Below are 113,007 nucleotides of genomic sequence, written 5' to 3' on the forward strand. Positions count from 1 at the left end.
GCGCAATCGGATACTCAACCCCATGCGAAGCCGAGGAGGCCTTCTTTCGAAACCTAAGCGCCCTTGATAAGGTTGCCTAATCTTTGAAACAAAATCTCTCCGGTAAACCCGGGGCAGTTCAGTATTTCTTTCAACACGACACTTTTCCCGAAGCCGTGTCCATTTGCGCCGTTCCACTGGAAACAAAAGAAAACACGTGACGGCAAGAAGACGCCCTTGTCGCTTTGGTAGTCCGATGAAACATTTTACCGAAGAAACTGTAGTTGATCGAAGTTCTGCCGGCAAACTAGCTGATATCATAACGGTGGCAGCCGAAAGCCTTTCTAAACTGGGAGATGAACCCTCACTTGCTTATGGCGACCTTACCGAATCCCCAGGCGACGGCACTGACGAATATTATGCGAAGGTGCAAGTCGGTGGGAAAAAGGGGGAGCGGACAGCCTATTCCCTATGGGCTGCGGTGTGCTGCTTCGAAGCAAAGGGCGAACAGACAAGTCTTGTGAAACTCAAATCCTGGGATTTCGCCGGCCTATCTGAATCAAGTTCAGTGCTTCACGATTTCCCGGACAAGCAGTTGTTTGAAGACGGAGCAGTCGCCGAACCTCCTATTCTCGCCCAAATGCAAGAAATCATCAGAGAGCTCGAAAAAAGCAACTGGCGAGACCTGTCTGAAAAGGCTTTCTCTTCCAAGAAACTGCCCGGCCTTGGCGTCTATCTGTTTCACGGCGGCATCTGGCTGGTTCGAAGAAGCAACACACCAATGGCCGCGACGACATCGAAACCGAAACGCGCAGGCTTCGGTGCTGAGCTGTGGCATCTGACCAGTGAAGGATCACTTGTTCACTGTGCTCAAGCAGAACTGTCTAGAGATCCCCGAACAAAAGGACTGGGGACCAACGCCGCGACCCCACCCATCGACCTGACGGACATCAACACGGCTGCTGTCGATAGAGTGACCGGCGCGGCAGGAAACTGGCTTTTACCGAGCGAAACGGCGTCATCGACTGCGGAAAGTGAAGCATCGCGAAAAGAGATTGCGCAATTGCTTGAAGAGCTCGCCAACGAGATCAGGCGGTGCACACCAAACCCTGTGACTTACCTCCTGGGAAAGAGCCGTGATGAGCATGCCAGCGCATGCAGTGAGATCCATATGGTTGGCAACAGGTTCAAATCCTCCTTTGGAAGGCGATACAACTGGGATTCCAAAATTAAAGTCAGCGAACATGGAGGCCTCGAGTCCGCACCAGATGTTATTAACGAAATGGGCATACTATTTGATGAGGTATTCAAGCAAAACCGCAAAAATAAGCCAAAGGTGGAATTCAAGGATCTGTTTGCTGCCGCGTTTTCCGCGCCCCTTGAGGATTATGATCAACTGTACCTGAAGGTTACCCCTAAAGAGCTTTTTTTCACGCGCGGGTTCACCCTGTTCAGATTGTTTGAGGGGCACCTCCTGCCGGACCGCGTTCTGAGCGCCGCAGAAATCGAGACCCAGTATTTCTCGCCTGAGCGCGCGGATTAGGCGGACTGACCCGTTTCAGAAATTCGGCGATCTTTGCTCTTCTCCGGGCTCTGCTCTGACTGCCTGAACGACCTCCCTGAGGTCGGGAATACGCCCATACATGGCAAAAATCACTGCTTCGGTAATCCAGCCATAGTCTACGACGCAGGATTCCCCGCTGTTGCGGTCCCTAACCTCCACTGGCGGCCCAAAGACCTGCCGCACAAGATAGAGCCCCATCGAATTCATCAGGATCGAAAGCGTTTTCTCAATGGGTGCGGCGGCGAACCTCGAGGGTAAAAAAAGAAATTCCACAACCTCACTAACCGCAGAGTGCATTGGCTGCGGCAGCGGCTGCGAAATCATCTGCGTGACGCCTTCAATTCCCACCAGCAAGCGGCGCGGCAATGCGGTCGGCAAGTCGTCCAGGTCTATGTGCTCGAACCAGTCATCGACCGTATAGGAAGCGCCCATGTCTTCCTCAAGATGTCTTGCGACGATTCCGGGAATGTCTCCGGATCGTTCGGGAAAAGCCCTTTGAGTTATCGCGGTACCGAGATCGATGTGGTGAAGGACAACACGGTGCCGCCGATCTGCGCACCCCATTTTGGTCGCATCCAGAAACTCATGGATGTGCAGATCGTTTTGCCAGTCACCGTGCTTCCCGGCAGATGATTTTGCATGTCGCCAAGGTCTCATGATTTTCCGTTTTCAACATCAGCCAGAACCTGAACCAGGAACCTTCTTAACCTTCGCCACAAGACAAACAATGTCCATCCAGGCCCACCATAGTCCAGAGCTTTCCTTTTGAGGCAGCGAATGCAACGAGTTTCACGCGGTCAGCCTATCCTGTCCGCGCAACACGTGTCGTGCACCGCCCTACCCCACCCCCATCTCCGCGCTCAGATACGCCTCCGGCCCATCAACCTCCTCAAGCTTCCCGTTCCGGATCCACCAGAACCGGTTGCCGACGTTGCGCAGGAAACTGCGGTCGTGGCTGACAAGGAGGCAGGAGATGTCCTGGTTGATCAGTTCCGACTCCAGCGCCTCCTGGCCTTCAATGTCCAGATGGTTGGTCGGCTCGTCCAGCAGATAGAAATTCGGCTGTTTCAGCCGCAGGACCAGCATGGCCAGCCGGGCCTTCTGCCCGCCCGACAGGGCACCGATCCGGGTTTCCTGCATCTGGATGTTGATACCCGCGCCCGCCAGAACACTCCGCGCCCTTTGGTCGCCTATGTTGAACTGCGAGATGATCATGCCATGCGGCGTGTCGCTGTCATCCAGCTGGCTCAGATGCTGGTCCGAATAGGCGGAGACAATCGAGGGCGCGCATTTCACTTGGCTCTCCTTTCCTGACAACGCCTGCTGGATCGTCCGGATCAGTTGCGTCTTGCCCGTGCCGTTGGTGCCCAGCAATACGATGCGGTCGCCCCGGACAATGAATTTCTTGCCCGTGCGATAAAGAAGCCGTCCGTCGGGCGTTTCCACGGCAATGTCGTCCAGCGTGATCAGCGCCCTGGCGTGGGTGCCGCTGTTTGCCAGCCGGATATCGCCGGCCGAACGCTCGCGATGGACAGGCCTCGCCTCCGCCTCAAGCCTGTCGGCCCGCTCCTTCAGCTGCCTGGTCTTGGTCAGCAAGAGGTCGGAGCCGGAATTGATGCCGACATTCTTGAGCTTCGCGGCCTGCCGCCGGAGCTGCTTCGCCTTGTTCAGGTCGTTGGCCTGCTGCCGTTCGGCCGCCACGTCCTCGTCTTCCAGGACCGCGCGGGCCTTTGTGAACGGCAAGGGAAAGACGCGTGACTGCTCGGGCCGCAGAAACAGGGTCCGGTTCGTTGTCGCGTCCAGAAACGCCCGGTCATGAGAGGTGATGACAATTGGAACATCGCCAGGAAGGGCTGAGAGCCAGTCTTCCAGCAACGCGATGCGATTGAGGTCCAGATGGTTGGTCGGCTCATCCAGAAGCAGCACGTCCGGCTCGGTGATCCAGACCGAGGCCAGCATTGCCGTGCGCTGCCAGCCGCCACTCAGGTCTCGAAGCGGCCGGTGCTGAAGCTCATAGGGCACCTGCAGCTCTCCCAGCACCACGTCGACGCGCCAGGCCTCGAAGTCGGCCTGGTCGGCCGGCAGCGCGCGCAGTACCCAGTCATGGATGGAAAGGTCGAGAGCCTCCGGCGGCACAACCTGTTTGACGAAACCGACGCGCAAGCCCCGCGCCCGGGTGATCTCTCCAAAGGTCGGGTCGAGGTCGCCGGCAAGGCAGGCCAGCAGGGTCGACTTGCCGCGGCCATTGGCGGCCACCAGGCCGATCCGGTCGCCTTTGGAGAGGGTCAGGGACAGGTCGCGAAACAGCGGATCGCCAAGGGTCACGCCCAAGGCATTGATATTGATGACGGTCATGGAAATCTCAGGTCAGGAAAACGGGGCCGCGGAGCGGCTTCAAGGGCAGACCGTCGATGAGAAGTGTCTCAGGTCAGCCCTGCGAACGCATTCACAGGGCGTAGCGGGGACCATGCTGAAGGAGGCGGATGATACGCATGTTCAGCTGATGCCCTCCCGTTGTTTGAATTGACCGTTTCGGCAACCTAGAAAACCGTGCCGCGCCTGGCAAGTCTCAAATGCGTTCGGGGTCCTTCCCCCTTTGGGGGCGTGCGGTCGCAGCACGCGCCGGGACCCACTCGCAGCACCGCGTACCAACGCGTTTGGTGCGTCTTGATGGAGTGCCTTCACTCATACTCTCTGCAAACGAGCAGGCCCCGGACGGCAACCGGCCGCCTCACACCATGACGAGGGCTTTCCTGCTCAAAGAAGCTGCAGAATCGATTTACGGGCCTCGAGCAGCAGATCGACCAGTTTGTCTTTCAGTGCGTCAAACCGGTGCGAGGGCACCGGAACGGAGACGGCATAGATCAGGCCCATCGGGTCCCGAAAGGCGAAGCCAGCCGCGGAGATGCCGTCCGTGTGCTCGTCGAGATCCCATCCGATGCCGGTTTTCCGGACATCCTCGATTTCCTTCAGGAATTCTGACAGCGGCTTGGCGGTCCCGGCATCGGATTTGAACTCCGGCGCGGCGATCGCCACCAGCACATCATCTTCCATCAGGGCCAGCGCCGCCTTGCCATTGGCCGTATCGGTCATCGGAAAGACTTCCCCCACCGCGGACACCGTGCGCAGCCGGTGCGAGCCGACGACCTGATCGACAAAGACCATGTGGTCATCGCGAAACACCGCCAGATCGACGGTTTCCTTCGTCTCTTTGGAAAGCTCGGTCAGGATGGGCCGGACCAGCTCGGCCATGTTGATCCGTCCGGCGGCGGCGAGTGACTGGATCTCCGAGCCCAGCCGCAATCCGCCCTCCGCGGCACTGGCCATCACCAGACGTTCCGCGATCAGCGCATTGACGATCCGCTGTACCGTAGAGCGGGGCAGATGTACGCGGTCCGCGATCTGCCCGAGACTCAGCCCGGAATTGTCCTTCTTGAGAATGCGCAGGATCTCGGCTGCACGGGAGATGACCTGAATGCCCTGGTTCGATTGCGTTTTTCGCTCGATCGTCATGATATCCGCCGCCATCTTCACCCATTTCCCCGGTCGCGCCGCTCAAGCCAATTCGGTTCTGATCAGGCCATATAGGCAAATCCGAACGGTTTGTCGAGAAAGCGCTTGACCGCATTATGATACAATCGTACCGTAAAGCAATACAGCAATGCACTGACCTTGGGAGGAACACACATGTCGGTGACCATTCGCGGGATCGAGTTTCAGGGCAACCTGGACAACGACATGGGCGTGGAGTTCTACAATCTCTCACACCGCTACGGCTTTCAGTGCCCCAACTGGCCTTACTTCCAGGACGTCCAGATCGACCGGAAGCATTACATGGCGAAATCCGGGGTCCTGTCGCAGACGATCACCACCACCATGCATGTCACGACCCATATCGATGCGCCGGCGCATGTGGTTCAGGGCACGCCCTTTATCGACGAGGTGCCGCTGCCGCATTTCTTCGGATCCGGCCTGGTTGTGTCGATCCCGAAGAAGAAATGGGAGCAGATAACCGGCGACGATCTTGAAAAGGCCTGCGGCCATGCCATTCGCAAGAACGATGTCCTGATCATCAACACGGGCTGGCACAAGCAATATGAAGACGGCGACTATTTCGCCTATTGCCCGGGCCTGGTCCCGTCGGCTGCTGACTGGATGGTCGAAAAGGGCATCAAGGTCGTCGGCCATGACACCCAGGCCAACGACCACCCGCTGGCAACCGCCATCGGCCCGCAGCGCAACGGCCCGATCCTGCCGCATCTGGAGGCCGAATATAAGGAATGGTCCGGCGGCCGCGGCTGGGAAGAGGATTTCCCCGAGTGGGAGCCGGTGCACCAGAAGCTTTTCAGCAACGGCATTCTCGGCATTGAAAATGTCGGTGGCGATCTCGACGCCGTCACCGGCAAGCGCTGCACCTTCGCCTTCTTCCCCTGGAACTGGGACCGCGGCGACGGCTGCATCATCCGTCTCGTGGCGATGATCGACAAGGGACAGAAATACCGCATCGAAGCTGGCGAAGGCTTCTGACCTGACCGGCGCCGGCCGCCTCGGCGGCTGGCCCCATGCAAGGAACTGGGAGGAAGCCGATGCATGTCAAACGTTTCGAAGATGCCGAACCCTATGAGGCGCCGAACCACCGGGCGGTGGTCGGATTGCGTCTCCAGGGATTTGAACCGGGCGGCCCGGAAAACCAGTGGGTGGGCCTCAGCCAGTTTCTGCCCGGCGGCGGCGCCGGACCGGATTCGACCCCGTTCGAAAAGGTCTATGTCGTTCTCGAAGGCGAAATGACCGTTGAGACGGGCGGCTCTGAAACCGTCTTGAAGAAATACGACAGCTGCACGATCGCGCCGGGAGAGGTGAGAACCATCGAAAACCGCTCGAACCACACCTGTACCATGCTGGTCGTCATTCCCTACCCGCCGGAGGCAGTCCGATGAAAGACAGTTGGAGCAACCCGCTCGGCCTCTTCGATGTTTCCGGCAAGGTGGCCCTGATCACCGGCGCTTCCGGGGCCTTCGGCGCCGTGGCCGCGAAGGCGCTGGCCGGCGCGGGCTGCAAGCTGGTGCTTGCGGCCGGCAATGCCGACGCCCTGGCGGAGGTGCAAACGGCCTGCGTAGGGCTGGGCGCCGAGGTCGCCGCTCTTGCAATCCGTCCGAGCGACGAAAGCGCCTGCGACCGGCTGGTCGCGCTCGCTGCAGAGCGGTTCGGCGCTCTGGATATCCTGGTCGTCGCGTCCGGAATGAACAAGGTTGCCAAGATCGACGCGCTCACGCCGGCCGATTTCGAAACCGTCATGGATGCCAACGTCACCCAGTCCTGGCTGTTGGCGCGGGCGGCGACAAAGCAGATGAAGACCCAGGAAAACGGTGGCAAGATTGTCCTTGTCTCATCCGCGCGAGGACTTTTAGGGCATCCGGCAGGCTACACCGCCTATTGCGCCTCCAAGTCCGCGGTCGACGGCATTACCAAGGCGCTCGGCTGCGAGCTCGGCGAAGACAGGATCACGGTCAATGCCATAGCGCCGACCGTCTTCCGCTCTCCCCTCACCGCCTGGATGTTCGAGGAGGACGACAAGGCGCGCGGTTTCCGGGACGGTTTCCTCGCCCGTGTCCCGAAAGGACGCCTTGGCGAACCGGAAGACCTGATCGGACCGCTGCTGTTTCTGAGTTCCAGAGCGTCGGATTTCTATACCGGGCATATTCTGTATGCCGATGGCGGCTATACGGCGGGGTGAGGCATGACCGGGAAACTCAACATAACGGTTCTGGGCGCCGGGCTGATGGGACACGGCATTGCCCTGACCTTTGCGCGCGCGGGCCACGGCGTCACGGTTTATGACGCTTTCCCTGCCGGTCTGGAAGTCCTGAAGGACCGCGTTGCCGCCAGCCTTACCGCGATGGGTATTGACGATCGGGAAAGCGCCGAGACCCTGACACGGATCACGCCTGAGGCGGATCTTGCGGTCGCGGTAAAAAATGCTGCGGTCGTCTTTGAAGCCGCGCCCGAGAAACCGGACCTGAAGCGGGCCCTTTTCAAGGAAGTGGAAGCCTCCGCGCCCGAGACCTGCATTCTGGCATCCAACACGTCCGTCATTCCGATCACCACCATCATGTCGGACCTACGGAACAAAGGCCGGGCGCTCGGAACCCACTGGTGGAACCCGCCCCACATGATCCCGCTGGTCGAAGTCATCCGCACGCAATGGACGGATGAGGCGGACCTCGACACGATGGTGAATTTGCTCGCTTCGGTGGGCAAAACGCCTGTTCGGGTGGAAAAGGACGTTGCCGGCTTCATCGGCAACCGGCTGCAGCACGCCATGTGGCGCGAGGCGATCTATCTTGTCGAAAGCGGCGTCTGCACCGCTGAGGCGGTCGATCAGGTGGTCAATGCCAGTTTTGGCCGCAGGCTGTCCGTACTGGGACCGCTTGCCAATGCCGATCTCGTCGGCACCGACCTCACGCTCGACATTCTTGAAAACGTTCTGGCCGATCTGGACAACCGGCCAGCCCCCTCACCCTATCTGCGCAGGCTTGTGGAGGAAGGCAAGCTCGGCATGAAAAGCGGGGAAGGGTTCAGGAGCTGGACGCCGGAGGACATGGAGGATGTCCGCCAGCGCGTGGCGACGCATCTGCGGAGGCTTGAGACGATCCTGAAGTAACAGGCTACGCACCTGACAAGCGCATTGGGAGGAAAAACGATGACGCATCTACGGAAGACAAACGGGATTTCCCGCCGCATGTTTCTGGCCGGCGCATCGGCCGGCCTGGCCGCGCCCGCCATTTTGACCCGCACACGCGCCTATGCGGCCGACCCGGCCATCAGGATCGGTCATGTCAGCCCGCGCACCGGACCTCTGGCCGGCTTCGCGGAAGCCGATGACTATGTCCTGGCGGGCATCCGGGAAGCGCTTGCCAGCGGCATTGAAAACAACGGCAGGACCTATCAGGTCGAGATCATTTCCAAGGACAGCCAGTCCAACCCGAACCGGGCCGCGGAAGTCGCCTCCGAGCTGTTGCTCGGCGACGAGGTTGATATCATTGTCGCCGCCTCCACCCCGGACACCACCAACCCGGTATCGGACCAGGCGGAACTGAACGAGGTTCCCTGCATCACCACCGACTGCCCCTGGCAGCCCTATTTCTTCGGCCGCAATGGCGATCCGGCGACCGGCTTCGACTACACCTACCACTTCTTCTGGGGCCTGGAAGACGTCATCAACGCCTTCCTGGATCTCTGGCAACGAAGCGGCGTGGACAAAAAGGTCGGCGGCCTGTTCCCGAACGACGCCGACGGCAATGCCTGGGGTGACGACATCCACGGCTTTCCGCCCGCACTTGCCGGTCAGGGTTTTGAACTGACCGATCCCGGCCGCTACCAACCCCTGACCGACGATTTCTCATCCCAGATTTCCGCGTTCAAGGAAGCCGGCTGCGACATCGTCACGGGCAACATGATCCCGCCGGATTTCGCGACCTTCTGGGCACAGTCCGCGCAGCAGGGATTTGCGCCCAAGGTGGTCACCATCGGCAAGGCATTGTTGTTCCCGTCCGTCATTGAGTCCCTCGGCGACCGAGGCGACGGCCTGACCTCCGAAATCTGGTGGTCGCCCAACCATCCGTTCTCCTCGTCTCTGACCGGTGTCTCGGCGAAACAGCTGGCGGACGGTTATGTGGCCGCATCGAGTCGCCCCTGGACTCAGCCGATCGGCTTCAAACACGCGCTCTTCGAGGTGACAACGGACGTGATCCGCCGCAGCGCGGATCTCGACGATCCGAACGCGATCCTCGAAGCTATCAAGGGGACGAAACTGTCCACGATTGTCGGTCCGGTGGACTGGAGCAACGGCCCCGTCCGGAACGTGACCAAGACCCCCCTGGTTGCCGGTCAGTGGCAAAAAGGGCCCAATGGGTTCGATCTCGTGATCACTGCAAACCGCAGTGCTCCGTTCATCGCCACCACCGGCGAATTGAAACTCCTGTCCTGACCCGTGGCCGGCGCTCGGCCGATGGGCCGTGCGCCACCACAAGACACGAAGGTCTTCATGACTGCAGTTCTCGAACTCAAGGGCGTTTGCAAAGCCTATGGCGCGGTCACCGTTGCCGAGGACCTGAGCTACCGGCTCGGTACGGGCGAAGCGCTCGGCGTGATCGGGCCGAACGGGGCCGGAAAAACCTCGATGTTCAACCTGATCACCGGCACGATCCGTGCCGACAGCGGCCAGATCCTGCTGAAGGGCGAGGACATCACCCGCCAGTCCGCAGCCCGCCGTTGCCGAAGCGGCATCGCCCGGTCCTTCCAGGTCCCGCAACCCTTTACCGGCATGAGCGTTTTTGAAAACACGCTGGTGGCGGCGATACATGGCACGGCTGGTTCGCTGACCGAGGCCAATGCCCATTGCCTTGAGATCCTTGAGTTGACGGGTTTGATCGACAAGGCCAACGAGCCCGCAGGCAAACTGACGCTGCTCGGCCGCAAACGCCTGGAACTGGCGCGCGCGCTTTGCGCGCGGCCCCGCATCCTGCTTCTGGACGAGATCGCCGGCGGCCTGACCGAAAAGGAATGCCACGCGCTCGTGGCCACCATCAACACCATTCGCAAGACCGGCCTGTCGATCATCTGGATCGAGCATATCGTTCATGCGCTTCTGTCGGTTGTCGACCGGCTGATCGTCATCGATTTCGGCCGCAAGATCGCCGACGGCGCTCCGAAGGAAACCATGGCCAGCCAGGCGGTTCAGGAGATTTACATGGGAGTGGACGCCGATGCCTGACGCGCTGCTCTCAACCAGGGCTCTTGTGGCCCATTACGGCGATTTCCAGGCCCTCTTCGGGGTCTCCATAGATGTTCAGCCAGAGGAAGTCGTTGCGATCATCGGCGCCAACGGTGCCGGCAAGACCACGTTTATGCGCTCGATCACGGGACTGATCCGGAACAGGCCGGAGATGGTTGTCTGGAAGGGCCAGGCCATCGGCGGGCTCAGGGCCGACCAGGTAGCGCATCTCGGCATTGCCATGGTGCCGGAGGGACGGCAACTGTTTCAGTCCCTGTCGGTGGAGGAAAACCTCATCATCGGCGGTCAGATGGGCAGGAAGGGGCCGTGGTCCCTCAAGACCGTCCAGGACCTGTTCCCGATCCTGAAGGAACGCCGCCATGTGCCCGCGACGGCCCTTTCCGGCGGTCAGCAACAGATGGTCGCCATTGGCCGCGCGCTGATGGCGAATCCGGAGATTCTTCTCTTTGATGAAATCAGCCTCGGCCTCGCCCCGATTGTCATCAAGTCGATCTACGAGGCGCTTCCAGCCATCATCGGCGAAGGCATGAGCGCGATCATCGTGGAGCAGGACATTGCCAAGGCGGTGAGCGTTTCGGACCGGGTCTATTGCCTTCAGGAAGGCCGGATCTCGCTGCAAGGCCGGCCGGACGAGCTGACTCGCGAAGCCATCAGCGCCGCCTATTTCGGAGTATAAGATGGACTGGATCAACGCCATCCTACAGGGAATTCTGCTGGGCGGGCTTTATGCGCTTTTCGCCGCCGGCCTGTCGCTGATCTTCGGGGTCATGCGGCTCGTGAACATCGCCCATGGCGACTTCATCGTGCTGGCTGCCTTTCTCGGCCTGACCATCACCACGACACTGGGCCTGTCGCCACTGCTCGCCCTCTGCCTGGTCGTTCCTGTCATGGCCGCAATCGGCTATGGGCTTCAGCGCCTTGTCCTGAACCAGACCCTCGGCGAAGACATTCTTCCCCCACTTCTGGTCACGTTCGGCCTCTCCGTCATCATCCAGAACAGCCTTCTGGAGATCTACAGCGCCGACCCGCAGAAGATGAGCGCCGGCGCTCTGGAAACCGCCAGCCTTGCCCTGCCGGGAGACCTCAATGTCGGTGTCCTGCCGCTGCTGATGTTTGGCGTGGCGGTCGCCGTGATCGCCGGACTGCAATGGGTCTTCTACCGTTCCGCGCTCGGACGCGCCTTCCGCGCGGTCTCCGACAAGCAGGACATCGCCCAGCTCATGGGCCTCAACAAGGCCCATATCTTCGGGCTCGCCATGGCGTTGTCTCTGGCAGTTGTCGGTCTTGCCGGTGTCTTTCTCGGCATCCGCACCAGCTTCGATCCCTCGATCGGCCCCGGCCGGCTGATCTTCGGCTTCGAGGCGGTGATCATCGGTGGTCTCGGCAATCTCTGGGGCACGCTGATCGGGGGCATCATCCTCGGGGTGAGCCAGAACATCGGCGCCCAGATCAATCCGGGCTGGCAATTGCTGGCCGGTCACATCGCCTTCCTCATCGTTCTTGCCGTCCGCCCGCGCGGCCTGTTCCCGAGGATTGACTGATGACGACGTTGCCGAACACCTATGCCATTTCCCGCTCCTCAAGGGCGAGCCGGATCGCAGCCGTTGCGGGCACGCTGGTGCTCGCCCTTTTGATCGCGGCCCCCTGGTGGGCGGGACGCGCCGATATGCGGCTTCTCAGCGAGATGTTCCTCTACCTGTCGCTCGCCTGCCTCTGGAACCTTCTGGCCGGCTATGCGGGGCTGGTCTCCGTCGGCCAGCAGGCCTTTGTCGGTTTCGGCGGGTACATGCTGTTTGCGCTGGCAATCTTTGCCGGTCTGTCTCCGCTCGCCGCGATCCCGCTCGCGGGGCTTTTGGGTGCCATTGTCGCCGTGCCGGTCGCCCTTTTGATCTTCCGCCTGCGCGGTGCCTATTTCGCCATCGGTACCTGGGTGATTGCCGAGGTCTTCCGCCTGTCCTTCGCGCAGGTTTCGGCGCTCGGCGGCGGCTCCGGCACCAGCCTGCCCGTCGCAATCGTCCGGGCGATGGCCTCCAGCCGCTCCATGCGCGAGGCAACCACCTACTGGCTTGCGCTTGCCATGGCCGTGATCGTGCTGGCGGTGATCTATCTGCTGCTGCGATCCCGGAACGGCCTCGCCCTGACCGCGATCCGGGACAGCGAGCTGGCCGCGCAAAGCTTCGGCATCGACATCTGGCGCAACAAGTTCGTTGTTTACGTCCTCACCGCCGGCCTCACCGCGATGACGGGTGCCCTGATCTTTCTGCAAAAGCTGCGGATCTCTCCGGATGCCGCCTTCAGCGTCAACGACTGGACGGCCTTTGTGATCTTCATCGTGGTGATCGGCGGCATCGGCACCCTGGAAGGCCCGATCATCGGCGTGATCGTGTTTTTCCTGCTGCGCGAAACCCTCTCGGATCTCGGCACGACCTATCTGCTGATCCTCGGCGTGGTGGCGATCGCCGTGATGCTGAAGGCCCCCAAAGGGCTCTGGGGAACGCTCAAGGAGCGGACCGGGCTGGAACTGTTCCCGCTGGCACGGCGGGTGGTGAAAAAGAAAAACTGACATCGGGAGGCGGCCATGGCCCGCACACGCAACAAGACCATCATCACCTGCGCGGTCACGGGGGCCATTCATACGCCCACCATGTCGGACGCCTTGCCCTATACCTATGACGACATCGCGCGCCAGGCGGTCGAAGCCGCCGAGGCCGGTGCCTCGATCCTGCATCTGCATGCCCGCAACAACGAGACCGGAGCGCCGTCGGTGGACCCAAACGACTTCGCTCCGTTTCTGCCGCGCATCAAGCAGGCAAGCGACGCGGTTATCAACATTTCCACCGGCGGCTCGCTGACCCTGTCGATCCAGGACCGGATCCGGCCGGCGGCCACCTTCAGCGCCGAAATGTGCTCCATGAACATGGGCAGCATGAACTTTTCCTTCCATCCGCTGGCCAAGCGCTACGACAGCTGGAAATTCGACTGGGAAAAGGACTATGTCGCCAAGTCCGACGGCAACATCTTCCGAAACACCTTCCGGGACATTCGCGAGGCGGCCGAGATCCTGGCGCCGCATGACATCAAGTTCGAACACGAATGCTACGATGTCGGCCACCTCTACAATCTGAAATTCTGCATGGACTCGGGATTGTTCAAGGCCCCGGTTTTCATCCAGTTCGTCATGGGCATCCTGGGCGGGATCGGGGCGGACATCGACAATCTGGTATTCATGAAAAAGACCGCCGACAAACTCTTCGGCAACACCTACCGCTGGTCGGTCCTGGCGGCCGGCAATGCCCAGATCCCTCTGGCGACAACCGCCAGCCAGATGGGCGGCAATGTCAGGGTCGGCCTCGAGGACAGCCTGTTCATCAGGCGGGGGCAACTGGCGGAGTCCAACGCCCAGCAGGTCGCCAAGATCCGCCGGATCGTCGAAGAGCTCGGCAGCGAGGTCGCAACGCCCGACGAGGCCCGGGAGATCCTCGATCTGAAGGGCGCCGACCGCGTCGCGTTTTAGACGGTGGTGCCGACACAAAAGGCCGGGGCGTTGCCCCGGCCTCATCGTTACATTTTCTCAGCGGTTTTCCTCAGAACGTATAGCGCAGCGACGCCGAGATGATGTCGACATGGCTGTCGGCGCTGCCGGTGAAGGTGCCGATATTCGAGTTGTAGTCGTGGTGGTTGCCGGAAATATTGATGTCCGCATCTTCGGAAATGATGTGCGTGTAACCGAGATCCAGCGACAGGTGCTCGTTGACGTTCACGCTGCCGCCGGCGGACAGCCACCAACGATTGGTGTCCGGAATTCGGGTCGACCGGTTGGCGTCGTCGACCGGAGAGATTTCATAGGCAAGTCCTGCGCGCAGGGTGACCATGTCGTTCCAGTCATATTCGCCACCAAGGGCGAAGAACCAGCCGTCATTATACTGGAACTTGAGCGTCGGCGTACCGGTCGGGTTGGTAGTGGCGCCGCTTGTGGTCGTGGTCGCGACCGTGTCGAGGCGGCTCCAGTTGGTCCATTCGACCGTACCGGCCAGCTTGAACTTCTTGCCGATCTTCTGTGAGGCACTCAGCGTGACGGATTCCGGGGTCACGAAGGTGGCGTCGATGCCGGTGCGGCTGCCGCCGGCGCCACCGGCAACGGCGACAATGCTCGGGTTGATATAGTGGCCTTCCAGACCGACCGCCGTGGCGGAGCGGAAGCCCAGGCCGATTTCCGTGCCTTCCATCGGCTTCACGGTGATACCGGCCGTTGCGCCGTAGCCGAAGCCGCCACCCTTGAGTTCCGTGGTCGCACCCGTCGCATTCAGTGCGTAAGCAGACTTCAGGCTCACCTTCATGTACTGGATCTGCGCGCCGAGGCCGATCGAGATCATGTCATTGACCTGATAGGCAACGGTCGGATTGACATTGACCGAAAAGACCTCTGAACTGCGCGAATAATACTGCCCCGCCCAGTTGTTTTCGGGCTTCGTGCTCAGGCCGAACGGCGTGTTGACGGCCAGACCGAAGACCAGGTCCTCGTTGAAGCGATAGGCTGTGTAGGTCGAGGGTATCCAGGCGTCCGATCCGATATCGCCGCTGCTGCCGCTTGCCGCGGTGATGCCCGGTCCGCCAAAGGCGGCCGGAACGGCCGCGACACCTTGCGGCGTGTAGTCGCCGGTGATGTTCGAATTCGGAATGATGAACGAGGAGTGGCTTTCGAATGTGATCCCGTTCTTGGCACCCGTAAGGGTGGCCGGGTTCCAGAACATCGACGAAATGCTGTCCCCTGTCGTGCCGTTGCCCGCAAAGGACATGCCTTGGTAGTAAGCGCTCTGCTCGCGAAGCGCGAAGCCACCCGCATGCGCCGCCCCTGCAACCATGGAGAGTGCGATCGCGGTCGATGCGAATAGAACCGACTTGTTATTTGCCCACGTCATAGTGTTTCCTCCCGTCCCCTCCCGCAGGGACCTTCATGACAACTGGTGACAGGTTTTTCGGAGAAGGAGGCCGGTTTCAACACAATAATGGCCCGACATTTGCGGCAGAAACATCATGCTGCAGCGCAAAATATGATGTGTTCCTCCCTAAGGTTTCTGCGCTTAAGCTCTCAAATGTCAGATTTCGTAACATTTATGGACTGTTCGTCACAGCTTCGACACACGCTCACACGATTGCACAAAAAATAGGCATCAGAATTCGAGGTTTCCGATAACGTCAATTAGCTGCTCGACGTTGCGGCTTTGCCACACGTGTCCCAAGGGAATGGGTTGAATTTGTTGGACAAATTTGAGCTACCTGATCAGTAAAACTGACATTGACTCGATATAGACACATGCCGCGATCAGGAAGCTGAAGGTGCGCCCGGCCGGCATGTCCCCGCGCAAATCAGGGACATTTCGGACGGGTGTTCCCGGAGAGAGGAGTTTTCGATTGCTTTGCCCCGCGCCGGCCCGAAGGCCTGCACATGTCAGCCGTCACGCGCCGCCATGAACCGGCGCATGGCAACATCGCTCCAGGGCGCCAGCCGCGCGCGTGCCGCCTGATGGCTATCATAGATGCGTTTGGCCAGCGGATCCTTTTCCGCTGTTTCGGCCAGCACCTCGGCCGACGTCTGCCGCAGCGCTGCCAGGACTTCGTCGGGATAAGGCAACACAGTGACACCGTCCGCCTCCTGCAGCAGCTGGAGGGATCCGGCATTCTCCCAGTCACTTTCGGCAAGTGCCCGGCCGTTCTCCGCCTTGCAGGCCTCCAGCACAATCGCGCGCAGATCTTCAGGCAGGCTGTCGAGAGCCGCCTTGTTGAACAGTGCCTCGCCCGTGCCGTTGGGCTCATGAAAACCCGGTGAATAATAGGTCTTGGCAACCTTGTGAAAGCCCATGGCCCGATCCGACCAGGGGCCAAGGAACTCCGTCGCGTCCAGTACCCCACTCTGCAAGGCCTGGAAAAGTTCGCCCGGCGGCAGGCTGACCGGGGTCGCCCCCAGACGCCGCATGACCTCGCCGCCAAGCCCCGGCATGCGGATCTTGAGACCGGTCAGGTCGTCAAGACCGGTGATCTCGCGCTTGTACCAGCCGCCCATCTGGACACCGGTGTTGCCCGCCATCACCGGTTTCAGGCCGAAGGGCGCATAAAGCTCGTCCCACAGCGCCTGCCCGCCGCCCTGCTCGATCCAGGTGATGTGCTCATGCGGCAAGAGACCAAAGGGAATGGCGGTGAAATAGACCGACGCCGGGATCTTGCCTTGCCAGAAGAACGAGGCCGTATGTGCCATTTGAGCCGTCCCGGCAGAGACCGCGTCAAAGACACCGAGCGCGGGCACCAGTTCTCCGGCGGCGAACAGGCGGATGGTCAAGCGGCCTCCGGACATCACCTGGATCCGGTCGGCAATCCGCTGCGCAGTCACGCCGGGTCCCGGCAGGTTTTTCGGCCAGGAGGTGACCAGTTTCCACTCGAGCGTCCCCTGCCCCTGAGCGATCGCGGGCGCAGCCAGAGCGCTGGAGCCCATTGCAATGGAAGCTCCCAGAACAGCGCGGCGGTTGACGTTCTGCAGTCGGCCGGTCTTGTCGGTGCTCATCTCATTCACTCCAAAACGCGTGGAAATGGTGGACAGGCCCGTGTCCCTGCCCGATTTCGAGCCGGTCGGCTGCGCTAATGGCCGCCTGGATGTAGGTCTTGGCCGCCTGGACCGCCTGCTGCAGCGTCTGCCCCTTTGCCAGGCTTGCCGCGATGGTGGAGGACAGGGTGCAGCCGGTGCCATGGGTGTTGTTCGTGGCGATCCGCGTGTCCCGGAGCCAGAGGGCATTGCCGTCGGCATCAAGGTAGAGGTCGGTGCTTTCCGCACTGTCGCCATGACCGCCCTTGAGCAGAACGGCCTTTGCCCCGAGTCCGAGCAGCCGCTCTGCCTGCGCATGCATCTCCGCCTCGCCGGCCGCGACGGAACACTGCAGCATGCGTGCGGCCTCATGCAGGTTGGGCGTAATGATATCCGCGAGCGGCAGCAGTGCCGACATCAGCGTGTCGACGGCGCTGTCGGCCAGGAGCGGATCTCCGGAAGCAGCAACCATAACCGGGTCCAGCACGATGGGACCGGTGTCATGCGCCTTCAGGCCCGCGGCGACCGCCTCGATGGTGTCGACACGCGACAGCATGCCGATCTTGGTCGCGGTGACGGCAAGATCCGAATAGACCGCATCCATCTGCGCGCGCACGAAGTCCGGCGGCACGTCGTGAATGGCCGTGACGCCAAGCGTGTTCTGCGCCGTCAGCGCCGTCAGCACGCTGGCACCATAGACGCCGTTTGCGGAAAAGGCTTTCAGATCGGCCTGAATGCCGGCGCCGCCGCCGGAATCCGACCCTGCAATGGTCACCGCGATTGCGGTCATGGGCTTCTCCTGAATTGGTTGAGAAGGTGGGGTCAGGCCGTTTTCAGCCGGATCTCGATGTCCCGCAGGCTGAGACCGTAAAGCGCGTCGAGCAGCTCCGGCACAAAGGTGCCCGGGCCGCCCGCGCGCTCGGCCGCGATCTCGCCGGCAATGTTGAAGACGGAAAGACCGGTGGCGGCCGCCAGGGCCCTGTCGCTCTCGACGGCGGCAAAGGCTGCCAGCACCGCGCCACCTGCGCAACCGGTCGCTGTCACCCGGCTCATCAGCGCATGCCCGTTGAGCAGCCGGAAATCCTCGCCAAGGCTTTCAACCTTGTCTTCCTGGCCCGTGACGGCCAGCACCGTGCCGCCGGCGATCAGCGCATCGGCTTCCGCCCGGCCCTGGAAGAGCGCATCCAGCTCGGCACCGTTCAGTCGGACCACGTCCGGCATGATACCGAGCAGCTCGCGCGCAAAGAGACGTCGCGGCTTGGAGCGGTCAATGAACACCGGATCGAGGCAGACGGGACGGCCCGCCTCTTGCGCGGCTGCAACGGCCAGCGGAATTGCCTGGCGCCGGGTCTCGTCCAGAGTGCCCAGATTGACCAGCAGCGCATCCGCGCTCGCGGCGAAACCGGCAACTTCCTCCGGCGCCAGCGTCATTGACGGCACGGCGCCGAGCGCCAGCAGAACATTGGCGGTAAAGGTCTGGGCAACGGCATTCGTGATGGCGTGAACGCGCGGTGATTTCCGCCGGACCCGCTCCAGCAGCGCAAAAACCGTTTCGGGCGGCAGGCCCTGTGTGGCGGCAGCAATGGAAAGTGTCATGATCTCAAATCCCTCCGCCGGTATCATCCGGATCAGGTTCAAGGAGTTGGCGGGCCGCCTCTCAGCCCGGACCGGAATGGCCGGGCACCCCCATGAGATGCCTGCACGGTTAACAAGCCGGACAGATGAATGCAAGTCCCGGCCCGGAGGCCGGTCTCGGCGATTGACTGATGCGGCCAGATGGGCGATGTCCTTGGGCACATATTGAAACGCGCACGCGCCGGAGTACCGCATGACCCCGTTTTTCGTGATGATCAAATGCCAGCTGGGCAAGACGTATCAGGTCGCAAATGCGATCGCAGACGCGGAGATTGCCTCCGAGGTCTACTCCACAAGCGGCGACTATGATCTTCTGGTCAAGTTCTACATTGAGGACGGCGCCGATATCGGCCATTTCGTCAATCAGAAGGTCCATCCGATCGACGGCATCCAGGACACCAAGACGATTATCACCTTCAAGGCTTTTTGAGTTTCCCGTGTTTCCCGAAAGGACCTGTCATGCAGTTTCTGAAAACAACAGCCGTATGCCTCGGCCTTGCCGTCACCCCGCTGGCGATCAGCGCACCGGCTTCCGCCCAGGGCATGCCGCCGGAACAGATCAAGCAGATCCTGGATCTCACCAAGGCCAACTGGGTCGCCTTCCGTGACTGGCAGGGCCAGGAGCTGATCTATTTCACCCACCTGGAATCCTGGAAATGCGGCATTGACTACGTTTTCTACGGTCTCAACGACGGTCCGATCGACCAGGAATGGCAGCTGGATGCCTGCGATCCGGACAACCCCAACGTGGTCCTGAAGGACAAGCCCTATATCGAGCTTCCTCTCGGGTCGGCCCAGTCCATCAGCGTCCAGCTGATCTTCCCGGACGGCACCAAGAGCCAGGTGGAGCGGTTCGAATACAAGCCGCAGTGAGGCGGCGGATACCCCCTTTTGCTCTCCGTCGTCATCCCGGCCAAGCGAAGCGCGAGCCGGGACCGGGGAGCTCCTGTTGTTTTGCTTGCAACCTAAAGACCGCACGGGCTCCCCGATCCCGGCTCTTCGCGTTGCTTCGGCCGGGATGACGACGGTAAGGGCTTTTGGCTTCTAAGACCGCGACGGCGACGAGGCCCGGCGGGATTTGGTGCGGTCGAGGCCAAGCTTGTGTTCGCGGTAGATGACGAAGATCCCCGCCGCAATCACGATCAGGGCGCCGATCACCACCGCCGGCACCGGAACCTCGGAAAACACGACAAAGCCGACAATGATCGCCCAGAGCATGTTGACATAGTCGAACGGCGCGATGGTCGAGGCGTCCGCGAAACGATAGCTCTGGGTCAGGAGGATCTGGCCGACACCGCCGGCAAGGCCGATCAGCACCAGCAAGCCGCTCGTCGCAAGATCCGGCCAGATCCAGGCCTGTCCCGGCAGAAAGAACCCGAGTGGCAGGGTCAGCAGCGACAACAGGGTCGCGGAGCCGGCGAACCAGGTGACAATGGTCGAGGTCCGTTCCGTCTCGCAGAGCTTGCGCACCGTGATCATGGCAAGCGCGGCAAAGCTGGCCCCGGTCAGACCGATCAGCGCGCCGAAAGTCGACGGCCCGTCGAAATGCGCGTCGCCCAGATGCGGCGACAGCACCACGAGAATGCCGACGAAGCCGACACCGACGGCGCTCCAGCGATAGATCCGCACCGTTTCCCCGAGAAGGAAGAACGCCAGAACGACGACGAAGAGCGGCGTGGCAAAGCCGATCGCGGTGGCATCGGGCAGCGGCAGCAGGGAGAACGCGGTGAAGCTGCAGACCATGGCGGTGAGGCCGACGGTGGCGCGGGTCAGGTGCCCTCTCGGATTGTGCGTCTTGAAGGCAAGGCCCAACTCGCCGCGCAGACCCACCATAAGCAGCACGGGAAACAGGCCGAAGAAATTGCGGGCGAACACCAGCTCTCCGATCGGCACGGTTTCCGCCGCGATCTTCAGCGCGGCCGCCATGACGAAGAACACCAGCGTCGAGGCCACCTTCAGCGAAATGCCCAGGAGCGGTGCTTGCCGGGTCATGCCCGCCGGTGCCGGCGGACCGGAAAGACGGGATTTCGAGGTGGAAACGGTCATCGCAGGGCTTTCACGTGCCGGATGGCATGGCAGGAGGGCACAGGTAGCATTGAGGGTACAGGATCACGCCAACAGCTGACATTCCAGCCAACATGCAGGATGTCAGCCCTGAACAGCCGAAAAAGAGGCGGGATACTGATCGGTCGGGACCGGCAGTATCTCGCGATGGGCCCGGCATTGCAATCGCGTTCACCATCCAACCGGTGCCTTCAGGCGCACGGCAGCCAAGCGGCAACCAGCGGTGCCTAAGCCGTCCCTGAACGCCCTCGCCAACGGCCAGCCCCGCCTTTTATCAGAGCTTCGCTTCCTGGGCTTCCAGCATGGCCGCAAGTTCCTCGGGCGACATGTTTTCCCGCTCGGCGATGGAAACCTCGAACCCCTTCAGACGTTTGTAGATCGACAACAGCTCGATAATGGTCGACCAGGAATTCACCAGATACTGGAACGAGTTCGAGACCTGACCGAAAGCCGTCAGGATCTGCTGCACGATGCCGTAGGTGATGGTGCCGGCCACGATGGTCGGAACGAGGATGAAATAAGTGAACAGGTTGTCCGCCTGAATGTAGAACCCCCGGGCGAGGTTGAAATAGAGATAGTGGAAATAGAGCCGGAAATAGTTCCGGCGCACATTGCCGAAGAGCTCGGTCAGAGTGAGCGGCTGCGCTCTGTGCTCATGATCCTCGCCATAGACCAGTTCCTTGCGGTAAGCCGCCTCAACGCGCTGGTTATGGAACTCCAGACCGGGAAGCTTGATGCCGACAACCGCCAGCAGCACGGTTCCGAACAGGGACCAGAGGATTGCCGCGGTGAACAGCGGCGCCGGAATTGCCCCAACGATCGGCAGTGTCTCGACATAGCTTGAGAGGGCAAACAGCACCGGCAGGAAGGCAATCAGGGTCATGACCGCGTCGATCATGGAAACGCCCAGCCCTTCCATGATGGACGCAAAGCGCATGGTGTCTTCCTGGATACGCTGGGAGGCGCCCTCGATGTGTCGGACGTTTTTCCACTTCTCGACATAGTAATCGTTCATCGCGGTGCGCCAGCGAAAAATATAGTGGCTGACGAAAAACCGGTTCAGCACGAACATCCCCATGGACAGGGTGGCGATCTGGGCGAACATCAGCATCAGGACATAGAAGTCGTTGGCAACAACGCCTTTGTCGCCCTCAAGCGCGTTCTGCAGCGTGTCGCCGAATGGCCGGCGCCAATTGTTGATCGCCACCGAAACCTGGACCGAAAAATAGGTCATGAAGATGATCAGCGAGGATCCCCAGACCGACCAGAGATGCCAGCGGTGATCCCGTGAAAAGACCCACCAGAAGCCCCCGAAACAAATCGTGAAAAAGGCGTAGTAGGTATAGAACCACAGGAAGCTCGGCGTGATGAAATAACGCAGATCAATCGGCGGCGGCCCTTCCGGATCGGTTCCAAAGCCGAGAGTCGCACCAAGCTCGTTGGCAAAGCCGTACCAGATCAAGACGGCTGCCAGTGCCCAGGCGGCGGCGGACAGGAAGAACAGCTTGGGTTTCGGGAAGAAGGATTGAAACACAGGTTTATTCCTGATTCTGCGATTGATGGAAAAACGCGCTTAAAAGGTAATAACGCAAGCGCGGTTCAAGACCAGCCGAAACAGCTCGAAACCGGTACAAAACGGTGCACAGGAGGCCCACAGGCCGCCAAATCCGGCAAAAGCTTTGCGTATTGGCGGGTCTCCAGACAGCACATGGGTCAAAGGCAACAAAAAGAGGCGTTCCATTGAACGCCTCTCCTTTTACCCCGCTATGCCTGTTTCGCCTTCTGGATCGCTTCCCAGACCCGGATCGGCGTGGCCGGCATGTCGATCAGTTCGCTCACTCCGGCGCCGTCCTTCAGTGCCATCTGAACCGCGTTCATCACCGCCGCACAGCCACCGATCGTGCCGGCCTCGCCCGCGCCCTTGATGCCCATGGCATTGGTGGTGGAGGGAATGTTGCGGGTCTCGAAATGAATGTCGGGCATGTCGGCGGCCCGAAGCAGGCGGTAGTCGAGCAGCGAGGCAGTCAGCAGCTGGCCGTCCTCGTCATAGACCGTCTGCTCGCACAGCGCCTGGCTGATCGCCGAAGCCGCGCCGCCATGAACCTGGCCGGCCAGGAGCAGCGGGTTCACGGTAACGCCAAAATCGTCGACGATCACGTAATTGGTGAGATCGACATCGCCGGTCTCCGGATCGACTTCGACCTCGCAGACGTGGGTGCCGTTCGGATAGGTGTTTTCGGTCTGCTTGACCTCTTCGCTAGCCGACAGGGTCTCGCCCGCACCGGCAACGATTTCCGCCAGCGTGACCTGCTGATCGGTGCCGACGACGCGCACCAGGCCGCTGTCCAGTTCCAGATCCTCAATCCCCGCCTCGAGCCGGTCGGCGGCCAGTTCCTTGACCTTCTTGACCAGCGTCCTTCCGGCCTCGCGCACGGACGGCAGGCCGATCGGGATCGAGCGGGAACCGCCCGTGCCGCCGCCCTTCCTGACCCGGTCTGTGTCGCCCTGGATGACCTCGACCTCCTCGATGGTCACACCGAATGCTTCGGCCACCACCTGGCTGTAGGCCGTCGCATGGCCCTGGCCGTTGGTCTGGGTGCCGATCAGCAGGGTCAGGCTGCCCTTGCCGTCGAGTTCAAGCGTTGCCTCTTCGCTGCCGGCAAAGGCGCAGGCCTCGATATAGGAACAGATACCGATGCCGCGGTATTTGCCTTCCGCCGCGCTTTGATCCTGGCGCGCCTTGAAGCCGGCCCAATCGGCCACGTCCAACGCCTTGTCGAGATGTCCGGAGAACTCGCCGGTGTCATACATGCGGCCGGTCTGGGTTGTGTAGGGCAGTTGCTCCGGCGCGATGAAATTGCGCTTGCGGATCTCGACCGGTCCAAGCCCGGTTTCCTCCCCCGCCTTGTCGATCAGCCGCTCGATCAGATAGGCGGCTTCCGGCCGGCCGGCGCCGCGGAAGGCATCCAGCGGCACGGTGTGCATGTAAACGCCCTCGACCTTGGCGAAGACCGCCGGAATGTCATAGAGGCCGGAGGACATCGAAGTGCCGACAAAGGGAATGAACGGACCGAACTGATGCAGATAGGCGCCCATGGCGGCTTTGACATGGACCTTCAGGCCGAGAATGCGGTTGTCAGCGTCGAGCGCCAGTTCCGCATGGCTGAGATTGTCGCGGCCATGCGCGTCGGTGACAAAATGCTCCATGCGTTCGCCCGCCCAGCGCACCGGCCGGCCCAGCTCCTTGGCCGCGATCATCGCCAGAGGATATTCCCGGTAGCAGAACATCTTGGTGCCGAAGCCCCCGCCGACCTCCGGCGTGATCACCTGGAGCTTGTCCTGCTCCAGGCCCAGAATGCTGCAGATGACGCCACGCAGACCATGGCCGCCCTGCGTGCCGAGCGTCAGCTTGAAACGCTCGTTTCCGGCGTTGAACTCGGCGACACAGCCGCGCAGCTCCATGTAATTGGCGACGATCCGGTTGTTGACGACATCGATGGAAACGGTTCTGGCGGCCTTGGCGAAGGCCTCGTCGGTCTTGGCCTGGTCGCCCTGGCCATAGGTGAAGGCGACATTGGTGCCGAAGTCAGGCCAGACCTTCACCGCATCATCGGCGAGCGCGTTCTCAATGCCGATCACCGTGTCGAGCGGTTCGTAATCCACCTCGAGCATTTCCGCCGCGTTCCGGGCCGCATGAAGATCGTCGGCGACAATGAAGGCAATCGCGTCGCCGACATAACGGACTTCGTCCGAACACAGCACCGGCTGATCGGGCACCTTCATGGGCGCACCGTCGATCTGCGGTGGACGGGCCTGGCACGGCATGGTCTTGCCGGCCAGCTCCGCGCCGGTCAACACCAGTTGCACACCGTCCATCTCGCGAATGTCGTCGACATTTTCCAGGCTGATTTTTGCATGTGCCATGGCCGATCGGACCACAACCCCGTGCAGACACCCCTCCGGCATGTAATCCGCCGTGTAGATGCCCTTGCCCGTGATGAGCGCTTGATCTTCCTTGCGGCGCAAAGGTGCGCCGACACCGAATTTCGGAGTGACCATCTGGTTCATGAAACTGGACCTGCTTGTTTGGGAAGAAAATCCCGAGACTCTCTCACGTGCCGCAAACGAACCTGAGTTGAGCGGCGCCTGACTGGAACATAGTGCGCTGCCGCAAACAGCGCCAGTGGGCGCCGCCAGCGCTGTCTTCTTCAGGTAGGATCTTAGATGATCTCGTCCTCGTCGAACAGGGGATCGGCTTCGAGCTGTGAGGCCAGGCTGTCGAGGGTCAGCTCGGCATCGTATTTCTCGCTGACATCGGCAATGTGAAACAGGCCATCACCCTCATTGACCACCGGCAGGTTGGTGCGCCCGACCACCAGGCCGCCATATTCGGCAATCACATTCTTCTCGTTCTCGCCGAAAGGATCGGACACGATACCGAGCAGCATCTGCGGCTCCACGACGTCGCCGATGGATTTGAATGGCCTGAGCAGCCCGCCGGCAGGCGACCGCACCCAGTAGCTGGACTTGGTCAGGATCGATCGAGCCTTGGGTCTGGTAATGCCTTTCGAACCGACCATTTTCAGCGCCCGCATCACCCGCAAGATCCCGGAAACGCCGGCCCGGATGGCCATTTCATCGAACCTGAGCCCTTCGCCCGCCTCGAAGACCAGCACATCGGTGCCCTTCGACTGGGCCGCCTCGCGCAAGGAGCCCTCGCGCACCTTCGACGTCAGCACCACCGGGGCCCCGAAAGCCTTGGCCAGCGTGAGCGTATCCGGGCGCGATGGCGATACCCGGATCTGCGGCAGGTTGGTCCGGTGGATCGCGGCGGAATGAAGATCGATGCCGTAATCCGCCCGGTTGACGATCTCCGTCATGAACAGATGGGCCAGACGCCCGGCGAGCGAGCCTCGCTGGCTGCCGGGAAAGACCCGGTTGAGATCGCGCCGGTCAGGCAGGTAACGCGAATGATTGAGGAACCCGAAGGCATTGACGATCGGAATGACCAGAACAGTGCCTTTCAGCTTTTCCAGCTCCGGCGCCTCCAGCTGCGGCGCGTTCAACAGGCGCCGGGCGATCTCGACACCGATCACCTCGTCGCCGTGAATGGCCGCGCTGACAAACAGCACCGGTCCGGGGCGGCGCCCATGCAGCACATGCACGGACATGGTCACCGGCGTGTGGTCGGACAGTACACTGACCGGCAGATCGATAGTCCGCCTCGTGCCCGGCGCAATCGAATGCGCGCCGATGACAAAGGGTTTGACGGGCGTGCTCAACCGCGGCCCTTTGTCTTGGTTTTGCCGACCTGGGCGTTCTTGGCAATGAAGTCGATGATCTTGCCGGCGACATCGATCCCGGTCGCCTTCTCAACGCCTTCGAGGCCCGGCGAGGAGTTCACTTCCATGACCACCGGTCCGTGATTGGAACGCAGCATGTCGACGCCGCAGACATTGAGGCCCATGGATTTGGCCGCTCTGATCGCCGTCGAGCGCTCCTCCGGCGATATCTTGATGGAGGCCGCGCTGCCGCCGCGATGCAGGTTGGAGCGGAATTCCCCTTCCGCGCCGGTCCGCTTCATCGCGGCAATGACCTTGCCGCCAACGACCAGGGCGCGGATGTCGGTGCCACCAGATTCCTTGATGAATTCCTGGACCAGGATGTTGACATTGGCGCCGCGGAAGGCCTCGATCACCGACTTGGCCGAACGTTCCGTATCCGCCAGAACCACACCGATGCCCTGAGTGCCTTCCAGGAGCTTGATCACCACAGGCGCACCGCCAGCGGTGGACAACACTTCCTCGGTCATTTTGGGATCATGGGCAAAAGTCGTCACGGGCAAGCCGATGCCGTCGCGGGCAAGCAGCTGCATGGAGCGCAGCTTGTCGCGCGAGCGGCCGATGGCGACCGACTCGTTCAACGGATAGACCCCCATCATCTCGAACTGGCGCAAAACGGCGAGACCATAGAATGTGACCGAGGCGCCGATCCTCGGGATGACCGCATCATAGCCGGTCAGCTTGGTGCCGTTATAATAGATTTCCGGCCGCCTTGAGGCGATGTTCATATAACAGCGCAGCGTGTTGATGATGTCGAGTTCGTGGCCCTTTTCCTCCGCGGCCTCCTTGAGGCGGCGGTGCGAATAGAGCTCCGGGTTCCGCGCCATCATTGCAATCTTCATTGGTCCTTGTCCCCTTGTCTAGGCCTCGCAAAGGCCGGGTTTGACACCGATGGTTCAGTGATCTTTTGCCGGTTGCCCGGTCGTTAGTGTTTTGTCGCCGGCGCGGGTTTGCCGGCCAGAAAGGACCGGCCCGCATGCACCAGAACGTTGTGGCGCCGGATCGCTGTACGCCCCAGGATCATGTCGAATCCCATGTTCGACCGGTCGGCCAGCGAGACGTCCACATGCCAGTGATGGCTGCCCAGATGCAGCAGGGTCCGGATCACGATCCTCGTTTCCGGCACGCCGCTGGTATTCTTGATGTCGCGCTGGTCCAGAACCGGCACTTCCACCCTGAAGTCCGCGTGATGCCGGGAGGCCGGCACCCGGAACCGGACCCAGCTGCGCCCGTCCTTCTCGAACACTTCCTGGTCTTCGGCATGGAGCGCGGAAGTCCGAGCCCCGGTATCGATTTTGGCGCGCATGTCAAACACGCCGAGTTCCGGGAGACTTACGATCTCGCGCCAGCCGATAATGTCGGCGGCGATTCCCGGACGCCCCTTTTTAGCCCTTGTCATTCACTGAAATCCTGGCCTTTTCCATTGCGGAACACGCGGCCTGTCCAACCCATATGGAAAACATTGCATGCCGCGCTGTTGAGCGCAATACGGGTTGCGCCACCCGGATCTTTGCGCCGCTTTCCGAGTGGCACAGCCCTCACCATTAACGCTCAAAGGGGTTCTTTGGTTCCCGATCTTCTGACAGGCTGCCGCGTGTTTGCCGGGTCAATTGCTCGATCGCGTCGGCCAGATGCACCTCCTGGATGTTGTAGTCGCCACGGGCGACGCGAATCTTGTGGGCGGCCAGCATGACCTCGCCCATCGGCACGCCCTCTGGCGGCTTGAAGCGGTAGCTCGCCAGCTCGATCAGCAGGCCCAGTGGGTCGCGGAAATAAATTGAATCCATGAAGCCCCGATCCTTCGGGCCACTGTGCTCGATGCCACGCGCCTCCAGCCGCTCCGCGATCTGGCGGAAGGTTGCCTGGCTGACATCCAGCGCCAGGTGATGCACGCAACCGATGGTCTGCGGCGCCGGTTCGGCGTCTGGCTTGCGGTCCTCATTGGTGAAGATCGTGATCAGCCGGCCGTCGCCCGGATCGAAATAGAGATGGCTCTGGTTGGCATCGTCCAGGTTGGGCTGTTCGAACACGAACGGCATGCCGAGCACGCCTTCCCAAAAATCGATTGAGGTCTGCCGGTCGGCGCCGACCAGCGTGATGTGATGAATGCCCTGGGTCTGGATTTTTTCCATGCGTCACTTCCCCGTTCCGTCCACCTAGTATGGCGCGGCGGCGCGGTAAGGCAAACACCTGGTCGGGACAAGAGCCCTTCCCTTCTCATGGAAAAGCGCTAGACTTGTTGCAACCGCAACAAACAGCCCAAACCGACACGTGCTCCCGCTCCGGCCCGTTGGCGCCGCGGTCCGCGCATGCCGCTCGGCCAGGAAGCCCTATGGACATGCCCACCAAGGACCCGATGCCTCCCGAGGCAACGGGCAACCGACTTCAGCGCAAACTGGCCAGCCTGACGGAAAACCTGCCGTCCAACACCATCGGCGCGCTCTGGATCCTGCTGGCCGCCTTCGGCTTCTCGATCATGGTCACCTTGATCAAGTTCCTCGGCCAGGACCTGTCGGTGTTCCAGATCCTGGTGGTGCGACAGGCGGTCATGCTGGCCATTGTCGCCCCGAAGATCCTGAGCGGCCTGCCGCATTCCCTCGAAACCAAGCGGCCGGGGCTGCAGCTGACCCGCATCGCCTTTGCCACCACCGCCATGCTGTGCGGCTTCACCGCCGTCATCGAGATGCCGCTGGCGGATGCCACCGCGATCAGCTTCTCGAAAACCTTCTTCATCACCATCTTCGCGATCTGGCTCCTGGGCGAGACCGTCGGTGTGCACCGCTGGGGCGCGACCATTGTCGGCTTTCTCGGCGTGCTTCTGATGCTGCGGCCCGACGGCGACGGCCTGATCGATCCCTATGCCCTGCTCGCCATCGCGGGTGCCGCCTGCGCCGGCATGGTGATGATCGTGGTGCGCATGCTGACCCGCACCGATCCGCCGGTTACGATTCTCACCTACCAGGCGCTCGGTGTCGGTCTGATCATGGCCGCCCCGGCGATCTACACCTGGCAGGCGCCGAGCCTCGGCCAATGGGGGCTGCTAGTGGTGATCGGCATCATCTCCTGGGCGGCCCAGATGGCCAATATCCGCGCCTTCAAGGCGGGTGAAGCCACCGCCATCGCTTCGCTCGACTATACCCGCCTGCTCTATGCCACTATCTTCGGCGCTCTGGTCTTCAGCCAGTGGCCACGGGTGGAAACGTTGATCGGCGCCGCCATCATCATCGCTGCCTCGATCTATACCGTCCGCCGCGAAGCCAAGCGCGGGCGGGAACTGGCAAGAGCTTCCGACGGACGCGGATATAACAGCTAGAACCGCTCCACCCGGCATGACAACAACAGGCTGACCGAAAAGACGAAACGCGCTCAAATGAGCGCGTTTCCTGTAAAGCCAGACCGCTAAGCCTCAGGCGCTCTTGGCTTCCGCCATCGCGCGCTTCTGCGCCTCTTCCTCGACCAGTTCCTTTTTCGACAACTTGCCGACCATGGTCTTCGGCAACTCGTCGCGGAACTCGTATTCGCGCGGCAGTTCGATGGTCGACAGGTGATCCTTCAGGAAGGTCTTCATCTCGTCGGCGGTCATCGAATACCCCTCTTTCAACTTGATGAAGGCCTTGGGGCTTTGGCCGCGATATTCGTCCGGCACCGCGATCACGATGGTCTCGTCGACCGCCTCGTGCTGGTAGATCGCTTCCTCGATCACCCGCGGATAGACGTTATAACCGGAACACAGGATCAGGTCCTTGATCCGGTCGACCAGATAGATGAAGCCGTCCTCGTCGACATAGCCGACATCGCCGGTATGCAGGTAACCGTCCTCGGTGATGGTATCGGCCGTGGCATCGGCCCGTTTCCAGTAGCCTTTCATGATCTGCGGGCCGTGCAGAAGCAATTCCCCCTTCTCGCCCAGCGGCACTTCGGTGACCCGGTCCTCGATGCTGACGAAGCGGGCCTTGGTGCCCGGCGCCAGCCGGCCGATGGAGCCGGCGCGGCGGCTTTCATCCAGCGGATTGACCGCGGCGACCGGCGAGGATTCCGTCAGGCCATAGCCTTCGACCAGAACGCAACCGGTGATCTTCTCGAAGCTTTCCTTGACCTCGACCGGCAGCGGCGCGCCGCCGGAAAGACACAGGCGGATGGTGGTAAGGTCGTATTTCTCGGTCAACGGCGAATTGTTGATCGCGGTGTAGATGGTCGGCACGCCCGGGAACAGCGTCACCTTCTTGCGCACGATCGCATCGAGCAGGGCTTTCAACTCAAAACGGGGCTGCAGCACCATTTCCGCGCCTAGGATGATCGACAGGTTCTGGGCGACCGTCATGGCAAAGACGTGGAAGAACGGCAGCACGCACAGCATGCGTTCCTCCCCCGGCTTGGCCTTTTCGAAGATGCAGCGCATCTGCTCGATATTGGCCGCCAGATTCTTGTGCGTCAGCATAGCGCCCTTGGGCACACCGGTGGTACCGCCGGTATATTGCAGTACCGCGATGGACTCATCGACATCGATCGCGACCGGCTTGGGCCGACTGCCTTTGGTCTGCAGATCGTCGAACCAGACATGCGCGTCATCTTTCGGAATATCGGCCAGTTCCTTGCGCTTGAACAGGCTGAACAGCACCTTCTTGACCGTCGGCAGGCAGAAGCTCATCGGGCAGACGATGATCTTGTCGAGGATCTTTTCCTTCCGGACGTCCTCGACCTTGTCGTAGATCACCTTCAGATCCATGGTCACCATGATGCGCACATCGGCATCGCGCGCCTGGAAGGCGATTTCGCGTTCCACATAGAGCGGATTGAAATTGGCGACGGTGCCGCCGATCTTCAGGATCGCAAAGTAGAAGATCGTGTAATAGGGCGTGTTCGGCAGGCAAAGACCGACATGGACACCTGGACCGACGCCCATGGCCTGCAGGCCGGCGGCCGTGCTGTCGACCAGCGCGCCTATTTCGCCATAGGTCCAGACCTTGCCCATGAAGTCGGCGGCCGGCCGGGCGCCGAATTGCGCAACGGTCGCCTCGAGATACTCATGTACTGGACGGGGTTCAAAACCCGCGTTCCACTCCTCCGCAGTCGTCATCAAGTTCTCCAACGCGTGTTTTTGCGCTCACTCGGCGGACGGGCCGTCGACCTGAAATCCGAAAAGCGCCTCCACGCGCCTTTCCAAACTCCCCCCTTCAGGTCCCGGCCGCCAATGAGGCGTCGCCTCTTTGGGTTCCTCCTGACATGACGCAACCTTACGTTCACGTCAACTCGCGACGTTACGACACCCTAGCATTTTTTTGCGCGCGCACAGTCATCAAAATTAGATATGTCGGCTGGAGAAATTGGCAATAGCCACGCCAAATCAAAAACTTAACCAAAGGAAATCAGAACCGGAAAAGTCACCGCTTCGGCCAGGACCAATTGGGTGTATCGACACCGTCCACAACCGTTTCGCCCAGTTCCTTGCGCAAGTCGTAGCGCAGACAGGCCTCCTCCTTGGCGAGTTCCGTCACCAGTGTTTCGGCGTGGGAGACAACAATCACCTGGGTCTTTTGCGCAGCCAATGCGATCAGTCTCGCCAGCGGCTCCAGCAGGGCCGGATGCAGGCTCGTCTCCGGTTCGTTGAGCACGATCAGCGGCGCCGGCCGGGGCGACAGCAGCGCCGCCGTCAACAGCAGATAGCGCAGCGTGCCGTCGGAAAGTTCGCTGGCCCGCAGCGGCCGCAGCAGGCCCTTCTGGCGCATCAGCAATTCGAAATAGCCGTCATTGACGGTGATCTGGATCGCGGCGCCCGGAAAGGCATCGTCGATGGCGTCCGCCAAAGCGCGCTCGTCGCCGATTTCCAGGATGGTCTGCAGCGCCGCCGCCAGATCGCCGCCATCGCCGCTGAGCACCGGCGTTCTGGTGCCGATCTTGGGAAACCGTGCCGGGGCGTCCCGGTCGGTGCGCAAATGGTCGTAGAACCGCCATGCGCGCATGCGCTCGCGCATCACAAGGAGTTCCAATCCGTCCTTGGGATCGGCGGCATGGGTCATCATGCTGTCGAAGCGGGCAAGATTCTGGAACACCGGCACCCGTTGCCCCTGGCTGTTCAGAACCCGGGCCGTCGGACCGTTGCGGCCGGCGATTTCGTTGGATCGCGACAGTGCCTCCCCAGCCCACAGCGCCTCGGCCTTGATCTCCGGGTCCATGGAAAACAGCGACCGGCCGGCATCTGCCGGCAGGCCGAGATCGATGGCATAGCCGTAATCCTCGTCGGCAAAGCCGAGCTTCAGGCTGACCACTCTCTTGCGCACGGTGCCCTGCACCGGAACCTCGCCTTTCTTCATCGCCCGCGAGAACGCTTCGGGCCCGGCCCAGAGTGTCGAATTCAGGCCGCCCTCGGCCGCCAGAGACGCGATTGCCTGCCCTTGGGCGACTTCCGCCAGCAGCCGGATCGAGCGGTAGAGGCTCGACTTGCCGCTGCCGTTCGCGCCGGTTACCAGCGTGATCCGGTCAAGAGGCAGGATGAGGTCGCGAAGGGAGCGGTAACCGGAAACCGCAAGGGTGAGGATCATGAAGCCTCTTTGGAAAAGATGGTAAATTCAGCGATTTTTTGGCAAGATTGCAACTTGTGAACGTCAGGCCTCAGGCGTGCCCGGGTGGAGTTCAGCACAATGTACAGTCCGAGGGAAGCGGAAGAAGACGGCCACGCCCTGAACCTGGCCATCCTGTTCTTTGCCGTTCTGGCCATTGTCATCACCCTTTATCTGCATCACGACGGCGCCCTGAAATACTGGTTGCTTGACAATTTCGGCGAACACACGACCGGCACCGTGCTGTCTCTGGAAGACGCTCCGGACAACGCCGGTGATCTGCAGACCCGCAAGCGCGAAAACCCGCGCAACTACCTGAAAAACTCAAAAGCCTGGGTCCACGGCCAGAGACTGCATATCGAATACAAGCCGGACGGCCCTGTTCCCCTGATCCTCACCGTCACGCTTCCGGACGACATGGTCGGCAAGCCGGTGACCGACACGCTTGCGGTTTCCTACCTGCCGGCCAACCCGCGCATCGCCTACCCGACCGACTATCTGTCCGAATTCGCCCTGGACAGCAGGATCGCGCTCTGGGCACTGGCCGTCGGCGCTTTCGTGCTGATCTTCGGCTACGACGCTGTCAAGGCGTGGCTCGGGTTCCGCCGGAACATGCACCGCTACTGACGGAAGCCCGGCGCGATCACGAACCCTGGTCGATCAGCTCGAATTTGTTGACATCGAAGACACCGAAATCGGTGATCTTCAGATGCGGGATGACCGGCAGCGGCAGGAAAGCGACCTGCAGGAAGGGTTCGGCCAGCGTGCAGCCAAGATCCTTCGCTGCCGCGCGCAGCTCTTCCAGATGCTCCTTGACGGTCTCGAACGGCTCCAGGCTCATCAGGCCGGCCAGGGGCAAGGCCAACTCCGCCTTGACCCCGTCGCTGTCGGCGACCGCAAAGCCGCCCTTCATGGCGATCACCCGGTTGACCGCATGGGCCATCGCCTCCTCATTGGCGCCGACCACGCAGATATTGTGGCTGTCATGGCCGACCGACGAGGCGATCGCCCCCCGTTTCATGCCGAAGCCGTTGACGAAACCGAGCCCGATATTGCCGGTGCCCATGTGACGCTCAACGACGGCGACCTTCAGGACATCCTGATCGAGATCGGCCAGGGTCTTGCCGCCGGTCACCGGCAGGGTCCGCTTCAGATGCTCGGTGATGATGCGGCCCGGCACGACGCCGATCACGTCGGCTTCGCTGTTGCGGGCCGGAATGTCGAATTTCGCGGCCGTCACCGGCCCCACCTTGACACTGTCCAAGCCGACGGGCGGCACGATCGTCCGTTTTGCAAAGGCGTCGTCACTGGCGATCACGCCGCCGCAAATCACCTCGGCCACACGGCAGTCGTCGAAATCGCTCAGCAGCGCGATATCCGCGCGCTTGCCCGGCGCGATCACGCCCTTGTCCTTCAGGCCGAAAGCATTCGCCGCCGACAAGCTGGCCGCCCGGTAGGCGTCGAGCGGCCGGATGCCCTTGGCGATCAAGCGGCGGATCATGCTGTCGAGATGGCCTTCCTCGGCAATGTCGAGCGGGTTGCGGTCGTCCGTGCACAGCGCCACGAAGGCCGAGACATCCGGCGTCAGGATCGGCGCCAGCGCCTCCAGGTCCTTGGACACCGAGCCCTCGCGCATCAGGATGGTCATGCCCTTGGTGAGCTTTTCCAGGGCTTCCTCGGCCGAGGTCGCCTCATGGTCGGTGCGGATGCCGGCCGCGAGATAGCCGTTGAGCCCGAGCCCGCCGAGCAGCGGCGCGTGGCCGTCGATATGGCCGTCCTGAAAAGCCGCCAGCTTGGCAAGCACCTTCGGATCGCGTGCCAGAACACCCGGAAAATTCATGAATTCCGCGAGGCCGATCACCTTTTCGTGGTCGCGGAACGGCAGAAGATCCTCGATTTCCAGACAGGCTCCGGCGGTTTCGAAAGCCGTTGCGGGCACGCAGGACGACAGGTTGACCCGAAGATCCATCACCGTTTGGAGCGAACTGTCGAGGAAATAGCGAATGCCGTCGGCACCCAGCACATTGGCGATCTCATGGGGATCGCAGATCGCGGTGGTGACCCCGTGCGGCAGGACGCAGCGATCGAACTCGAACGGCGTCACGAGCGAGGATTCCACATGCAGATGCGTGTCGATGAAGCCCGGGACGGCCGTCAGTCCGGAACCCTCAATCGTACGGTCTCCCGCATAGTCGCCGTGTGTGCCGACAATCCGGTCGCCGACAATGGCGATATCTGTCTCGACCGTGGACCCGTCGACAACGCTGAACAGCCGGACATTCTTTATCACCAGGTCCGCGGACACCTCCCCCGCGCCTGCTGCAATCGCCCTTGAAAGGAATGTTTCATCGTGTCTGGCCGGCATGTTTCTTCTCCGATTCTTTTCTGTCACCGACAATACGGATGTTCACCGTTCCGGCAACGGTTTCACACCGCTGCAGAGCCCGGTCCAGAAAAAGGGGCAAGGACCGGCAAAACCAGCCCGTGACGCTTGCCAGCTGTTTCTGCGGCCCCATTTACCTTCCTCTAGGGCAACGGGTCGCTACCTGAACTTAAATTTTTTCTTCTTTCTATTCAGGCAATTACCGCACTGCAAAGCAGAATCAACGCGCTGCGGCAGCGAAATCGAATTGACAGAATGCGGTTTCAGTCGAATAATTTCATCAAGATAAATTATTCTGGATCGCCCCCAACAAACAAAAAATGGCGGCCGGAAAGGGAGGAGCGAGAACGGTGGTGGAACCTCGCAAAAGCGGTCGCGGCTCGAATTCCGCGCAACTGCGCCGCTACAACGAGCGCATCGTGTTGCAGATCTTACGACGGGCGGGTGAAGCTTCCAAGGCAGAACTCGCGCGGGCCGTGCAATTGACCAACGCCGCTATCGGAGCGATCATCCAGGACCTGATCGAGGAAGGCCTGATCGTCGAAGCCGGCAAGCGTCACGACGGCGGCCGGGGCCAGCCGGCCACAATGCTCAGGCTTGCGCCCAGCGGGGCCTTTTCCTTCGGCGTACGCCTGGACCGGACCAACATGGAAACGGTCCTGATGGACTTTTCCGGACAGCTCATCGGCCGCCGCCTGCACGACCTGATCCTGCCGGCGCCCGAACGTGCCCTGGAGATCCTGACGGAAGATCTCCAATTCCTCCGGCATCAGCTGAGCGACGAGGAGCAGACCCGCATCACCGGCATCGGCCTCGCCCAACCGTTCAACCTCGGGGCCTGGTTGCACGAACTCGGCCTCCCGGAAGCCGACTTCAAGAAATGGGACGACTTCGATCTGAGCACGGCGCTGGAAACCGCGACCGGCCTGCCCGTTTTCAGTGAGAACGATGGCACGGCAGCTGCGGTGGCGGAGCTGTTTTACGGTCTCGGCCGCCAGAACGACCATTTCCTGTATCTGTTTCTCGGCCCGGCGATCGGTGGCGGGCTCATCCTGAAGGGGGATGTGGTGCGCGGCGAGACCGGCAATGCAGGCGACGTGGCCATGATGCCGGTGCCGCCAAGCAGCTTGCCAACCGCGCCGAAGGCGCGTCACCAGTGGGACCTCCTGCTGACACGCGCCTCCCTCGTGGCCCTGGCCCGGCACATGTCGCCGGACGATTTTGCACAGCTGAACCGCGGCGATCTTCAGGACGCCGTCGAGGCTGACGCGCCCAAATACAGGGAATGGCTGGCCGACTGCGCGGACGCGCTCGGGCTTGCCCTGCGATCCGCCTATGCCTTGCTGGATGTGCCACTGGTGGTCATCGACGGCGACCTTGGCGGCCCCTTCCCGGCAGCTTTCCGGCGCGCAGTGAAGGACGCCGTGGAACGCACTGCGCCGGAGCGGCGGCAATCGCCTGACATTCAGATTGGCAGTTTCGGCCATGACGCCGGCGCCATCGGTGCGGCCAGCCTGCCGCAGTTTTTCAACTTCTCGCCCAGGGCCGCGATCCTGACCGGCGGGAAGGACACCGGACCCGCCGGAGCTGGCAACGCGGAGGAAAGAGCCAGCTTTCCGGCACGGGCAGCACGATTGGGGTCGCATCTGGCCGCACCCAATCGTCCAACTTGATCAAGGCCAGGGAGGAAAAACGCAAATGATCCGGAAACTACTCGCGAGCGCATCCATTCTTGCCGCCATGGCGGCAGCACCGGCAGCCGCGGCAGACATTTCTGCCTGCCTGATCACCAAGACGGACACCAACCCGTTCTTCGTGAAAATGAAGGAAGGCGCCGCCGCCAAGGCCGAAGAGCTGGGCATTGAACTGAAGTCCTTTGCCGGCAAGATCGACGGCGACCACGAAACCCAGGTGGCCGCAATCGAAACCTGCATCGCCGACGGCGCCAAGGGCATTCTTCTGACCGCGTCCGACACGTCTTCGATCGTGCCGGCCGTGCAGCAGGCCCGCGACAACGGTCTTCTCGTGATCGCGCTCGACACGCCGCTGAGCCCGATCGACGCGGCCGACGCCACCTTCGCCACCGACAACTTCCTGGCAGGAGAGCTGATCGGCAAATGGGCCGCCGCGGCCCTTGGAGACGACGCCGCCAATGCCAAGATCGGCATGCTGGATCTTGCCATCAGCCAGCCGACCGTCGGCGTGCTGCGCGACCAGGGCTTCCTGCAGGGCTTCGGCATCGATCTCGGCGACCCGAAAAAGTGGGGTGACGAAACCGACCCCCGCATCGTTGGCAACGATGTCACCGCCGGCAACGAGGAAGGCGGCCGCAAGGCCATGGAAAACCTTCTTGCCAAGGATCCGATGATCAACGTCGTCTACACGATCAACGAACCGGCCGCTGCCGGCGCCTATGAGGCCCTGAAAGCCATCGGCCGTGAGAACGACGTGCTGATTGTTTCGGTCGACGGCGGCTGCCCGGGCGTGCAGAACGTCAAGGACGGTGTTATCGGCGCCACTTCGCAGCAATACCCGCTGCTGATGGCCTCCCTCGGCATCGAAGCCATCAAGAAATGGGCTGACAGCGGTGAAAAGCCGGAGCCGACCCCGGGCAAGGACTTCTTCGACACCGGCGTGGCGCTGGTGACCGACAAGCCGGTCGATGGTGTCGACAGCATCGATACCGCCAAGGGCACGGATCTCTGCTGGGGCTAACTGCCTCCAATACGAGACAAAAAGGGGCATGGGCGACCTTGCCCCTTTTTCGGAAAGGTACACTGGTGTGGTGAATTTGAAATTCGCCTCATTGGTGCAGCGGCCGTCGTGGCGAATTTCAAATTCAAAACCACACCAGCAACATACTATTTCTGGGCACCCTTTTGAAACTGAAGTTCGTTCAGAGCATGCTGAAAAAAGAGACGAACTTCAGTTTCGGGTGACTAGAGCGTTTCACGGTTAGATTGAAGCGTTCTGTTTGTCGTCCGGCGAGACGAATGCGCGGAGGGTCGTGAAACCCACAGCGGGGCTATGGGTGAGCGGCACGACAAAGCAGACGTCCGCCGGACGTAAACCCGAAGGGCCGGGCCGGTTTGGTCCAATGCCGTCGGTCTTTGTCTCGACCGTGCAGCCAGCACGGCCTTCGACAAAGACCTTGACCTTGAACCAAACCGACCTCGGCAGAATGCTTCGATCTAACCGTGAAACGCTCTAGAGGGAAAACGGGCATGACCTCAGATACCAAGACAGCCGGCGGACAGGCGGATTATGAATCCGCCGCGGCAACCGCCCCCAAGGCTGTCGCATCGTTCGATGACCACCGTCATGGCATCGGCCACAAGATTCAGCACTCGCTGCACCAGACCCCATCTCTGGTTCCGCTGATCGTCCTGGTGCTTTCACTCGCCATATTCGGCATCCTGCTGGGGTCGAAACTGTTTTCGCCCTTCGCAATGACGCTGATCCTGCAACAGGTTCAGATCGTCGGCATCGTTGCCGCCGCGCAAAGCCTCGTCATCCTGACTGCAGGCATCGACCTGTCGGTCGGCGCGATCATGGTACTGTCGTCCGTGGTGATGGGTCAGTTCACGTTCCGCTATGGCCTGCCGGTGGAAATCGCCATCGTCTGCGGCCTGATCTGCGGCACGATCTGCGGCTATATCAACGGCTTCCTGGTCGCCATCGTCAAACTGCCGCCCTTCATCGTGACGCTCGGCATGTGGCAGATCGTGCTCGCGACGAACTTTCTCTATTCGGCCAACGAGACCATCCGGTCCCAGGAAATCTCCGAACTCGCACCCCTGCTCCAGTTCTTCGGCAACAAGGTCAATATCGGCGGCGCGATCTTCACCTACGGCGTCATCTTCATGGTGCTTTTGATCCTGGTGCTGGCCTACGCACTCAGGCAGACCGCCTGGGGCCGTCACGTCTATGCCATCGGCGACGATCCGGAAGCCGCGCAGCTGTCCGGGGTCCAGGTGAAGAAGGTCCAGATCTCGGTCTACATGCTGTCGGGCCTGATCTGTGCCTTTGCCGGCTGGGCCATGATCGGCCGCATCGGCTCGGTCTCGCCAACAACCGGCCAGCTCGCCAACATCGAATCCATCACAGCCGTGGTGATCGGCGGCATCTCGCTTTTCGGCGGCCGCGGCTCGATCCTCGGCACGCTGTTCGGTGCCCTGATCGTCGGCGTCTTCACCCTCAGCCTGCGCCTGCTCGGCGCGGATGCCCAGTGGACCTATCTGCTCATCGGCATTCTCATCATCGGCGCGGTCGCGATCGACCAGTGGATCAGAAAGGTGTCAGTCTGATGGAACCCGTTCTTCAAGCACGCAACCTGGTCAAGCGCTACGGCCGCGTGGTGGCCATGGACCATGCCGATTTCGAGCTCTATCCGGGCGAGATCCTGGCGGTGATCGGCGACAACGGCGCCGGCAAGTCCACCCTGATCAAGGCGCTTAGCGGCGCGGTGCTGCCGGATGACGGCGACATCCTGCTGGACGGAAAGCCCGTCCATTTCGCCTCGCCCATCGACGCCAGGGCGGCCGGCATCGAGACCGTCTACCAGACGCTTGCCATGTCGCCTGCCCTGTCGATCACGGACAACATGTTCATGGGCCGTGAAATCCGCAAACCGGGTTTCCGAGGTGCCTGGCTGCGCCAGCTCGACCGCAAGAAGATGGAGGAGATCGCCCGCGACAAGCTCAACGAGCTGGGGCTGCTCACGATCCAGAACATCAACCAGGCGGTGGAAACGCTCTCCGGCGGCCAGCGCCAGGGGGTGGCGGTTGCCCGGGCGGCGGCCTTCGGCTCCAAGGTGGTGATCATGGACGAACCGACGGCCGCGCTCGGCGTCAAGGAAAGCCGGCGTGTGCTGGAACTGATCAAGGACGTCAAGGCCCGTGGCCTGCCGATCGTCCTGATCAGCCACAACATGCCTCATGTCTTCGAGGTTGCCGACCGCATCCACATCCACCGGCTCGGCAAGCGCGCCTGCGTGATCAAGCCCTCGGACTTCTCCATGTCCGACGCGGTCGCGATCATGACCGGCGCCATGGACCCGCCCGACAGTCTTGCGGCCTGACGGTGAGTCTGGAAAGTTAAATTCAGGCGGTCCGGCTCCGGCCGGGCCGCCTCACTCGAACCTGACAACGATTTGGATCATTGATGTTTCTGATTTGCGGCGAAGCTCTGTTTGACTTCTTCGGCGACAACACGCCTGGCGACAACGTCGCCTTCGACGCCCGCATCGGCGGGTCGCCCTTCAACGTCGCGATGGGTCTGGCGCGCCTGGGCGAGGAAGCCGGTTTCTTCGGCGGCATTTCCCGGGACGCGCTTGGTGAACGGCTGGTGGCAAAGTTCCGCGCCGAAGGCGTCTCGGAGCGCTACATCCTCAGAACCGACTACCTGACGACACTCAGTCTGGTCCAGAAGGATGCAAACGGCTCGCCCGCCTATACGTTTTACGGCGCCAACGCCGCCGACCGCATGGTCACCGAGGCGGATCTGCCCGATTTCGACACCCCGCCCGCCTTCCTGCATGTCGGCTCCTATACCGCCCTGGTAGAACCGGTTGCCGGTGCCCTGAAGACGCTGATCGAACGGGAAAAGACACACACTCTGATTTCCTTCGACCCCAATATTCGGCCGACCGTTGTGCCCGATATGGGCCAGTGGCGGCAAAACACCGAGGTGCTGGTGCCGCTCACCGACCTGATCAAGGTCAGCGACGAGGATCTGGAGCTGATCGCCCCTGGCGAACCGGTCGCGGGCATCGCCCGCAAGTGGCTGGCGGACGGCGCAGGACTGGTGATCGTGACCCGTGGTGGCGACGGCGCCACCGCCTTTATGTCCGGCCTCGAAGTCGATTGCCCCGGGATCAAGGTCACCGTAGAAGATACTGTGGGAGCCGGTGACACGTTCCAGGCAGCCCTGCTGGCGGGCCTGAAACAGCTCGGCGTCTCCGACCGGAAGGCGCTGGAGAGCCTTCGCCAGGACAGCCTGGAGCGCCTGGTCGAATTCGCGGTCAAGGCGGCGGCGATCACCTGTTCCAGGCGTGGTGCCGACCTGCCGCGCAGGGCCGAACTGGAAAAAGAATGGTCAGCCTTGAAATGAGGGGCTGACAAGTGAATTAAATCGATTTAAAAGCCTGTCGGGTGCGATGCAAAAAGTATGGCCGCACCGACGGTCCGCGGGACAGACAAGCTGCTGAGAAGGGATGAAACATGGCGGTACGCGTCATTGAAGTAGATGAATTCGACCTGGTCGTGTTCGGAGCATCCGGAGACCTTGCCAACCGCAAGCTTCTGCCAGCGCTGTATCACCGCGACGCGGACGGACAGATGCCGGAAAACGCGCGCATCATCTGCAGCGCCCGCCGCGACTATTCCGACGACGATTACCGGGACTACGCGAAAAAAGCCCTTCAGGAGCACGTCAAGGATCTGGACGCTGAGCACCTTCAGCAGTTTCTGAAGCGCTTGCGCTACGTCAAGATCGACATCGCAACGGCTGAGGGCTTTGAAGATCTGAGCACAATCCTGGATGAACGCACCGACGTCATCCGTGCATTTTACCTCGCCGTCGGCCCCGATCTCTTCGGCACCATTTGCGAGAATCTCGGCCGCGTCGGCGTGGTCAACGACAATGCACGCGTCGTCATGGAAAAGCCGATCGGCAAGGACGGAGCCTCCGCCAAGGCGCTCAACGACACGGTCGGCGCGGTCTTCGACGAACACCAGATCTTCCGTATCGACCACTATCTCGGCAAGGAAACGGTGCAGAACCTGATGGCGCTGCGCTTTGCCAATGCCCTGTTCGAGCCGCTCTGGAACGCCGCCCATATCGACCACGTTCAGATCACCGTCGCCGAATCCCTCGGCACCGGTGGCCGCGCCGGCTATTACGACACTGCCGGCGCCCTGCGCGACATGGTCCAGAACCACATTCTCCAGCTGCTTTGCCTCGTCGCCATGGAGCCGCCGGAATCCATGAACGCAGACAGCGTCCGCGACGAAAAACTGAAAGTGCTCAAAGCACTCGCCCCCATCGACGAACACAGCGCCGAAAAGCTGACCGTGCGCGGCCAGTACCGCGCCGGCGCGTCCGCCGGCGGTGCGGTGCCCGGTTACCTGGAAGAGCTCGGCAATGACGAGAGCCGGACGGAAACCTTCGTGGCCCTGAAAGCGGAAATCGCCAACTGGCGATGGGCCGGCGTGCCGTTCTACCTGCGCACCGGCAAGCGGCTGGCGCAGCGGGTGTCGGAAATCGTCGTCCAGTTCCGCCCGATCCCGCACTCGATCTTCGACGCGGAAGCCGGTGTCATCACGGCCAACCGCCTGATCATCCGCCTTCAGCCGGATGAAGGCGTGCAGATGCAGGTGATGATTAAGGATCCCGGCCCCGGCGGCATGCGCCTGAGGCAGGTTCCGCTCGACATGAGCTTCGCCGAGGCCTTCAAGGTGCGCAACCCGGATGCCTATGAGCGCCTGATCATGGACGTGATCCGCGGCAACCAGACCCTGTTCATGCGGCGCGACGAGGTCGACGCCGCCTGGGCCTGGATCGATCCGATCCAGGCGGCATGGGCCGCCTCCAAGGACACGCCCAAGGGCTATACCGCAGGCACCTGGGGACCGTCCGCCGCCATCGCTCTCGTGGAACGCGACGGCCGCACCTGGGCGGAAGACGACGGCGCCTGAGCAAGGATCACAGGGCCCGGCCCTGTGACCGATTTGCCGCCTAAATCGATTAGATAGGCGGACGACGGGCAGATCTGCCCTATGTGCCGGAGAGAACACCAGCCAAGCCACCCTAGGCTAGCAAAGGATTTGACAGCATGACCATTCAGGACCGCATTGGCGACGTCACCGAACGGATCGTCAAACGCAGCCACGACAGCCGGTCGATCTATCTGGAGCGGATCGGCCAGGCCGCCGAAAAAGGACCGCAGCGCTCGCGCCTGTCCTGCGGCAACCTAGCCCACGGCTTCGCCGCCTGCGGCCTCTCCGACAAAAAGGCCCTGTCCGGCGACGTGGTGCCGAACCTCGGCATCATCACATCCTACAATGACATGCTGTCCGCGCATCAGCCCTACGAGACCTACCCAGCGCTGATCCGAGACGCCGCCCATGAAGTCGGCGCGGTCGCCCAGGTTGCCGGCGGCGTACCGGCCATGTGCGACGGCGTCACCCAGGGTCAGGACGGCATGGAACTGTCGCTGTTCTCCCGCGACATCATCGCCATGGCGGCTGCCGTCGGCCTGTCGCACCAGATGTTCGACGCCGCCGTGTTCCTTGGTATCTGCGACAAGATCGTACCGGGCCTGGCGATCGCCGCGCTCTCCTTCGGTCATTTGCCCGCCGTCTTCGTGCCCGCCGGTCCGATGACCACCGGCATCTCCAACGATGACAAGGCCAAGGTCCGCCAGCTCTATGCCGAAGGCAAGGTGGGCCGCGACGCGCTGCTGGAAAGCGAATCCCAGGCCTATCATTCGCCGGGTACCTGCACCTTCTACGGCACCGCCAATTCCAATCAGATGCTGATGGAGATCATGGGCCTGCACATGCCGGGCGCCTCTTTCATCAATCCGGGCACCCCCTTGCGCGACGCGCTGACGAAGGAAGCCGCGAAACGCGCTCTGGCGATTTCCGCCCTCGGCAACGAGTTCACCCCGGCAGGCGAAGTCATCAGCGAGAAGGCCATTGTCAACGGCGTGGTCGGCCTTCATGCCACCGGCGGCTCGACCAATCACACCATGCATCTGGTCGCGATTGCGGCCGCAGCCGGTATCAAGCTCACCTGGGACGACATTTCCGATCTTTCCGACGTGGTGCCGCTGCTCGCCCGGGTCTATCCGAATGGCAAGGCCGACGTGAACCACTTCCAGGCGGCCGGTGGCCTTCAGTTCCTGATCCGCGAGCTCCTCGGCGACGGCTATCTGCACCAGGACGTCAAGACCGTCTACGGCACGGACCTGTCCGGCTACACGGCCGAGGCCAAGCTCGACACCAACGGCAATGTCATTCGCCAGGAAGTGCCGGAAACCTCCGGCGACGAAACCGTTCTGGCGCCGGTTTCCAAGGCCTTCCAGCCGACCGGTGGCCTGAAGATGCTGACCGGCAACATGGGCAAGGCCGTCATCAAGATCTCGGCGGTGGCCAAGGAGCGCCACATCATCGAGGCCCCTGCCCGCGTCTTCCACGACCAGAACGACTTCCTGACCGCTTTCAACAACAAGGAACTGACCGGCGACGTGGCCGCCGTCGTCCGTTTCCAGGGGCCGAAGGCGATCGGAATGCCGGAATTGCACAAGCTGACGCCCTGCCTCGGCATCCTGCAGGACCGCGGCCACAAGGTGGCGCTGATCACCGACGGACGCATGTCCGGCGCCTCCGGCAAGGTTCCCGCCGCCATTCACGTCACTCCGGAAGCCGCTGCCGGCGGGCCGATCGCGAAGATCCGCGACGGTGACATGATCCGGGTCGACGCGGTCGCCGGCACGCTGGAAGTCCTGGTGGACGAGGCCGAGTTCAACGCCCGGCCGCTGGCCGAAGCCGATCTCAGCCAGCACCAGTTCGGCACCGGCAGGGACCTCTTCGCCGCCTTCCGCGCCAATGTCGGCACAGCCGACACCGGCGCGCATGTGTTCGGTGCATAGTCAGAACAATTCGAGGAGACGCCTGTGGCCCAGGACATTGAAAAAATCGAAAAAGTAATGTGCGCCGCGCCGGTGATCCCGGTGCTCGTGGTCGAAGATCCGAAGAAGGCCGTGCCGATGGCGGAAGCTTTGGTGCGCGGCGGCCTGCCGGCAATCGAGATCACACTGCGCACGCCGCATGCACTGGAAGCCATCAACGCGGTCAACGAACATGTCGAAGGCGCGATTGTCGGCGCCGGCACCGTTCTCGACGACCGGCAGTATGACGCGGCGGTGTCCGCCGGAGCGCGCTTCATCGTCTCGCCCGGCGCCACCGAGGCCTTGCTCGACGCCGCCGACCAGCACAGCGTGCCGCTGCTGCCGGGCGCGGCCACCGCGTCGGAAGTCATGTTCCTCTTGGAACGCGGCTATCAGCGGCTGAAATTCTTTCCCGCCGAGCAGGCAGGTGGCGCGTCCTATCTGAAATCGTTGTCCTCACCGCTGGCCGCCGCCAAGTTCTGCCCCACCGGCGGCGTGTCGCTGGACAAGGCACCGGACTATCTCAAGCTGCCGAATGTGCTTTGTGTCGGCGGCTCCTGGATCGCCGATGCCAAGGCAATTGCCGAGGAAGACTGGAGCGGCATCGAAGAACGCGCCCGCGCCGCGGCCGGAATCAAGGGGTAAGCGGTCAGGCGTGACACCGGCAATGCGGATCAGGCGCTTTCCTGCTCCGCAGCTTCGCCGCCCGCGTCTTCCCCTTCTTCCTCTTCCTCACCTTCGGATTCTTCAAGGGTGCGGTTCCACAACAGCCGGAGCCCAGCCGAGGTCTCGTTGCGCCAGGCAAATTCGGCGACCACCGGCCTGTCGAACTTGTTCATCGTCAGAACGACTTCTTCCGGCAACGCCGTCAGTCCCTTCGCCGATATCCGGCAGCCGTTCTTGCCGGCATCGATGATGGTGCCCGAAATTTCGGTGATACCGTCCAGATCGGCGATCTTGACGGGAATGCTGACGTTGTTGCGTTTTTCGCGGCGCTTGTCGGAAACGCTTTTCTCGGTTTTTGCGAAGACGACGGCGGCATCATTGGCTTTCACCGACGTTACATGTGCCTTTACCAGGGTGTCCGATTCCTTGGGCCAGATCCCGATATTCTTGTAAAGCCTGCCGATGTCCACCGACACCAGCCGGCATCCCCATTCGCTCACATTCGATACGGTTGCATGAATCGCCGCGAGATTGTCGAAGTCGATCACAACGACTTCTTCTTCCGCGTCGGGTTGGTCCTGGAGGTGGCAAAGGCCGTGCGATGATGTGTCTTGGCTCATGGGGCAAATTTACCTTAAGGCCGTTTCGTTTCATTTAAGGCTGGCGGCAATGGCCTGAAATTGTTCAGATATTCAACCAGAAGCTGGCCGTCGCGTACAGACTGTAAAACTTACTGCGCAGATTTCGCGACTGTTCCGCTGAGCCCAAACGTGGTTCAGATAGGAGCGCCAACAGGAGATTTCGGCGCCTGGATCGGCAGTTTTGCTCGAGAAAAAATACAATTGTTCACCCCGGAGGAGACTGTAATGACGAGACTATCCGGACTATCCCTGACATTCCTTCTTGCCCTTTCCCCGCTTTCCTCCGCATCTGCTGAAGAGCTTTGCGTCGGCTTCGGTCCGCAAACACCACGCGACATATCCAGCAAGGAAGGCCTCAACACGGCCGCCGTTTCACTGGCTCCTGGCGCGGACAATCTGAACCTGTGCAACCTGCACACCCATACCAATGCCGAACACAAGGCACCCGGCTTTTCAATCTTCGCCGGGGACGGTGACCATGGCGGCTACAAATGCAACGGCACGGAAGACCTGACCGAAGCGGAACTCGCCGAGCCCGAAGGCGACGCCTATCACGGCGTCAAACCGGGCGACACGATCGAGGTGCACTGGGTCTATTCCTCCTGCAACGTCCAGCCCGGCGAAGGTCTCGGTTCCTGCCTGTCGGAAAGCTGCTCCAACCCGCAATTGCGTGTGGAAGCCCAGACCTTTCTGGTGGTCAATGACAAGAATGCCCTGAATTTCCTCGATTTCGACTATGACGGCACGGTCCGCAACGGCCTGCACCAGCCCAAGGCGCTGCCATCCGGCACGGGCGATCCGGTTACTTTCATCGGCTCCACTACCGGGACGAGCTACACGGACGCGAAGTGTTCGCCATTCCAGGTGACCTGGAACGTTCGCCCGCAATGCGCCAAGCTCGACATCAATTCGCTCAACGCCTGGGCGGAACAGGGCAACGTCTTCAAGGAAGACCATTCCCACGGCGTCCGCAAGCTGGTGACCGCCCCCGAACTGCTGGCGCCGATCACCAATTAAGGCACTTGATTGTCAGGTTTCCAGGCCGCCGGACCATGCAGTCCGGCGGCTTCGACCGCACTTTTCGCTCCCCCTGCAATGATTGCTGTGCTATCTGAGGCGCATCGCCGGTTTTGGCATGGATTTATGCGGTTAAATCGATTTAGGGAGGCCGTTCATGGCTCTTGAAGCAGCGTTTGAAGCTCTCACCCGTCAGGCGGAGCAATTGCAGGACAGCAGCCTCCGGGCCTTGTTCGCCGCCGATCCGGACCGCTTCACCCGCTTCTCCGCCCGCTGCGACGATCTCCTGCTCGACTATTCCAAATCCAAGATCGACACCAGGGCCTTTGAGCTGCTTCTGGACCTTGCCAAGGCCGCCGATGTCGAAGGCCGCCGCGATGCCATGCTGGCCGGAGAGAAAATCAACAGCACCGAGAACCGCGCCGTCCTGCACACCGCTCTCAGGAACCGCTCCGACAAGCCGGTTCTGGTCGATGGCGAGGACGTCATGCCGGATGTGCGCGCCGTGCTCGATGCCATGGCCGACTTTTCCGAGGCCGTGCGGTCCGGCGAGCTGACCTCATCTACCGGTGACGCCTTTACCGACGTGGTCAATATCGGCATTGGCGGTTCCGATCTCGGCCCGGTCATGACCACACTGGCGCTCAGCCCCTATCATGACGGTCCGGAGCTGCATTACGTTTCCAACGTCGACGGTGCCCATATCGCAGACACCCTGGAAAAGCTCGATCCGGCGACGACACTGATCATCGTCGCCTCAAAAACCTTCACCACCATCGAGACCATGACCAACGCGCAGACCGCGCGCAAATGGATCGCGGACGCGCTTGGCGAGGGCGCGGTCGGCGATCATTTCGCCGCTGTCTCCACCGCACTCGACAAGGTTGCTGCCTTCGGCATCGACGCGGCCCGCGTCTTCGGCTTCTGGGACTGGGTCGGCGGCCGCTATTCGGTCTGGTCCGCCATCGGCCTGCCGCTGATGATTGCAATCGGTCCGGACGCCTTTTCCGATTTCCTGGAAGGCGCCCATGCGATGGACACCCATTTCGCCGAAGCTCCACTTCAGCAGAACCTGCCCGTGCTGATGGCCTTGATCGGCGTCTGGAACCGGGATTGCCTCGGCCTGACCGCGCGCGCGGTTCTGCCCTATGACCAGCGCCTGTCGCGCCTGCCGGCCTATCTGCAGCAGCTCGACATGGAATCGAACGGCAAGCGCGTCCGGCGCGACGGCAGCCCCGTATCCCAGGAAACCGGCCCGCTGGTCTGGGGCGAGCCCGGCACCAACGGCCAGCACGCCTTCTATCAGCTGCTGCACCAGGGAACGACCGTGATTCCCTGCGAGTTCCTGATCGCGGCCAACAGCCTTGAGGACGACCTCAAGCACCATCATGAGCTGCTGATCGCCAATTGCCTGGCCCAGTCCGAAGCCCTGATGCTGGGCCGCACGCTGGACGAAGCCAGGGCCCAGCTCACGGCTGCCGGACTGGCCGCTGAGGAGGTCGAGCGCCTGGCGCCACACAAGGTGTTCCCGGGCGACCGGCCTTCCCTGACCCTGGTCTATGACCAGCTGACACCCTTCTCGCTCGGCCGCCTGATCGCACTTTACGAGCACCGCGTCTTTGTCGAAGGCGTGATCTGGGGCATCAACTCTTTCGACCAATGGGGTGTCGAACTCGGCAAGGAACTGGCCACCGCCCTGTTGCCGATGGTCAAGGGCGAGGTATCGGCAGACACAAAAGATGCCTCCACCCGTGGCCTGCTGCAGGCAATTCACAGTTAATTTTGGAACCCGTTCGCGTGCACGCGCGTTAACACGTTGGGCAAACGCCTTACTTTTGCCCAACAGGCGCTATCTGTATCATCTTGAGGAATCGGTCTGTTCACGCCAGGGGACGGTTGATGCCGGTTGTGCGAATTGACACATTGCCCCGCCGCGCAAAGCATCATACCCTCAGACGGACTTTATTCTTTTATTATTCACCGCCTTAAGCGGTTCGGAAGGGAGATACTCTTTATGAAAAAGCTTGTCCTGCTCGCGGCCGTCGGCCTGGCTCTCGCCGGATGCCAATCCGACAGCTCGCGTGACCGCGCCCTCGTCGGCGGTGGCCTGGGTGCCGCGACCGGCGCTGCCATCGGTGCCGCAACCGGTAACGGTGTCGGCGGAGCTCTGGTCGGCGCAGCCATCGGCGGTGCCGGCGGTGCCATTATCGGTGGAGCAACCACCCCGAAAAACTGTGTCGCTTACGACCGCTATGGCAACCCCTACCGGGTGGCTTGCCCGTAAGGCGAGCCATTCCTGACACGGCATTCCCGCCGATTGGACGGACGATATGAAAAAAGTGCTCTTGCTTGCCGCAGCCGCCGCATTTCTCGCCGGCTGCCAATCTGACAGCCAGCGAGACCGGGCTCTCGTCGGCGGCGGTCTTGGCGCCGCGACAGGCGCCGCGATCGGCGCCGCGGCCACGGGGGATGTCGGCGGTGCGCTGGTCGGCGCCGCCATCGGCGGTGCCGGCGGTGCCATTGTCGGCGGAGCCACGACCCCGAAAAACTGCGTCGCCTATGACCGCTATGGCAATCCTTACCGGGTGGCTTGTCCGTAAGGCGAGCCATTCCTGATCTGGCAATCCCTATCAGGTCGCCTGCTCCCAGGCGCCTGATGCAATAAGCACGTCGGCGGAAACGCCACGAAGGCGAAACATGAAGAAACTTCTCCTTGTGGCGGCTGCCACCCTCCTTCTGGCTGGTTGCCAATCCAGCAGCACACGGGACCGCGCCCTCGTCGGTGGCGGCCTGGGCGCGGCCACCGGCGCCATTGTCGGCGCCGCTGCCGTTGGAGGCGCCGGACCGGCTCTTGCGGGTGCTGCTATCGGTGCCGCAGGCGGTGCTCTGGTTGGGGCGGCAACCACACCGAAAAACTGCACGGCCTATGACCGGAATGGCCGGCCGTTCCGGGTGCGCTGCCCTTAGAGACGTGCTCCAGGGTCTGTGGACAATTAGGTTTCGGACTTGGTGCTTGTCGGATTTCGGTCTTCGAGCAGGAGGAAAGTTCGCAGTGGTGTTGCCCACCACAAGGACTTTCCGACGCACGCGAAACCGAATTCCGCAGCGTCCCCCCAGATATTGGCAATGGGGATTTGGCTCAAATGGCTCATTTCGGCGTCGCAAAGGCTTGAAAGGGTTAGTCACCTGAATCTGAAGTTCGTCTCATTTTTCAGCAAGCTCAGAACGAACTTCAGATTCAAAAAGGTGACTAACAAGACTATGTTTCTAGTGTGGTTTTCGAATTTGAAATTCGCTTCGATGGTCGCTGCAACAATGAGGCGAATTTCAAATTCACCACACTAGGTCCGTCTCGTTTCACGACGGCTGCGCCGGCAGCCGCGATGCGCCCCAAGCTCCATTGGATAAACAGGCCCTGGTAAGGTTCTGTTAACCATACCTCTTCACCCTTGGCGGGGAGAAACTCCGCCAAGGGCCGTTCCCATGAGACCTGTCTTCGCCGCAACGCTGCTCGCTGTGCTTCTGGCCGGCTGTGCCAACACCGAGAGCCAGCGCGACCGCATGCTGATCGGCGCGGGTCTCGGCGCGGCCACGGGCGCGACAATCGGCGCGGTCGCAGGTAGCACCGTCAACGCCACCCTCGCCGGCGCCGCTCTCGGCGCCGTCGGCGGAGGCCTTGTCGGCGTCGTCACCACCCCGCGCAACTGCATTGCCCACGATCAGGACGGAACGCCTTATAAGGTCCGGTGTCCCTGAGAACCGGACTTGAAGCATGCACCGGAGCGTGACAGCAGCGCGTTCCTGTAAAGAATGTCGCGTTTATTGTGGTTCATTTGACGGCACAAAACAGGTCACTCGGCAAGGCACACAACGCTGGCCATGGGCCGTTTCGTTACACCCTCTTAAACCTTCGTAGGGGCTGGACAGTTTTGACCACCTGTCGTTGGCCTGCGCGAAGCCTTTGCCTGAATCAATTGATCGCCTTGGGTCGTATATACGGGCCGATGATCTGCTCGAACGTGCCGTTTTCCCGAATGATTGCCATGCCGCGATTGAAGGCATCGACAAGATAGGGTCCGTCTTCAATTTGCCGGGAAACCAGCAGGTGATACGACCAGGGATAGGCTAGGCTCTCCAGATGAGCGATACGCTTGCGTTGTTCCTCGCTTAGATGCTGCAGAACAGCATCGTAACCGCTTGTCTTCAGTTCCGGAACAAAATCGACCCGGCCCATGGCCAGCATCTCAAAAAGCTGCTGATTGTTTCTGACCCGGGCAACATAGATCGAACCGTCATCGATCAGCGGCGCAAATTGCCGTCCGAAGGCACTTGAGTCCAGCGCCCCCATGACCTTGCCTTTGAGGTCCTCGGGTTTTTGAGCGCCTATTGGATTATCGTGCGAATAAAAAACGACCTCCTGAAGCGTGAACAACGGGTCGCTCGGCAGGAAGACACGCTCCCGTTCGGGCGTTAGCACCCACATGAACGTACCGTCCCAGGCACCGCGCTCCACTTCGACCATTGCCCTGTTCCAGGGAAAGAAACCGAATTCAACCTCAATGCCAACTGCCTCGAACGCTTTGGTAACCAGCGCCGAGGCAGCCCCGTAATCCGGAAGGGTCTGGCCCTGATAGGGTGCCCATTCACCGTTGGTCAGGCGAATCTTATTGGGCTTGTCGGCCCAAGCGGTACTCGCGACAAGAAGGAGTGTCAGAACCGGTAGTAGCAACAACCTCAACAAAGCCATGGCCCATTCTACCATGAAAGGTGACCGGTATCACCAATGCAGCTGAGTTGACCGGACCTAACCCCATCTTGCGACTGGCATTCCCTGGCATTCAAGCCAGGAGAAGACGGTGATCCTGACTCTACGCATCAAAAAAGCCGGCCTCGCGGGCCGGCTTTCTCGTTTCTATGACAGCGCGCGCGTTCAAATTACGCGGCGGCGCTTGCCTTGGCCTGTTCCAGGGCCACTTTCGGATCGACATAGTCATAGCCGAGCGCGGTGGCGACCGCTTCGCAGGTGACCTTGCCGCCGATAACGTTCAGGCCCGGCAGGAAATGCGGGTCGTCGAGCAGCGCCTTCTTGGCGCCCTTGTCGGCCAGTGCCAGCGCGAACGGCAGGGTGGCGTTGTTGAGGGCGTAAGTGGAGGTCTTCGGCACAGCGCCCGGCATGTTGGCAACGCAGTAATGCACAACTTCGTCGACCACATAGGTCGGCTCGGAGTGGGTGGTCGCCTTGGAGGTCTCGAAGCAGCCGCCCTGGTCGATGGCAACATCCACCAGGACAGAGCCCGGCTTCATGCGGCTGACCAGATCGCGGGAAACCAGCTTGGGTGCGGCGGCACCGGCCACCAGCACGGCACCGATGACCACATCGGCTTCCAGAACGTATTTTTCGAGAGCGGATTTGGTCGAGTAGACGGTGGTAAGCGCGGGCCCGAAGGACTGCGCCAGATTACCGAGTACCGTGGTGTTGCGGTCGAGCACAGCCACATCCGCGCCAAGACCAATCGCCATGGTGATGGCGTGAGAGCCGACGACACCGCCGCCGATGACCACAACCTTGGCCGGCTCGACGCCCGGGACGCCGCCGATCAGGGTGCCGGAGCCGCCCTGGGCCTTTTCCAGCGCCTTGGCGCCGGCGATCACCGACAGACGGCCGGCAACCTGGGACATCGGCACCAGCAGCGGCAGGCCGCCACGGGCATCGACAACGGTTTCATAGGCAATGCAGGTCGCGCCGGACTTGACCAGATCGGCGGTCTGCTCCGCATCCGGAGCCAGGTGCAGATAGGTGAAGAGAATGTGGTCCGGGCGCAGCATGGCGCGCTCGACGGCCTGCGGTTCCTTGACCTTGACGATCATGTTGGCCGCGTCGAACACTTCCCTGGCGGTCGCCAGGATCTTGGCGCCGGCGGCTTCATAATCGGCGTCGCTGGCACCGATGCCGATGCCGGCATTGGTTTCCACCACGACTTCGTGGCCATGGGCCACCATTTCATGAACGCTGTCCGGCGTCAGGCCGACCCGGTATTCATGGTTCTTGATTTCCTTCGGCACACCAATACGCATCTTCCCGTCTCCTCTGGAAGCATTTTGATTGCCGGAGAGTCTACGCCCGATCGCCTCGAATGTGCTTGCGTTCCGCCGGCCTGGTAGCCCGTTTCACGCAATTTTCTTGCGCTGATTGGACAAAAGCTCAAATTTATTGCTAGATATCATCTTAATGACAGCAATATGTGCGGTGCAGCATAATGAAACTCGACCGTCTCGACAAAAAGATCCTCGACACGCTTCAGGCCGATGGACGGATCGCCAACGCGGATCTGGCCGAAAAGGTGGGCCTGTCCGCTTCCGCGTGTCTCCGCCGCATGCGGGCGCTGGAAGAGGTCGGTATCATCGACAAGTATGTCGCGCTCCTGAATCAGAAGAAGCTCGGCCGGCACATGGATGTCTTTGTCGAGATCTCGCTCACCGGCCAGTCCAAGGAAACGCTGGAGAATTTCGAGCGTGCCGTCGCCCGTTCCGGCGAGATCATGGAATGTTTCCTGATGGCGGGTGACGCCGACTATATCCTCAGGCTGTCGGCCCGGGACCCGATCGATTTCGAGCGCATCCACCGGGACCATCTGGCGCAGCTGCCCGGCGTCCTCAGGATGAAATCCTCCTTTGCCATCCGCCCGATCGTCCGGCGGACGGCCATCCCTCTGGAAGACTGACGCCAACCGGAATCCGGACCATGCGGCATCGGGTCGGCGGTTTTCGAGGGAACCGCCGGCCTTTTTGCATGTGCCGTGCCGCGTCCTTCCAACTCCGGTGCGCCGGCGCTTCCTCACTTTAGCATCGCAGCCATTTCCCAGGGCTCCGTTCGGGCTTGCATTTCTAGGTCAATTGTCCTAAACGACCCAAATAGGACATACGTCCTAAACACCTTTGAAAGGAACCAGACATGGCCGCAGACCTGTTTTCAAGCATATCGATGGGTGACCTCACCCTCGCCAACCGGATTGTCATGGCCCCCATGACCCGGAACCGGGCCCTGCCAGACGGCAGGCCCTCGCCGATGATGGCGAGACACTACGCGGACAGGGCAAGCGCGGGCCTCATCATCTCGGAATCCGCTCCGGTCTCGCCCCGCGCCGTCGGTTACCCGTTTACGCCGGGACTGTTCACGGACAGCCAGGCAGACGGCTGGCGTGCGGTGACCGGGGCTGTCCACGCCTCCGGCGGACGGATATTCGTGCAGCTCCAGCATTGCGGGCGGATCTCGCATCCCGATCTTCAGCCCATGAACGCGCTGCCGGTTGCCCCGTCCGCGATCAGGCCGGAGGGCAAGGTCTATACCTATGAGGGCCCGAAGGACTATGTCCTGCCGGCGGAACTGGATGTGGCGGGGATCCGCGCTGCGGTCGAGGAGTTCCGCAAGGCCGCGGCACTTGCAAGACAGGTCGGCTTCGACGGTGTCGAGGTGCATGGCGCGAACGGCTACCTGATCGACCAGTTCCTGCGCGACGGGTCCAACCGGCGCGTGGACGCCTATGGCGGCGACGCAACCGGACGCATGCGCTTTTTGAACGAGGTTCTTGAAGCGGTGCTGGAGGTCTGGCCGTCCGAAAGCGTCGGGCTTCGGCTAACGCCGGAGAATTCGTTCAACTCCATGTCGGACAGCGATCCCCAGCGCCATTTCGATTATTTCGCCCAAGAACTCAACCGGTACCGGCTGGCCTATCTGCATGTGCTGGAAGGCGACATGATGACCAGGGACGCCTCGCTTGACTACGCGCGCATCCGGCAGCGCTTTGACGGGCCCTATATTGCCAACAACGGCTACGACATTGACCGGGCCCAGTCGGCAATCCGCTCGGATCGGGCGGACATGGTCGCCTTCGGGCTCCCCTTCCTGGCAAATCCCGATCTCGTGCACCGTTTCCGGAACGGCCTGCCGCTCAATGAAGCGGATCCGGCGACCTTCTACGGCGGCGACGAGACAGGCTACAACGACTATCCGTTCCACGGCACGTCCGAACTGGAACCAGCATGACAATGCCGCCGGGTGTCGGATCGGCACCCGGCGGTCCGTTCCGCAAGCCTGGACAATGCACGACAGCAGTCTCGACGCAGAGGACGCCGACCGCTATAGTCCGCATCCATTCAAGTGCTTGGCTTTTCAAGGAACCTCTGCCGGTGACCCATACGATCACCCGTTTTCTCGACACCACCTACCAGCTTGCCGAATGTCCGACCTGGGACGACAGATTGAACCGCCTGCTCTGGACCGATATCCAGGGCCGCACGATCCAGTCGATGGATTGGGCCAGCCGGGAGATCACCACGTATCATTTCGACAACGAGGTCGGCTCCTTCGGCCTGACGGAGGACGACCGGCTGATCGTCAGCGTCTGGGACAAGATCGTGCTGTTCGACCCGAAAACGGACCAGAGCGAGGTGCTGGCGGAGGTTCAGGCAGATGAGCCGCGCACCCGTCTCAATGATGGCAAGGTCGGTCCGGACGGGGCCTTCTGGGTCGGCACCATGGACACCAGCTCGCCGCGCGAACCGATTGCCGGTCTCTACCGGGTCGATGCCAGCGGCGAAGTCGCGGAGATCCGTGACGAGCTGCAATGTTCCAACGGCCTCGCCTGGACGCCGGACGGCAGCTACATGTACCACTCCGACACCTCGCCTGGCTGGATCGAGTGTTACGGATTCGATCCCGCCACAGGAGCGCTCGGCTCCAAGATGCTCTACGCCCAGCAGACCAATTCCACCGGCCGCCCGGACGGCGCGACGGTCGATACCGACGGCAATTACTGGAGCGCGGGCGTTTCCTCCGGGGTCCTCAACTGCTTCGGTCCGGACGGCGACCTGCTGCATGCCATCAAGCTGCCGGTCGACAAGCCGACCATGCCCTGCTTCTGCGGCCCCGGCCTCGATAACCTGATCGTCACCAGCATCAAGCAGCCCGAGGACATGAATTCGGGCGGACTGTTCCTGGTGGAAGGCCACGGCCGGACGGGATTGAAGAGCTATCGGTTCGGAAAGCCTGCGGACTGACGTTGCCTGCGGTATCTGAGCGGTCGCGCACCGCCTATCGGCGTTACTCTCCCTTGCCGCAGCTCCGCAGCGCCTGAACCACCTGCTCGGCGGTCACGCCGGGCACCGGGATCTTGGTTTCGCCATAGAGATGGACAATCGCCTGGGGCCCGTTGGCGGATTGCTCGTTGTAAATCCGGACCGACTGGTTTTCCGGGATCAACACCGCCATCGAACCGCCTTCCACGCTGAGCAGGATCGACGACGCCACCAGTGTGCAAATCATGTTTCAGCCCCCGCTGACAATTCAGGACATTTTCTAGTAGCGGCAGCCGCGCACCCGGACCGGCTGCCACACCTTCTGTGCCGGCTGCACCAGGACCTGACGGCTGACCGTCCGGTAGACAGCAGGTTTTTGCACCCGGTAGCTTGAGGCAGGCTGGACCAGCACCCGTTCCCTGACGGTGCTGTAGATGGCGGGCTGACGGACAGCAACCCGGGAAGCCGGTTGCACCAGCACCCGCTGACTGACGGTCTGATAGACGGCCGGATGCTGAACCTTGCACAGAATCTTGCGGCCTTTGACCACCCGGTATTCCCAGCCGATGCTGGCCGGCTGCACCTGAACACGGCTTTGCCTTGTCTGGTAGATTGCCGGGCTGGTGCGGTAACTGACCCGTTCCGGCTGCACCAGAACGCGCCGGTTCTGATAGGCGTAGACGGCGGGTTTTTGGACCACGTAGCTGGAGGCGGGTTGCACCAGGACCTGCTGGTGAACGGTCTTGTAGACCGCCGGCACTGTCGCCTGTTCGTAGCAGGACAGCGCCTTGCCACCCGCGGCGACAGACGTCGCCAAGACCGGCGTGAGAACCAGCGCGGCGGCCGCGCTCCAGAACCTGTGACGCATCGACTTTCCCCCAGTCTGGTGCAGAAAAGGCTTCTGCACCCTTGACCTTAGGAAAGTTCTTCAAGGGGTTAAAGTGAAAAAGTTAACAATCGTTAACGAATTCATTTCTCGCTCAGGCAGGCCCCTGATTATCCCGCCTTTTGGCGCTCCTTGGCTGCATCTTCTTCACCGCGCGCGCTTTTTTCGTAATCCGTGTCTTCGTTGATGATGTGACGGGCTTCTTCGGGAATCCACGCCCCCCAGCGCGGCTGCAGCTGGTGGTCGACCGACACCCGGTCGTCAAAGACGAAGCACTCGCCCTTCCAGAGGCTCTGCTCCTCCGGCACCTTTTCCAGGTAGTTCAGAATGCCGCCTTCCAGGTGATAGACGTCCTCGAAGCCCTGTTTCAGCATCCAGGCTGTGGCTTTCTCGCACCGGATGCCGCCGGTGCAGAACATCGCCACCTTGGGCTTTTTCTTCAGCGTTTCCTGGCCTTCCACCCAATCCGGAAATTCCCGGAAGGACTGGGTTTCCGGATTGAGCGCCCGCTCGAACGTGCCGAAGGCGAATTCATAATCGTTGCGCGTGTCGATCACGACCACGTCCGGATCCGAGATGAGCGCGTTCCAGTCCTCCGGCTTGACATATTCGCCGACAATCTCGTTGGGATCGATGCCATCGACCGCGAGCCGCACGATTTCCTGCTTCAGGCGAACCTTCATGCGTTTGAACACATGCCGGTGCGTCCAGGCTTCCTTGTGGTTCAGGTCTTTCAGACGCGGGTCGGCGCGCAAATGGGCCAGGACTTCGCGCACGCCGGCCTCGGGCCCGCAGATGGTGCCGTTGATGCCTTCGGACGCCAGAAGAAGGCTTCCGCGCACATCGCGCGCCTCACAATAGGCCTTGAGCGGATCGCGCATCGCTTCAAAGTCTTCGAGCGGCGTGAACAGATAAAGGGCGGCAACGAGGAATTCGTTCATCAGGCTTGTTCTTTTTTCGGGCGGTAGTCCGGACCCGGCGGCGCATATGCGCATCCCTTCCGTGGTCCGGTCGATTGGCGCCCTCTATACAGCCACTCGGGCCCCTGTGCAAAGTCCGCAGTATCGCGGATCTTTGCGAAGCAAGACACCCATTCTATCTATGAGAGCATCCTCGCGGCGGGACGCCTCCGAACGGCACAAAACACATTGTAATATATGCATAGATTTCAGCGCATTAGCATAGAAACAAAATTACAACCTTTAAGGATCCTTAAGGCCCCTGCTCTAGCCTCTGGCATCAAATGCGAATCTCAGCGGGCAGCAGCAGGATGACACAGCAAAAAGTCGCTCCGACCGGTGTGGAACGGTTTTTCTCCGAACGGGACCTGATTGTCTCCAAGACCGACACGCGCGGGCGCATCACCTATGCCAACAACATCTTCCGGGAAATTGCCGGTTTCAGCGGCAAGGAACTGGAAAACGCGCCGCACAGCCTCATCCGTCATCCCGACATGCCCCGCTGCGTCTTCAAACTGCTCTGGGACACGATCGAGGCCGGCGGTGAGATCTTCGCCTATGTGATCAACATGTCCGCCAACGGCGATCACTACTGGGTCCTCGCCCATGTGACGCCGAGCTATGACGCAAGCGGCAAGATCATCGGCTACCACTCCAACCGGCGCGTGCCGAACCGGCGGATCGTCGACGACGTCATCACCCCGCTTTACGCCCAGCTTCTGCAGACAGAGCAGAGCGCGGACAACCGCAAGACCGGCATGCAAGCCGGTCATGACCAGCTGGTATCGCTTCTTCAGTCAAAAGGCGTCAGCTATGACGAGCTCATTCACACTCTCTAATGCCGCCATCAGCGCGGTCCTCGCCGCAATTGCGGGAGCTGGTGCCGGTCTGTGCGCCCTCGCCGGCTGGCCGCTCGCTTCCGCGCTCCTGAGCGGTCTGGCCGTTCTGGGTGCGGTCTTTGCCGTCGCCGCTGTGAACCGGGCGAAGCAAGGCCTGAAAGCGGCAACCGAGGTCTGCAGCAGTGTCGGCTGGGGCGACTTCGAAGCCCGGGCGAAAGACTATGCCCATCACGGCGAAATCCGCGATCTGATGACTGCGATGAACCACATGATCGACCGGACGGATGCCTTCCTGCGCGAAGCCGCGGCCTCGATGACGGCGATCCAGAACAACCAGTATCACCGGCGCATCCAGCCGGGCGGCCTCAATGGCAGCTACCTCCAGAATGCAGCGATCATCAACGAGGCCATCGAGACCATCAAAGGCCGGGTCGGCGCCTTCCGGCAATCGACCGATTCCTTCGAAAACCAGATCAGCCAGATCGCCGAGAGCCTGATGAATTCGGCCGGCAGCATGACCGGCACGGCCGGCGAGATGGAAAGCAGCGCCGTCTCAAATTCCCGGGTGGTCACCGACATCGCGGATGCGGCCGGAGAAACCTCCGACAAGGTCGCTGCGGCAGCCGAGGCCGCCGAGCATCTCAGCGAAGCCACAGCGGAAATCAGCGGCCAGATCGAACGCTCCCTCGATGTTGCCCGCGCCGCTGTTGCCCAGGTTGCCCAGGGCCAGGACAAGGCCAATTCCCTGCGCAGTTCGGCGGAGGCGATCGGCGAGATTATCGCCCTGATTTCCTCCATTGCCGACCAGACCAACCTGCTCGCCCTCAACGCCACCATCGAGGCTGCGCGGGCCGGCGAAATGGGCAAGGGTTTTGCCGTCGTCGCCTCGGAAGTCAAGGAACTGGCAACCCAGACCGCCAAGGCCACTCAGGAAATCACCCAGTCGCTGGAAGAGGTCGACAGCGCCAGCCAGGAAACCGCCCGGTCCTTCGACACCGTCTCGAAGACCATCTCGGAAATCGAGGAAATCACCGGGATGATTTCGGCTGTCTCCACCAAACAGGCAGAGGCCACGCGGGCGATCCAGGAAAACGTTGCGCACACGGTCAGATGTACCGAAAGGGTTTCCGGGATCGTCGGCGGCGTCGCCGAGAACGCGGCAACAACCCAGGCCGCGTCGAAAACCGTCTTAAGTTCTGCTGAAACCATGAATTCCAATGCCGGCCAGCTGACCGAAGCGGTCGCCGCTTTCTTCCGCTCGCTGAAAAAAGGCCCGCTCGAGCAACAGGAGGACAGCCGGGCCGCCTGATCGCCGGCAGAGATGCGCAGCCGTAGCCGGTTCCATTTGCCTTGACCGCTCCGCTCAACTCTTAGATAAAACTGGCAAGATCTCAGGAAAATCGATATTATTTCCGAATGACCAGTCTATCGCCTTCCGATGCCGCCCAAGAGCCGTCAGCCACCCAACGCGCCTATCTCGCTATCAGACGGATGATCCTGACCGGCGAGCTCGCGCCCGGTGAAAAACTCAAGATCGAAAATCTGCGCCAGATCCTAGACATGGGCGGGTCTCCCATCCGCGAGGCCCTGACCCTGCTGGTCTCCGATCTGCTGGTGGAACGCCTCGACCAGCGCGGTTTCCGTGCGGCGGAAATCAGTCCGCAGAATTTTGCCGAAATCCTGAAGCTGCGCTGCCAGCTGGAGGAAACCGCGCTTCGGGAGAGCCTGGGCAATGCCAATCCTGCCTGGGAAGACAAGCTGGTGATCAGCCATCACCGGATGATGCGCGAGCCGCGCGAGAATGTGGAACGCTTCGAGGAGCTGCACAAGACCTTCCACATGACCCTGATCGAGGCTTGCCAGTCGCCGGTTCTGCTCAAATTCTGCAGCCAGCTCTATGACCTCAACATCCGCTACCGCTATCTGGCCGGCAAGGCGCTCAATTATTCCAGTCGGGACATCGGCAAGGAACACACCGACATCATGAACGCTGCCGTCGACCGCGACGCCGACAAGGCCTGCCGGCTGCTGCTCGACCATTACCGCAACACCGGTGCATTTCTGGAAAAGCATTTCGTGGCGGAAGCGGCGGAGTGAGCTGAGTCCTCACTGCGGTACCCGGAAATCCCCCCCTCAATTGTCATCCCGGACGAAGCGCAGCGAAGATCCGGGAAGGGGAGCCAATTTCCAGACGATTGAGGCTCCCCGGTCCCGGCTCGCGCTTTGCTTGGCCGGGATGACGACGGATAGGTTCAGGGAGACAAAGAGAGCTAGCCCCTCCCCCTACTCCCTGACCAGCACCAGGTCGAAGGCAGCCTTCAGCCACGGACCGTCGACCTTACCGGAGAGTTCGAAGCCCTCGGCCGGGAACGAGCCTGCCGGCTGTTCCTCGTAGGTCATCACCAGGTCGGCGCGCACGCCGAAGACCGTGTCTTCGTCGAGATAGGGATCGTCATCGGGGAAGATCTCGGTCACCAGCGGCCGGAAGCCCGGCGCCTTGACGATGTAATGCAGATGCGACGGCCGCCATGGATGGCGCCCACTGGCGCGCAGGATGTCGCCGACGGGTCCGTCGCCCGGCACGGTGTAGCTGACCGGTTTCACCGTGGTGAAGGCGTAGCGTCCGTCCGGTCCCGTCGTCTGGAGCCCGTGGAAGGAATAGGTGTCCTGGTCCGGGTCCTGGCTGGAATAGAGACCGTTCGGCGCCGTCTGCCAGATGTCCAGCTCCGCGCCTTCGATCGGAGTGCCGTCCGCATCCCGGATCGTGCCTTCGGCCAGCAGCACCTGTTCGGAGAAATCCTTGCGCAGGTCGCCGCCGATCGGCAGCGGCGGCGCGCCGGTGATGTGGAACGGCCCGAGCACGCTCGACGAGGTGCCTTGCGGATTGGAATGCAGCATGTCGACCAGCGAGGAGAGACCGAGCACATCCGACAGGAGCACGAATTCGTGCCGCTCCGCGTCGGAGATGTTGCCGGCCCATTCCAGGAACTCGATGCCCTTCTGCCATTCGGCATGGGTCAGCCTGGTCTCGCGCGCAAAGTCATGCAGATGGGTGACCAGGCTTTTCAGGATCTCCTTGAGCCTGGGATCGGTGTCCGGGCCAAAATAACCCATGAAGACATCGGTGATGGTGTCCTTGGTGACGTGGCGCATGAAACTTCCCTCAGTTCAGAATGGCAAGGCTGAGCGACGGCCAGCGGATCAGCGCGATCAGGACGACCAGCATGACCAGCGCGAACGGGAACGCGCCGACAAAGACGTCCTTCAGCGAGATCCGCGGATCGTTCAGCGTCGCCTTGATGACAAAACAGGAGATGCCGAGCGGCGGGGTCAGCAAGCCGATCTCGGCGCCAACCACCGTGACGATGCCGAACCAGACCAGCGACAGGCCCATCGGTTCGATCAGCGGCAGGAACAGCGGCACCACGATCAGGATGATCGAGGCGGTGTCGAGCAGCGTGCCGAGGAAGATCATCATCGCGACATAGATGACCATGACCCAGAAGAAGCTCATCTGCGTCTCGGTCAGAATGTCGCCTAGTTCATTGGGCAGGCCCGCGAGGCCCAGCATGCGGCTGTAGATCGAGGCCGCGGTGATCAGGAACAGGATCGACGCGGTGATGTGGCCGGTTTCAAGGAGCGCCTGCCAGAGCCCACGCCAGGAGAGCTTCTTCCGCACCCCCGCAATCAGCAGCCCGAGCAGGGATCCGGCCGCCCCCGCCTCCACCGGCGTCAGCCAGCCGGTATAGATGCCCCCGAGCACCGCCGTGATCAGGGCCAGGGTCGGCAGTGTCTTGTCGGCAATCTCGAGCAGCGACATCCATTCGCCGTCCTCCATCCTGCGCCCGCCGACATAGGCCGGGGTAAACCGGCCCATCAGGAAGATGGCAATCACATAGGCAATCGCCAACAGGATGCCGGGCACAACACCGGCCAGGAACATGTCGCCGACACTCTGTTCGGCCACGAAGGAATAGATGATCAGCATCGCCGAGGGCGGGATGATCATGCCGAGCACGGACGAGCCGGCCACCACACCGACGGCAAAGCGCGGATTGTAATCGAAGGCCAGCATCTGCGGCACGGAGACCTTGGAAAACACCGAGGCGGAAGCAATCGACGAGCCCGTGACAGCGGCAAAAACCGCGTTGGCGCCGACCGTTGCCATGCCGATGCCGCCCTTCACCCGGCGAAAACCGGAATTCATCACCTGGTAGATATCCGCCCCGAGCCCGGCCTTGGAGACGATCAGCCCCATGAAGGTGAACAGCGGCACGGTCGCGAAGGTGTATTCCATCACACTGTCGCCGATGGCGATCTTCAAGAGATTCACGGCGAGGTCGAAATTGTCCCGCATCAGCAGGATGGAGACGAAGGACACCAGGCCAAGGGCAATCGGGATATAGACGCCGAGATAGACCAGGACGACAATGGCGATGACCGACAGTATGCCGATTTCAATAGGGCTCACGCGGGATCCTCGGTCTTGTTGTGTTCAGCCTGTGCGTCGGCGGGGGTACCGCGCGAAATGACCTTGAGAACGAACAGCACCGTGCACAGCACCGCACTCAGATAGATCGCCAGCTTGATCGGCCACCAGGGGGCTGTGAAGACGCCCGGAACACCGAAAAAGTCCTTCGTTTCGAACATCTCGACGAATTCCGGCCAGATCGCAAAGGCAACAAGTGTCATGAACACGGCGGAGGCGAAATCGATTGCCCGCCGGAGTGCGTCGGCGAGCTTCGGCCGTGTCATCCGGAGGATCGTCAGGAAGCCGTCCGACCGGGTCAACCGGCCGGTCCGCACCACGTCCGGCAGCTGCAGGAACACGATCAGGACCATCGAAAACTGCACGACCTCGACGGCGCCGCGGAACGGGGCGTGAAAGAAACCTCGGGCAATGACGTCGTAATTCACCACCAGGATCAGCCCGAGCACGATCAGCGTGCCCGCGGCATTCGCGGTGATGGCCAACCAATTGGCGAGTTTTGAGACGGCGCGAGCGCCGACGAAAAGTGGACGCTGCATGAAGGTCGCCCGTCAGTCCTGAGTGAAGCCGTGAGTGTCGGAAAAGGACCATCGGTTTTCCGGCAATGCCGGAAAACCGATGCCGGGACAAGGCCGCCTTTCCAGGGGCACGGCCGGGTCCGATCGGATGAACGTTACTGGGTCAGCTCGGCGGACCAGTCACGCACGGGCGTGAAGCCGGCGTCTTCCAGTTTCGCCATATAGGCTTTCAGCATGTCGCTGCCCGGCTCGCCCTTGGCATCGAGATCGGCGGCCCATTCGACGGCGATGTTGGGCATGGCTGCGGCCCAGGCGGCCCGCTGGTCGGGTGCCATCTCGACTACGGTCCCGCCCGATTCCACATAGGCGGCCCGGCTTGCTTCCGCCCGGTCCATGGCAATCCCGGCGACATGGTCACGATAGGCAACGGCGACCTCCTGCAGGGCGGTTTTCACCTCGTCCGGCAGCTTATCCCAATAGTCCTTGTTGACCGTGATTGTCTTGGAATTGACCGCGCCGAGATCGGCCTTGAGCATATAGGGCGCGACCTCGGCGATCTTGAAGGTCTTGGCGGCTTCAGGCCAGAGCAGTGCGTTGTCGACCAGGCCGGTCTGCAGCATGTTGTAGAAATCCGTCAGGCCGCCGCGCACACCGGCGGCTCCTTCGATCCCTTCCAGATAACGCAGGTTCATGCCCGCGCCGGCAACCTTCTGGCCTTCCAGATCCTTGAGCGAATTGACCGGGTCCTTGGAAAACACCTGATAGGTGTCGAGCACCACGCCGGTCGCCAGGTAGACCTGGTTCTGGGCTTCGAACTCCTTCTGCATGGTCGGGAATTCCTTGGCGATCTCGTCCACCGCCTTGGCGACCGCCCTTGAATCAGGCGCGACAAACGGTGTCACCGCCGCGATCGCCTGGCTCGGCAGTTTGGAGGAATGGAAGATCGTGGTGACGATGCCGATGTCGCCGAGGCCAAGCTTCACCCCTTCCAGAACGCCTTTCGGCTTGACGATGGAACCGCCATAGCTCTCCTGCCAGTCCATCTTGTAATTGCCGGTTTCCGCCAGGCGCTTGTCGACTTCCGGAATGAAGAAGTTGGTGAACTCCTGCACCCACAGAGCACGCGCCGGATACCCGTCAATGACAACCGCCTTGATGGTTTCCGTTGCAAAGGACGGCAGGGCGGTTGCGCTCAAGAGCGCCAGAGCCAGCGCGCTCCGCCGGGTCAATTTTCCAATCATGGCATTCTCCTCCCAAAGAATTCAGAGCCAGTCAGGCTTTCTGCCAGACCGTCTCCAGGGCCGTTCCCGCCTGTTCGAAGAGTTTCGACAGAGGGCAGTATTTGGCGACGTCGTCCGCGACCCGTTGCAGGTCGTCCTCCGAAAGCGACCCGTCGCAGGTCACCACCTGGCGCAGCGCGACAAAGGGCACGTCGATCTCTTCCTCAAGAGTGACGCCCCTGCGGTCAAAGGCGCAGGCAATTTCAATCGTCAGGTGTCCGAGTTCGACACCCAGGCGCTTGGCACATTTGTGCCCGATCACATTGGTGCAGCCGGCCAGCGCCGCCAGTGCGGTTTCGGTCGGTGCCGGACCGAGATTGGTCCCGCCCCGGGCTGCCGGTTCGTCGATGGAGAAGGTCAGGTCCCGGATGCCGATATCCGTCCGCGAATGACTGTGGCCATGGGCCTTCGCCTTCAGCTCCACAACGGTCTTTTCCCTGAGCCTCACCATCGCCGCCTCACAGGAACCGGCAGGCCGTGTCGAAGGGCAGGCGCGGCAGTTTCTGGAACAGCGCCGTTTCGTCGGCGTAGCCGAGATTGCAAAGGAAGTTCGATTTCAGCGTCGTGCCGGCGAAGAATTCCTCGTCGACGATCTTGTTGGAGAAGCCGGACATGGCACCGACGTCGAGGCCCACGGCCCGCGCCGCAATCATGAAATAGGCACCTTGCAGCGTGCCGTTCCTGAAGGCGGTTACCTCTGCATGCTCGGGCTTGCCTTCGAAATGCGGCCGGCGGTCCTCATGCGGGAACAGATAAGGCAGCTCTTTCCAGAATTCGAGGTCATGCGCGATGATCACGGTCACCGGTGCCGACATCATCTTGTCGACATTCTTGTCTTTCAGCGACTTGGCCAGCCGCTTCTTGGCTTCCGGCGTCTCGATGAAGAAAAACCGGGCCGGGCAGGAATTCATGCTGGTCGCGCCGGCGGCAGTGATGTCGTAGATCGTCTCGAGCAGCTCCCGCGCCACAGGTCTGTCCTGCCAGGCGTAATGCGAGCGGGCGGTTCTGAGGATCAGGTCGATGCTGTCGTCGTCGAGCCGGCCGATACGCGTGCGCAGAGACCGGATCTCCTGCTGCGCTTTCGCGCGCAATCTTGCAAGAGCATCTCCGGTTGGAGCCTTGGAGGCGATCATGCTCATTCCGCTGCCTCCGTTGCCCGGACATCCTCCTCGGCCACGACCGGATTGGCGCAGACGCCGATGCCCTCGATCTCGACCTCGACCGTCTCGCCGGGCCTGAGCCAGCGCGGCGGCTTCTTGGCATGGCCGACGCCCGGCGGCGTGCCCATGGCGAGATAGTCGCCCGGCTCCAGCGTGGTGAACTCGGAAACGGTCGCGATCGTGCGGGCAACGCTCCAGAGCATGTCGGAGGTGGTTGCGCTTTGCAGGATTTCCGAGCCGACCCGGGATTCGATCTTCAGTCCCTCGGCGCCTTTGGGCAGCTCGTCGGGCGTCACCACGACCGGTCCGACCGGTCCGGTGCCATCGAAATTCTTGCCCGGCGTCCATTGATGGGTCTTGCGCTGGTATTCGCGCACGGAGCCGTCGTTGAAGAGCGTATAGCCAAAGACATGGTCGAGCGCGTCGTCTTCGGCGATATGCTTGCCGCCCTTGCCGATGATGACCATCAGCTCTGCTTCATAGTCGAGCTGTTCGGAACAGGACGGGCGCACCATCGGCGCGCCGGCCGGGATCATCGAGGTGACGGACCGCATGAACAGGGCCGGATAGGTCGGCACGTCATAGCCGCCTTCCTTGATGTGATCGACGTAGTTGAGGCCGAGACAGATGATCTTGCCGGGCCGCGCAATCGGAAGCCCGGGCGTGAGCGAGGACAGCGGCTCCGCATCGACCTTGTCGCGCTCTGCTACAAGAGCGTTGAGGTCGACATGCCCATCAACAATGGCTCTTAGATCCGGACCGACCCGACCATCCGCCATCGTCAGGCTCCAGGCCCAGTCGCCCTCGACGAGATAGACCCCCTGCCCCGACACGCCAGTCCCAACCATCAATCGCATATCTGCCTCGGTGTTTCCTAATTTTTTGATACTTTGACGACTATTTTTAACATTGTCAAATAATATCGATTTTTTTAGAGTGATCGAAACGGGAGGATCCTGATGCCGAAATGGATGGAATACAAACGCATCGCCAAGGAGCGCGGAGCACTGGCCCTGGAACTTTATGTGGTCAATTCGGTACCCGCCGGACCGGACGTCGATCTGCCCGGCACCTTGCCGGATCACCTTGCCTACCAGACCAAGCTCGAAGCCGAGGGCAAACTGGCTTTTGCCGGCCCAGTCTCCGATGCCACCGGCGAGAACATGACCGGCGAAGGCCTGATCATCTACCGGGCAGCCTCGCTCGAAGACGCTAGGGCGCTGGCGGAGCAAGACCCGATGCATCAACACGGTGTCAGAACCTTCACCATCCGCCGCTGGCTGATCAACGAAGGCAGCTTCACGCTGTCGGTCGGCCTGTCTACGGGCAAGGCCGAGCTTTCCTGATCCGGAAGATGTCCAGTGTCGACGGAAGAGCCTGTTCGATGGCCTTGGCTGCCCTCTCATCCCGCACGCGCGGAGCACTCTAATTTGCCAGACTCGCGACAAATTTCGGCGTCACCCCGGGCGAACGAAGCCAGACCCGGGGCCTACTCGTTTGCAGAGAGCATGAGAGGAGGTACTGTTTGAAGACACCCCCTACGCTTTGGCAAGCCGAACTGCGAGTGGGTCCCGGCTCGCGCTACGCTTGGCCGGGATGACACCGTAGGTAACGTCTTCTCCAACAGCTTTGACGAGGAAACACATTTGGCAAAGCTCGGGGCTCGGTCTGGAAACTGTCAAACAGCGGTCTGGCATTCACACCCTCCTCAGCCTCCCTCCTTTGGACAATTGGGCGACCCGGCCAGAACACCTATGTTTCCAATGACCCTCAGCCAAGGCCAACGATTGTTCCGGAGCGTTCCATGTCCATTTTCGGCGATCTGCTGTCGACCGTCTTCGAGCGCCGCAGCCTGACCTTTTCCCCTGGCCGCCGCGACGCGCGGCCGATGGAGGAACTGATCGGCGCGCTGGTGGGCGCGACGGGCGAAGTCACCGGCCTGTCGCTCGCTGCCAGCATCCTGCAGCGCTACCAGGAGATGGATGACGACGGCAAACTGGCCTTCTTCCAGCACCTTGCCGGGGACATGAACATCGATCCGGACAAGGTGCGCGCAACGCTCGAAGCCTATGAGGCCGACCCGTCGAAGCAAAGCTACCGCGCGTTCATGGCCGCCGTCGAACCGGACCGGCAGGAGCTGATCCGGCGGCTCAACCAGATCCCGGGCGCGACGGAAATGCTGGTCCGAATGCGCGCCGATTTGTTGCGCCTTGGCGGCAAGGACCACGCGCTGCAGGCACTGGACCAGGATTTCCGCCATCTGTTCGTCTCCTGGTTCAACCGGGGCTTCCTGGTGCTGCGCCCGATCAGCTGGGAGAGCCCGGCCCATATTCTGGAAAAGATCATCGCCTATGAGGCGGTCCACGAGATTGCCAGCTGGGAAGACCTTCGCCGCCGCCTCGTGCCGGGCGACCGGCGTTGCTTTGCCTTCTTTCACCCGGCGATGCCCGATGAGCCACTGATTTTCGTGGAAGTGGCCCTGACGAGCGAGATCCCGGGCTCCATCCAGGATCTCCTGGCCGAGGACCGTGAGCCGATCACGGCGGACAAGGCCAAGACGGCGGTGTTCTATTCGATCTCCAACTGCCAGGAAGGCCTTGCAGGCATTTCCTTCGGCAATTCCCTGATCAAGCAGGTTGCCGCGGATCTGGCAACCGAGCTGCCGGGCCTGAGGACTTTCGTAACCCTGTCGCCGATCCCCGGCCTGACACGGTGGCTGGTTGACGAGGACATCCCTTTTGCCGAGGCCGGCGAGAAACAGCTGCGCCAGCTCGCCGCCCATTATCTCCTTTCTGCCAAGCGTGGTGACGGTCAGCCGCTCGATCCCGTCGCCCGGTTTCATCTCGGCAACGGCGCACAGGTCCATGCGGTTCATGCGGAAGCCGACATTTCCGAAAAGGGGCGCGTGCAGTCGGCCGGCGTGATGGTCAATTACCTCTACGACCTCGGCAAGGTCGCTCAGAACCACGAGCGTTTTGCCAACCAGCAGGAGATTGCAGCCTCGTCGGACATCAGAAACCTGGACGCGGCAGCCAGGAAACAGGATTTGAGGCGTAAGCTGCAGGAAGATGCTGAGGGGTAGCCCTGCCGCCCCCTTCTGCTCCCGATCATGTCGCCTTTGCAAGGCGCTCCTTTCAGGCATCCGGCTCTGGCAACAGGCCGGGATCGGTTGCCTTGAGCTCGATCTCGCCGCGCTCGTTGCGGATCACGAAGATCGCATCGAGGCCGGTCTTCCGGGCGCAGGCCAAGCCCTTCTCCCATCCCAGAACCATCAACGCGGTCGCCCAGGCATCTGCTTCCATGCAGGTGTCCGCCAGGACGGAGACCGACAGGACACCGTTGCAGACCGGCTGACCTTGTTGTGGGTGCATTGTATGCGAGACCGTTTGTCCAGCGATGATCCGCATCTGCCGGTAGGACCCCGAGGTCGCAATCGCTGTGTCGGCAAGCTCTATGGCAAAGGCGCTGTCACGCACGCCCTCGACCGGCTTCTCCAGGCCCACGCACCACGCATCGCCACCAGGCTTGCATCCCGATGCCCGGACTTCGCCGTCAATGGACACCAGGTGATCGGAAAGACCCCAGCGGTGCATCACACGACTGAGGCAATCGACACCATAGCCCTTGGCGATGCCGCACAGATCCAGTTTGCAGTCGGACAAACGGCGCAGGCGCTTGCCCTCCCGGTCAAGTTCGACCTGGCGCGCCAGGCTGCCCCAGCTTTCCCGCAAACGGACCACTTCGGCCCCATCGTCGCAGGCAACGGGACCGAAGCCCCAGGCACAAACCAGCTCGCCGACAAACGGATCGAAGGCACCGTCGCTGCCGATGCTGGTTTTCAACGCGGCATGGACGACCGCAAACATGTCCTCCGGCAGATCGACCCACTCCCCGGCCGGCGTCCGGTTGAACCGGTTGAGATCCGAACCCGGTTTCCAGGGCGACATCTGCGCGTCCACCCGGTCGACTGCCGCTTGCAGCTCCTCCTGGAGGGAGACTAGATCAACCGGCAGCTGGGACTGGAAGACCACCGAAAAGCGTGTCCCCATGGTCGCCCCGCTGAGGGCGCTGCGCTGTGACATCATGCCGGCAACCACCGCCGGAAGAGAAAGATCGGGGATCATCAGTAAACGTCCTCCAGATAACGGCCGTCGGCCTTCAGTTTGGTCACAGTGAGGCCCAGCGGTGCGAGCACATCCTCGAAGGCGTCGCGGACGCCGTCCGCCATGCCCCGGCCACCGCAGATCATGATGTGCGCGCCTTTCTCAACGATCCGCCGCAGCTCTCCGGCTTCGGCGCGCAGGGCATCCTGCACATAGGCGCCGTCCGGCACGCGGGAGAAGCTGAGCCGGGCCCGCTGCAGCCGGCCTTCACCGATCAGCGCCTCGATCTCCTCGCCGTAGAGCAGATCGGAGCCCGGATCGCGGCTGCCCGCGAAGAGGTAGGCTGCCTTTTGCGGCCGGTTGCCCCGGGCCATGCCGACCAGGGGCGCGACCCCGGTTCCTGCACCGATCAGGATCAGCGGCGCCTTGCCGTCCGGCAGGTTGAAACGGCTATTGCCCTTGATGAAGCCCGTGATCCGGTCGCCCGGAATCAGGTCGCAGAGCTGGTTGGAGCACAGCCCGCCCGGCTGTTTGCTGACGGCGATTTCCAGGTATCCGTCCGCCGTGCTGGAGGCGAGCGAATAGAAGCGCGGCACGTCCGAGCCTGCCGGCAGGATGCCGATCAGGTCACCGGCCCTGAAGGCAGGCAGCCCCTTCGTTCCGGCGGCGGCCCGGAAGCGCAGCACCGATTTGGGTGTCTGATAGGCCTGGCCGTAATCCCGGCGGCTGACACATTCGAAGTCGGACAGCTCCGGCAGCTCGGCTTTGTGCGCGACGTCCAGATCAATTCCGATGGTTTGACCAAACGCCCGGCTCCAGGCGGCAAATTGCTGAGTGGACTGGCGATCAACCGTTGCCAGCTCAAGAAGCGGGTCCAGTCCCTTGTCCTTGAGAGCCTTCTCGACGTCGCCCGCATAGGCGCAGAAGGCCGGAAAACTGCGGTCGCCGAAGCCGACCACGGAACCGGCAAGTCCCGGAGCGGCCTTGAATGCCGGCAACCTGGCGAGGAAACGGCAGGCGGAGGCAGGCGCGTCGCCGTCGCCATAGGTGGCCGCGAGCACGATGAGCCTCTTCGCGGCCGGATAGGACTTCGCAAGATCGTTCATGGCGGCGGTGTGGACGCACTGGCCTTCGGCCTTCAGCGCGGCATGCAGGCTTCGGGCAAAGCCCCAGGTGGTGTTGCCTTCGCTGCCGACCAGGATCACGGTCTCGGCCCGCGCCGCGGGATCGTTGCCGGCAATGCGCACCGGCTTGCGGATCCGCGCCGCCCAGGTGGCGAGGCCCGAGACAAACAACACCGGCACGCAAAGACCCGCCCACCCCAGGACCAGGGCATAGGCCCAGGTGTCCTGGCCGGTATGCAGGGTGAAGGCCAGTTGATAGAGGCTTTGCGCCGGAGTGTTTTGGGTGAACGCGACAAGTTCACCGGTCGCCTGATCGATCGATCCCGTGCCCGCCGCCGTTGTCAGCGAGAAGACGTCATAGGGATCGCCCTTGGCCGGAAAGGTCAGCTCGCGCAGATCGGCCAGGCCCAGATCCTTCAAAACCGGCATTTCGGTGACGGCCATGGCCGGACCGCCGGAAGACTCAGCGAAGGTCATGAAACCGTCCAGCGCCGGAGCCCCGACAAGACCAAGCGTGGTCATCGACATGAAAAGACCGGAGACCGCCAGCAGGACGATTCCGGCAAGGGCAAACCGGCCCGCCTCCACATGAAGGCGCTGCGCGAACGTGCCTTGCGAGGGTTTGAGAAGACGTTTCCAGCTGCCGCTGCGCTTGACCAGCAGCAGCAACCCGCCAACGGAGAGCAGGATCATAACGGCGGCACCCGTGCCGGTGGCGATCCGCCCCGCCTCTCCGGCAAAGAGCGACCGGTGCAGCTCGGTCAGCGTGAGGAAAAACGGCGACGGTTCATAGGCGCCGAGGCTCGCACCCGTTGTCGGGTCCACCAGATCGGCGGCCATGCCCGTTTCGCCTGCGTGATAGACGATCACCTCCCCGCCCGCCTTCTGCACCAGGCGCTGCGGCTCTGTGAACCCGGCGGCAACGCCCGCCACCAGCTCGGCGACGGAGCTTTCAGCCGCGGCCACTGGCGCTGGCGACGCCAGGCGGGAGACAGCCGGTTCCAGTGACAGAACGCTGCCGGTCACGGCCATGAAAGTGACCAGAACGCCGGCAAGCAGGGTCGGCCAGGTGTGCAGGGATCTCAGCATCGGCGCGGCTCCGCTGTTACATTTTCACCGAAAGTTTGCTGACGAATCCGCCCCCGCCGGCGCTGGCACCGTTGGTCAGCGGCACGGTGGCATCGCGCGGCTTGTCGCCCCAATCCTCGACCGAGGCATCGACCACCACCTTGTAGCCGGCATCGATCAGGGCATCGGCGACATTGGCCCGCACCGTCAGGGAGCGGCCGCTGCCGACGCTGGCACCGGTGAGACCGTCGATGGAGCCGCCGGCGCTGGAAATACCGCGGGCCCAGCCTTTCAGGTGCCGGTAGTATTTCGACTTCCTGCCGGAAACCCAGAGCGTCTGCTGGTAACGGCCGGAACCGTCGACCAGATAAACGGCCAGATAAGCGCCCGGGCCGCGGTAGGTTTTCATATCCACCGTAACGGCGACGTCCTTGGCCATCGCGGCGCCTGGAACGATCAGGGCGGATGAGAGCAAAAGAGCAGCTGCGCCTGTCCTCATGGCACTTGTCTTCAGGGCGATTTTCTTCATGGCGAGTTGATCCTGGTTGCGTTAGACGCCACAAGAAAACGGGACCAAGCTGACAGGCACCTGAAGAAAAGGGAAAAACCCGTTCAGTCTGGTGTCAGGTTTGTGTGCCTGTTTCCGGTATTCGGTTCCGGCAACATGAGTGGGGAGGACGGCTTGCGGGTCTTGCTGATCGAGGACGATGTCATTCTGGGAGAGGCGATCCGCGACCATGTGGTCATGCAGGGCCATGGCGTCGACTGGGTGAAACGCCTCGACGAGGCCGCGCTGGCACTTGACGCCGTGCCTTACGAACTCCTGCTTCTCGACCTCAACCTGCCCGACGGCCTTGGCCTGACCTTCCTGAAAACCCTGCGCAAGAAAGGCAATGAAGTGCCGGTGATCATCGTCACGGCCCAGGACCAGGTTGCCATGCGCATCGTGGGCCTCGACAGCGGTGCCGACGATTATCTGGTCAAGCCTTTCGATCTTGCCGAGCTGCGTGCCCGCCTGTCCGCGGTCGCCCGCCGATATGCCGGTGCGCCCAACCCGGAACTGACCATCGGTGACGTCACCCTGGACCTCACCCGCAAACACGCCGAGCGCGGCGGCAAGCCGGTTGAGCTGACCGCGCGCGAATGGGCCGTGCTGGAACGGCTGCTGCGCCACAAGGGCGGCATCGTCTCCAAGCCGGACATCGAGGAAAGCCTCTATGCCTTTGGCGCGGAGGTGGAGAGCAACACGGTGGAGGTCTATGTCAGCCGGCTGCGCAAGAAGATCGGCGCCGGGGCCATCACCACCGTGCGCGGCCTCGGTTACAAGGCCGGCGCATGACACGGCCGCTCTCCATCACCCTGCGCCTGTCACTTCTGCTCGGTCTGTCGACATTGCTCTTGTGGCTCGGCGCGGCGGCGATTGCCGTCCTGGTGCTGAAACACGAGCTGACGGAAACCTTTGACGACGCGCTTCGCCAGAGCGCGCTGCGCCTTCTACCACTCGCCGTGCACGAACTGCGCGAACCGGACGAAGACGACGAATACCGTGTGCCAGGACTGGAAGGCCGCGACAGCGCCAATTTCGGTTATCTGATCCGCGACCCGCGCGGCCGCACCCGTCTCGTTTCAGGTGACGTGCCGCCCACAAGCTCCATCCCCTCTCCCGCTCCGGAAGGGTTCTTCGATCTCGACGGACGGCGCGCGCTGTCGCTGACCGATCCGCGCCGCGGCTACAGCATTCTCCTTGTGGAAACCGGCAGCCACAGGCAGGACGTCCTGTTTGACGCCGCCCGCGCCTTGCTCCTGCCGCTCGCCGCCCTGTTGCCGCTGATTGCGCTCGGCATCTGGGCCACGGTGCGCTTCGCCATGCGTCCTCTCGGGCGCCTGCGTAACGAAATCGCCGAGCGCGGCGGCGGCAATCTCAAGGCAATCCCGACCGATGGTCATCCAAGGGAACTGGCACCGATCGCCGAAGAGATCGCCAGTCTGCTCAGCCGCCTACGCGCCGCGCTCGATGCCGAACGCTCCTTTTCCGCCATGAGCGCCCATGAACTGCGCACGCCGATTGCCGGCGCCCTTGCGCAGGTGCAGCAGCTGCGCGCCGAACTCGGCGACCTTCCCCAGGACGCGCGTGCCCAATCCGTCGAAGACGCCTTGAAGTCGCTGGCGACGCTGTCGGAAAAACTGCTGCAGCTTGCCCGCCTGGAATCGGGTTTTGCCCGGGCGGAGACGCCGACCGACCTGTTGCCGGTGCTGAAACTGCTGCTCAGGGAGGCAGGCGACTGCAAGTTTGACCTGCGGGAGGGAGCCGATCTGACCCTTTTCGTCAATCCGGACGCCTTCAGCATTCTGCTGTCCAACCTTCTCCAGAACGCCCGCAAACACGGTGGCGTTTCCCCGGAAATCACCGTCATTGCGGGGCCCGGAAAACGGCTCAGTGTCGCCAATTCCGGCCCGGTGGTTGCTCCGGAAACGCTGGAAAAACTCGGTCGCAAATTTGTCCGTGGCGACACCACCGCCCGCGGCACCGGCCTCGGCCTCGCATTGGTCAAGACCATCGCCGAACAGACGGGCGGCAAGGTCACCTTCCTGTCGCCACGGCCGGGGCATACCGGCGGGTTCGAGGCGGTGGTCACCTGGCCAGTTGTACCGCGGTCCTGAAGACGAAGCGGCCTCTTCGCTTACACCTCTCTCCCCCTTGGAGGAGACACGCATATGGCAGACACGCCACAAATATCGGGGGCACCCCGGGCGACAACGTGAGACCCGGGCCCACTCGTTTGCAGAGGGCATGAGAGGAGGCACTCCTTGAAGACACACCCTAAGCTTCGGCGAGCGGATCTGCGAGTGGGTCCCGGCTCGCGCTGCGCTTGGCCGGGATGACACCGAGGGTGATGTCACTCTCAACAACTTTGGCAAGGAAACACATGTGGCAGAACTTGGCGCACTCTCATTCCATAGACGCCCGTATTTTTCCCAAGATTGATGGACGGGCCAAAAACGGTTGAACTGATGTCGTCGGCAACATCTCTGGAATGTGGTGACGGTCTTCCTGGCGGGGACGATGGCGGACCACGCATGGTGAAAGCAATTTGCGATGCGGGAACTGGACTTCACTTCCGATACGTCTGACGTGGCGACGCTCTTTCAGACGGTGGAGAGACATGACTGCGGATATCTGCTCGATTTCCACAGCCACAACCTGTTCGGCCACACGCGCATAGGGCATCTTGGCACCAGCCAGCGCGCGGATCTGGCCGCGAAACTGAATGAGGACCTTAAAGCCCAGAATTGTCAGACCGCCATCGCCGCAAGCGACAAGGACCCGGACGGATTTGCACGGGCCGACGCCTTTATCGAGCCCATGCCGATCGCCCATGTGGAAAGCGGCCTCGCCGGAGACATGGCCCAGTTTCTGTTCCGGACCTGGATCCGCAACAGGGGCGTGGTGATGCCGGACCGGGAGCTGACCCGGCTCAGCCCCTGGCTGCTCCTGACCCTGCCCGACGCCCCTGCCGGCGATGTGCCCCATGTCACTTTCATCGGCAACCAGTCGTCCTTTGTGAAGTTTTTCCCGCAGTCCATCGACATGGACGCCTACAGATCGCCCGCCGACTGCCTGCCTAAGGATTACCGGCAGGGCGTCGCCGAGGCCTATCACTGGGCCTTTGAGGGGGAACCCTGTTTCGACATCCAGCGCACCGGATACATCCTGGGCGAAGGCCTGCCTGACATGACCCTGCAGCGGCTGCTCCTGCGTTTCGAGACCAAGACCGGCCTTGCCCGGGTCTTCTCACTGGTCACCCTTTTGGAAATGCACTCACGGCCGTTCGATTCCAACCGGACCGATCACAGGCGCTGGCGCCAGCACGGCCTCAGCTGGCACCCGGCCTATCAGGTCTCCGGTCCGCCGGGCTGAGGTGAGACGCGCCAAGATCCGCAATTGCGGGCTTTAGGCTATGAAACGGCCAGGTCTCCAATTTCGTCATCTCCGCCCGTCTCTGGAGCCGTCGATTTCCGAAATTGCGGGTTCAGCGTCACGAACAGCGGGTCTTTCAGCGTGAACAGACCCTCTGCCTGCCAGGCGCCGACAACAGTTCCTTTCCCACCAACGGTCTGCTCAGCCCCGTCGGGAGCCAGCACCTTGACTTCAAGGCTTTCGGGGATGGCGACCTCCTTGCCACCATCAAGTGCACCCGTAATTCGCAGCCCCACCGGATCGCCGAAAGCACCGCCGTCAAACTTCGGCTTGTAGCCGCGCGCGTTCACCCCGACCGGATAGCCTGCCTTCCGCGCCGGGTCCGGGAAACTCGGGTGGTTGATCATGTCGCCGTCAAAGGTGATTCCGAGCCTGTTCCAAAATTTCGTAAACCGCTTTTTTTCAGAGGCCTTCACCTCGGCGTGCTCCGCGTAAGCGTCGTGAACCGCCTCCCAGCCCTTGCCGAACGGTGCGGCCACATTCGTTGTCACCTCATCGTCGTCGCCAAAATAGGCAACCACGTTGTTCATGTGGACAAGGTCAGAGAGCCGCTTCTTCTTGAACAAGGGACCGCGCAGTACGTAGGTGTTGTTGAGAATGTAATGCGGCCCGAGGGCCTCGTGCACACCGCCAAGCTTGTAGACCCGGCCACGATTCCGCTGATCGTTTTCCGGTCCCGGCCGGTGCCGGTTCCAGATCAGATTGCCGTATATGTAATAAAACCCCGACCGTGTCGGCTCGAAGGAAAAGGCGGCGAAACAGTCGGCAAAACAATTGTGACGGACGGTCCAGTTGATGGCGAAATATTCCGGCTCGACCGCGTTGTCGCGAATGCGGACAAACCAATTGTTCTCGATCAGGATATTGCGGGAGTAGGCCTCCTGCTCGTCCTCTCGCGCCGTGTTGAAGAAATGAATGCCGTTAAAGGCATCCAGAATGCAATTGTCCCGGAAAACGGCATAGCCAGCAATGTTCCAGGCGCGGAAGAAGTCGCCATCGTAAGCCCGGGCATCATCCGGCAGCACAAAATCTTCGGTCTCGGCCTTGTAGCCGTGAACCTGCGTCCACAAGAGCTGTGACCACAACGCGCCGCCGGGAGCTGTGTTCGGAGGTGGTGGGGTCAGTTTCTGGTTCCGGCGCAAATCCTTCAGATCCGCCTCCCCCTGGCCGCTCGGGTCCTGGATCCAGTCGCATCCCTCGATCAGAAGATGGCGCGTGTCGGTCCCGACCGCACCGAACGCGAAGGTCCCTTCGCGAAAATGCAAGCGCCGCAGGGTCAGGCTCTGGCAATTGTCGATATAGACAGCCGTCGGCCAGCAATTTTTGAAGCTCAGATCCTCCAGCACCACCCATTGGCAGTCCTTCAGGAAGAGAGCGGCTTCATCAGCAATGTAATGCAGGCCCGGCAGCCGTCCCGCGGCCTGCTCGACGCGGGCAATGTTGTTGCCGGTGCAGCGATAGTCTTCGAAATCAAGGCCATTGCCGAGAACGCTTGCGGTCCAGATTTCAGGCTCTTTGTCGTCCTTGTCTCTCGCCAGCGCGGTTCCCCGGATCCGGATTGGATGCTTCGGCGTGCCGCGCAGGCCCTGGAGCGTAATCGGCTGGTCGTAATTGCCCGCGTCGAGCGTGAGCCTGTCCCCGGCCCGCAGCTTCTGAACCACTTCTTGAACGGTTCTGCTATCTGCCGAATGTTCCATATCGCCCCCACAACCGCGCGACAAAGACGCAACTTCCCCTTGTGAGAAATAGAGCTTGTTACGGGAGCAAATGCAACTCGTCCGCATGCCCTGGGACGCGGACCTGCTCAGCCATCGGCCTCAAGGTGATAGCTGTCGATCAGTTCGACTTCGGCCTTGCTGCCCAGGATGACGGAAATCCGCTGGTGATGCCCGGCCGGCTGTTCGTCGAGAATGCGCGAGCGGCCGGTCGAGGCCTTCCCGCCCGCCTGTTCGATGATGAAGCCCATCGGATTGGCTTCGTAAAGCAGGCGCAGCTTGCCGCCCATGGAGGCGTTGTTGGCATCCTTGGGATAAAGAAAAACACCGCCGCGCATCAGGATCCGGTGCACCTCGGCGACCATGGACGCTATCCAGCGCATGTTGAAGCTTTTGCCGCGCGGCCCCTTCGGCCCCTCCAGGCATTCCTCGACATAACGCCGGATCGGCGGCTCCCAATGGGAAAAGCGCGACGCGTTGATGGCGAATTCGGCGGTCTCTTCCGGCAGTCTCATGTCCGGAAAGGTCAGCAGGAACTCGCCCGAGCCGATCTTCTGGGTGAAGCCGTTGACGCCGTTTCCGGTCGACAGGATCAGAGAGGTCGACGGACCGTAGAGCGCATAACCGGCGCAGATCTGCTTGGATCCCTTGATCAGGACCACGTCGTTGGAGAGATCCGTGATGTCCTCGTCCAGCTCGACCACGGAAAAGATCGACCCGACCGACATGTTGACATTGAGGTTGGACGAGCCGTCCAGCGGATCGAAATAGACCAGGTAGTCGCCCTTTTTCGGCGTGTCCTTCAGCCAGATGACATTGTCGATTTCCTCAGACACCAGCGCCGCCACCCGCGAGCAGTTGGACAGGTGGCTGAGGAAGATGTCATTGGCGATGACATCGAGCTGTTTCTGGGTCTCGCCCTGGACGTTTTCCGTCTCGGCCGTGCCCAGAATATCCAGAAACGGTCCGTTGCGAATCTGGTGCGCGATGATCCGGCAGGACGTGCCGATATCCTCGATCAGCATCATCAGTTCGTGCCCGAGGCCGTGCTTTTCCTCTTCCTGGAGCAGGAACTTGCGAAGGGTCAGGCGATCGATAGTCATGGCGGCATTCCCGTTGGTCCGGTGTTGGGCACACATTCGTTTATCGCAGCGCAAAAGGAAAGGCCGGTGTTGGCAAGATCAGTAACACAATCCCCACGGTGTCATCCCGGACGCAGCGCAGCGGAGATCCGGGACCCACTCGCTGATCCGTTTGCCGAAGCTTTTGTCACTCCATCAGGGCGGTGCCCTCATGCCAAGGCTCTGCAAACGAGTAGGCGCCGGGTCGCGCTTCGCTTGCCCGGGGTGACACCAGTGTTTGCAGCACGCTTTTACGCAAGTCCCATAGGCGGCCCTGCAAAGATGTGCTCTGTGCCCGTCTCCCCCACCCGGCAATTCCTGCCGCCCCTTCAGGTCCCCTGTGCATATCGGCGAAGGAATCAGTTGGCCGCGTTGCCGGCGTCAGGGGCAAGGCGCAGGGTTGAGCTGTTGGTTTTCCGCTGAAAGAGGATGCGATGGCAACGCGGGATAGGATGGCCGGGCAGACACAGCTGGCTCTGGACGAACAGCCGGAGCGCTCCCTGCCGCCCACATACGCAACCTATGAATGGACCGGTGAAGGCCTCAGCGAACGCTGCGGCAGCGACGCCATTGTCTATGCCTATTGGGACCGGCCCTTTGCCTGCACGATCCGCCGCCAGCACCGCGAGGACCAGGACCTTCTGCCGGACTGGCCCATGCTCGACGCCACGGATTACGGCCGGACCGCCGGCGACAAGAGCGTGCTCGCCCATCATCCGCGCACGCTTGGCACCGGCATCGCCGCCGGGCCCGGCGCCGAGGCGGCCGTTACCGACTATCTCCTGTCGCTGCCGCGTCTGCTGACGCGCCTCGCCGCCCCCTTTGGCGACCAGCAATGGCTGCTGCTCGATCTCTTCCGCCGCTCGTCCGATCTCTGGAAGCTGGTGCACCGGCAGACAGCCCTCGGCCGCCTCGGCACCCTGTCGCTGACGCTGGAACTTTTCAGCACCGCTGGCCGGACCGCCCCCCGGCAACGGCAGAATTTTGCCGAATTCCTGTCGCTCTCCACAAGGGAGATCGTCCTGCACCGCTTTCTCGGCAAGCGTCCGGCCCCGGCCCTGCTCGCCGCGCTTGAGCGTTTCCCTCCGGGTGTGAGCCTGCTGGAGGACCGTGACCTCAAGGCCGCCTTTACAGCGGCCGCCGAGACCAGCGTTCCGGACAGCATCGCCCGCCTGGAGGACAAGAAGGTCAGGGCCATCCTCTCAGACACCGGCTGGGAGGCGATGCTGGACGCCCACGCGCTGATCGACGGGGGCGTCTCCCTGCCCCGCCTGATCGCCACAATCAATGCCGGCCTGCGCAATCTGACGGAGACGGAACGGCCGGGCGCGCTGAAAGGCCTTGCCCAGGTCCGCGCGCCGCAATCCCTGCAATGGTGGCTGGCGCACTGGACCATGCTTGCCGGCCGCAGCCGCTCCTTCCCCGAATCGCCGATCCCGCCGTCGCCCTTGCTGAGCCCGCTCACCAGCGCCGCGGAGCTGACCCTTGAAAGCCGGCGCATGCGCAACGGCGTCGACCGCTTCCTGGCCGACGTGCTCGCCGGAGACCTCTATTTCTACCACTTCGACGGCGCCCCGGCGGCAACGATCTGCCTGGCGGCAACGGGCAAGGACGACTGGGTCCTGCTGGAGGTGCTGGGCGAGGACGGGGTGCCGATCCAGGAGGAGGCGTATCAGGAGATTGTGCCGACCTTGTTGTCGCAGCAAGTGGCAAGGCGGGAGTGATATTCGGATCGAAGAAACCGAACACCTTGTTTAGGCCGCCTTTCGGAAGCCAACGCGGCGTTGCCAGATACGGTTCACTTCGCGAAATTGATTTCGAACAGTCTTGAGAAGAACCCGCGTGCCTTTTCGTTGCCCGGCTGGTCCTTTTCTATGCGCGCCGGCAGAAATTCAAGCACGATTTGGCGGTTCTGATGGTCTCCGATGAAACAGGTCCGGATCCGGTAATGGCGCTTGAGACCGATGTGACTGTGCACCTGCCAGACACGCCCCCCATCCCAGCCGACATTATCGAGCACGAGTGTGAGATCGCGCACATCTGTCGGGCTCAGCAATTTGTCCGTCAGCCGTTCTCTGCCGATCTGCGCCGGTGTCAGACCGAGTTCGCCGCGTCCCGCATTGTTGGCATATTTGATGCGCCGCGAATTGAGATCAGCGACCAAAATGGGCGTAGGGACCGCATCCAGGATCTCCGTAGCCGCGATTTCCTGGGCTTTGTTCGTGTATTCGCCCACAAAAACGCATCCGCCATTTGCATGCTCCAGCGCCAAGGGGTGCAGGCTGAACAGCACGGTTTTTTCCGTGCCATCCGCTTGGGCCAGCTTGAAGGAGTCCTGAATGGACTTGGAATTGGAGAACAGACTGGCGAACGAGGCTGAGAGTTTCTTGCCGATATGGTTCGGAACCATGCGCGCGTCGCGCCCGATAATGTTTTTTGCGTCCTTGATGGCAAACATCGTTAAGAACTGGCGGTTCGCGGAGCGGATGACACCCATTCGGTCGGTGACGAGAATGGCGTTAGGAGCCGCGACAAAGGCATGAGACAGGCTATGTAAAATGCTGGGCACTTCAAGCTTTGCAGGCGTATCCATCGGACACTCCCTCATCAGCCCGACAACCAGGGGCGCAACACCGCGCAGCACCCGAGCCGCGACAAGGTCAAAGAGCTTGTCCCCCGCCTCCGTTTTCATGGTCAACCGGAGCGGCGCGGACAAGCCATGCTCCACGGCATTGGAGATCATTTGCAGGAATGGCGTTCTATCCGGCTGGTGATAATACTGCAGGGCTTGCTTGATCGGGAGTTTGGCCAGCCGGTAGCCCCTCACGCTGGCAACATCGGTTCGCTGCCAGCAGATTTCTTCCCGCATTGGGTCATATCCCCAATAAGAAATACCCATGCTGAAAAGAAGTGCGTTTGTTTCCGAATTCGGCACCAGCTGCCGCATGGAACGAAGCAAAATGTTGAGATCTGTGGGCATAATCGGCCCTTATTCACCCTAGGGAGCAACTTCCAATTGAACGTTTCAAAGTTGAAAATTGGGTAAATTCAGGATGCTAATTGGTGTTTTCAGAGAAAAAATCGCAGAAATCGGCTGTTTCCCGGATCAGCCCCAACACAATGAACAAAAGCGCCAAAGGAGACTGCGCCAACTTATAAGTTCTACCCGGATGCCAGGGGCGCTAATTGTTGGTGCTTCAACAAGCACGGAACTGCCTGCAGCCAAATTTCGATCGCGGTATTTACTTCAGGAAAAATGGTGGGTGAGTGGGGGCTCGAACCCCAGACCCGCTGATTAAGAGTCAGCTGCTCTACCAACTGAGCTACACACCCATCAACGACGAAGGCCGCTTAAGGGCAGCGGCGCGCCGGATTGCGGGTGTATATACCGGGCTCTTCCCCGAGGCAATGGGGGATGTGACAATTTTTTGTCAAGGCGGCCATGCAGTTAACGCATATCCCTGACAAACTGACCCAAACGGAACGATTGCACAAATGCAACGCCTCCAGCGTAACTTTCAGAAACATCTGAAAACTTTGACGCAATAAATGAAATTAAGGCTTGACCGGTCCGGGAGGCCTCACTAGGGTGCGCCGCATCAAGCCCGGACGGACAGTACGGGCCTGTGCCGTTTCAATGCCGAAGCTGCTGGCAGATCAACACCTTGCCGGCGTTCCTTCGACAGGGCCGGCGGGGAGATCCTCAACAACGCTGTCCAGGGCCTTTTGGCCTGCAGCATCAAAGGACCGGGACGACATGGTCATGTCGCTCATTCTAATCGTAGTAGGAAAGCGCGCCTCCGCAGCGGGTTGAGACCCGAACGGACCAGATGGCGCGCGACCAAGGCTCCCTAAGGGGCCTTTTTTTGTACCCGCCAGCTGACACCGCTTCCCTTAAACGAGCCGGATCTTTGACGCCGCAGACGTTGGGCCGATAACAACACAACGAGAGCCAAGCCTGACACTCCAGGCGAACTGCAAGGACGGAAAGAATGACACGGGAAATGACCGGCGCCGAAATGGTCATCCAGGCGCTGAAAGACCAGGGAGTTGACACGATCTTCGGCTACCCGGGCGGTGCTGTGCTTCCCATTTACGACGAGATCATTCAGCAGGAAGGTCTTGAGCACATTCTCGTGCGTCACGAGCAGGGCGCCGGCCACGCGGCCGAAGGTTATGCCCGTTCCACCGGCAAGCCGGGCGTTGCCCTGGTCACCTCGGGCCCCGGCGCGACCAACATGGTCACCGCGCTGACCGACGCCATGCTGGATTCGATCCCACTGGTCTGTATTACCGGCCAGGTGCCGACGCATCTCATCGGCAACGACGCCTTCCAGGAATGCGACACGGTCGGCATCACCCGCCCCTGCACCAAGCACAATTGGCTGGTGCGCAATGTCGACGACCTGCCGCGCATCCTGCACGAGGCGTTTTATGTCGCCACTTCCGGCCGTCCGGGCCCGGTTGTCGTCGACATTCCGAAGGACGTCCAGTTCGCCACCGGCACCTATCAGGGCCCGACGCCGAACCCGGCCGCGGCCCACAAGAGCTACCGCCCGCAGCTGAAGGGCGATGCCGCCGGCATCCGCCAGGCCGTCGAGCTGATGGCCGCCGCGAAAAAGCCGGTGCTCTATACCGGCGGCGGTGTCATCAATTCCGGCACCCAGGCCTGCCAGCTGCTGCGCGAGCTGGTCTCGCTGACCGGTTTCCCGATCACCTCCACGCTGATGGGCCTTGGCGCCTATCCGGCTTCCGGCGACAATTGGCTGGGCATGCTGGGCATGCACGGCACCTATGAGGCCAACATGGCGATGCACGATTGCGACCTGATGGTCTGCATCGGCGCCCGCTTCGACGACCGTATCACCGGACGCACCGACGCCTTCTCGCCCGGCTCGCGCAAGATCCACATCGACATCGACCCGTCTTCCATCAACAAGACCATCAATGTAGACCTGCCGATCATCGGCGATGTCGCCCATGTTCTGGAAGACACGGTCCGGATCTGGCGCTCGTCCTCCAAGAAGTCGGACGAGGCGGCCATGAAGGCCTGGTGGCAGCAGATCGACCAGTGGCGTGCCCGCAACTCGCTGGCCTACAAGCCCAACGAAGACATCATCATGCCGCAATACGCGATCCAGCGGCTCTATGAACTGACCAAGCACCGCAAGACCTTCATCTCCACGGAAGTCGGTCAGCACCAGATGTGGGCGGCGCAGTTCTACGGCTTCGAGGAGCCGAACCGCTGGCTGACCTCCGGCGGCCTCGGCACCATGGGCTACGGCCTGCCGGCGGCGATCGGCGCGCAGACCGCGCACCGCGACGCGCTTTGCATCGACATTGCCGGCGATGCCTCGATCCTGATGAACATCCAGGAAATGTCGACCGCCGTTCAGTTCGGCTTACCCGTAAAGGTGTTCATCCTGAACAACCAGTATATGGGCATGGTGCGCCAGTGGCAGCAGCTCCTGCACGGCAACCGGCTGTCCCATTCCTACACCGACAGCCTGCCGGACTTCGTCAAGCTGGCGGACGCCTATGGCGGTGTCGGCTTCCGGGTGGACAAGCCGGGCGACCTGGACGGCGCCATCGAGGAGATGATCGCCGTCGACAAGCCGGTCCTGTTCGACTGCCGCGTCGCCAATCTCGCCAACTGTTTCCCGATGATCCCGTCGGGCAAGGCCCACAATGAAATGCTGCTGCCGGACGAAGCCAATGACGAGGCCGTCGCCAACGCGATCAGCGCCGAAGGCAAATCCCTGGTTTGAGTAAACGAATGTCGCTAGCGCTAGTCATTCTCATGTTGCTTATCGCATGGCCCTTGCAGCTTCTCGGAAGCTTCACGGGGACTTGTACCATGGCTGACAATGGCGCAGCGACTTCAGGAGCACTGTACAGCATCGTTCCGCTTATGATTGCCGCCATGGGAAGCATAGTCTTAACCCGCAGGAGGCGCACAGATCGGCAAAACAGCAGAAGTCTTCTGCTGTTTTTTCCGGCTCTGTTGTTAGTCGGAATGGTTATGTCTAGCAGCAGTACTTGGTGGTCAGTTCTGCAATTTGGAACACCCTGTGGTGAGCCATTTGCGTCCTATGGCGCTCCACTCTCGAGCCTTGCAAATTTGCTCACACTTTTTTCCTACCTCATCGCTCCGATCCTTATCGCTGCGATTTTGGTGTCGGCCTACTTATGCTTTCCGGCACGCCGATACACTTCCGGAGAATCTAGACAATGAACGCCCAGAATGTTGATGCGCCTTCCGCCTATTTCCTGGCCGAAGTCAGCAATGAAATCGAAACCCACACCCTATCGCTCCTCGTCGACAACGAACCGGGCGTGCTCGCCCGCGTCATCGGCCTGTTTTCGGGCCGCGGCTACAACATCGACAGCCTGACCGTGTCGGAGACCGAACACGAAAAGCACCTGTCGCGGATCACCATCGTGACCACCGGCACGCCGATGATCATCGAGCAGATCCGCCACCAGCTCGACCGCCTGGTGCCGGTGCACCGGGTCACCGACCTGACAGTGCGCGCCAAGCGCATCAACCAGGACAAGCCGCTGGAGCGGGAACTGGCGCTGGTCAAGGTCGCCGGCACCGGCGAGAAGCGCCTGGAGGCGCTGCGCCTGGCGGATGCGTTCCGCACAACGGTGATCGACGCCACCACCGAGCACTTCGTCTTCGAGATCACCGGCCGCACCTCCAAGATCGAGCAGTTCATCTCGATCATGAAACCGCTCGGCCTGGTCGAGGTCTCCCGCACCGGCGTCGCCGCCGTGCAGCGGGGCCCGGAGGGGCTATGAGCCTTTCTGCATTGATTGATGTCTTGGGCCCGCCGCAGGGATGCGGCGGGTCTTTTTTTGGCAAAACTGCGCTTTCCAGGACGCATCCACACACGCGGCGTCATCCTGTGGAGCGCGCCCCGCGCGCGTCTCGAAGGATCGGGCGGCACACAACAGAGCAGGCTGCCGCTCCTTCGAGACGCCGCTCACGCGGCTCCTCAGGATGACGCTGCGGTGTGTGGTGAACGTTTGTCTGAAGGCATCTCACAAGCGCCTTCAATGCGCATCGCGATGTCCGCGGATTGGCACCGGCTTGCCGCAGCGATGTGGCGGGTCTCTTTTGTCTTCCCCCTCCGCTTCGTTTCGCACGGCCACACATTCAGCGTCATCCTGAGGAAGCGCGCAGCGCTGTCTCGAAGGATCCGCCGCATTGCTCCTGCGGCAGGCTGCCGCTCCGTTGAGACGCCGCTCACGCGGCTCCTCAGGATGACGCTGTGGTATGTGGAAGGCTTTCGGGTCGGTCGCTCATCATGTTCCCTCAGTGTCTGCCGGCAAACCCTTGCCACTTCCCGTGGCTCTGCAAGCGAGTGGGTCCCGGCTCGGGGGCCGGGATGATACCGGGGGAAGTGGCACCGCCTTGCGCACCTTAATTCCTCTCCATCGTCATCCCGGACGCAGCGCAGCGGAGATCCGGGACCGGAGAGCCCCCGCAGCGCCGAAAGGCCCCGACCTGTCGGCAAGCCCTGTGGCTCCCCGGTCCCGGCTCGCGCTTCGCTTGGCCGGGAAGACGACGGGGAAGGCAGCATGCTTGGCAAGCCCGTTGGCCGCACCTACATCAAACACAAATCGCCTTTTCCGGACCCGCCAATGCCCTTCGATCTTTCCGCCTATCTCACTCGCGTCGGCCTTGAGACCTGCACACCGGACCTCGCCGGTCTGAAGGCCCTCCAGGCTGCCCAGATCAGCGCCATCCCGTTCGAGAACGTGCTGCCGTTTCTGGGGAGGGTGCCCGAGCTGGATGCAGACAGCCTCTGGCAGAAGCTCGTGGTCGAGCGCTGTGGCGGTTATTGTTTTGAACTCAATTCGCTGCTCGGCGAAGCTCTGGTCGCACTCGGCTTTTCCCCGCGCAAGGTGCTCGCCCGTGTGCGCCAGGGCGCGGCGGAAGGCGGCGCGCGCTCCCATCTCGCCTTTGTCGTGACGCTGGAGGGCACCGAATGGCTGGTCGATGCCGGCTTCGGCGGACAGGCGCCAGCCGAACCCGTGCGGATTTCCGACGAGCCGCAGCCGATCCGTGACCAGAGCTACCGCATCCGCTTCGAGCAGACCTCCGGCGAACATGTGCTGGAGCGCCTGACGGAGGATGGCTGGTTCCCGCTTTACGGCTTCGACCGGGCCGAGGTGCGTCCCGCCGACATCGAGGGCGCCAACTTCCTCTGCGCGGCCTCGCCGAAAATGCCCTTTGCGGGAAGCCTGAAATTCTACCGGCTGACGGACGAGGGTTTTTTCAGCTTTCTGGACAGCCGCGCGCGCTACGTCGGTGGCGGTGAAAACCGGGAGTGGCAGATCCAGGAGGCGGACGAACTGACACGGTTTTTGCGTCAGGACCTCGGTCTTCGTTATGGCGACGAGGTCATCCGGGATCTGGCCGGGCGGTTAAAAGAACTGGCTGGAACATACTCCGCTTAATCCTGAAGAACCGTTCAACCGGTCCTTCGTTAATCAGGGCAAGAATTAGCTTCCCACACCGAGGTCATCCCGGCCCTGAGCCAGGACCCAATCCACCTCTCGGCGATCAGGAGGCGCCGCAAAGGGCAGTGACTTGCCGCATAGCTTTACCTCTTCCCACAGCTCTGCGAACGAGTGGGTCCCGGATCTTCGCTGCGCTGCGTCCGGGATGACACCGTGCGGATGCGCCACCACACACTCGACGTCGTCCTGAGGAGCATGCAGCAAGCCGCCGCCTTACTCGTAAAACCCCTCCCGCAAGTTCACGCCGTGCTCCAGCCAGGCCTTGAGCGCGCAGAGCATCTGGGTCCAGCCTTCGCAATTGCCATAAGAGGCTTTCACGGCGCCCGGGGTCTCACGCCAGCCTTCCTCATGGATCGTCACCAGCGTACGGCCGTCCTCCAGCGCTGCGAAGGTCATGGTGACCACTGTGTCATAGCTGGCCGGCTCGGGCATCTTGCCGGTGGAGCTGACCTCGCCCTCTTCCTGGGCGGCCCATCTGAAGACCAGCAGGCTGTCCTTTTCCACCCTGTCGACCTTGACCGGAAACCGGCCGGGGAATTCCGAGAAGGCCCAATGGACCGTGACACCGGGTTCCAGCCGGCCATCCGCGCCGCCGGTGGTGAAATAGGCCGACAGCCGGTCCGGATTGACCACGGCCTCGAACACGTCCGAAACCGGCCTGGCAATCCGGCCCGCGATCCTGAATGACGGTTTCATTCCTGCCCTCCTGTGATCGGCTCTGACGTGCCGCGTTCGGCGCAAGCGGTCAGATTGCCGAGATGATAGGACCAGCCGGTGCGATGATCTTCCACCAGTTGGTCCCGACGGTCCGCAGGGGCCGCGTGCCAGCCTGAATGGCGGAGCTTCAGGAGACTGCCCTGCCCGGCGGGCGCCAGGCTAAAACGCACCTCTGTCCCGAACGTCCAGTCGTCGTCACGCCAGCTGAGAACGAGACACCGGGGCGGCAGGAACTCGAGCACTTCGCCGCGCGTATGATGCTGTCCGGCCCCGTCCCGCCAGGGTTCGTGAAAGAGCCCGCCCGTAGTCGGTTCAAGACGCACCGCCTCGCCCCACCACAATTGCGGGCAGACCAATGTGTCCCAGAGCTGCGCGACAGGCACACTGCATGGTCGTTCCAGCCGGATTTCCGGTTCGCTCATGGTGCCCTCCTCGCCCGGCATGCCCTTCTCGGCGCCTTGTCGAACAACAATAAGTGTTATAAAAACATAACATGTCAAGCACGGACGATTCGGACAGGATTTTCAAGGCGCTGGCCGATGGCCGACGGCGGCGTCTGCTCGATCTCCTGAAAGATGCACCGCAGACCACCGGCGCGCTGTGCGCCGCCTTTCCGGATCTCGACCGCTGCACGGTGATGCAGCACATGCGCGTTCTGGAAGCCGCCGACCTGATCATCGTCCAGCGCAAGGGCCGCGAGCGCTGGAACCATCTCAATGCGCTGCCGATCAGGGAAATTTATGATCGCTGGATCGGCGATTACGCGGAAAATGCCGTCTATTTGCTTCACCGCCTCAAAAGCGATCTCGAAACGCAGCCGAATTGAAATCAAACGCATTCGATGCGCGTTCCGCCGCGGCTTTCTGCCCCGTCTCCCTAGACGCGACACGGCTGAGCGCGTATACGACACCCGCGTCAAAGGCGCTGACTCGGCGCTCTTCACACCACCAGATCAAAAGGCATTCCGCCATGATGCACGGTCTCTCCCGGCCGAAAAACCAGATCCGCTGGCTGCTGCTGGAAGGCATCTCGCCGACCGCGCGCGCGGTTCTTGAAAAGAACGGTTACTCCAATGTGGAAGTCCTGCCCGGCGCGCTGGAAAAGGACGCGCTGATCGAGAAGCTGCAGGGCGTGCAGATGCTCGGCATCCGTTCGCGCACGCAGGTGACCGAAGAGGTGCTGGAAGCCGCCAAGACGCTTGTGGCCGTCGGCTGCTTCTCCGTCGGCACCAACCAGGTCGACCTGACCGGCACGCTGACCCGCGGCATTCCGGTGTTCAACGCGCCGTTCTCCAACACCCGCTCCGTCGCCGAGCTGACCATTGCCGAAATCGTCATGCTGATGCGCGGTGTCTTCCCGAAATCCTCCGCCGCCCATGAAGGCCGCTGGCTGAAGACCGCAACCGGCTCGCACGAGGTGCGCGGCAAGACGCTCGGCATCATCGGCTACGGCAATATCGGCACCCAGCTCTCCAATCTCGCCGAGGCGATGGGCCTCCGGGTTATCTATTTCGATCTGGTCGACAAGCTGCAGCACGGCAATGTCCTGCCGGCCGAAAGCCTAGACGGCCTGCTGGAAGCCTCCGATGTCGTCTCGCTGCACGTGCCGGACACCCAGGCAACCCGAAACATGTTCGGCGCCGCTGAAATTGCCAAGATGAAGAAGGGTTCCTTCCTCATCAACAACGCCCGCGGCAAGGTGGTCGATATCGACGCGCTGGCCGAAGCGCTCAAATCCGGTCATCTGGCGGGCGCTGCCATCGACGTTTTCCCGGTCGAGCCGAAATCCAACAAGGACGAGTTCGTCTCGCCGCTCCGCGGTCTCGACAACGTCATCCTGACGCCCCATGTCGGCGGTTCGACGGAAGAGGCCCAGGACCGGATCGGCGAGGAAGTGTCCAAGCGGATGGTGGAATATTCCGACGTCGGCTCCACCATCGGCGCGGTCTCCTTCCCGCAGGTGCAGCTGCCCAAGGGCACGGAGGCGACCCGCTTCATCCAGGTGCACCACAACGCGCCCGGCGCCATGCGCACGCTGAACGACCTCTTTACGCGGCACAACCTCAATATCTTCGCCCAGTACATGCAGTCCCACCAGGACATCGGTTATGTGGTTCTGGACGTCGACAGCCGCGTCGAGGACCCGGTCAGCATTCTGGAAGAGATCCGCGCCCTGCCAAACACCATCCGGGCGAGACTGCTCAACCGGGTGTGAGGCAAAGGCGTCAGAGAATTTGGAAAGCCCCGGTCATTGGCCGGGGCTTTTTTTTTTGCATGTGGAAGAAACAAACCCTGGCCGTCATTCCGGACGGTCTGCAGCGGAGCTGCATGGCCAGATCCGGAACCCAGCGCACACTTCGCGCCGCAGGCGCGTCATTGTTTAAAAAATCAAATACTTGTCTGGCTTTGAGCTCGCTTACACTCGCGCTGATACGCTGGATTCCGGATCAGCGCGCAGCGTTGCTGCACTTGTCCGGAATGACGGCGGAAGGGTTCGCGGCAGTCGGAAGGTCCGGTCCACGGCGGTGATTTAATTGAACACAATGCCCTCTCCAGCGTCATCCCGGCCAAGCGCAGCGCGAGCCGGGACCGGGGAGCCAGAAGCCTTCGAGGCGAGGCACATTTTGACTTGGCAAATTTCGTCGCCTATTGCCCCCCACCTTCGACGCACCCGGTCTCGATCAGCGTTTTTGCGATCGCCTTGGCCGTCTGCGCCGCTTGCGGCTGGCCGCGGACATGGGCGGTGGCGATGGCGCCTTCCTTCAGGAGCGCAAGCTGTTCCGCCAGCGCCTGCGGGTCCTTTGCCCCGGCTTCCCTGCAAAGCGTCTCGAGATGATCGACAACGCGCTTTTTGTGCGCGGCGGCCATCTGGTGGGCCGGGTGTTTCAAGTCGCCGAACTCGCCCGCCGCGTGGATGAAGGCACAGCCGTTGAAGCCGAGCTGCTTGAAGGCCTCGCCCCTGAACCAGCTTTCCAGCGCGTCAAACATCGTCAGGAGCTGCGCGCGCGGGTCCGATCCGGCCTTCTCCATCTCGGCAAAGAGCCAGGCACGGAACTGCTCGTCCCGGCGCTCCAGCACCGCCAGGATCAGATCGTCCTTGGACGGGAAGTGCTTGTAGAGCGTCATCTTGGCGACGCCCGCCTCGGCCAGGATCTTGTCGATGCCGGTCGCGGTGTAACCGCCCTTGTAGAACAGCCGAAGGGCCGTCTCGATGAGATCGTCCCGGCGCGATTTCATTTTGCTAAACCTCACTGGTCAGACAGTTCTGTCTACATCCGTGCGGATTTAACAACAGTTTCAAGGGCTTTCAAGATCACAATTTTCTGATCAGGGCTGAAGCTTGAAAATAGACAGACCTGTCTGTATATATCTCTGCGACACTGCAGGACGTCAGACAAACCCAGGTCACAACGGACCAGACACCAGGAGATTTTCATGACCCGCATTCATCTGCCCGCGTCCATCGACGCCGCCCCCACCGCTTCCCGCCCGCTTCTGGAAGGCGTCAACAAGATGCTTGGTTCGGTTCCGAACCTCTTCCGCCTCACCGCCAACAGCCCGGCCACGCTGGAAGGCTATCTCGGCCTGAACGGCGCGCTTTCGAAAGGCAGCCTGGCCCCACAGACCCGTGAGCGGATCGCCCTCGCGGTGGCCGAGATCAATGGCTGCGACTATTGCCTTTCCGCCCACACCTACCTGGCGAAAAACCTCGCCAAGCTGGACGACGCGGAAATCGCCGCCAACCGCAACGGCACGTCGTCCGACCCGAAGGCCGATGCGGCCGTCCGCTTCGCCGTCAAGCTGGTCGAGGCACGCGGCCGGGTTTCCGCTGCCGATGTCTCCGAGGTGAAGGTTGCCGGCTACAGCGAGGCGGAGATCGTCGAGATCGTCGCCCATGTCGCGCTCAACACGCTGACCAACTACCTGAACGAGGCCTTCGAAACACCGATCGACTTCCCGGTCGTCAACGCCAACGCCGCCTGAACCTGAAACCGCATCGCGGAAGGCCTCCGGGCCTTTCGCCGTGCTCTCTTCTCCCAACAAGGATTTCTCCCATGAGCCGCCCGCCCCTTCCACCCTTTGATGCCGAGACGGCCATCCAGAAGGTCCGCATCGCCGAAGACGCCTGGAACAGCCGCGCGCCGGAAAAGGTCGCTCTCGCCTATACGCCGGACACCCGCTGGCGCAACCGCTCCGATTTTCTCACCGGCCGCGACGCAATCGTCGCCTTCCTGACCGCGAAATGGGCGCGTGAGCAGGACTACCGCCTGATCAAGGAACTCTGGGCCTTCCGCGGCAATCGCATCGCCGTGCGCTTTGCCTATGAATGGCACGACAGCGCCGGCGCCTGGATCCGCTCCTATGGCAACGAGAACTGGGAATTTTCCGAGGACGGCCTGATGCGCCTGCGCATCGCCTCCATCAACGACCTGCCGATCAGGGAAGAAGACCGGCTGTTTCACTGGGCATCCGGGCCGAGGCCGCTGGATCATGCGGGGTTGTCGGAGTTGGGTTTGTAGGTGAAGGACACTGCTTTTCCGGCATTGCTGCCGGGTTCTCTTGGCCCAACGCAAAAGGGCCGCGCCCGAGGGCGCGACCCTTTTTAAACACCTGGTCGATAAGGTCAGGCGACTTTCTTGCCAGACATCGCGTGGACATCCGCGGCGCCGAGACGCTGGCCACCGATGGCCCAGTCGCCCTGTTCGACTTCCATGACGCGGACCCAGGTGACCGGGCGCATGGCTTCACCTTCCACGGCGACCATGGCTTCGGTGACCTTGTCGATCAGCTCGTGTTTCTGTTCATCGGTGAAAACGTTCTTGATGACGTCGATCGTTACGAGAGGCATTTCAATTCTCCTGGTATGGGTTTCAATGGTGCAAACCATGATCGGCTGTTTCCGATGACCAAGGGATACGCCTCACCTCACGGCAATGCTTGACGGCGACATGAATATAACTGACCTTTTCATGAAGATTTTCAGGGAAAGGGTGACGCGTGCCGCGAGCCGACGCCTTGGTACTCACCTTTGACGGATATGAACTGGACGGCCCGCGGTTCGAGTTGCGCTGCAATGGCGAACGCGTGTCAATCGAGCCGCAGGTGCTCTCCCTCCTGTTGCTGCTGGCGGAAAACCGCGACCGGATGGTCAGCAAGGACGAGCTGATCGAACATGTCTGGGACGGGCGGATCGTCTCCGAAACCGCCGTGGCAGCCCGGATCAAGGCGGCCCGCAAGGCAGTGGGGGACACGGGCAGCGCCCAGAAAGTCATCCGCACGATCCATGGCAAGGGATTCCGGTTTGTCGCCGAGACCGGGGTCGCCGGTGCTCCGGCAAAGGCGGCAACTTCGCCATCGGGTCTCATGACCGAGGCGCAGGCCGCCCCGGCCATCGAGGAAATGCTCAGGACGGCGCGCGACGGGCGGCCTTCCATTGCCGTCCTGCCCTTCCAGTATTTTGGTGAACCCGGTCGGCATGAGATTGTGGCCGACGCCCTGCCGGCCGACATCATTGCGGACCTCTCCCGCCTGCACTGGCTGTTCGTCATCGCCCGCGGGTCGAGCTTCCGCTTTCGCGGGCACGATATGGATCCGCTCGCAGCCGGCCGGCAGCTCGGCGTGCGTTACGGTCTCACCGGCACGGTTGAACTGTCGGGCGAGACCGTCACGATCGGCGTCTCGCTGATCGACATGACAAGCAGCGGCACGATATGGGCGGACCATTATCGCGGCAGCCTGACCGACTTGCACCAGCTCAGACCGGAAATCGAAAGCCATGTGGTTGCCAGTCTGGCGGTGCAGATCCCGCAGAACGAAGTGCGGATCGCGCGCAGACGCCCGCCGGGAGAACTCGACGCCTGGGCCTGTTTCCACCTGGGTCTGGATCACATGTACCGCTTCAACCGGCAGGACAATGCCCGCGCGGCGGCGCTGTTCACCCAGTCGCTGGAGCGCGACCCCTATTTCTCCGGCGCCATGGGCGGGCTGTCCTTCACCCATTTCCAGTCGGCCTTCATGCGCTTCGGCGACGATCCGCAAGCGGAGGTGGAACAGGCCCGCGCGCTGGCCCAGCAGGCGGTGGAGATAGACCGGCTCGATCCTTTTGCCCATTTCAATGTCGGACGCTGTTCCTGGCTTGAAGGACGGCTTGAGGATTCAATTGCCTGGTTCGACCGGGCGACGAGCCTCAGCCCCAGTTTTGCGCAGGGTGCCTATACACGCGGTCTGGTGAACGTGATGGCCGGCAAGGCGAACGAGGCCGATGCCGATCTGTCGCTGGCACTGGACCTCAGCCCGCTCGATCCGCTCGCCTATGGCATGGTGTCGGCAAGCGCGCTGGTGCAATTGCAACTCGGCAATCTGGAAAGAGCGGAAGAGCTTGGCGTAAAGGCGGCGCTGATGCCAGGCGCGCACAAGCATATCGCGCTGATCGCGGCGCTGACCTCGCATCTGGCCGGCAAGGAGGCCGAAGCCCGCGCCTGGCTGGCCCGGGCGCGGCAGGCGGATCCGGCACTTTCTTCGGAGGTCTTCTTCGCCTCCTTCCCCTTTGCCGAAAACAGGGCCCGCGAGACAATCGAAAAAGGTTTGCGGGACCTGGGGGTTTGAGAGGGCTGGCGAGAGCGCCCGATGCTGCTGCGCTGAGAGAGTTCGTGTTGTCTCGCTCAAAGCTGCCGGCGACTTACGCCCCGAGCCGCCCCTCCCTCACCTTCCCGCCGACGCCAGCCTTATATGGCTCTGCGTCTCCGCCACCTCCGGCAGCGCCCTTATCTCGTCCAGCGTTCTGTCCAGCAGCTTCAGCGAGCGAACCCTGAGTTCCGCCACCAGGTCGAACGCGCCGCTGAGCGTGTGGATGTCGGTGATCGCCTCGATGCGGCGCAGCGCGGCCTGGGTGGCGCGGCCGTCGTCGGCGGTGAGGCGGATCAGGGTGAAGGCGCTGATCTGGTGGTCTTCCTCCGACTGGCCGAGCTCGACCGTGAAGCGGTGGATCACCTTCTGGTGCTGGAGCCGGTCGATGCGGTTCTGCACCGTGCCACGCGAGACGCCGAGCTTTCCGGCGAGATCCGTCGCGGACATGCGCGCGTCCCGGGTCAGCAGGTGTAATAGGCGGTGATCGAGGTCATCCATGACGGGCGTCCGGTACGGGTGTGCGTTGCAGGCAATATCGAACTGACTATTTGCCAGAAAAATACCTTTTTGCAAAATTTTTTGCCGTTTTGTTTGACGCCAAATCAGCTCCTAATGGGACCAACGGGCGTTTTTCGACCCGCGTTTCGGCGCGGGCGGAGACACGCCGAAAGGGGAACATGAAGGCAGCGGCACAATGGACATCAGATCCGGCCCTGCCGAGGAGCAGAGAATGAAGAAAATCGCGGTATTGGGTCTGGGCAAGGTCGGCGCGCTGGCAGCGCGCCTTTTGCATGAAAGCGGTTTCGAGGTCATCGCCTATGACCAGAATGCCCCGCGCGAGACGATGCCCTTTGCCGTTCAGTCGGCCGATCTGAAGGCCTATGACAGCCTGCAGAAGATCGTCTCGGGCGTCGATGCGATCCTGTCCTGCCTGCCCTATCAGCTCAATGTCGGCGTCGCGACCGCCGCCCATGCCGCAGGCATCCACTATTTCGATCTGACCGAAGACGTGCCGACCACGAAGGCAATCATCGAGATGAGCGCGACCGCCAAGGGCCTGATGGCGCCGCAATGCGGCCTGGCGCCGGGCTTTGTCGGCATTGTCGGCGCCAAGCAGATCGGCGACTTCGACGATTGCCGCTCCTGCCGCATGCGCGTCGGCGCCCTGCCGCAGAACCCGACCGGGCTGATGGGCTATGCCTTCAACTGGTCGCCCGACGGCGTCGTCAACGAATATCTCAACGATTGCGAGGTGATCGAGGACGGTGTGCGCAAATGGGTTTCGCCGATGGAATGGCTGGAAACCATCTATATCGACGGCATGAAACTGGAAGCCTTCACCACCTCTGGCGGTCTCGGCACCATGTGCGAGACCTATCTCGGCAAGGTCGCCAATATCGACTACAAGACCATGCGCTATCCCGGCCACGCCGAGCTGATGAACTTCTTCTTCCACGAGCTCTTGATGCGCGAGCGGCGCCAGGAGGCCGGCGAGATCCTGGTTCATGCCAAACCGCCCACCGACAATGACGTCGTCTATGTGCATGTGGCCTCCGAAGGCACCATTGACGGGCGCCCGCGCCGCGAGGAATTCGTGCGCGCCTACAAGCCGATCGAGATCGGCGGCAAGATGCGCACCGCGATCGCCTGGACGACGTCGGCCTCCGTCGTTGCCGTGATCGAGATGGTCCGCGACGGCAAACTGCCGGGCCAGGGCTTCCTGCGCCAGGAAGACATCCCGCTGGAGGCGTTTCTGAAGACCCGGACGGGCTCGCTCTACGCGGCGGGGTAAGCCTCCCTGTATGGGGCACCGCCTCCCTCTTCGGAGTCACCCCGGACAAGCAAAGCGCAGATCCGGGGCCTACTCGTTGCCAGAGCGGCCCTTGTGGGGCACACGCGCGCGGCCTTTCCTGGCGTCTTGAACAAGCTGCACGGCGAGTGGGCCCCGGCTCAAGGCCGGGGTGACACAGTGGTGTGCGGCAGTGCAGGCGGAAATGGCCTAAGCTGGGCCAAAGGAGGGGGCCTCCCACCGGCGTCATCCCGGCCTAGCATAGCGCGAGCCGGGACCGGGGAGCCACAAGCATTTGCCGACAAAACCTTTCCTAACGACAGCCCCCGGGCTCCCCGGTTCCGGGTCTTCGCTGCGCTAGGCCGGGATGACGATGGAAAGGCAAAGCCGCATTGGGCATTGCGTTTCTATTCTGATGAGGCTTCCTAGGTCTCCGCTTTCGCGGAGATGACACAATGGAGAAAACGCGGACAAGCGAGCTTTGCACCCATCGCAGCCCGACCGGCTCAAACACAGCGTCCGGAGCGTTCGCTTCCGGCAACCGTCACAGCAGGAGACCAGACGTTGCCCGCGGTTCGGATCAAGGTGTCCTGGAGGTCCGCGGCGGACATCGGTTTTCCGAAGTAAAACCCCTGCAGGATGTCGCAGCCCATGCCGCTTGCCAATTGCGCATGGGCTTCCGTTTCCACGCCCTCGGCGACGATCTTCATACCAAGGCTCTTGCCGATCCCGATGATAGAAGCCACCAGAGCACGGGCGGTTTCGTCGCTGACGATGGGCAAAATGAACTGGCGGTCGATTTTCAAGACCGTGGGACTGATTTTCAGGAGCCCCTGGACGGAGGCGTGCCCGGTGCCGAAATCGTCCAGCGCAATGGTGACACCCAGCTCCTTCAACTCGCCAAGCGTCCAGTGCACCACGTCGCCAATGCGTTCCAGATAGACCGATTCCAGGATTTCAATGGTCAGTCTTTCCGGATCGAGCCCCGATTTCTTGATGTCGTGAATGAGGGTCGGATCCGCCAGCCGGCCGGCGGAAACATTGATCGAGACGCGCGGCAGGTCGATGCCCGCCTCGTCGAAGGCGGTCAGCGTTTCGGGCAGCGTGCTGAAGGTGATCTCGTCGATCCGCTTCAGGATCCCCATGGCGGCGGCCGTGTCGAGAAACGCGGCCGGCGGCAGCAGTCCCAGTTTCGGATGCGCCCACCTCACCAGCACCTCGGCGCTGGTGACCCGGCCGGTTTCCGCGTCGATCAGGGGCTGAAAATAGGGAATGAATTCCCGGTTCTCGCAGGCAATCAGAAGGTCGGAGACCAGCCGTTTGGTCGCGATCGCCTCCGCATGCATTTCCTCGGTAAAGAACGACCAGCGCCCCCGGCCGTTGGTCTTGGCATGGTAGAGCGCCATGTCGGCGTCCGCGACCACCTGTTCGGGAACATCCATGCCGGCCTTGGCGATGGCAACGCCGACACTGGCGCTGCAAAAGGTCGACTTGCCCTCGAACGCAAAGGGCGCATGCATTTCCTGCACAATGGCGTCGGCCAGGCCGCTGATATTCAGCGCGCTGTCGCTCAAGGGGCGCAGGATGACAAACTCGTCGCCGCCGATGCGCGCCACAAGGTCCGTTGCCTCTGTCAGGCGGCGCAGCATGTTGGCAACGGAGATCAGCAGCCGGTCACCGGCATCATGGCCCAGCGTGTCGTTGACGGATTTGAACCGGTCGAGATCCACATAAAAGACGGCAAAATCAGACCCGCCTTTCTGCAGGTCCGCGACCCAGGACTTCAGCTCCACCTCGAAATGGCGCCGGTTGGAGAGGCCGGTCAGCGCATCTTCCTTCGACTCCTTGGCCACGGTTTTTGCCAGTTCGTGGAGACGGGTGTTCTCTTTTTCCAGGCGCTGGATTTTCTCGGCAAAGCCGGACAACAGCTCCTGGTGGGAGGCAGCTGCATCAAGCATCTGCGGCCTTGACGGGTGGACAGGCGGCTCATCCAGTTCAATGAGCGAACACAGCCACCACCGGTCGCCCGTTGCCGGGTCCGACAACGGCACCCAGCTCATTTTTTCCCAGTATTCCTCGCCGTTTTTCCGATTGGTGCGAACCTTGACGGAGAAGCACTCCCAGTTCATCAGCTTTTCGATAATGGAAAGATGGTCGCCTTGCGCCATGCTCGCGCCGATCAGTATCGTGCCGCGCTTGCCGCGGATCTCCGCAAGCTCGTAACCGGTGATCCGGGTGAAGGCCTTGTTGCACCACTGCAGCTCCATGACCGCGCCGTCTTCGTCATGCGCCAGCGCAAGTGCCAGCCCTTCGGAGCACTTGTCGATGATCTGGTCGAATATCTGCGCAGGTATCATGGGTAAAGCTCACATCATCATGCACCCAAGGGACCGTCAAGAGATTAGACAAGTGTTAATGCGGCCCGGAAATCGATGATCTGAATTTCGTCCAGTGCCTTTACAGCAACAAAAGGTGGTTGGGCCTGCAAGGCCTTCGCGCAATGCTTGCCGGAGAAGCCGGATATTTTGCCGTGAGACCGAAGCTCCTCCGGTCTTGGCGCCGGGCGTTTGGGGCTCGATTGACGGACTGTCTCCGCAGCGTTGTTTCATGTCCCGCCCAACCAGCGTCCTCCCCGCCAAGCGCCCGGCTTCCCGGGTCTCCGCTTTCGCGGAGATAACGCCGAAGATGCCAGTGCAGTTCACAGCTCCGCTTTCGGCCCGACCACCCAGTTGCGGCCCTTTTTCTTGGCCTCGTAAAGGCGTTGGTCCGCGGTCTTGAACAGGCGTTCGAGCGTGTCGCCATCTTCCGGCGCGCAGGCGACGCCGACGCTGACCGTGATCTTTTCGGGCAGATAGACCTTGCTGAACCGCTCGATGGTCTTGCGCAGGCGCTCGGCCAGCGACGTCGCCCCGTCGGCGGGCAGTTTCTCGCACAGCAGCACGAATTCCTCACCGCCGACCCGGTACAAATGATCGTCGGAACGCAGGTTTTCCGTCAGAAGGCGCGCGACCGTCTTCAACACTTCGTCACCCGCCTGATGGCCGTGCCGGTCGTTGACCTGCTTGAAATGATCGATATCGATCACCAGCAAGGACACCGCCCGTCCTTCCGCCAGATTCCGCGCCAGGATCGCCGGGGCGTTCTGGTCATACTGGCTGCGGTCGAGCGCGCCGGTCAGGTGGTCGCGGATCGAGGCTTCGAGCAGCTTGTGATAGCGCTCCCGGTAGGTCAGCACCTGGAAGACGTCTTTCAGGGGCCGGTCGGTCAGCCAGCCCTTCTCGGTGTCGAAATATTTCAGATAGACGATGAAAAGTACCGTATAGACGACCGTCGCGACCATCTTGGCGACCCAGCCGCCGAAAAAGACATGGCCCGGCGCACCGGAAACATAATGCAGCGCCAGGAAGAAACCCGCCTGATCGAAGGTCAGGACAACCGCGCCGCAGATCAGGAAACGCAGTCCCAGATGCCGGCCGAGCCAGTCGCCGATCCGTTCATACAGGATGATGATCAGGATGCTGTCAATGAACAGGAGGATGGTGCCCCAGACCATCAGCAGCCCCATCTCGTCGATAAAGGCGAAGTCCGGACCGTGGCTGTTGGTGACGTCGATTGTCTCGTGGTTCCTCAAGATCATCACCAGGGCGACGATCAGGAAATTGCCGATCAGAAGGCCATAGATCGGCTGGCGCACCGCAAGCGCGTCCTCGCGAACATAAAGCAACAGGATCATCAACAACTTGCCGGAGAACAGCACCGTAGAGCCGGGCGAGACGATGCCGAAGGGCAGCTGGATGTAGAACACGCTGGCGAGATAGGTCTCCAGAAAATGCATCACGCCCAGCGCGCACATGAAGACGCCGATGCCAATCACCTTGCGTGCGCGCAGCAAGCTCATCATGACGGTGAAATAAACGGCGGCCTGGGCAAAGAGGAGGAGAACGTTGGAAGTGGCCATGGGCAGTCCGGATTGTCTTTCTTGCAGCAATGTATGCATTGATTCTCGCGCATAGCGAAACCAAAACCGGTTTCGTGGCTAAGTAGGACCAAGAGACCCGTCAAGGCCTCCTCTTACGGCAAATGCCCTGCGCGCGAAATTCCGGGGAACTACTGTGTCGTTGCGTTGCCTTGTCTTCAATTTTTCTCCCGGCCTGCAGAAAAGGGCACCATATCCGCGCCCCTGATCGTGGCTTTCCGGCGGGCAATCCGGGAGGCAAAGTTCCCGGCGTCTGCACGCAATCGTGAAAGACCGCGATCTGAGGACGTCTTGATCGCCTGCCCGGGACATGGTCTCCATGGCCGCCCCGGAACAAGACGGACAGACCTGCAACATGTGCTCCAAGCCCTCTGGCGAGATTGAATTTCGGCGGCTGACGGACATTGCCCCCGAAATCCTCCTTGCGCATATGTCCGACCCGCGCGTTGGCGAACACCTGCCGTTGCAGACCTTCACCTGGGATCTCGACATGGTGGAAAAATTCGTGGCGGCCAAGGAAGCCTGCTGGCAGTGCGACGGCCTCGGCCACTGGGCGATTTTCTGCGGCGGGTCCTATGTCGGCTGGGGCGGGTTTCAGAAGGAAGACACCGAATGGGATTTCGGACTGGTGCTGACGCCGGACGCTTTCGGTCTTGGCGCCCGCATCGCCCGTCAGGCACTCGCCTTCGCCCGTGCCGATACGCGCATCCCCTTTGTCACATTCCTGCTGGCGCCCACGCGCAAAAATCTCGGCGCCCTCACCCGACTGGGCGCGAAACCGCTCGGCACCGTCGAACATGCCGGGACCGCGTTTCTGAAATTCCGGCTCGAGACCGCCTGAAAGACCAAACCCTGTGGCAAAGTGCGGGCTCGCCCATTTGCAACTCCGGCGCCATCATCGCCTAAAACCGGACACTCCTGGAGCCCGACATGGCCGACACGACGGAAGGACAATGCCACGGCATCGAACGTGCTGAACCAGGACTGCCCCAGGGCAACCTTATCGTCTTCGATGGCATCTGCGTGTTCTGCTCCGGCTTTGCCAGGTTCATGGTCAAACACGACCGGCGCGCCGGCTTCCGGTTTGTGGACGCCCATTCGCAAACGGGCCGCGCGCTCTACCGGCTTTTCGATCTCGATCCGGACCTGATGGAAACCAACATCGTCATCCATGACGGCCGTGTCCACACCAAGATGGCGTCCTTTACCGCAGCCATGGCGAGCCTCGGCTGGCCGTGGAAGGCGCTGACGGTGTTGAACCTTCTTCCCAGGAGCCTCGCCAACTGGATCTATGACCGGATCGCGCAAAACCGCTACCGCTTCGGCCGGCGTGCCTGCCCTCTGCCGTCGGCTGAACTCAAGGAACGGTTGATTGACTGAAGCCAACTCCAGGCAACGGATTGTCATTCTTGGTGGCTACGGCGTCTTCGGCGGCAAGCTGGCCGAAGCCTTGCTGCGCCAGCCGCAATTCGAGGTCGTCATTGCCGGCCGCAATCTCGGCAAGGCGCAGACCTTCTGTGACCGCCATGGTGGCTTGCCGGCGGCACTGGACAGATCCGCAAGCAATTTCTCTGAAACGCTTGCCGGCCTCGCCCCGTTCGCGACCATCGACGCCGCCGGCCCCTTCCAGGCCTATGGCGAGCACCGCTACAAGGTTGCCGAGGCCGCTCTTGCCGCAGGCAGCCATTATCTGGATCTGTCCGACGACGCCGGTTTCACCGGCGGCATTGGTGTCCTGCGGGATCAGGCCCTGGCAGCGGGGCTTTCGGTCCTCTCGGGCGTTTCCAGCGTTCCCGCCCTGTCATCGGCTGCTGTCGAGGCGCTTCGCGGCGACTTCTCCCGCCTGGACCTGATTGAAAGCGTGATCCTGCCCGGCAACCGTGCCCCACGCGGTCTCTCTGTCATGCGCGCGATCCTGACCCAGGCGGGCCGGCCGATGACCGTCTTTCGCGACGGGATCAGAATCCGGCTTCCTGGCTGGTCCGGCCTTTCCAAACGCCGGATAGGTCCACCAGGAAGGGCCGGTCTGCCACCTCGTTGGACGTCTTTCATTGGCGCCCCGGATCTGACGCTCTTCCCGGAACGTTATCGCGCCCGGACCGTGCTGTTCCGCGCCGGGCTGGAGCTTCCGATAATGCATCTCGGACTTTGGGGGCTTTCCTGGATGGTGCGTCTCCGCCTGCTGCGCTCGCTGGACCCCATGGCCGGTGTCCTGCAGAAGATCGCCGACTGGCTGGAGCCCCTTGGCAGCGACCGCGGCGGCATGGAAGTTCGCCTCGCCGGCCTCGACGGCAGAGGCAAGCCGTTGAGCCGCCGCTGGACCCTGATCGCAGAAGCCGGCGACGGACCGCATATCCCCGCCGTGGCCGCCGCGATCTTGTGCCGGCGGCTCACGCAAGGCACGGTTCCGGCAGGTGCCCGCCCCTGCCTGGGAGAAATCACGCTTCAGGACGTTTCGGAGGCAACCTCCCACCTCAGCGTCGCCACCCGGGTCGACACGGATGACCGCCCCTGCCTGTTCCAGCAGGCCCTTGGTACCGGCTTCGACACTTTGCCGGCGCCCGTCCGGGATCTGCACACGGTGTATGACAGGCGCTGCTGGACCGGCGAGGCCAAGGTCACACGCGGCGGCTCTTTCCTGAGCAAGCTGATCTGCCGCATGGTCGGCTTTCCGCCGCAAGCGGAGCGGACACCGGTTGCGGTGACAATCGAGCGGCGTGGGAAGGCTGAAATCTGGCAGCGCAATTTCGGCGGCAAGGTGTTTAAATCCGTGCTCAGCCTGCGGGGCGCGCCCGGCTCCGGCATCGTGCAGGAACGGTTCGGCCCGATTGCGTTCAACATTCATTTGCAACAGCGGCACGGGAGATTGGCCTTCCCTGTCGGCCGGGGCCGGTGCCTCGCACTCCCATTGCCAAACTGGCTGATTCCGCTCAGCGAAGCGTGGGAACAAGATGATAGTGGGCGCTTTAACTTTGACGTGAAGATCTCGTTGCCGGGCATCGGCATGCTCGTCCACTATCAGGGATGGCTGCAACCTCAGAGTCTGGCCCATAAATGAAATCGAAATGGCATGGGAAATGGCGAAACACCGATAGGAAGGGTGCGCGGAGCGGGCTTATTGCCCGGTCAAGCACGCTGACGACACGGGGTGAAGCCATTTCCATGTCCTTCGGATTTGACCGAATTGGTCTTCCTCGGCGTCGCGAAAGGCTAGAAAATGAACCACATTTCCTGCGCTTTCGCTCCTAGATGAAGACCAATTCGCCTCAAACCATTTCAGCTTCATTTATGGGCCAGACTCTGAAGAGCCCGCCCTGACACCGGCGGAATCGGCCTGACGGATCGAGTCTTTCCCTCTGTTTGCTGAAAAACTGCACATGCCCTCCTGAAAAAGCACGTTCCGGTCTCGCTAGACAGATCCCGTCTCGACAGCAAGGAGGATCGCGCATGTCCAACGACGGTAAGCAACAGCAGGGCTGGTTCCAACGCAACGCCTGGCGGTTCGTCGTGGCCGCGGAGAGCGCGGCCGCGGGCACTTTGGTGGCCTTCACGGTCGCCATGATGCTGAAAAACGGCGGCTCCGGAGGCGGCGGAGCCGTCGAACCCTATATCGCCGCGCTCCTGGGCGGTGGCGGCGGCCTGGTCGGCGGCTTTTGTCTGTCCAGCTGGTACGGCCGGCCGGGCCGGTATGGCTGGGCCTACGCCATTTTGTTCTCCCTGGTCGCCCCGCCCCTTGCCGGCGCGATAGCCGGCTCCTGCCTGCTGCCGGGCGTCGGCACCGCGGTCGGCGCCGGCATGGCGCTCTGGACTTTCTATTATCCGCAATCGATTGCCGTCTGGGCGGCCTGCCTGATCGCCATCCATCTGCACACGCGCCGGCTGCGGGCGCGGCAATTTTCCGGCGGGCATCTTGCCGGCGCCGCCCCGAAACATTGTCTCTAGTGACAATATCTTGTTTGACTTCAAGGACTTTTGGAACAATCTTGCGATCCTGACCCAACCCTTTCAAGCTTGATCAGAACCGCTTTTTCCGGATTGTCAGCCATGCCCGAAGTCTCGCGCCTCTCCGTTAACGTCAATGCCGTCGCCATGCTGCGCAACCGCCGCGACCTGCCCTGGCCGAGCGTGACCGGGCTGGCCGCGATTGCCATGGAAGCGGGCGCCAAGGGCATCACCGTGCATCCGCGACCCGACGAGCGCCATATCCGCAAAACGGATGTGTTCGAGCTCTCCGAGCTGATCGAGGACCGGTTCCCCAACAAGGAACTTTGCCTGGAAGGCTATCCCGCGCCGGACTTTATGAAACTGGTCGAAGAGGCACGGCCGGAGCAGGTGCTGTTCGTGCCCGACGATCCGGACCAGTCAACGTCCGATCACGGCTGGGATTTTTCGAAAGACACAGGCGCGCTCGAAACCGCGATTGCCGCCGCAAAGGAATGGGCGGTTAAGGTCTCCTTGTTCTGCGATCCGGATCCCGCCGCGCCGGAACACGCCGCCCGGCTCGGCGCGGAGCGGATCGAGATCTATACTGGCCCCTATGGCGGCTGTTACGACGATCCGGCGAAAGCCGCGCGCGAACTCGACAAGGTGGTCGCCGCCGCGGAAGCCGCGCGTGGTTGCGGCCTTGGCGTCAATGCCGGCCATGACCTTACGGTCGAAAATATCCCGCCCCTGCTGGCGCGCGCGCCCTTCATCCGGGAAATGTCCATCGGCCACGGCTTCACCGCCGACGCCCTGATCTACGGCTTCACCGGCAGCGTCACCCGGTTCCGCCGGGCCATGGGCGAGATCTGAATGGAGACCGACCTGTCCCGGCAGATCGGCTTTCTCCTGGAAACCGACAAGCTGAAGGAAGTCGTCCGGCTCAACCAGCTGGCCGCGGGCAACCGCCGGGAGACCACAGCAGAGCATTGCTGGCACGTCATCCTGCAGACGCTGACCCTTGCCGAACACGCGCCCGAGGGCACGGACATTGCCCATGTGGTGCGCCTGCTTGCCGTTCATGATCTCGTGGAGATCGATGCCGGCGACCATTGGGTGACGGACGACAACCGGGCCGACGTCAAACGCCGGGAAGAAGCCGCCGCAAACCGCCTGTTTGCGCTTCTGCCAGGGGCGCAGGCACAAGACTTCAAAGATCTCTGGCTGGAATTCGAGGCCTGCGAAACCGCCGAGGCTCGCTTCGCCAATGCCATGGACGCCTTTCATCCGATGGTGCTGGTATTTGCCTCCGGCCAGCCTGATCCGACCCACGAACCGCTGTCCGCCGAGACAATGCGGCGGACCAAACAAGACCACCTCGCCCCCTTTCCCACGCTCTGGGCCTATGCCCAGGAGCTTCTCGACCAGGCCGTCCGCGACGGCCGCCTACTGCCCTGATCCAGGGCCGCACTCTGATATTGCCTCCGGCCTGCCCCGCTTCAGGCCGCCTTTCAAGGATTGTCCGATGCCAATCGATCTCTGGCTCGTGTTTGTCGCCGTCTCCCTGCTGCCAGCCATCAGCCCGGGTCCCGCCGTCATGCTGGCGCTCTCCAACACGCTGCGCTTCGGCCGCAATGCCACGCTGGCCTCGGCCAGCGGCAATGCGCTTGGCCTGGTGGTTCTCGGTTATGCGGTAGCCCTTGGCTTCGGTGCGATCATGGCAACCTCCGCCATTGCCTTCACGGTTTTGAAAATCATCGGCGCCGCCTACCTGATCTTTCTCGGTATGAAGATCTGGCGCGACAAGACGACGTTCCAGGTGCAGGACGGCGTGCTGACGGCCAGGAAGAGCGGCTGGAAACTGTTCCTCGAAGCGTTTTTGGTGTCGATCACCAATCCCAAGGCGATCCTGGTGATCACCGCCCTGTTCCCGCAATTCATGCACAAGGGCCGGATCGATCTATTCGAAATCACGATCCTGTCGGTGACCTATGCCGCGCTCTGCTTTGCCAACCACGCCGCCATCGCCTTTGCCGGTGGCCACATGCGCCGCTTCCTGACTTCGGCAAAACGCATGCTGTGGGTGCGCCGGGTCACCGGCACCCTCTTTGTCGGCTTTGGCACGGCACTGGCGGCCGCGAGCCGGTAAGCGGATTTCACGGGCGCGCGAATCCGGTAGGCTCTGCCTCCGCCCAACCGGAACCCGCGTCCCATGTCCGTCTCGCTCCTTAGCTTCTGTGGCAGTCTGCGCGCTGCCTCGTCCAATCTGGCGCTTCTGACCGCCGCCGAACGCCTGGCGCCGGAAGGACTGTCGATTGAGCGCTATGACGCGATCGCCGAGCTGCCGCATTTTTCGCCCGATCTCGACACGCAAGACCGGTTGCCGGCAATCGTCCGGGAGCTGCGTGACCGTGTCGCGGCGGCGGATGGCCTGCTCTTCGCAGTGCCGGAATACATGCATTGCCTGCCGGGAAGTTTCAAAAACGCGCTCGACTGGATGGTCGGCTGCACCCGCTTTCCGGGCAAACCGGTGGCGCTTGCCCATGTCAGCGACCGGCACGCCTTTGCCCCCGGCCAGCTGGAAGAAGTGCTCCGGACCATGTCGGCCGAGATCGTCGCCGAGGCCGGATTCTCGTTGGGACTGAGAACCAACGATGTCACGGCGGACAGGATCTGCGGAGACAGCCATCTGGCAGGGATCATCAGCGACGGCCTTGAACGCTTCCGCGCCAGGCTTGCCCACGTCTGCTATTAGAACTGTAACAGCGCGTTGTCCGTCACCTCCTTCATGACGAAGAAGGTCCGCGTCTACCGCACGCCCGGCAAGGCGATGAGCTTTTCGCCATGTAGCTTGTTGAAGTCGGCCATGTCGCGCGCGCGGATCTTGAGGAAATAATCGAAATCGCCGGCCACCAGATGGCAATCCAGAATGAAGTCGGCCTTTCGGATGACCTCCTCGAATTCGGCGAAGCTCTGCGGTGTCGAGCGGTCCAGCACCACCCCGACAATGACGAGCGCCGAGCGTTCGACCTTCACGGGATCGATCTGCGCACGCACGCCCTGAACATAGCCCTGATCGAAGAGCCGCTGCGTCCGCCTGTGGCAGGTCGCGGGGCTGACATTCACCTGCGCGGCAAGATCCGCATTGCTGAGACGGCCATCCGATTGCAAGAGCCTGAGAATTTTCCTGTCAATCCTGTCCAGATTTTCCGCCATGAAAGATTCTTCCGTTTTCTTATTCTAATTTCGAAGTTTCTCTCACTTCAACGTCAACTTCTTCTGAACCGGAGAAACAATTCGGAAGCATAAGAGAGCACCTTTCATCCGAAATCTGCAAGGCTCATGGCATTATCAACCAACACGGTGTGCTCCATGAACCTCGACAAGTTTGACCGTTATCCGCTCACCTTCGGCCCCACTCCGATAGAACATCTTCCCCGCCTGTCCGAAGCCCTTGGCGGCAAGGTGGACATCTATGCCAAGCGCGAGGATTGCAATTCGGGCCTGGCCTTTGGTGGCAACAAGCTGCGAAAGCTTGAATTTATCGTGCCGGATGCCCTGGCCTCGGGTGCGGATACGCTGGTTTCCATCGGCGGTGTTCAATCAAATCACACACGCATGGTCGCCGCGACGGCAGCAAAAATCGGCATGAAATGCGTCGTCGTCCAGGAAAAGTGGGTTCCGCACCACGACGCGGTCTATGACCGCGTCGGCAATATTCTGCTGACACGGCTGATGGGTGCGGACTCACGCCTGGTGGAGGACGGTTTCGATATCGGTATCAGGCAAAGCTGGGAGGACGCGCTTCAGTCTGTGCGCGACGCCGGCGGCGTTCCCTACGGCATTCCGGCCGGCGCCTCCGTCCACAAATACGGCGGCCTCGGCTACGTGCACTTCGCGGAGGAAGTCAGGCAGCAGGAAGCGGACATGGGCATCACCTTCGACTACATCATCGTTTGCGTGGTGACCGGCTCCACGCAGGCCGGGATGATCGTCGGCTTCGCGGACCAGAACCGGGCAGACCGTGTCATTGGCATCGACGCCTCGGGCACGCCCGAGCAGACACGTGCGCAGGTCCGGCAGATCGTCGACGGCACGGCGGATCTTGTCGACCTCGGGCGCCGGGTACGGGACGACGAGATCGTGATCAGGACGGACTATGCCTACCCGGCCTATGGCGTGCCGTCAGAGGAAACCAATGCCGCCATCAGGCTTGCGGCGAAATGCGAGGCGATGATCACCGACCCGGTCTATGAGGGCAAATCCATGCAAGGCATGATCGACCTGATCCGGACCGGAGACATACCTGCCGGATCAAAGGTTCTATACGCGCATCTTGGCGGCGCGCCCGCGCTCAACGGCTACAGCTCCTACTACAAGGACGGATGAACTGCCTGAGACCGGACGAGACAGGGCCTGCCGGCCCTGTCAGCCTGCACGCACCTTGCAGTCGAACGACGTCCCCTGCGGCCACTCGACCATTGCGTCATTGCCCTTGATCCAGAAGACGATACCGAAGTCGCCCTCATAGCGCGCGCCCGAACCGCTCAGTCCCTGGACGGCGATTTCCGTGGTGTCGCCGCGCTCCAGCCGCGCCGAGGGCGGCTCGGTCGGAAAGAAGGTCGCGACGATCTCGTCGGCCGGATTGCCGTTGCAGGTGTAAAACACCGGCGCCTGGCCCTTGATCAACTGGTAACGGGCGGTCAGCTCCGCGATACGGCGCTCATAGGTGGCTTTGAGGCAGGCAAGCTCATCCTCGCCCTTCCAGCACTCGTCCCGGCCCTTGACCCAGCCACGCTGATAGGCCTTCAGCGTGTTCAGTGCTTCGTCCGCGCCGGCATCAAGGGATTTCACCACGTCCACCGCACCGCCATAAATCTCGGCCAGTTTCCGGTCGAGCGCCGCCAGCTCGTCATTCGAACAGATCAGCTTTTCTGCGGAGCTTTCCGCCTTGGCACAATCGAAAGCCGGCTCCGCGGCCAGCGAGGCTGATGACCAGAACAGGGCGGCAAACAGAGTGGCCAGAACTATTCCCAAAACGCGCATGACTAGACCTCCTGAAAACGGGAAGACTATCAGTCTAAGCGTGAAGGCGTGGCGAGAATTTGAAGGAGGCTGGGAAATCATGTCGCATCGAAATGCGCAGGTTCGATTTTGCCGCTTGCGCCGCTCACCCCCACCCTTGATCCCTCCCCACAAGGGGGAGGGAGACGCAAGCGGCGCACGCCCGTAGAGAAGCCAACTCATCATGCGTTATTCCTTGCTGTTGCAAGTGAGCTTGCACTGCCTAATTCCCCTCCCCTTTGTGGGGAGGGGTTAGGGGTGGGGGTACGCAGCGCTGGCCGTAAGAAACTCATCAGCCAGACCAGTAACTCTGAACCGCCGTTGCCCCTTTACGCCGCTTCGGCCCGTTTCATCTTCTGGTGCTCGTCTTCGACCAGGCCGATTTTCCAATAGCCTGAAATGTAGGTGTCCTTTTTCGGCACCTGGCGCTCATTGTGAAGATGATCCCGGAGCGCCCGGATCACCGAGCTTTCCCCGGCAATGCAGGTCTGAATGGTGCCGGACGGCCAGTCGAGGGACCGGACCAGGTCGACTTGGGCGGTCGAGGGGCGGTGCACGTCCGCCTGGACCAGCCAGCGGATGTCGATGCCGGCGGGCGCGGAAATCTCGCGAATGTCCTCATCGCACGGTACTTCGAACACACAGAGACCCCTGGCATCGGCCGGCATCTGCTCCAGCGTCGCCTCGACCACCGGCATGGCCGACAGGTCGGCGGCCAGCAGATACCAGTCGGCATGGAACTCGGTGAGTTTCGGCTGGCTCGGGCCGAAAAAGCCAAGGAAGGAACCCGGCCCCGCCGCCTGCGCCCAGCGCGTCGCCGGGCCTTCGTCGCCGTGGGCGACAAAATCGATGTCGAGTTCCAGAACATCTTCCCGATAGGCGCGCACGGTGTAGGTGCGAACAGGATGGATCTTTTCCTCCGGCCCGTCGGGTGCAAAATACGCTTCGAACGCGTCCCGGCTCTCGCCGTCGCGCGGCAGCACCAGCTTGCAATTGGCGCCGTGATGGCCCTTCGGAAACCCTTCCAGCTCCGGCCCCGCAAAGGTGACACGAATGAAGTTCGGGCTGAGAGGAACGGCGGATTTGACGGTCAGGAACCTGGGACGGCGTTTGGGAAGTCTGGCCACGGCCACCTCTTTAATGCTGAATAATTTTCTCAGGATTTAGCATTTCACGGACAGGATTTAAAGAGGCGCGCCAGTGGAAAGACGGAACGGGGTGTGGCACGCCACCTTTTCTCCATCATTCCGGACAAGTGCAGCTTTGCTGCATGATGATCCGGAATCCAGCGTGTCAGCGTTAGCGAAGCGAACACCCTTGGATTGGATGTTGCCGCGCCTTAGGCGCGAAATATGTCTGGGTTCCGGGTCGGCGCTCGGCTTCGCCTCACTGGCCCGGAATGACGGGTTGGTAAGCGGAGAAAACTTAAAACCGCAGCAAAAAGCCCGCCGGGTGGCGGGTTTTCGAAACACCGGCAAGGATGAGAAACCTCAGTCCCGGATGATGGGTTCTTTCAGATCGCTCGGCTTCTTGTCCTTGATGATTTCCCAGTTGAGCGTCGCCTTGCGGATGTGGCCCGGGACGTCCTGCTCGAAGCGTTCCTGAACCGTCAGCGAATTGTTCAGGTAGAGCTTGCCATCGACGATCGACCAGGCATCCGGCACCACCGGGACCTTGAAACCCATGGACGCGCCGAAGGCGCAGAAGCCGCCATATTGCGGCGCGTATTTGGCCGGATCGGCGGCGAAGGCGTCGCGGTTTTCCGCGGACGAGAATTTCCAGGTCACGTCGTCATAGTCGAATGTGTAGTCGTCGGAGCCGGCGACCGGTTTGCCTTCGGTGAAATAGGCGACCGGATCGGTTCCGCCGATTGCGGCGCCCTCCTTGGTGAAGGTGGTGATTTCGTCGGCCGAGGCCGTGAAGGCGGCGGCGGAGAACAGGGCGGTCAGCCCCAGAAGAACGGATTTGGACGTATAAAGCGGCATCAACGTCTCCCTGACATGTCTGGCCGGTGCTTCCCTGCACCGCGCCGGTCAGAAAATGTCCCCAGCTGCAGACAAACACCAATCACCCTTGATCACAGAGCCGACAGCACCGGGAGAGCGGAACGTGATCGCGAGTTCGGTCACATTCCCGGGAGGCCCTGAAACGCCGCCGGGTCCCTCGGCGCGACAAGGCCGAGCACCAGATAGATCGCCGTCTCTATGTCCCCCTCCGTAACGTCCTGGCCACGGATCAGCAGGCGGAAATAGATCAGCCCGAGCAGGAGATCGATCCGGGTCTCCATGTCCGCTTCGAACGGCGTCGCCAGAAAGATCTGCCGCAGCACCAGACGCCGCCCCTCTTCCGCCTCGGCCAGCACAGCGGCCAGACCAGGCCGCTGGCGGTAGGGCACCAGCGCCCGTATCGCGCCGCCGAGAGGCGTTTCCTGCAAGGCCTTGACCGAGTTCAAAAGACACAGCCGCAGATCCTCGGCAACACTGCCGCGCTGCGGCGGTCCCGGATTGGCCGTCACCAGCGCCTGTTCCACCGCGGCTGCGATCAAAGCCTCCTTGTCGGCATAGCGGCGGTAAACCGCCTGTTTGCTTGTCCGTGCCCGCGCGGCGATGGCGGCAATGGTGGTTTTCTCATAGCCGTTTTCAGCAAGTTCAGAGAGTGTCGCCGCCAGAAGGGCTCCGGTGACCCGCGCTTGCCGCGGCCGGCCGGCCTCAGCCATTGGTTTCCTCTTTCAGGCTCGCCTCGTAATCCTGAAAGCCGTTTTCGATGCCTGTCGTGACATTAACGATGCGCGCGTAGGGGTGAGCGAAGATCTCCGTGTCGCGCAGCTCCTCCCAGAGATGATGATAGGCGCGCATGTCGGAAAACCGGCAGATGGCGAAATCGGAAAACCCGCCGGCCAGCGCATCGGCGTCGAACCACTCGAAGGTGACCTTGGGATGGCGGGCAAGAATCGCGCCGATCTTGCCGGCGATACGGCCCCTCTCCTCACGCGGCAACGCCAGCCAGGCGGGTTCGAACGCCAGATAGACAACGGCCGCCATCGGCAGCGGGCGCAGGGTTTCGGCTGGTTTGCTCATACGAAAACTCTATTACGGTTATTACTGGTACCGTATTATGATGAAATCTCCGGTGGGGCAAGACGCATTGCTTGAATATTTTTGCCTCCCGCCGCAAAGA

109 protein-coding genes, 1 tRNA gene, 1 pseudogene and 1 riboswitch are annotated in these 113,007 nt (G+C 61.8%); of the genes and pseudogenes, 59 read left to right on the top strand and 52 right to left on the bottom strand.

Going from position 1 to position 113,007, the window contains the following annotated elements:
- Positions 1–235: 235 nt before the first annotated feature.
- Entirely contained in the window at positions 236–1,522 is a 1,287-nt protein-coding gene (locus M0H32_RS20745) for a hypothetical protein (protein ID WP_248157266.1), read from the top strand.
- Between the two features lie 15 nt (positions 1,523–1,537).
- On the opposite strand, the gene M0H32_RS20750 is transcribed toward M0H32_RS20745, so the two are convergent.
- The 4 genes and pseudogenes from M0H32_RS20750 to M0H32_RS20765 all read right to left on the bottom strand — a co-directional run bounded on the left by M0H32_RS20750 (position 1,538) and on the right by M0H32_RS20765 (position 5,071).
- On the bottom strand, positions 1,538–1,975 hold the full coding sequence (locus tag M0H32_RS20750) for a hypothetical protein (protein WP_248157268.1): 438 nt from the start codon (positions 1,973–1,975) through the stop codon (positions 1,538–1,540).
- Between the two features lie 12 nt (positions 1,976–1,987).
- Positions 1,988–2,200 (bottom strand): annotated as a pseudogene (locus tag M0H32_RS29755) (DUF6915 family protein); the annotation flags it as partial.
- 180 nt (positions 2,201–2,380) lie between these two features.
- Entirely contained in the window at positions 2,381–3,898 is a 1,518-nt protein-coding gene (locus M0H32_RS20760; protein WP_248157272.1) for an ABC-F family ATP-binding cassette domain-containing protein, read from the bottom strand.
- Positions 3,899–4,300: 402 nt separating this feature from the next.
- Complete coding sequence (locus M0H32_RS20765) at positions 4,301–5,071, bottom strand: IclR family transcriptional regulator (protein WP_248157274.1); 771 nt, start codon at positions 5,069–5,071, stop codon at positions 4,301–4,303.
- A 159-nt stretch (positions 5,072–5,230) separates the two neighbouring features.
- Between M0H32_RS20765 and M0H32_RS20770 the strand changes: the two genes are divergently transcribed.
- From M0H32_RS20770 to kce, 10 genes are read left to right on the top strand one after another with little or no spacing between them, the layout of a single operon-like run.
- Positions 5,231–6,070 (top strand): cyclase family protein, encoded by an 840-nt coding sequence (locus M0H32_RS20770; protein WP_248157276.1) that lies wholly within the window; start codon positions 5,231–5,233, stop codon positions 6,068–6,070.
- A 59-nt stretch (positions 6,071–6,129) separates the two neighbouring features.
- Positions 6,130–6,480, top strand: a complete 351-nt coding sequence (locus M0H32_RS20775; RefSeq protein ID WP_248157278.1) for a cupin domain-containing protein — start codon at positions 6,130–6,132, stop codon at positions 6,478–6,480.
- Positions 6,477–7,277, top strand: coding sequence for an SDR family NAD(P)-dependent oxidoreductase (locus tag M0H32_RS20780; protein WP_248157280.1), 801 nt, complete (start codon positions 6,477–6,479; stop codon positions 7,275–7,277). The genes M0H32_RS20775 and M0H32_RS20780 overlap by 4 nt, the downstream gene beginning before the upstream one ends.
- A gap of 3 nt (positions 7,278–7,280) precedes the next feature.
- Entirely contained in the window at positions 7,281–8,204 is a 924-nt protein-coding gene (locus M0H32_RS20785; RefSeq protein ID WP_248157282.1) for a 3-hydroxyacyl-CoA dehydrogenase family protein, read from the top strand.
- 39 nt (positions 8,205–8,243) lie between these two features.
- Positions 8,244–9,530 carry an ABC transporter substrate-binding protein gene (locus M0H32_RS20790; protein ID WP_248157284.1) on the top strand — a complete coding sequence of 429 codons (1,287 nt, stop codon included), beginning with the start codon at positions 8,244–8,246 and terminating at the stop codon, positions 9,528–9,530.
- Positions 9,531–9,587: 57 nt separating this feature from the next.
- Positions 9,588–10,316 (top strand): ABC transporter ATP-binding protein, encoded by a 729-nt coding sequence (locus M0H32_RS20795; protein WP_248157286.1) that lies wholly within the window; start codon positions 9,588–9,590, stop codon positions 10,314–10,316.
- The gene (locus M0H32_RS20800) at positions 10,309–11,013 is read left to right on the top strand and encodes an ABC transporter ATP-binding protein (protein WP_248157288.1); all 705 of its coding nucleotides are present in this window, start codon (positions 10,309–10,311) and stop codon (positions 11,011–11,013) included. Before M0H32_RS20795 ends, M0H32_RS20800 begins: the two co-directional genes overlap by 8 nt.
- A gap of 1 nt (position 11,014) precedes the next feature.
- Entirely contained in the window at positions 11,015–11,878 is an 864-nt protein-coding gene (locus M0H32_RS20805) for a branched-chain amino acid ABC transporter permease (RefSeq protein WP_248157290.1), read from the top strand.
- The gene (locus tag M0H32_RS20810; RefSeq protein ID WP_248157292.1) at positions 11,878–12,900 is read left to right on the top strand and encodes a branched-chain amino acid ABC transporter permease; all 1,023 of its coding nucleotides are present in this window, start codon (positions 11,878–11,880) and stop codon (positions 12,898–12,900) included. Before M0H32_RS20805 ends, M0H32_RS20810 begins: the two co-directional genes overlap by 1 nt.
- Positions 12,901–12,915: 15 nt before the next feature.
- On the top strand, positions 12,916–13,851 hold the full coding sequence (gene kce / locus M0H32_RS20815) for a 3,5-dioxohexanoate:acetyl-CoA acetone transferase (RefSeq protein ID WP_248157293.1): 936 nt from the start codon (positions 12,916–12,918) through the stop codon (positions 13,849–13,851).
- A 70-nt stretch (positions 13,852–13,921) separates the two neighbouring features.
- Here the strand turns inward: kce and M0H32_RS20820 are convergent, their stop codons facing one another.
- From M0H32_RS20820 to thiM, 4 genes are all read right to left on the bottom strand, one after another.
- Positions 13,922–15,256 (bottom strand): OmpP1/FadL family transporter, encoded by a 1,335-nt coding sequence (locus tag M0H32_RS20820; RefSeq protein ID WP_248157294.1) that lies wholly within the window; start codon positions 15,254–15,256, stop codon positions 13,922–13,924.
- Between the two features lie 530 nt (positions 15,257–15,786).
- Positions 15,787–16,893, bottom strand: coding sequence for a TRAP transporter substrate-binding protein (locus M0H32_RS20825; protein ID WP_248157295.1), 1,107 nt, complete (start codon positions 16,891–16,893; stop codon positions 15,787–15,789).
- 1 nt (position 16,894) lies between these two features.
- Positions 16,895–17,701: a bifunctional hydroxymethylpyrimidine kinase/phosphomethylpyrimidine kinase gene (gene thiD / locus M0H32_RS20830; protein WP_248157296.1), complete on the bottom strand. Its 807-nt coding sequence runs from the start codon at positions 17,699–17,701 to the stop codon at positions 16,895–16,897.
- 32 nt (positions 17,702–17,733) lie between these two features.
- The gene (gene thiM / locus M0H32_RS20835; protein ID WP_248157297.1) at positions 17,734–18,507 is read right to left on the bottom strand and encodes a hydroxyethylthiazole kinase; all 774 of its coding nucleotides are present in this window, start codon (positions 18,505–18,507) and stop codon (positions 17,734–17,736) included.
- A riboswitch (TPP riboswitch) is annotated at positions 18,499–18,609 on the bottom strand. (Overlaps the previous gene by 9 nt.)
- Positions 18,610–18,739: 130 nt before the next feature.
- Here thiM and M0H32_RS20840 point away from each other — a divergent pair.
- Positions 18,740–18,976, top strand: coding sequence for an Lrp/AsnC ligand binding domain-containing protein (locus tag M0H32_RS20840; RefSeq protein WP_248157299.1), 237 nt, complete (start codon positions 18,740–18,742; stop codon positions 18,974–18,976).
- Positions 18,977–19,005: 29 nt separating this feature from the next.
- Positions 19,006–19,419 (top strand): hypothetical protein, encoded by a 414-nt coding sequence (locus M0H32_RS20845; protein ID WP_248157301.1) that lies wholly within the window; start codon positions 19,006–19,008, stop codon positions 19,417–19,419.
- A gap of 171 nt (positions 19,420–19,590) precedes the next feature.
- Here the strand turns inward: M0H32_RS20845 and M0H32_RS20850 are convergent, their stop codons facing one another.
- The 8 genes from M0H32_RS20850 to M0H32_RS20885 form a co-directional block, all read right to left on the bottom strand.
- On the bottom strand, positions 19,591–20,592 hold the full coding sequence (locus M0H32_RS20850) for a DMT family transporter (protein WP_248157303.1): 1,002 nt from the start codon (positions 20,590–20,592) through the stop codon (positions 19,591–19,593).
- Between the two features lie 292 nt (positions 20,593–20,884).
- Positions 20,885–22,144, bottom strand: coding sequence for a peptide antibiotic transporter SbmA (sbmA, locus tag M0H32_RS20855; RefSeq protein WP_248157305.1), 1,260 nt, complete (start codon positions 22,142–22,144; stop codon positions 20,885–20,887).
- Between the two features lie 39 nt (positions 22,145–22,183).
- Positions 22,184–22,351 carry a hypothetical protein gene (locus M0H32_RS20860; RefSeq protein WP_248157306.1) on the bottom strand — a complete coding sequence of 56 codons (168 nt, stop codon included), beginning with the start codon at positions 22,349–22,351 and terminating at the stop codon, positions 22,184–22,186.
- Between the two features lie 23 nt (positions 22,352–22,374).
- Positions 22,375–24,678, bottom strand: a complete 2,304-nt coding sequence (locus M0H32_RS20865) for a xanthine dehydrogenase family protein molybdopterin-binding subunit (protein WP_248157308.1) — start codon at positions 24,676–24,678, stop codon at positions 22,375–22,377.
- A 152-nt stretch (positions 24,679–24,830) separates the two neighbouring features.
- Positions 24,831–25,892: a succinylglutamate desuccinylase/aspartoacylase family protein gene (locus tag M0H32_RS20870; RefSeq protein ID WP_248157310.1), complete on the bottom strand. Its 1,062-nt coding sequence runs from the start codon at positions 25,890–25,892 to the stop codon at positions 24,831–24,833.
- Complete coding sequence (rimK, locus tag M0H32_RS20875; protein WP_248157312.1) at positions 25,889–26,794, bottom strand: 30S ribosomal protein S6--L-glutamate ligase; 906 nt, start codon at positions 26,792–26,794, stop codon at positions 25,889–25,891. The genes M0H32_RS20870 and rimK overlap by 4 nt, the downstream gene beginning before the upstream one ends.
- An 83-nt stretch (positions 26,795–26,877) precedes the next feature.
- A complete protein-coding gene (locus M0H32_RS20880; protein ID WP_248157314.1) occupies positions 26,878–27,351 on the bottom strand; it encodes an ATP-dependent zinc protease family protein in 474 nt (157 codons plus the stop codon).
- A 145-nt stretch (positions 27,352–27,496) separates the two neighbouring features.
- Complete coding sequence (locus M0H32_RS20885; protein WP_248157316.1) at positions 27,497–28,084, bottom strand: VOC family protein; 588 nt, start codon at positions 28,082–28,084, stop codon at positions 27,497–27,499.
- A gap of 200 nt (positions 28,085–28,284) precedes the next feature.
- Between M0H32_RS20885 and M0H32_RS20890 the strand changes: the two genes are divergently transcribed.
- Complete coding sequence (locus M0H32_RS20890) at positions 28,285–29,265, top strand: DMT family transporter (protein ID WP_248157318.1); 981 nt, start codon at positions 28,285–28,287, stop codon at positions 29,263–29,265.
- 93 nt (positions 29,266–29,358) lie between these two features.
- Here M0H32_RS20890 and M0H32_RS20895 read toward each other — a convergent pair whose 3' ends face one another.
- Both M0H32_RS20895 and M0H32_RS20900 read right to left on the bottom strand, forming a co-directional pair.
- The gene (locus M0H32_RS20895) at positions 29,359–31,029 is read right to left on the bottom strand and encodes a long-chain-fatty-acid--CoA ligase (RefSeq protein WP_248157320.1); all 1,671 of its coding nucleotides are present in this window, start codon (positions 31,027–31,029) and stop codon (positions 29,359–29,361) included.
- Positions 31,030–31,333: 304 nt separating this feature from the next.
- Entirely contained in the window at positions 31,334–32,491 is a 1,158-nt protein-coding gene (locus tag M0H32_RS20900; protein WP_248157322.1) for an AAA family ATPase, read from the bottom strand.
- 99 nt (positions 32,492–32,590) lie between these two features.
- On the opposite strand from M0H32_RS20900, the gene M0H32_RS20905 reads away from it, so the two are divergent.
- On the top strand, positions 32,591–33,136 hold the full coding sequence (locus M0H32_RS20905; protein ID WP_248157324.1) for a hypothetical protein: 546 nt from the start codon (positions 32,591–32,593) through the stop codon (positions 33,134–33,136).
- A gap of 16 nt (positions 33,137–33,152) precedes the next feature.
- On the opposite strand, the gene ade is transcribed toward M0H32_RS20905, so the two are convergent.
- Complete coding sequence (gene ade, locus M0H32_RS20910; protein ID WP_248157326.1) at positions 33,153–34,874, bottom strand: adenine deaminase; 1,722 nt, start codon at positions 34,872–34,874, stop codon at positions 33,153–33,155.
- A 371-nt stretch (positions 34,875–35,245) separates the two neighbouring features.
- On the opposite strand from ade, the gene M0H32_RS20915 reads away from it, so the two are divergent.
- From M0H32_RS20915 to eda, 8 genes are all read left to right on the top strand, one after another.
- Positions 35,246–36,565 (top strand): ROK family transcriptional regulator, encoded by a 1,320-nt coding sequence (locus tag M0H32_RS20915; protein ID WP_248157328.1) that lies wholly within the window; start codon positions 35,246–35,248, stop codon positions 36,563–36,565.
- 25 nt (positions 36,566–36,590) lie between these two features.
- Entirely contained in the window at positions 36,591–37,607 is a 1,017-nt protein-coding gene (locus M0H32_RS20920; protein ID WP_248157330.1) for a sugar ABC transporter substrate-binding protein, read from the top strand.
- Between the two features lie 509 nt (positions 37,608–38,116).
- Entirely contained in the window at positions 38,117–39,199 is a 1,083-nt protein-coding gene (locus tag M0H32_RS20925) for an ABC transporter permease (protein WP_248157332.1), read from the top strand.
- On the top strand, positions 39,199–39,972 hold the full coding sequence (locus tag M0H32_RS20930; RefSeq protein ID WP_248157334.1) for an ATP-binding cassette domain-containing protein: 774 nt from the start codon (positions 39,199–39,201) through the stop codon (positions 39,970–39,972). The genes M0H32_RS20925 and M0H32_RS20930 overlap by 1 nt, the downstream gene beginning before the upstream one ends.
- Positions 39,973–40,055: 83 nt before the next feature.
- The gene (locus M0H32_RS20935) at positions 40,056–41,003 is read left to right on the top strand and encodes a carbohydrate kinase family protein (RefSeq protein ID WP_248157336.1); all 948 of its coding nucleotides are present in this window, start codon (positions 40,056–40,058) and stop codon (positions 41,001–41,003) included.
- 110 nt (positions 41,004–41,113) lie between these two features.
- Positions 41,114–42,589, top strand: a complete 1,476-nt coding sequence (gene zwf, locus M0H32_RS20940) for a glucose-6-phosphate dehydrogenase (protein WP_248157338.1) — start codon at positions 41,114–41,116, stop codon at positions 42,587–42,589.
- A gap of 137 nt (positions 42,590–42,726) precedes the next feature.
- A complete protein-coding gene (gene edd / locus M0H32_RS20945; protein ID WP_248157340.1) occupies positions 42,727–44,547 on the top strand; it encodes a phosphogluconate dehydratase in 1,821 nt (606 codons plus the stop codon).
- Between the two features lie 24 nt (positions 44,548–44,571).
- Positions 44,572–45,210: a bifunctional 4-hydroxy-2-oxoglutarate aldolase/2-dehydro-3-deoxy-phosphogluconate aldolase gene (eda, locus tag M0H32_RS20950; RefSeq protein ID WP_248157342.1), complete on the top strand. Its 639-nt coding sequence runs from the start codon at positions 44,572–44,574 to the stop codon at positions 45,208–45,210.
- Between the two features lie 29 nt (positions 45,211–45,239).
- Here the strand turns inward: eda and M0H32_RS20955 are convergent, their stop codons facing one another.
- Complete coding sequence (locus M0H32_RS20955) at positions 45,240–45,851, bottom strand: PilZ domain-containing protein (RefSeq protein WP_248157344.1); 612 nt, start codon at positions 45,849–45,851, stop codon at positions 45,240–45,242.
- A gap of 246 nt (positions 45,852–46,097) precedes the next feature.
- Between M0H32_RS20955 and M0H32_RS20960 the strand changes: the two genes are divergently transcribed.
- The 6 genes from M0H32_RS20960 to M0H32_RS20985 all read left to right on the top strand — a co-directional run bounded on the left by M0H32_RS20960 (position 46,098) and on the right by M0H32_RS20985 (position 50,645).
- On the top strand, positions 46,098–46,889 hold the full coding sequence (locus tag M0H32_RS20960) for a delta-class carbonic anhydrase (RefSeq protein ID WP_248157346.1): 792 nt from the start codon (positions 46,098–46,100) through the stop codon (positions 46,887–46,889).
- 157 nt (positions 46,890–47,046) lie between these two features.
- Entirely contained in the window at positions 47,047–48,669 is a 1,623-nt protein-coding gene (gene pgi / locus M0H32_RS20965; protein ID WP_248157348.1) for a glucose-6-phosphate isomerase, read from the top strand.
- Positions 48,670–48,903: 234 nt separating this feature from the next.
- Complete coding sequence (locus tag M0H32_RS20970; RefSeq protein WP_248157350.1) at positions 48,904–49,173, top strand: glycine zipper domain-containing protein; 270 nt, start codon at positions 48,904–48,906, stop codon at positions 49,171–49,173.
- A gap of 46 nt (positions 49,174–49,219) precedes the next feature.
- Positions 49,220–49,489, top strand: a complete 270-nt coding sequence (locus M0H32_RS20975) for a glycine zipper domain-containing protein (RefSeq protein ID WP_248157352.1) — start codon at positions 49,220–49,222, stop codon at positions 49,487–49,489.
- Between the two features lie 97 nt (positions 49,490–49,586).
- Complete coding sequence (locus M0H32_RS20980) at positions 49,587–49,856, top strand: glycine zipper domain-containing protein (protein WP_248157354.1); 270 nt, start codon at positions 49,587–49,589, stop codon at positions 49,854–49,856.
- 516 nt (positions 49,857–50,372) lie between these two features.
- Positions 50,373–50,645: a hypothetical protein gene (locus tag M0H32_RS20985; protein ID WP_248157356.1), complete on the top strand. Its 273-nt coding sequence runs from the start codon at positions 50,373–50,375 to the stop codon at positions 50,643–50,645.
- Between the two features lie 214 nt (positions 50,646–50,859).
- Here M0H32_RS20985 and M0H32_RS20990 read toward each other — a convergent pair whose 3' ends face one another.
- Entirely contained in the window at positions 50,860–51,636 is a 777-nt protein-coding gene (locus M0H32_RS20990) for a substrate-binding periplasmic protein (protein WP_248157358.1), read from the bottom strand.
- Between the two features lie 188 nt (positions 51,637–51,824).
- Positions 51,825–52,964, bottom strand: coding sequence for an alanine dehydrogenase (gene ald / locus M0H32_RS20995; RefSeq protein WP_248157360.1), 1,140 nt, complete (start codon positions 52,962–52,964; stop codon positions 51,825–51,827).
- A gap of 182 nt (positions 52,965–53,146) precedes the next feature.
- Between ald and M0H32_RS21000 the strand changes: the two genes are divergently transcribed.
- From M0H32_RS21000 to M0H32_RS21010, 3 genes are all read left to right on the top strand, one after another.
- Positions 53,147–53,611: an Lrp/AsnC family transcriptional regulator gene (locus M0H32_RS21000; protein ID WP_248157362.1), complete on the top strand. Its 465-nt coding sequence runs from the start codon at positions 53,147–53,149 to the stop codon at positions 53,609–53,611.
- A 230-nt stretch (positions 53,612–53,841) separates the two neighbouring features.
- Positions 53,842–54,933, top strand: a complete 1,092-nt coding sequence (locus M0H32_RS21005; protein ID WP_248157364.1) for an alkene reductase — start codon at positions 53,842–53,844, stop codon at positions 54,931–54,933.
- A gap of 143 nt (positions 54,934–55,076) precedes the next feature.
- Positions 55,077–55,946 carry an SMP-30/gluconolactonase/LRE family protein gene (locus tag M0H32_RS21010; RefSeq protein WP_248157366.1) on the top strand — a complete coding sequence of 290 codons (870 nt, stop codon included), beginning with the start codon at positions 55,077–55,079 and terminating at the stop codon, positions 55,944–55,946.
- Positions 55,947–55,989: 43 nt separating this feature from the next.
- Here the strand turns inward: M0H32_RS21010 and M0H32_RS21015 are convergent, their stop codons facing one another.
- The 3 genes from M0H32_RS21015 to trhO form a co-directional block, all read right to left on the bottom strand.
- Entirely contained in the window at positions 55,990–56,211 is a 222-nt protein-coding gene (locus M0H32_RS21015; protein ID WP_248157368.1) for a hypothetical protein, read from the bottom strand.
- 33 nt (positions 56,212–56,244) lie between these two features.
- Positions 56,245–56,832 (bottom strand): hypothetical protein, encoded by a 588-nt coding sequence (locus tag M0H32_RS21020; protein ID WP_248157369.1) that lies wholly within the window; start codon positions 56,830–56,832, stop codon positions 56,245–56,247.
- Between the two features lie 128 nt (positions 56,833–56,960).
- Positions 56,961–57,791: an oxygen-dependent tRNA uridine(34) hydroxylase TrhO gene (gene trhO / locus M0H32_RS21025; RefSeq protein ID WP_248157370.1), complete on the bottom strand. Its 831-nt coding sequence runs from the start codon at positions 57,789–57,791 to the stop codon at positions 56,961–56,963.
- A 329-nt stretch (positions 57,792–58,120) separates the two neighbouring features.
- On the opposite strand from trhO, the gene M0H32_RS21030 reads away from it, so the two are divergent.
- The 3 genes from M0H32_RS21030 (at position 58,121) to M0H32_RS21040 (ending at position 60,745) form a co-directional block, all read left to right on the top strand.
- Complete coding sequence (locus tag M0H32_RS21030) at positions 58,121–58,648, top strand: PAS domain-containing protein (protein WP_248157371.1); 528 nt, start codon at positions 58,121–58,123, stop codon at positions 58,646–58,648.
- Positions 58,623–59,957, top strand: a complete 1,335-nt coding sequence (locus tag M0H32_RS21035) for a methyl-accepting chemotaxis protein (protein ID WP_248157372.1) — start codon at positions 58,623–58,625, stop codon at positions 59,955–59,957. Before M0H32_RS21030 ends, M0H32_RS21035 begins: the two co-directional genes overlap by 26 nt.
- Before the next feature lie 107 nt (positions 59,958–60,064).
- The gene (locus tag M0H32_RS21040; RefSeq protein WP_248157373.1) at positions 60,065–60,745 is read left to right on the top strand and encodes a GntR family transcriptional regulator; all 681 of its coding nucleotides are present in this window, start codon (positions 60,065–60,067) and stop codon (positions 60,743–60,745) included.
- Between the two features lie 186 nt (positions 60,746–60,931).
- Here the strand turns inward: M0H32_RS21040 and M0H32_RS21045 are convergent, their stop codons facing one another.
- From M0H32_RS21045 to M0H32_RS21075, 7 genes are all read right to left on the bottom strand, one after another.
- Positions 60,932–61,801 (bottom strand): dioxygenase family protein, encoded by an 870-nt coding sequence (locus M0H32_RS21045; protein WP_248157374.1) that lies wholly within the window; start codon positions 61,799–61,801, stop codon positions 60,932–60,934.
- Between the two features lie 10 nt (positions 61,802–61,811).
- The gene (locus tag M0H32_RS21050) at positions 61,812–63,119 is read right to left on the bottom strand and encodes a TRAP transporter large permease (RefSeq protein ID WP_248157376.1); all 1,308 of its coding nucleotides are present in this window, start codon (positions 63,117–63,119) and stop codon (positions 61,812–61,814) included.
- On the bottom strand, positions 63,116–63,676 hold the full coding sequence (locus tag M0H32_RS21055; protein WP_248157377.1) for a TRAP transporter small permease subunit: 561 nt from the start codon (positions 63,674–63,676) through the stop codon (positions 63,116–63,118). Before M0H32_RS21055 ends, M0H32_RS21050 begins: the two co-directional genes overlap by 4 nt.
- 134 nt (positions 63,677–63,810) lie before the next feature.
- A complete protein-coding gene (locus M0H32_RS21060; protein ID WP_248157378.1) occupies positions 63,811–64,896 on the bottom strand; it encodes a C4-dicarboxylate TRAP transporter substrate-binding protein in 1,086 nt (361 codons plus the stop codon).
- A gap of 31 nt (positions 64,897–64,927) precedes the next feature.
- Entirely contained in the window at positions 64,928–65,386 is a 459-nt protein-coding gene (locus M0H32_RS21065; protein WP_248157379.1) for an OsmC family protein, read from the bottom strand.
- Positions 65,387–65,393: 7 nt separating this feature from the next.
- On the bottom strand, positions 65,394–66,074 hold the full coding sequence (locus M0H32_RS21070) for a malonic semialdehyde reductase (protein WP_248157380.1): 681 nt from the start codon (positions 66,072–66,074) through the stop codon (positions 65,394–65,396).
- Positions 66,071–66,952, bottom strand: coding sequence for a fumarylacetoacetate hydrolase family protein (locus tag M0H32_RS21075; RefSeq protein WP_248157381.1), 882 nt, complete (start codon positions 66,950–66,952; stop codon positions 66,071–66,073). Before M0H32_RS21075 ends, M0H32_RS21070 begins: the two co-directional genes overlap by 4 nt.
- Before the next feature lie 102 nt (positions 66,953–67,054).
- Between M0H32_RS21075 and M0H32_RS21080 the strand changes: the two genes are divergently transcribed.
- Positions 67,055–67,441, top strand: a complete 387-nt coding sequence (locus M0H32_RS21080; protein ID WP_248157382.1) for a YciI family protein — start codon at positions 67,055–67,057, stop codon at positions 67,439–67,441.
- A 458-nt stretch (positions 67,442–67,899) separates the two neighbouring features.
- Positions 67,900–69,177 (top strand): malonyl-CoA decarboxylase, encoded by a 1,278-nt coding sequence (locus M0H32_RS21085; RefSeq protein ID WP_248157383.1) that lies wholly within the window; start codon positions 67,900–67,902, stop codon positions 69,175–69,177.
- A 52-nt stretch (positions 69,178–69,229) separates the two neighbouring features.
- Here the strand turns inward: M0H32_RS21085 and M0H32_RS21090 are convergent, their stop codons facing one another.
- From M0H32_RS21090 to M0H32_RS21100, 3 genes are read right to left on the bottom strand one after another with little or no spacing between them, the layout of a single operon-like run.
- Positions 69,230–70,219, bottom strand: coding sequence for an FAD:protein FMN transferase (locus tag M0H32_RS21090; protein WP_248157384.1), 990 nt, complete (start codon positions 70,217–70,219; stop codon positions 69,230–69,232).
- The gene (locus M0H32_RS21095) at positions 70,219–72,411 is read right to left on the bottom strand and encodes a PepSY domain-containing protein (protein ID WP_248157386.1); all 2,193 of its coding nucleotides are present in this window, start codon (positions 72,409–72,411) and stop codon (positions 70,219–70,221) included. Before M0H32_RS21095 ends, M0H32_RS21090 begins: the two co-directional genes overlap by 1 nt.
- A gap of 16 nt (positions 72,412–72,427) precedes the next feature.
- On the bottom strand, positions 72,428–72,919 hold the full coding sequence (locus M0H32_RS21100; protein ID WP_248157387.1) for a DUF2271 domain-containing protein: 492 nt from the start codon (positions 72,917–72,919) through the stop codon (positions 72,428–72,430).
- A 153-nt stretch (positions 72,920–73,072) separates the two neighbouring features.
- Between M0H32_RS21100 and M0H32_RS21105 the strand changes: the two genes are divergently transcribed.
- The 3 genes from M0H32_RS21105 to M0H32_RS21115 all read left to right on the top strand — a co-directional run bounded on the left by M0H32_RS21105 (position 73,073) and on the right by M0H32_RS21115 (position 76,309).
- Positions 73,073–73,729: a response regulator gene (locus M0H32_RS21105; RefSeq protein WP_248157388.1), complete on the top strand. Its 657-nt coding sequence runs from the start codon at positions 73,073–73,075 to the stop codon at positions 73,727–73,729.
- Entirely contained in the window at positions 73,726–75,051 is a 1,326-nt protein-coding gene (locus tag M0H32_RS21110) for a sensor histidine kinase (protein WP_248157389.1), read from the top strand. The genes M0H32_RS21105 and M0H32_RS21110 overlap by 4 nt, the downstream gene beginning before the upstream one ends.
- Before the next feature lie 436 nt (positions 75,052–75,487).
- A complete protein-coding gene (locus M0H32_RS21115; protein ID WP_248157390.1) occupies positions 75,488–76,309 on the top strand; it encodes a hypothetical protein in 822 nt (273 codons plus the stop codon).
- 38 nt (positions 76,310–76,347) lie between these two features.
- Here M0H32_RS21115 and M0H32_RS21120 read toward each other — a convergent pair whose 3' ends face one another.
- Together M0H32_RS21120 and M0H32_RS21125 are read right to left on the bottom strand one after the other, a co-directional pair.
- Positions 76,348–78,066 (bottom strand): right-handed parallel beta-helix repeat-containing protein, encoded by a 1,719-nt coding sequence (locus tag M0H32_RS21120; RefSeq protein WP_248157391.1) that lies wholly within the window; start codon positions 78,064–78,066, stop codon positions 76,348–76,350.
- Between the two features lie 107 nt (positions 78,067–78,173).
- Positions 78,174–79,187 carry a class 1 fructose-bisphosphatase gene (locus M0H32_RS21125; protein ID WP_248157392.1) on the bottom strand — a complete coding sequence of 338 codons (1,014 nt, stop codon included), beginning with the start codon at positions 79,185–79,187 and terminating at the stop codon, positions 78,174–78,176.
- 452 nt (positions 79,188–79,639) lie between these two features.
- Between M0H32_RS21125 and M0H32_RS21130 the strand changes: the two genes are divergently transcribed.
- Positions 79,640–80,929 (top strand): hypothetical protein, encoded by a 1,290-nt coding sequence (locus M0H32_RS21130; RefSeq protein WP_248157394.1) that lies wholly within the window; start codon positions 79,640–79,642, stop codon positions 80,927–80,929.
- A gap of 74 nt (positions 80,930–81,003) precedes the next feature.
- Here the strand turns inward: M0H32_RS21130 and M0H32_RS21135 are convergent, their stop codons facing one another.
- Together M0H32_RS21135 and M0H32_RS21140 are read right to left on the bottom strand one after the other, a co-directional pair.
- Complete coding sequence (locus tag M0H32_RS21135; RefSeq protein WP_248157395.1) at positions 81,004–82,185, bottom strand: PAS domain-containing protein; 1,182 nt, start codon at positions 82,183–82,185, stop codon at positions 81,004–81,006.
- 277 nt (positions 82,186–82,462) lie between these two features.
- Positions 82,463–82,538: transfer RNA gene (locus tag M0H32_RS21140), tRNA-Lys, on the bottom strand.
- A 659-nt stretch (positions 82,539–83,197) separates the two neighbouring features.
- On the opposite strand from M0H32_RS21140, the gene M0H32_RS21145 reads away from it, so the two are divergent.
- From M0H32_RS21145 to M0H32_RS21155, 3 genes are all read left to right on the top strand, one after another.
- The gene (locus tag M0H32_RS21145; protein WP_248157396.1) at positions 83,198–84,973 is read left to right on the top strand and encodes an acetolactate synthase 3 large subunit; all 1,776 of its coding nucleotides are present in this window, start codon (positions 83,198–83,200) and stop codon (positions 84,971–84,973) included.
- 463 nt (positions 84,974–85,436) lie between these two features.
- On the top strand, positions 85,437–86,009 hold the full coding sequence (ilvN, locus tag M0H32_RS21150; protein WP_248157397.1) for an acetolactate synthase small subunit: 573 nt from the start codon (positions 85,437–85,439) through the stop codon (positions 86,007–86,009).
- Between the two features lie 783 nt (positions 86,010–86,792).
- The gene (locus M0H32_RS21155; RefSeq protein WP_248157398.1) at positions 86,793–87,674 is read left to right on the top strand and encodes an arylamine N-acetyltransferase family protein; all 882 of its coding nucleotides are present in this window, start codon (positions 86,793–86,795) and stop codon (positions 87,672–87,674) included.
- A 276-nt stretch (positions 87,675–87,950) separates the two neighbouring features.
- Here M0H32_RS21155 and M0H32_RS21160 read toward each other — a convergent pair whose 3' ends face one another.
- A complete protein-coding gene (locus M0H32_RS21160) occupies positions 87,951–88,433 on the bottom strand; it encodes an SRPBCC domain-containing protein (RefSeq protein ID WP_248157399.1) in 483 nt (160 codons plus the stop codon).
- The gene (locus tag M0H32_RS21165; RefSeq protein WP_248157400.1) at positions 88,430–88,876 is read right to left on the bottom strand and encodes an SRPBCC family protein; all 447 of its coding nucleotides are present in this window, start codon (positions 88,874–88,876) and stop codon (positions 88,430–88,432) included. Before M0H32_RS21165 ends, M0H32_RS21160 begins: the two co-directional genes overlap by 4 nt.
- 71 nt (positions 88,877–88,947) lie before the next feature.
- Here M0H32_RS21165 and M0H32_RS21170 point away from each other — a divergent pair, with 71 nt between their 5' ends.
- Both M0H32_RS21170 and serA read left to right on the top strand, forming a co-directional pair.
- Positions 88,948–89,280 (top strand): ArsR/SmtB family transcription factor, encoded by a 333-nt coding sequence (locus M0H32_RS21170; RefSeq protein WP_248157401.1) that lies wholly within the window; start codon positions 88,948–88,950, stop codon positions 89,278–89,280.
- A 143-nt stretch (positions 89,281–89,423) separates the two neighbouring features.
- Complete coding sequence (serA, locus tag M0H32_RS21175; protein ID WP_248157402.1) at positions 89,424–90,668, top strand: phosphoglycerate dehydrogenase; 1,245 nt, start codon at positions 89,424–89,426, stop codon at positions 90,666–90,668.
- Positions 90,669–91,099: 431 nt separating this feature from the next.
- Here serA and M0H32_RS21180 read toward each other — a convergent pair whose 3' ends face one another.
- Positions 91,100–91,690 carry a TetR/AcrR family transcriptional regulator gene (locus M0H32_RS21180; protein ID WP_248157403.1) on the bottom strand — a complete coding sequence of 197 codons (591 nt, stop codon included), beginning with the start codon at positions 91,688–91,690 and terminating at the stop codon, positions 91,100–91,102.
- Between the two features lie 198 nt (positions 91,691–91,888).
- Here M0H32_RS21180 and M0H32_RS21185 point away from each other — a divergent pair, with 198 nt between their 5' ends.
- Together M0H32_RS21185 and M0H32_RS21190 are read left to right on the top strand one after the other, a co-directional pair.
- Positions 91,889–92,437 carry a carboxymuconolactone decarboxylase family protein gene (locus M0H32_RS21185; protein ID WP_248157404.1) on the top strand — a complete coding sequence of 183 codons (549 nt, stop codon included), beginning with the start codon at positions 91,889–91,891 and terminating at the stop codon, positions 92,435–92,437.
- Positions 92,438–92,508: 71 nt separating this feature from the next.
- Positions 92,509–92,973 carry a nuclear transport factor 2 family protein gene (locus M0H32_RS21190; RefSeq protein ID WP_248157405.1) on the top strand — a complete coding sequence of 155 codons (465 nt, stop codon included), beginning with the start codon at positions 92,509–92,511 and terminating at the stop codon, positions 92,971–92,973.
- Positions 92,974–93,077: 104 nt separating this feature from the next.
- On the opposite strand, the gene M0H32_RS21195 is transcribed toward M0H32_RS21190, so the two are convergent.
- Positions 93,078–93,302, bottom strand: a complete 225-nt coding sequence (locus tag M0H32_RS21195; RefSeq protein WP_248157406.1) for a tautomerase family protein — start codon at positions 93,300–93,302, stop codon at positions 93,078–93,080.
- A 149-nt stretch (positions 93,303–93,451) separates the two neighbouring features.
- Here M0H32_RS21195 and M0H32_RS21200 point away from each other — a divergent pair, with 149 nt between their 5' ends.
- Positions 93,452–95,059, top strand: coding sequence for a winged helix-turn-helix domain-containing protein (locus tag M0H32_RS21200; protein ID WP_248157407.1), 1,608 nt, complete (start codon positions 93,452–93,454; stop codon positions 95,057–95,059).
- Positions 95,060–95,155: 96 nt separating this feature from the next.
- Here the strand turns inward: M0H32_RS21200 and M0H32_RS21205 are convergent, their stop codons facing one another.
- A complete protein-coding gene (locus M0H32_RS21205) occupies positions 95,156–95,653 on the bottom strand; it encodes an Lrp/AsnC family transcriptional regulator (protein ID WP_248157408.1) in 498 nt (165 codons plus the stop codon).
- Between the two features lie 157 nt (positions 95,654–95,810).
- Between M0H32_RS21205 and M0H32_RS21210 the strand changes: the two genes are divergently transcribed.
- Complete coding sequence (locus tag M0H32_RS21210) at positions 95,811–96,872, top strand: saccharopine dehydrogenase family protein (protein ID WP_248157410.1); 1,062 nt, start codon at positions 95,811–95,813, stop codon at positions 96,870–96,872.
- A 503-nt stretch (positions 96,873–97,375) separates the two neighbouring features.
- On the opposite strand, the gene M0H32_RS21215 is transcribed toward M0H32_RS21210, so the two are convergent.
- Both M0H32_RS21215 and M0H32_RS21220 read right to left on the bottom strand, forming a co-directional pair.
- Positions 97,376–99,226 carry a sensor domain-containing protein gene (locus tag M0H32_RS21215; RefSeq protein WP_248157412.1) on the bottom strand — a complete coding sequence of 617 codons (1,851 nt, stop codon included), beginning with the start codon at positions 99,224–99,226 and terminating at the stop codon, positions 97,376–97,378.
- Positions 99,227–99,567: 341 nt separating this feature from the next.
- Complete coding sequence (locus M0H32_RS21220; protein ID WP_248157414.1) at positions 99,568–100,827, bottom strand: GGDEF domain-containing protein; 1,260 nt, start codon at positions 100,825–100,827, stop codon at positions 99,568–99,570.
- A gap of 337 nt (positions 100,828–101,164) precedes the next feature.
- Between M0H32_RS21220 and M0H32_RS21225 the strand changes: the two genes are divergently transcribed.
- The 8 genes from M0H32_RS21225 to M0H32_RS21260 all read left to right on the top strand — a co-directional run bounded on the left by M0H32_RS21225 (position 101,165) and on the right by M0H32_RS21260 (position 107,521).
- Positions 101,165–101,686: a GNAT family N-acetyltransferase gene (locus tag M0H32_RS21225; RefSeq protein WP_248157416.1), complete on the top strand. Its 522-nt coding sequence runs from the start codon at positions 101,165–101,167 to the stop codon at positions 101,684–101,686.
- An 89-nt stretch (positions 101,687–101,775) separates the two neighbouring features.
- Positions 101,776–102,225 carry a thiol-disulfide oxidoreductase DCC family protein gene (locus M0H32_RS21230; protein ID WP_248157418.1) on the top strand — a complete coding sequence of 150 codons (450 nt, stop codon included), beginning with the start codon at positions 101,776–101,778 and terminating at the stop codon, positions 102,223–102,225.
- Positions 102,218–103,903: a saccharopine dehydrogenase family protein gene (locus tag M0H32_RS21235; RefSeq protein WP_248157420.1), complete on the top strand. Its 1,686-nt coding sequence runs from the start codon at positions 102,218–102,220 to the stop codon at positions 103,901–103,903. Before M0H32_RS21230 ends, M0H32_RS21235 begins: the two co-directional genes overlap by 8 nt.
- A 389-nt stretch (positions 103,904–104,292) precedes the next feature.
- Positions 104,293–104,787, top strand: coding sequence for a hypothetical protein (locus M0H32_RS21240; RefSeq protein ID WP_248157422.1), 495 nt, complete (start codon positions 104,293–104,295; stop codon positions 104,785–104,787).
- Between the two features lie 102 nt (positions 104,788–104,889).
- Positions 104,890–105,639, top strand: a complete 750-nt coding sequence (locus M0H32_RS21245) for a pyridoxine 5'-phosphate synthase (RefSeq protein WP_248157424.1) — start codon at positions 104,890–104,892, stop codon at positions 105,637–105,639.
- Entirely contained in the window at positions 105,640–106,224 is a 585-nt protein-coding gene (locus M0H32_RS21250; protein ID WP_248157426.1) for an HD domain-containing protein, read from the top strand.
- Positions 106,225–106,291: 67 nt separating this feature from the next.
- On the top strand, positions 106,292–106,915 hold the full coding sequence (locus M0H32_RS21255; RefSeq protein WP_248157427.1) for a LysE family translocator: 624 nt from the start codon (positions 106,292–106,294) through the stop codon (positions 106,913–106,915).
- A gap of 63 nt (positions 106,916–106,978) precedes the next feature.
- Positions 106,979–107,521 (top strand): NADPH-dependent FMN reductase, encoded by a 543-nt coding sequence (locus M0H32_RS21260; RefSeq protein ID WP_248157429.1) that lies wholly within the window; start codon positions 106,979–106,981, stop codon positions 107,519–107,521.
- A 53-nt stretch (positions 107,522–107,574) separates the two neighbouring features.
- Here the strand turns inward: M0H32_RS21260 and M0H32_RS21265 are convergent, their stop codons facing one another.
- Positions 107,575–107,982 carry an Lrp/AsnC family transcriptional regulator gene (locus M0H32_RS21265; protein ID WP_248157431.1) on the bottom strand — a complete coding sequence of 136 codons (408 nt, stop codon included), beginning with the start codon at positions 107,980–107,982 and terminating at the stop codon, positions 107,575–107,577.
- 156 nt (positions 107,983–108,138) lie between these two features.
- Here M0H32_RS21265 and M0H32_RS21270 point away from each other — a divergent pair, with 156 nt between their 5' ends.
- Entirely contained in the window at positions 108,139–109,155 is a 1,017-nt protein-coding gene (locus M0H32_RS21270; RefSeq protein WP_248157433.1) for a 1-aminocyclopropane-1-carboxylate deaminase, read from the top strand.
- A 39-nt stretch (positions 109,156–109,194) separates the two neighbouring features.
- On the opposite strand, the gene M0H32_RS21275 is transcribed toward M0H32_RS21270, so the two are convergent.
- From M0H32_RS21275 to M0H32_RS21295, 5 genes are all read right to left on the bottom strand, one after another.
- The gene (locus tag M0H32_RS21275; protein ID WP_248157435.1) at positions 109,195–109,812 is read right to left on the bottom strand and encodes an MliC family protein; all 618 of its coding nucleotides are present in this window, start codon (positions 109,810–109,812) and stop codon (positions 109,195–109,197) included.
- Positions 109,813–110,159: 347 nt separating this feature from the next.
- Entirely contained in the window at positions 110,160–110,957 is a 798-nt protein-coding gene (locus tag M0H32_RS21280) for a siderophore-interacting protein (RefSeq protein ID WP_248157436.1), read from the bottom strand.
- Positions 110,958–111,320: 363 nt separating this feature from the next.
- Positions 111,321–111,815 carry a YHS domain-containing (seleno)protein gene (locus M0H32_RS21285; RefSeq protein ID WP_248157437.1) on the bottom strand — a complete coding sequence of 165 codons (495 nt, stop codon included), beginning with the start codon at positions 111,813–111,815 and terminating at the stop codon, positions 111,321–111,323.
- 140 nt (positions 111,816–111,955) lie between these two features.
- A complete protein-coding gene (locus M0H32_RS21290) occupies positions 111,956–112,546 on the bottom strand; it encodes a TetR-like C-terminal domain-containing protein (protein WP_248157438.1) in 591 nt (196 codons plus the stop codon).
- The gene (locus tag M0H32_RS21295) at positions 112,539–112,907 is read right to left on the bottom strand and encodes a darcynin family protein (protein ID WP_248157439.1); all 369 of its coding nucleotides are present in this window, start codon (positions 112,905–112,907) and stop codon (positions 112,539–112,541) included. The genes M0H32_RS21290 and M0H32_RS21295 overlap by 8 nt, the downstream gene beginning before the upstream one ends.
- Positions 112,908–113,007: the final 100 nt, after the last annotated feature.

The sequence above is a fragment of the Roseibium sediminicola genome, assembly GCF_023156505.1.
Classification (GTDB): domain Bacteria; phylum Pseudomonadota; class Alphaproteobacteria; order Rhizobiales; family Stappiaceae; genus Roseibium; species Roseibium sediminicola.

Coding starts and splice junctions, on each gene's coding strand:
- M0H32_RS20890 (WP_248157318.1), top strand. CDS start 28,285: ATGGACATGCCCACCAAGGACCCGATGCCTCCCGAGGCAACGGGCAAC.
- M0H32_RS21220 (WP_248157414.1), bottom strand. CDS start 100,827: ATGGCCACTTCCAACGTTCTCCTCCTCTTTGCCCAGGCCGCCGTTTAT.
- M0H32_RS21275 (WP_248157435.1), bottom strand. CDS start 109,812: ATGCGCGTTTTGGGAATAGTTCTGGCCACTCTGTTTGCCGCCCTGTTC.
- M0H32_RS20790 (WP_248157284.1), top strand. CDS start 8,244: ATGACGCATCTACGGAAGACAAACGGGATTTCCCGCCGCATGTTTCTG.
- M0H32_RS20745 (WP_248157266.1), top strand. CDS start 236: ATGAAACATTTTACCGAAGAAACTGTAGTTGATCGAAGTTCTGCCGGC.
- M0H32_RS21270 (WP_248157433.1), top strand. CDS start 108,139: ATGAACCTCGACAAGTTTGACCGTTATCCGCTCACCTTCGGCCCCACT.
- M0H32_RS21035 (WP_248157372.1), top strand. CDS start 58,623: ATGACGAGCTCATTCACACTCTCTAATGCCGCCATCAGCGCGGTCCTC.
- M0H32_RS21185 (WP_248157404.1), top strand. CDS start 91,889: ATGACCCGCATTCATCTGCCCGCGTCCATCGACGCCGCCCCCACCGCT.
- M0H32_RS21065 (WP_248157379.1), bottom strand. CDS start 65,386: ATGGTGAGGCTCAGGGAAAAGACCGTTGTGGAGCTGAAGGCGAAGGCC.
- M0H32_RS20805 (WP_248157290.1), top strand. CDS start 11,015: ATGGACTGGATCAACGCCATCCTACAGGGAATTCTGCTGGGCGGGCTT.
- edd (WP_248157340.1), top strand. CDS start 42,727: ATGACCATTCAGGACCGCATTGGCGACGTCACCGAACGGATCGTCAAA.
- M0H32_RS20880 (WP_248157314.1), bottom strand. CDS start 27,351: ATGACAAGGGCTAAAAAGGGGCGTCCGGGAATCGCCGCCGACATTATC.
- zwf (WP_248157338.1), top strand. CDS start 41,114: ATGGCGGTACGCGTCATTGAAGTAGATGAATTCGACCTGGTCGTGTTC.
- M0H32_RS21015 (WP_248157368.1), bottom strand. CDS start 56,211: ATGATTTGCACACTGGTGGCGTCGTCGATCCTGCTCAGCGTGGAAGGC.
- M0H32_RS21145 (WP_248157396.1), top strand. CDS start 83,198: ATGACACGGGAAATGACCGGCGCCGAAATGGTCATCCAGGCGCTGAAA.
- M0H32_RS21030 (WP_248157371.1), top strand. CDS start 58,121: ATGACACAGCAAAAAGTCGCTCCGACCGGTGTGGAACGGTTTTTCTCC.
- M0H32_RS20905 (WP_248157324.1), top strand. CDS start 32,591: ATGTACAGTCCGAGGGAAGCGGAAGAAGACGGCCACGCCCTGAACCTG.
- trhO (WP_248157370.1), bottom strand. CDS start 57,791: ATGAACGAATTCCTCGTTGCCGCCCTTTATCTGTTCACGCCGCTCGAA.
- M0H32_RS21245 (WP_248157424.1), top strand. CDS start 104,890: ATGCCCGAAGTCTCGCGCCTCTCCGTTAACGTCAATGCCGTCGCCATG.
- M0H32_RS20920 (WP_248157330.1), top strand. CDS start 36,591: ATGATCCGGAAACTACTCGCGAGCGCATCCATTCTTGCCGCCATGGCG.
- M0H32_RS20810 (WP_248157292.1), top strand. CDS start 11,878: ATGACGACGTTGCCGAACACCTATGCCATTTCCCGCTCCTCAAGGGCG.
- M0H32_RS20895 (WP_248157320.1), bottom strand. CDS start 31,029: ATGACGACTGCGGAGGAGTGGAACGCGGGTTTTGAACCCCGTCCAGTA.
- M0H32_RS20970 (WP_248157350.1), top strand. CDS start 48,904: ATGAAAAAGCTTGTCCTGCTCGCGGCCGTCGGCCTGGCTCTCGCCGGA.
- M0H32_RS21170 (WP_248157401.1), top strand. CDS start 88,948: ATGTCAAGCACGGACGATTCGGACAGGATTTTCAAGGCGCTGGCCGAT.
- M0H32_RS20925 (WP_248157332.1), top strand. CDS start 38,117: ATGACCTCAGATACCAAGACAGCCGGCGGACAGGCGGATTATGAATCC.
- M0H32_RS21080 (WP_248157382.1), top strand. CDS start 67,055: ATGCCGAAATGGATGGAATACAAACGCATCGCCAAGGAGCGCGGAGCA.
- M0H32_RS20760 (WP_248157272.1), bottom strand. CDS start 3,898: ATGACCGTCATCAATATCAATGCCTTGGGCGTGACCCTTGGCGATCCG.
- M0H32_RS20985 (WP_248157356.1), top strand. CDS start 50,373: ATGAGACCTGTCTTCGCCGCAACGCTGCTCGCTGTGCTTCTGGCCGGC.
- kce (WP_248157293.1), top strand. CDS start 12,916: ATGGCCCGCACACGCAACAAGACCATCATCACCTGCGCGGTCACGGGG.
- M0H32_RS21115 (WP_248157390.1), top strand. CDS start 75,488: ATGCGGGAACTGGACTTCACTTCCGATACGTCTGACGTGGCGACGCTC.
- M0H32_RS21110 (WP_248157389.1), top strand. CDS start 73,726: ATGACACGGCCGCTCTCCATCACCCTGCGCCTGTCACTTCTGCTCGGT.
- M0H32_RS20930 (WP_248157334.1), top strand. CDS start 39,199: ATGGAACCCGTTCTTCAAGCACGCAACCTGGTCAAGCGCTACGGCCGC.
- rimK (WP_248157312.1), bottom strand. CDS start 26,794: ATGAAGATTGCAATGATGGCGCGGAACCCGGAGCTCTATTCGCACCGC.
- M0H32_RS21135 (WP_248157395.1), bottom strand. CDS start 82,185: ATGCCCACAGATCTCAACATTTTGCTTCGTTCCATGCGGCAGCTGGTG.
- M0H32_RS21155 (WP_248157398.1), top strand. CDS start 86,793: ATGCTTGGCAAGCCCGTTGGCCGCACCTACATCAAACACAAATCGCCT.
- M0H32_RS21020 (WP_248157369.1), bottom strand. CDS start 56,832: ATGCGTCACAGGTTCTGGAGCGCGGCCGCCGCGCTGGTTCTCACGCCG.
- M0H32_RS21040 (WP_248157373.1), top strand. CDS start 60,065: ATGACCAGTCTATCGCCTTCCGATGCCGCCCAAGAGCCGTCAGCCACC.
- M0H32_RS20840 (WP_248157299.1), top strand. CDS start 18,740: ATGACCCCGTTTTTCGTGATGATCAAATGCCAGCTGGGCAAGACGTAT.
- M0H32_RS20935 (WP_248157336.1), top strand. CDS start 40,056: ATGTTTCTGATTTGCGGCGAAGCTCTGTTTGACTTCTTCGGCGACAAC.
- M0H32_RS21195 (WP_248157406.1), bottom strand. CDS start 93,302: ATGCCTCTCGTAACGATCGACGTCATCAAGAACGTTTTCACCGATGAA.
- M0H32_RS20765 (WP_248157274.1), bottom strand. CDS start 5,071: ATGGCGGCGGATATCATGACGATCGAGCGAAAAACGCAATCGAACCAG.
- M0H32_RS21295 (WP_248157439.1), bottom strand. CDS start 112,907: ATGAGCAAACCAGCCGAAACCCTGCGCCCGCTGCCGATGGCGGCCGTT.
- M0H32_RS21290 (WP_248157438.1), bottom strand. CDS start 112,546: ATGGCTGAGGCCGGCCGGCCGCGGCAAGCGCGGGTCACCGGAGCCCTT.
- serA (WP_248157402.1), top strand. CDS start 89,424: ATGATGCACGGTCTCTCCCGGCCGAAAAACCAGATCCGCTGGCTGCTG.
- M0H32_RS20780 (WP_248157280.1), top strand. CDS start 6,477: ATGAAAGACAGTTGGAGCAACCCGCTCGGCCTCTTCGATGTTTCCGGC.
- M0H32_RS21265 (WP_248157431.1), bottom strand. CDS start 107,982: ATGGCGGAAAATCTGGACAGGATTGACAGGAAAATTCTCAGGCTCTTG.
- M0H32_RS21070 (WP_248157380.1), bottom strand. CDS start 66,074: ATGAGCATGATCGCCTCCAAGGCTCCAACCGGAGATGCTCTTGCAAGA.
- pgi (WP_248157348.1), top strand. CDS start 47,047: ATGGCTCTTGAAGCAGCGTTTGAAGCTCTCACCCGTCAGGCGGAGCAA.
- M0H32_RS21045 (WP_248157374.1), bottom strand. CDS start 61,801: ATGCGCCACGTCACCAAGGACACCATCACCGATGTCTTCATGGGTTAT.
- M0H32_RS20885 (WP_248157316.1), bottom strand. CDS start 28,084: ATGGAAAAAATCCAGACCCAGGGCATTCATCACATCACGCTGGTCGGC.
- M0H32_RS20860 (WP_248157306.1), bottom strand. CDS start 22,351: ATGGAACGCCTCTTTTTGTTGCCTTTGACCCATGTGCTGTCTGGAGAC.
- M0H32_RS20770 (WP_248157276.1), top strand. CDS start 5,231: ATGTCGGTGACCATTCGCGGGATCGAGTTTCAGGGCAACCTGGACAAC.
- M0H32_RS21225 (WP_248157416.1), top strand. CDS start 101,165: ATGGCCGCCCCGGAACAAGACGGACAGACCTGCAACATGTGCTCCAAG.
- M0H32_RS21075 (WP_248157381.1), bottom strand. CDS start 66,952: ATGCGATTGATGGTTGGGACTGGCGTGTCGGGGCAGGGGGTCTATCTC.
- M0H32_RS21055 (WP_248157377.1), bottom strand. CDS start 63,676: ATGCAGCGTCCACTTTTCGTCGGCGCTCGCGCCGTCTCAAAACTCGCC.
- M0H32_RS20960 (WP_248157346.1), top strand. CDS start 46,098: ATGACGAGACTATCCGGACTATCCCTGACATTCCTTCTTGCCCTTTCC.
- M0H32_RS20795 (WP_248157286.1), top strand. CDS start 9,588: ATGACTGCAGTTCTCGAACTCAAGGGCGTTTGCAAAGCCTATGGCGCG.
- M0H32_RS20850 (WP_248157303.1), bottom strand. CDS start 20,592: ATGACCGTTTCCACCTCGAAATCCCGTCTTTCCGGTCCGCCGGCACCG.
- M0H32_RS21210 (WP_248157410.1), top strand. CDS start 95,811: ATGAAGAAAATCGCGGTATTGGGTCTGGGCAAGGTCGGCGCGCTGGCA.
- M0H32_RS21125 (WP_248157392.1), bottom strand. CDS start 79,187: ATGACTATCGATCGCCTGACCCTTCGCAAGTTCCTGCTCCAGGAAGAG.
- M0H32_RS21005 (WP_248157364.1), top strand. CDS start 53,842: ATGGCCGCAGACCTGTTTTCAAGCATATCGATGGGTGACCTCACCCTC.
- M0H32_RS20990 (WP_248157358.1), bottom strand. CDS start 51,636: ATGGCTTTGTTGAGGTTGTTGCTACTACCGGTTCTGACACTCCTTCTT.
- M0H32_RS21255 (WP_248157427.1), top strand. CDS start 106,292: ATGCCAATCGATCTCTGGCTCGTGTTTGTCGCCGTCTCCCTGCTGCCA.
- M0H32_RS21240 (WP_248157422.1), top strand. CDS start 104,293: ATGTCCAACGACGGTAAGCAACAGCAGGGCTGGTTCCAACGCAACGCC.
- M0H32_RS21120 (WP_248157391.1), bottom strand. CDS start 78,066: ATGGAACATTCGGCAGATAGCAGAACCGTTCAAGAAGTGGTTCAGAAG.
- M0H32_RS20900 (WP_248157322.1), bottom strand. CDS start 32,491: ATGATCCTCACCCTTGCGGTTTCCGGTTACCGCTCCCTTCGCGACCTC.
- M0H32_RS21160 (WP_248157399.1), bottom strand. CDS start 88,433: ATGAAACCGTCATTCAGGATCGCGGGCCGGATTGCCAGGCCGGTTTCG.
- M0H32_RS21230 (WP_248157418.1), top strand. CDS start 101,776: ATGGCCGACACGACGGAAGGACAATGCCACGGCATCGAACGTGCTGAA.
- ilvN (WP_248157397.1), top strand. CDS start 85,437: ATGAACGCCCAGAATGTTGATGCGCCTTCCGCCTATTTCCTGGCCGAA.
- thiD (WP_248157296.1), bottom strand. CDS start 17,701: ATGACCGCAATCGCGGTGACCATTGCAGGGTCGGATTCCGGCGGCGGC.
- M0H32_RS20800 (WP_248157288.1), top strand. CDS start 10,309: ATGCCTGACGCGCTGCTCTCAACCAGGGCTCTTGTGGCCCATTACGGC.
- M0H32_RS21095 (WP_248157386.1), bottom strand. CDS start 72,411: ATGCTGAGATCCCTGCACACCTGGCCGACCCTGCTTGCCGGCGTTCTG.
- M0H32_RS21090 (WP_248157384.1), bottom strand. CDS start 70,219: ATGATCCCCGATCTTTCTCTTCCGGCGGTGGTTGCCGGCATGATGTCA.
- thiM (WP_248157297.1), bottom strand. CDS start 18,507: ATGACACTTTCCATTGCTGCCGCCACACAGGGCCTGCCGCCCGAAACG.
- M0H32_RS21180 (WP_248157403.1), bottom strand. CDS start 91,690: ATGAAATCGCGCCGGGACGATCTCATCGAGACGGCCCTTCGGCTGTTC.
- M0H32_RS20820 (WP_248157294.1), bottom strand. CDS start 15,256: ATGACGTGGGCAAATAACAAGTCGGTTCTATTCGCATCGACCGCGATC.
- ade (WP_248157326.1), bottom strand. CDS start 34,874: ATGCCGGCCAGACACGATGAAACATTCCTTTCAAGGGCGATTGCAGCA.
- M0H32_RS21000 (WP_248157362.1), top strand. CDS start 53,147: ATGAAACTCGACCGTCTCGACAAAAAGATCCTCGACACGCTTCAGGCC.
- M0H32_RS20980 (WP_248157354.1), top strand. CDS start 49,587: ATGAAGAAACTTCTCCTTGTGGCGGCTGCCACCCTCCTTCTGGCTGGT.
- M0H32_RS21250 (WP_248157426.1), top strand. CDS start 105,640: ATGGAGACCGACCTGTCCCGGCAGATCGGCTTTCTCCTGGAAACCGAC.
- M0H32_RS20750 (WP_248157268.1), bottom strand. CDS start 1,975: ATGGGCGCTTCCTATACGGTCGATGACTGGTTCGAGCACATAGACCTG.
- M0H32_RS21100 (WP_248157387.1), bottom strand. CDS start 72,919: ATGAAGAAAATCGCCCTGAAGACAAGTGCCATGAGGACAGGCGCAGCT.
- ald (WP_248157360.1), bottom strand. CDS start 52,964: ATGCGTATTGGTGTGCCGAAGGAAATCAAGAACCATGAATACCGGGTC.
- M0H32_RS21085 (WP_248157383.1), top strand. CDS start 67,900: ATGTCCATTTTCGGCGATCTGCTGTCGACCGTCTTCGAGCGCCGCAGC.
- M0H32_RS20775 (WP_248157278.1), top strand. CDS start 6,130: ATGCATGTCAAACGTTTCGAAGATGCCGAACCCTATGAGGCGCCGAAC.
- M0H32_RS20785 (WP_248157282.1), top strand. CDS start 7,281: ATGACCGGGAAACTCAACATAACGGTTCTGGGCGCCGGGCTGATGGGA.
- M0H32_RS21060 (WP_248157378.1), bottom strand. CDS start 64,896: ATGATTGGAAAATTGACCCGGCGGAGCGCGCTGGCTCTGGCGCTCTTG.
- M0H32_RS20865 (WP_248157308.1), bottom strand. CDS start 24,678: ATGAACCAGATGGTCACTCCGAAATTCGGTGTCGGCGCACCTTTGCGC.
- M0H32_RS20975 (WP_248157352.1), top strand. CDS start 49,220: ATGAAAAAAGTGCTCTTGCTTGCCGCAGCCGCCGCATTTCTCGCCGGC.
- M0H32_RS20845 (WP_248157301.1), top strand. CDS start 19,006: ATGCAGTTTCTGAAAACAACAGCCGTATGCCTCGGCCTTGCCGTCACC.
- M0H32_RS20825 (WP_248157295.1), bottom strand. CDS start 16,893: ATGAGCACCGACAAGACCGGCCGACTGCAGAACGTCAACCGCCGCGCT.
- M0H32_RS21130 (WP_248157394.1), top strand. CDS start 79,640: ATGGCAACGCGGGATAGGATGGCCGGGCAGACACAGCTGGCTCTGGAC.
- M0H32_RS21285 (WP_248157437.1), bottom strand. CDS start 111,815: ATGCCGCTTTATACGTCCAAATCCGTTCTTCTGGGGCTGACCGCCCTG.
- M0H32_RS21165 (WP_248157400.1), bottom strand. CDS start 88,876: ATGAGCGAACCGGAAATCCGGCTGGAACGACCATGCAGTGTGCCTGTC.
- M0H32_RS20955 (WP_248157344.1), bottom strand. CDS start 45,851: ATGAGCCAAGACACATCATCGCACGGCCTTTGCCACCTCCAGGACCAA.
- M0H32_RS21190 (WP_248157405.1), top strand. CDS start 92,509: ATGAGCCGCCCGCCCCTTCCACCCTTTGATGCCGAGACGGCCATCCAG.
- M0H32_RS21260 (WP_248157429.1), top strand. CDS start 106,979: ATGTCCGTCTCGCTCCTTAGCTTCTGTGGCAGTCTGCGCGCTGCCTCG.
- M0H32_RS21215 (WP_248157412.1), bottom strand. CDS start 99,226: ATGATACCTGCGCAGATATTCGACCAGATCATCGACAAGTGCTCCGAA.